The organism is Streptomyces sp. R44 (genome assembly GCF_041053105.1).
In the GTDB taxonomy this organism is placed as follows: domain Bacteria; phylum Actinomycetota; class Actinomycetes; order Streptomycetales; family Streptomycetaceae; genus Streptomyces.
Map to the genome: position 1 here is coordinate 4,619,448 of NZ_CP163444.1, position 108,675 is coordinate 4,728,122.

The 108,675-nt window shown below is 72.1% G+C and carries 115 protein-coding genes, 1 tRNA gene and 2 pseudogenes (2 of these 118 running past the window's edge); 59 read left to right on the forward strand and 59 right to left on the reverse strand.

Going from position 1 to position 108,675, the window contains the following annotated elements:
• The 3 genes in view from AB5J54_RS21445 to AB5J54_RS21455 are tightly spaced (at most 7 nt apart) and all read right to left on the reverse strand, a layout consistent with a single transcriptional unit that may run on beyond the window.
• Window positions 1–433, reverse strand: the 5' end (the start) of a protein-coding gene (locus AB5J54_RS21445; protein ID WP_369145513.1) for a sensor histidine kinase. Its footprint begins 740 nt before the window's first position; the window shows 433 of its 1,173 coding nt (coding positions 1–433); it begins with the start codon at window positions 431–433; its stop codon lies off the left edge, out of view.
• A gap of 7 nt (window positions 434–440) precedes the next feature.
• Complete coding sequence (locus AB5J54_RS21450) at window positions 441–1,217, reverse strand: ABC transporter permease (RefSeq protein ID WP_369145514.1); 777 nt, start codon at window positions 1,215–1,217, stop codon at window positions 441–443.
• Window positions 1,214–2,116 carry an ABC transporter ATP-binding protein gene (locus tag AB5J54_RS21455; RefSeq protein ID WP_369145515.1) on the reverse strand — a complete coding sequence of 301 codons (903 nt, stop codon included), beginning with the start codon at window positions 2,114–2,116 and terminating at the stop codon, window positions 1,214–1,216. Before AB5J54_RS21455 ends, AB5J54_RS21450 begins: the two co-directional genes overlap by 4 nt.
• Window positions 2,117–2,266: 150 nt before the next feature.
• Between AB5J54_RS21455 and AB5J54_RS21460 the strand changes: the two genes are divergently transcribed.
• Window positions 2,267–2,854: a GNAT family N-acetyltransferase gene (locus AB5J54_RS21460; protein WP_369145516.1), complete on the forward strand. Its 588-nt coding sequence runs from the start codon at window positions 2,267–2,269 to the stop codon at window positions 2,852–2,854.
• Between the two features lie 6 nt (window positions 2,855–2,860).
• Here AB5J54_RS21460 and AB5J54_RS21465 read toward each other — a convergent pair whose 3' ends face one another.
• The 6 genes from AB5J54_RS21465 to AB5J54_RS21490 form a co-directional block, all read right to left on the reverse strand.
• Window positions 2,861–4,432 (reverse strand): type IV secretory system conjugative DNA transfer family protein, encoded by a 1,572-nt coding sequence (locus tag AB5J54_RS21465; RefSeq protein WP_369145517.1) that lies wholly within the window; start codon window positions 4,430–4,432, stop codon window positions 2,861–2,863.
• Window positions 4,433–5,827: an ATP-binding protein gene (locus tag AB5J54_RS21470; protein ID WP_369145518.1), complete on the reverse strand. Its 1,395-nt coding sequence runs from the start codon at window positions 5,825–5,827 to the stop codon at window positions 4,433–4,435.
• 20 nt (window positions 5,828–5,847) lie between these two features.
• A complete protein-coding gene (locus AB5J54_RS21475; protein ID WP_369145519.1) occupies window positions 5,848–7,401 on the reverse strand; it encodes an SCO6880 family protein in 1,554 nt (517 codons plus the stop codon).
• Window positions 7,398–8,726, reverse strand: coding sequence for a hypothetical protein (locus tag AB5J54_RS21480; RefSeq protein WP_369145520.1), 1,329 nt, complete (start codon window positions 8,724–8,726; stop codon window positions 7,398–7,400). The genes AB5J54_RS21475 and AB5J54_RS21480 overlap by 4 nt, the downstream gene beginning before the upstream one ends.
• Window positions 8,716–9,555: a hypothetical protein gene (locus tag AB5J54_RS21485; RefSeq protein WP_369145521.1), complete on the reverse strand. Its 840-nt coding sequence runs from the start codon at window positions 9,553–9,555 to the stop codon at window positions 8,716–8,718. The genes AB5J54_RS21480 and AB5J54_RS21485 overlap by 11 nt, the downstream gene beginning before the upstream one ends.
• A 99-nt stretch (window positions 9,556–9,654) precedes the next feature.
• The gene (locus tag AB5J54_RS21490) at window positions 9,655–9,963 is read right to left on the reverse strand and encodes a hypothetical protein (protein WP_024757447.1); all 309 of its coding nucleotides are present in this window, start codon (window positions 9,961–9,963) and stop codon (window positions 9,655–9,657) included.
• A 345-nt stretch (window positions 9,964–10,308) separates the two neighbouring features.
• Here AB5J54_RS21490 and AB5J54_RS21495 point away from each other — a divergent pair, with 345 nt between their 5' ends.
• The 4 genes from AB5J54_RS21495 (at window position 10,309) to AB5J54_RS21510 (ending at window position 13,687) form a co-directional block, all read left to right on the forward strand.
• Window positions 10,309–11,307, forward strand: coding sequence for an NlpC/P60 family protein (locus AB5J54_RS21495; RefSeq protein WP_369145522.1), 999 nt, complete (start codon window positions 10,309–10,311; stop codon window positions 11,305–11,307).
• Between the two features lie 223 nt (window positions 11,308–11,530).
• Window positions 11,531–12,253, forward strand: a complete 723-nt coding sequence (locus AB5J54_RS21500) for a phosphatase PAP2 family protein (RefSeq protein ID WP_369145523.1) — start codon at window positions 11,531–11,533, stop codon at window positions 12,251–12,253.
• A 281-nt stretch (window positions 12,254–12,534) separates the two neighbouring features.
• Window positions 12,535–13,377, forward strand: coding sequence for a hypothetical protein (locus tag AB5J54_RS21505; protein WP_369145524.1), 843 nt, complete (start codon window positions 12,535–12,537; stop codon window positions 13,375–13,377).
• Between the two features lie 118 nt (window positions 13,378–13,495).
• Entirely contained in the window at window positions 13,496–13,687 is a 192-nt protein-coding gene (locus tag AB5J54_RS21510; protein WP_369145525.1) for a hypothetical protein, read from the forward strand.
• A gap of 168 nt (window positions 13,688–13,855) precedes the next feature.
• On the opposite strand, the gene AB5J54_RS21515 is transcribed toward AB5J54_RS21510, so the two are convergent.
• Window positions 13,856–14,218, reverse strand: coding sequence for a metal-sensitive transcriptional regulator (locus AB5J54_RS21515; protein WP_369145526.1), 363 nt, complete (start codon window positions 14,216–14,218; stop codon window positions 13,856–13,858).
• A gap of 193 nt (window positions 14,219–14,411) precedes the next feature.
• Here AB5J54_RS21515 and AB5J54_RS21520 point away from each other — a divergent pair, with 193 nt between their 5' ends.
• Entirely contained in the window at window positions 14,412–15,032 is a 621-nt protein-coding gene (locus AB5J54_RS21520) for a DUF47 domain-containing protein (protein WP_041130381.1), read from the forward strand.
• Between the two features lie 5 nt (window positions 15,033–15,037).
• Window positions 15,038–16,036, forward strand: coding sequence for an anion permease (locus tag AB5J54_RS21525; protein ID WP_369145527.1), 999 nt, complete (start codon window positions 15,038–15,040; stop codon window positions 16,034–16,036).
• Between the two features lie 123 nt (window positions 16,037–16,159).
• Here the strand turns inward: AB5J54_RS21525 and pstB are convergent, their stop codons facing one another.
• The 11 genes from pstB to mshD all read right to left on the reverse strand — a co-directional run bounded on the left by pstB (window position 16,160) and on the right by mshD (window position 27,755).
• Window positions 16,160–16,936, reverse strand: coding sequence for a phosphate ABC transporter ATP-binding protein PstB (gene pstB / locus AB5J54_RS21530; protein WP_369145529.1), 777 nt, complete (start codon window positions 16,934–16,936; stop codon window positions 16,160–16,162).
• Window positions 16,937–16,961: 25 nt separating this feature from the next.
• Entirely contained in the window at window positions 16,962–18,038 is a 1,077-nt protein-coding gene (gene pstA, locus AB5J54_RS21535; RefSeq protein WP_369145530.1) for a phosphate ABC transporter permease PstA, read from the reverse strand.
• The gene (gene pstC, locus AB5J54_RS21540; protein ID WP_369145531.1) at window positions 18,035–19,009 is read right to left on the reverse strand and encodes a phosphate ABC transporter permease subunit PstC; all 975 of its coding nucleotides are present in this window, start codon (window positions 19,007–19,009) and stop codon (window positions 18,035–18,037) included. Before pstC ends, pstA begins: the two co-directional genes overlap by 4 nt.
• Before the next feature lie 114 nt (window positions 19,010–19,123).
• Window positions 19,124–20,266 (reverse strand): phosphate ABC transporter substrate-binding protein PstS, encoded by a 1,143-nt coding sequence (pstS, locus tag AB5J54_RS21545; protein WP_369145532.1) that lies wholly within the window; start codon window positions 20,264–20,266, stop codon window positions 19,124–19,126.
• Window positions 20,267–20,715: 449 nt separating this feature from the next.
• Window positions 20,716–21,123, reverse strand: a complete 408-nt coding sequence (locus AB5J54_RS21550; RefSeq protein WP_369145533.1) for an NUDIX hydrolase — start codon at window positions 21,121–21,123, stop codon at window positions 20,716–20,718.
• The gene (locus tag AB5J54_RS21555) at window positions 21,120–22,106 is read right to left on the reverse strand and encodes a CHAD domain-containing protein (protein WP_369145534.1); all 987 of its coding nucleotides are present in this window, start codon (window positions 22,104–22,106) and stop codon (window positions 21,120–21,122) included. The genes AB5J54_RS21550 and AB5J54_RS21555 overlap by 4 nt, the downstream gene beginning before the upstream one ends.
• A complete protein-coding gene (locus AB5J54_RS21560; protein ID WP_369145535.1) occupies window positions 22,093–24,348 on the reverse strand; it encodes an RNA degradosome polyphosphate kinase in 2,256 nt (751 codons plus the stop codon). The genes AB5J54_RS21555 and AB5J54_RS21560 overlap by 14 nt, the downstream gene beginning before the upstream one ends.
• 211 nt (window positions 24,349–24,559) lie before the next feature.
• The gene (locus AB5J54_RS21565) at window positions 24,560–25,489 is read right to left on the reverse strand and encodes an ABC transporter permease subunit (RefSeq protein ID WP_369145536.1); all 930 of its coding nucleotides are present in this window, start codon (window positions 25,487–25,489) and stop codon (window positions 24,560–24,562) included.
• Window positions 25,486–26,358, reverse strand: a complete 873-nt coding sequence (locus AB5J54_RS21570) for an ABC transporter ATP-binding protein (RefSeq protein WP_369145537.1) — start codon at window positions 26,356–26,358, stop codon at window positions 25,486–25,488. The genes AB5J54_RS21565 and AB5J54_RS21570 overlap by 4 nt, the downstream gene beginning before the upstream one ends.
• Complete coding sequence (locus AB5J54_RS21575) at window positions 26,355–26,738, reverse strand: GntR family transcriptional regulator (RefSeq protein WP_225805551.1); 384 nt, start codon at window positions 26,736–26,738, stop codon at window positions 26,355–26,357. Before AB5J54_RS21575 ends, AB5J54_RS21570 begins: the two co-directional genes overlap by 4 nt.
• 90 nt (window positions 26,739–26,828) lie before the next feature.
• A complete protein-coding gene (gene mshD, locus AB5J54_RS21580; protein WP_369145538.1) occupies window positions 26,829–27,755 on the reverse strand; it encodes a mycothiol synthase in 927 nt (308 codons plus the stop codon).
• 152 nt (window positions 27,756–27,907) lie between these two features.
• Here mshD and AB5J54_RS21585 point away from each other — a divergent pair, with 152 nt between their 5' ends.
• Window positions 27,908–29,749, forward strand: coding sequence for a bifunctional UDP-sugar hydrolase/5'-nucleotidase (locus tag AB5J54_RS21585; protein ID WP_369145539.1), 1,842 nt, complete (start codon window positions 27,908–27,910; stop codon window positions 29,747–29,749).
• A 129-nt stretch (window positions 29,750–29,878) separates the two neighbouring features.
• Entirely contained in the window at window positions 29,879–30,733 is an 855-nt protein-coding gene (locus tag AB5J54_RS21590) for a phosphatidylinositol-specific phospholipase C (RefSeq protein WP_369145541.1), read from the forward strand.
• 115 nt (window positions 30,734–30,848) lie between these two features.
• Here the strand turns inward: AB5J54_RS21590 and AB5J54_RS21595 are convergent.
• The 6 genes and pseudogenes from AB5J54_RS21595 to AB5J54_RS21620 form a co-directional block, all read right to left on the reverse strand.
• Window positions 30,849–31,052 (reverse strand): annotated as a pseudogene (locus AB5J54_RS21595) (nucleotidyltransferase); the annotation flags it as partial.
• Window positions 31,053–31,095: 43 nt separating this feature from the next.
• Window positions 31,096–32,508, reverse strand: coding sequence for a sensor histidine kinase (locus AB5J54_RS21600; RefSeq protein ID WP_369145542.1), 1,413 nt, complete (start codon window positions 32,506–32,508; stop codon window positions 31,096–31,098).
• Entirely contained in the window at window positions 32,505–33,233 is a 729-nt protein-coding gene (locus tag AB5J54_RS21605; protein WP_369145543.1) for a response regulator transcription factor, read from the reverse strand. Before AB5J54_RS21605 ends, AB5J54_RS21600 begins: the two co-directional genes overlap by 4 nt.
• 32 nt (window positions 33,234–33,265) lie before the next feature.
• A complete protein-coding gene (locus tag AB5J54_RS21610; protein ID WP_369145544.1) occupies window positions 33,266–34,378 on the reverse strand; it encodes a S1C family serine protease in 1,113 nt (370 codons plus the stop codon).
• Window positions 34,379–34,473: 95 nt separating this feature from the next.
• Window positions 34,474–35,499 (reverse strand): LacI family DNA-binding transcriptional regulator, encoded by a 1,026-nt coding sequence (locus AB5J54_RS21615; RefSeq protein ID WP_369145545.1) that lies wholly within the window; start codon window positions 35,497–35,499, stop codon window positions 34,474–34,476.
• A 24-nt stretch (window positions 35,500–35,523) separates the two neighbouring features.
• Window positions 35,524–36,345 (reverse strand): response regulator transcription factor, encoded by an 822-nt coding sequence (locus tag AB5J54_RS21620; protein WP_369145546.1) that lies wholly within the window; start codon window positions 36,343–36,345, stop codon window positions 35,524–35,526.
• Between the two features lie 231 nt (window positions 36,346–36,576).
• On the opposite strand from AB5J54_RS21620, the gene AB5J54_RS21625 reads away from it, so the two are divergent.
• From AB5J54_RS21625 to AB5J54_RS21660, 8 genes are all read left to right on the forward strand, one after another.
• Window positions 36,577–37,383 (forward strand): alpha/beta hydrolase, encoded by an 807-nt coding sequence (locus AB5J54_RS21625; protein ID WP_369145547.1) that lies wholly within the window; start codon window positions 36,577–36,579, stop codon window positions 37,381–37,383.
• Window positions 37,384–37,427: 44 nt separating this feature from the next.
• Window positions 37,428–37,682, forward strand: a complete 255-nt coding sequence (locus AB5J54_RS21630; RefSeq protein WP_369145548.1) for a MoaD/ThiS family protein — start codon at window positions 37,428–37,430, stop codon at window positions 37,680–37,682.
• A 10-nt stretch (window positions 37,683–37,692) separates the two neighbouring features.
• Window positions 37,693–38,811, forward strand: a complete 1,119-nt coding sequence (locus tag AB5J54_RS21635; RefSeq protein WP_369145549.1) for a hypothetical protein — start codon at window positions 37,693–37,695, stop codon at window positions 38,809–38,811.
• Window positions 38,812–38,917: 106 nt separating this feature from the next.
• Complete coding sequence (locus tag AB5J54_RS21640) at window positions 38,918–39,604, forward strand: DUF2993 domain-containing protein (protein ID WP_369145550.1); 687 nt, start codon at window positions 38,918–38,920, stop codon at window positions 39,602–39,604.
• A 194-nt stretch (window positions 39,605–39,798) separates the two neighbouring features.
• A complete protein-coding gene (locus AB5J54_RS21645) occupies window positions 39,799–39,879 on the forward strand; it encodes a putative leader peptide (protein ID WP_350497993.1) in 81 nt (26 codons plus the stop codon).
• Window positions 39,880–40,045: 166 nt separating this feature from the next.
• Window positions 40,046–40,885, forward strand: a complete 840-nt coding sequence (locus tag AB5J54_RS21650) for a sulfurtransferase (protein WP_369145551.1) — start codon at window positions 40,046–40,048, stop codon at window positions 40,883–40,885.
• A 33-nt stretch (window positions 40,886–40,918) separates the two neighbouring features.
• A complete protein-coding gene (locus tag AB5J54_RS21655; RefSeq protein WP_086826831.1) occupies window positions 40,919–41,209 on the forward strand; it encodes a DUF1416 domain-containing protein in 291 nt (96 codons plus the stop codon).
• 134 nt (window positions 41,210–41,343) lie between these two features.
• The gene (locus AB5J54_RS21660; RefSeq protein ID WP_369145552.1) at window positions 41,344–41,607 is read left to right on the forward strand and encodes a DUF3099 domain-containing protein; all 264 of its coding nucleotides are present in this window, start codon (window positions 41,344–41,346) and stop codon (window positions 41,605–41,607) included.
• Window positions 41,608–41,707: 100 nt separating this feature from the next.
• On the opposite strand, the gene AB5J54_RS21665 is transcribed toward AB5J54_RS21660, so the two are convergent.
• On the reverse strand, window positions 41,708–42,070 hold the full coding sequence (locus tag AB5J54_RS21665) for a DsrE family protein (protein ID WP_369145553.1): 363 nt from the start codon (window positions 42,068–42,070) through the stop codon (window positions 41,708–41,710).
• Between the two features lie 103 nt (window positions 42,071–42,173).
• On the opposite strand from AB5J54_RS21665, the gene AB5J54_RS21670 reads away from it, so the two are divergent.
• From AB5J54_RS21670 to AB5J54_RS21695, 6 genes are all read left to right on the forward strand, one after another.
• Window positions 42,174–42,989: a hypothetical protein gene (locus tag AB5J54_RS21670; protein ID WP_369145554.1), complete on the forward strand. Its 816-nt coding sequence runs from the start codon at window positions 42,174–42,176 to the stop codon at window positions 42,987–42,989.
• Between the two features lie 17 nt (window positions 42,990–43,006).
• Window positions 43,007–43,816: a hypothetical protein gene (locus AB5J54_RS21675; RefSeq protein WP_369145555.1), complete on the forward strand. Its 810-nt coding sequence runs from the start codon at window positions 43,007–43,009 to the stop codon at window positions 43,814–43,816.
• Window positions 43,813–44,676 carry a hypothetical protein gene (locus tag AB5J54_RS21680; protein ID WP_369145556.1) on the forward strand — a complete coding sequence of 288 codons (864 nt, stop codon included), beginning with the start codon at window positions 43,813–43,815 and terminating at the stop codon, window positions 44,674–44,676. Before AB5J54_RS21675 ends, AB5J54_RS21680 begins: the two co-directional genes overlap by 4 nt.
• A 249-nt stretch (window positions 44,677–44,925) precedes the next feature.
• The gene (locus AB5J54_RS21685) at window positions 44,926–45,498 is read left to right on the forward strand and encodes an FABP family protein (RefSeq protein WP_369145557.1); all 573 of its coding nucleotides are present in this window, start codon (window positions 44,926–44,928) and stop codon (window positions 45,496–45,498) included.
• Between the two features lie 42 nt (window positions 45,499–45,540).
• Window positions 45,541–45,978, forward strand: a complete 438-nt coding sequence (locus AB5J54_RS21690) for a Fur family transcriptional regulator (protein WP_369145558.1) — start codon at window positions 45,541–45,543, stop codon at window positions 45,976–45,978.
• 10 nt (window positions 45,979–45,988) lie between these two features.
• Entirely contained in the window at window positions 45,989–46,954 is a 966-nt protein-coding gene (locus AB5J54_RS21695; protein ID WP_369145559.1) for a folate-binding protein YgfZ, read from the forward strand.
• A gap of 3 nt (window positions 46,955–46,957) precedes the next feature.
• On the opposite strand, the gene dtd is transcribed toward AB5J54_RS21695, so the two are convergent.
• Window positions 46,958–47,383: a D-aminoacyl-tRNA deacylase gene (gene dtd, locus AB5J54_RS21700; RefSeq protein ID WP_369145560.1), complete on the reverse strand. Its 426-nt coding sequence runs from the start codon at window positions 47,381–47,383 to the stop codon at window positions 46,958–46,960.
• A gap of 139 nt (window positions 47,384–47,522) precedes the next feature.
• On the opposite strand from dtd, the gene AB5J54_RS21705 reads away from it, so the two are divergent.
• The 4 genes from AB5J54_RS21705 (at window position 47,523) to AB5J54_RS21720 (ending at window position 52,335) form a co-directional block, all read left to right on the forward strand.
• Window positions 47,523–48,179: an ABC transporter substrate-binding protein gene (locus AB5J54_RS21705; protein ID WP_369145561.1), complete on the forward strand. Its 657-nt coding sequence runs from the start codon at window positions 47,523–47,525 to the stop codon at window positions 48,177–48,179.
• A gap of 120 nt (window positions 48,180–48,299) precedes the next feature.
• Complete coding sequence (locus AB5J54_RS21710; protein WP_369145562.1) at window positions 48,300–49,544, forward strand: GNAT family N-acetyltransferase; 1,245 nt, start codon at window positions 48,300–48,302, stop codon at window positions 49,542–49,544.
• Between the two features lie 44 nt (window positions 49,545–49,588).
• Window positions 49,589–50,212, forward strand: a complete 624-nt coding sequence (locus AB5J54_RS21715; RefSeq protein ID WP_369145563.1) for a TetR/AcrR family transcriptional regulator — start codon at window positions 49,589–49,591, stop codon at window positions 50,210–50,212.
• A gap of 140 nt (window positions 50,213–50,352) precedes the next feature.
• Entirely contained in the window at window positions 50,353–52,335 is a 1,983-nt protein-coding gene (locus tag AB5J54_RS21720) for an AAA family ATPase (protein WP_369145564.1), read from the forward strand.
• Window positions 52,336–52,345: 10 nt separating this feature from the next.
• Here the strand turns inward: AB5J54_RS21720 and AB5J54_RS21725 are convergent, their stop codons facing one another.
• The 5 genes from AB5J54_RS21725 to AB5J54_RS21745 form a co-directional block, all read right to left on the reverse strand.
• A complete protein-coding gene (locus AB5J54_RS21725; protein WP_369145565.1) occupies window positions 52,346–53,785 on the reverse strand; it encodes an MFS transporter in 1,440 nt (479 codons plus the stop codon).
• A 90-nt stretch (window positions 53,786–53,875) separates the two neighbouring features.
• Window positions 53,876–54,361, reverse strand: coding sequence for a MarR family winged helix-turn-helix transcriptional regulator (locus AB5J54_RS21730; RefSeq protein WP_369145566.1), 486 nt, complete (start codon window positions 54,359–54,361; stop codon window positions 53,876–53,878).
• Between the two features lie 361 nt (window positions 54,362–54,722).
• Window positions 54,723–55,187 (reverse strand): DinB family protein, encoded by a 465-nt coding sequence (locus AB5J54_RS21735; RefSeq protein WP_369149419.1) that lies wholly within the window; start codon window positions 55,185–55,187, stop codon window positions 54,723–54,725.
• A 158-nt stretch (window positions 55,188–55,345) separates the two neighbouring features.
• Complete coding sequence (locus AB5J54_RS21740; protein WP_369145567.1) at window positions 55,346–55,762, reverse strand: VOC family protein; 417 nt, start codon at window positions 55,760–55,762, stop codon at window positions 55,346–55,348.
• A gap of 10 nt (window positions 55,763–55,772) precedes the next feature.
• On the reverse strand, window positions 55,773–56,222 hold the full coding sequence (locus AB5J54_RS21745) for a helix-turn-helix domain-containing protein (RefSeq protein WP_369145568.1): 450 nt from the start codon (window positions 56,220–56,222) through the stop codon (window positions 55,773–55,775).
• A 91-nt stretch (window positions 56,223–56,313) separates the two neighbouring features.
• On the opposite strand from AB5J54_RS21745, the gene AB5J54_RS21750 reads away from it, so the two are divergent.
• The 3 genes from AB5J54_RS21750 to AB5J54_RS21760 all read left to right on the forward strand — a co-directional run bounded on the left by AB5J54_RS21750 (window position 56,314) and on the right by AB5J54_RS21760 (window position 57,728).
• Window positions 56,314–56,709: a helix-turn-helix domain-containing protein gene (locus tag AB5J54_RS21750; protein ID WP_369145569.1), complete on the forward strand. Its 396-nt coding sequence runs from the start codon at window positions 56,314–56,316 to the stop codon at window positions 56,707–56,709.
• Window positions 56,710–56,732: 23 nt separating this feature from the next.
• Window positions 56,733–57,290 (forward strand): hypothetical protein, encoded by a 558-nt coding sequence (locus tag AB5J54_RS21755; protein WP_369145570.1) that lies wholly within the window; start codon window positions 56,733–56,735, stop codon window positions 57,288–57,290.
• Between the two features lie 90 nt (window positions 57,291–57,380).
• Entirely contained in the window at window positions 57,381–57,728 is a 348-nt protein-coding gene (locus AB5J54_RS21760; RefSeq protein ID WP_351180359.1) for a DUF2516 family protein, read from the forward strand.
• Between the two features lie 76 nt (window positions 57,729–57,804).
• On the opposite strand, the gene AB5J54_RS21765 is transcribed toward AB5J54_RS21760, so the two are convergent.
• The 3 genes from AB5J54_RS21765 to AB5J54_RS21775 all read right to left on the reverse strand — a co-directional run bounded on the left by AB5J54_RS21765 (window position 57,805) and on the right by AB5J54_RS21775 (window position 61,557).
• Window positions 57,805–59,043, reverse strand: coding sequence for a PP2C family protein-serine/threonine phosphatase (locus AB5J54_RS21765; protein WP_369145571.1), 1,239 nt, complete (start codon window positions 59,041–59,043; stop codon window positions 57,805–57,807).
• 393 nt (window positions 59,044–59,436) lie between these two features.
• The gene (locus AB5J54_RS21770) at window positions 59,437–60,486 is read right to left on the reverse strand and encodes a C40 family peptidase (protein WP_369145572.1); all 1,050 of its coding nucleotides are present in this window, start codon (window positions 60,484–60,486) and stop codon (window positions 59,437–59,439) included.
• Window positions 60,487–60,756: 270 nt separating this feature from the next.
• Entirely contained in the window at window positions 60,757–61,557 is an 801-nt protein-coding gene (locus AB5J54_RS21775) for a class I SAM-dependent methyltransferase (RefSeq protein ID WP_369145573.1), read from the reverse strand.
• 189 nt (window positions 61,558–61,746) lie between these two features.
• On the opposite strand from AB5J54_RS21775, the gene mshA reads away from it, so the two are divergent.
• Together mshA and AB5J54_RS21785 are read left to right on the forward strand one after the other, a co-directional pair.
• Entirely contained in the window at window positions 61,747–63,114 is a 1,368-nt protein-coding gene (gene mshA / locus AB5J54_RS21780; RefSeq protein WP_369145574.1) for a D-inositol-3-phosphate glycosyltransferase, read from the forward strand.
• Window positions 63,107–63,607: a YbjN domain-containing protein gene (locus AB5J54_RS21785; protein ID WP_369145575.1), complete on the forward strand. Its 501-nt coding sequence runs from the start codon at window positions 63,107–63,109 to the stop codon at window positions 63,605–63,607. The genes mshA and AB5J54_RS21785 overlap by 8 nt, the downstream gene beginning before the upstream one ends.
• On the opposite strand, the gene AB5J54_RS21790 is transcribed toward AB5J54_RS21785, so the two are convergent.
• Window positions 63,576–64,604: an AraC family transcriptional regulator gene (locus AB5J54_RS21790; RefSeq protein WP_369145576.1), complete on the reverse strand. Its 1,029-nt coding sequence runs from the start codon at window positions 64,602–64,604 to the stop codon at window positions 63,576–63,578. The two genes, AB5J54_RS21785 and AB5J54_RS21790, sit on opposite strands and share 32 nt — an antisense overlap.
• Window positions 64,605–64,702: 98 nt before the next feature.
• Here AB5J54_RS21790 and AB5J54_RS21795 point away from each other — a divergent pair, with 98 nt between their 5' ends.
• Window positions 64,703–65,617, forward strand: coding sequence for an MBL fold metallo-hydrolase (locus tag AB5J54_RS21795; protein ID WP_369145577.1), 915 nt, complete (start codon window positions 64,703–64,705; stop codon window positions 65,615–65,617).
• A gap of 1 nt (window position 65,618) precedes the next feature.
• Here AB5J54_RS21795 and AB5J54_RS21800 read toward each other — a convergent pair whose 3' ends face one another.
• Window positions 65,619–66,908 (reverse strand): MDR family MFS transporter, encoded by a 1,290-nt coding sequence (locus AB5J54_RS21800; RefSeq protein WP_369145578.1) that lies wholly within the window; start codon window positions 66,906–66,908, stop codon window positions 65,619–65,621.
• Window positions 66,909–67,034: 126 nt separating this feature from the next.
• Here AB5J54_RS21800 and AB5J54_RS21805 point away from each other — a divergent pair, with 126 nt between their 5' ends.
• The 5 genes from AB5J54_RS21805 to AB5J54_RS21825 all read left to right on the forward strand — a co-directional run bounded on the left by AB5J54_RS21805 (window position 67,035) and on the right by AB5J54_RS21825 (window position 70,840).
• Window positions 67,035–67,796: a phosphoglyceromutase gene (locus AB5J54_RS21805; RefSeq protein ID WP_369145579.1), complete on the forward strand. Its 762-nt coding sequence runs from the start codon at window positions 67,035–67,037 to the stop codon at window positions 67,794–67,796.
• Between the two features lie 551 nt (window positions 67,797–68,347).
• A complete protein-coding gene (locus tag AB5J54_RS21810; protein ID WP_369145580.1) occupies window positions 68,348–69,193 on the forward strand; it encodes a MerR family transcriptional regulator in 846 nt (281 codons plus the stop codon).
• A gap of 38 nt (window positions 69,194–69,231) precedes the next feature.
• A complete protein-coding gene (locus AB5J54_RS21815; protein ID WP_369145581.1) occupies window positions 69,232–69,546 on the forward strand; it encodes an immunity 53 family protein in 315 nt (104 codons plus the stop codon).
• A 160-nt stretch (window positions 69,547–69,706) separates the two neighbouring features.
• A complete protein-coding gene (locus AB5J54_RS21820; protein WP_369145582.1) occupies window positions 69,707–70,363 on the forward strand; it encodes a hypothetical protein in 657 nt (218 codons plus the stop codon).
• Window positions 70,364–70,486: 123 nt separating this feature from the next.
• Entirely contained in the window at window positions 70,487–70,840 is a 354-nt protein-coding gene (locus AB5J54_RS21825) for a hypothetical protein (protein ID WP_369149420.1), read from the forward strand.
• Window positions 70,841–70,858: 18 nt separating this feature from the next.
• Here the strand turns inward: AB5J54_RS21825 and AB5J54_RS21830 are convergent, their stop codons facing one another.
• Window positions 70,859–71,404 (reverse strand): hypothetical protein, encoded by a 546-nt coding sequence (locus AB5J54_RS21830; RefSeq protein ID WP_369145583.1) that lies wholly within the window; start codon window positions 71,402–71,404, stop codon window positions 70,859–70,861.
• A gap of 67 nt (window positions 71,405–71,471) precedes the next feature.
• Here AB5J54_RS21830 and AB5J54_RS21835 point away from each other — a divergent pair, with 67 nt between their 5' ends.
• Window positions 71,472–71,939 (forward strand): GNAT family N-acetyltransferase, encoded by a 468-nt coding sequence (locus tag AB5J54_RS21835; protein ID WP_369145584.1) that lies wholly within the window; start codon window positions 71,472–71,474, stop codon window positions 71,937–71,939.
• 54 nt (window positions 71,940–71,993) lie between these two features.
• Here the strand turns inward: AB5J54_RS21835 and AB5J54_RS21840 are convergent, their stop codons facing one another.
• Window positions 71,994–72,146 (reverse strand): hypothetical protein, encoded by a 153-nt coding sequence (locus AB5J54_RS21840; RefSeq protein ID WP_177181680.1) that lies wholly within the window; start codon window positions 72,144–72,146, stop codon window positions 71,994–71,996.
• 90 nt (window positions 72,147–72,236) lie between these two features.
• A complete protein-coding gene (phoU, locus tag AB5J54_RS21845; RefSeq protein ID WP_366038849.1) occupies window positions 72,237–72,917 on the reverse strand; it encodes a phosphate signaling complex protein PhoU in 681 nt (226 codons plus the stop codon).
• Between the two features lie 264 nt (window positions 72,918–73,181).
• Here phoU and AB5J54_RS21850 point away from each other — a divergent pair, with 264 nt between their 5' ends.
• Both AB5J54_RS21850 and AB5J54_RS21855 read left to right on the forward strand, forming a co-directional pair.
• Entirely contained in the window at window positions 73,182–74,411 is a 1,230-nt protein-coding gene (locus AB5J54_RS21850; protein WP_369145585.1) for a sensor histidine kinase, read from the forward strand.
• Window positions 74,408–75,088 (forward strand): response regulator transcription factor, encoded by a 681-nt coding sequence (locus AB5J54_RS21855; RefSeq protein ID WP_017242433.1) that lies wholly within the window; start codon window positions 74,408–74,410, stop codon window positions 75,086–75,088. The genes AB5J54_RS21850 and AB5J54_RS21855 overlap by 4 nt, the downstream gene beginning before the upstream one ends.
• Window positions 75,089–75,360: 272 nt before the next feature.
• On the opposite strand, the gene AB5J54_RS21860 is transcribed toward AB5J54_RS21855, so the two are convergent.
• Entirely contained in the window at window positions 75,361–76,017 is a 657-nt protein-coding gene (locus AB5J54_RS21860) for a DUF461 domain-containing protein (RefSeq protein ID WP_369145586.1), read from the reverse strand.
• A gap of 641 nt (window positions 76,018–76,658) precedes the next feature.
• On the opposite strand from AB5J54_RS21860, the gene AB5J54_RS21865 reads away from it, so the two are divergent.
• From AB5J54_RS21865 to AB5J54_RS21890, 6 genes are all read left to right on the forward strand, one after another.
• Window positions 76,659–77,141 carry a CarD family transcriptional regulator gene (locus AB5J54_RS21865; RefSeq protein WP_003953493.1) on the forward strand — a complete coding sequence of 161 codons (483 nt, stop codon included), beginning with the start codon at window positions 76,659–76,661 and terminating at the stop codon, window positions 77,139–77,141.
• 312 nt (window positions 77,142–77,453) lie between these two features.
• Complete coding sequence (gene ispD, locus AB5J54_RS21870) at window positions 77,454–78,203, forward strand: 2-C-methyl-D-erythritol 4-phosphate cytidylyltransferase (protein ID WP_369145587.1); 750 nt, start codon at window positions 77,454–77,456, stop codon at window positions 78,201–78,203.
• Entirely contained in the window at window positions 78,193–78,708 is a 516-nt protein-coding gene (gene ispF, locus AB5J54_RS21875; RefSeq protein WP_369145588.1) for a 2-C-methyl-D-erythritol 2,4-cyclodiphosphate synthase, read from the forward strand. The genes ispD and ispF overlap by 11 nt, the downstream gene beginning before the upstream one ends.
• Window positions 78,709–78,772: 64 nt before the next feature.
• Complete coding sequence (gene cysS, locus AB5J54_RS21880; RefSeq protein ID WP_369145589.1) at window positions 78,773–80,173, forward strand: cysteine--tRNA ligase; 1,401 nt, start codon at window positions 78,773–78,775, stop codon at window positions 80,171–80,173.
• Between the two features lie 79 nt (window positions 80,174–80,252).
• Window positions 80,253–81,212 carry a 23S rRNA (guanosine(2251)-2'-O)-methyltransferase RlmB gene (rlmB, locus tag AB5J54_RS21885; protein ID WP_369145590.1) on the forward strand — a complete coding sequence of 320 codons (960 nt, stop codon included), beginning with the start codon at window positions 80,253–80,255 and terminating at the stop codon, window positions 81,210–81,212.
• Between the two features lie 95 nt (window positions 81,213–81,307).
• Window positions 81,308–82,846: a DoxX family membrane protein gene (locus AB5J54_RS21890; protein WP_369145591.1), complete on the forward strand. Its 1,539-nt coding sequence runs from the start codon at window positions 81,308–81,310 to the stop codon at window positions 82,844–82,846.
• Between the two features lie 64 nt (window positions 82,847–82,910).
• Here the strand turns inward: AB5J54_RS21890 and AB5J54_RS21895 are convergent, their stop codons facing one another.
• The 4 genes from AB5J54_RS21895 to AB5J54_RS21910 all read right to left on the reverse strand — a co-directional run bounded on the left by AB5J54_RS21895 (window position 82,911) and on the right by AB5J54_RS21910 (window position 87,187).
• A complete protein-coding gene (locus AB5J54_RS21895) occupies window positions 82,911–83,627 on the reverse strand; it encodes an NDP-sugar synthase (RefSeq protein WP_369145592.1) in 717 nt (238 codons plus the stop codon).
• A 46-nt stretch (window positions 83,628–83,673) separates the two neighbouring features.
• Complete coding sequence (locus tag AB5J54_RS21900; RefSeq protein ID WP_369145593.1) at window positions 83,674–84,084, reverse strand: hypothetical protein; 411 nt, start codon at window positions 84,082–84,084, stop codon at window positions 83,674–83,676.
• A 229-nt stretch (window positions 84,085–84,313) separates the two neighbouring features.
• Window positions 84,314–85,411, reverse strand: coding sequence for an ABC transporter ATP-binding protein (locus tag AB5J54_RS21905; protein WP_369145594.1), 1,098 nt, complete (start codon window positions 85,409–85,411; stop codon window positions 84,314–84,316).
• Window positions 85,412–85,783: 372 nt separating this feature from the next.
• Complete coding sequence (locus AB5J54_RS21910; protein ID WP_369145595.1) at window positions 85,784–87,187, reverse strand: RNA-guided endonuclease InsQ/TnpB family protein; 1,404 nt, start codon at window positions 87,185–87,187, stop codon at window positions 85,784–85,786.
• Window positions 87,188–87,343: 156 nt separating this feature from the next.
• Here AB5J54_RS21910 and AB5J54_RS21915 point away from each other — a divergent pair.
• From AB5J54_RS21915 to AB5J54_RS21925, 3 genes are all read left to right on the forward strand, one after another.
• Window positions 87,344–87,418, forward strand: a tRNA-Thr gene (locus AB5J54_RS21915).
• A gap of 61 nt (window positions 87,419–87,479) precedes the next feature.
• The gene (locus tag AB5J54_RS21920) at window positions 87,480–87,707 is read left to right on the forward strand and encodes a hypothetical protein (RefSeq protein ID WP_369145596.1); all 228 of its coding nucleotides are present in this window, start codon (window positions 87,480–87,482) and stop codon (window positions 87,705–87,707) included.
• A gap of 346 nt (window positions 87,708–88,053) precedes the next feature.
• Window positions 88,054–90,153, forward strand: coding sequence for a restriction endonuclease (locus AB5J54_RS21925; RefSeq protein WP_369145597.1), 2,100 nt, complete (start codon window positions 88,054–88,056; stop codon window positions 90,151–90,153).
• 85 nt (window positions 90,154–90,238) lie between these two features.
• Here the strand turns inward: AB5J54_RS21925 and AB5J54_RS21930 are convergent, their stop codons facing one another.
• Entirely contained in the window at window positions 90,239–91,627 is a 1,389-nt protein-coding gene (locus AB5J54_RS21930) for an NAD(P)/FAD-dependent oxidoreductase (RefSeq protein WP_369145598.1), read from the reverse strand.
• Between the two features lie 211 nt (window positions 91,628–91,838).
• Here AB5J54_RS21930 and AB5J54_RS21935 point away from each other — a divergent pair, with 211 nt between their 5' ends.
• From AB5J54_RS21935 to AB5J54_RS21945, 3 genes are read left to right on the forward strand one after another with little or no spacing between them, the layout of a single operon-like run.
• Entirely contained in the window at window positions 91,839–92,726 is an 888-nt protein-coding gene (locus tag AB5J54_RS21935; RefSeq protein WP_369145599.1) for an aminoglycoside phosphotransferase family protein, read from the forward strand.
• A gap of 19 nt (window positions 92,727–92,745) precedes the next feature.
• Window positions 92,746–93,225 carry an N-acetyltransferase family protein gene (locus tag AB5J54_RS21940; protein ID WP_369145600.1) on the forward strand — a complete coding sequence of 160 codons (480 nt, stop codon included), beginning with the start codon at window positions 92,746–92,748 and terminating at the stop codon, window positions 93,223–93,225.
• Between the two features lie 9 nt (window positions 93,226–93,234).
• Complete coding sequence (locus AB5J54_RS21945; protein WP_369145601.1) at window positions 93,235–93,564, forward strand: hypothetical protein; 330 nt, start codon at window positions 93,235–93,237, stop codon at window positions 93,562–93,564.
• A gap of 3 nt (window positions 93,565–93,567) precedes the next feature.
• On the opposite strand, the gene AB5J54_RS21950 is transcribed toward AB5J54_RS21945, so the two are convergent.
• Window positions 93,568–94,572, reverse strand: a complete 1,005-nt coding sequence (locus AB5J54_RS21950; protein WP_369145602.1) for a zinc-binding dehydrogenase — start codon at window positions 94,570–94,572, stop codon at window positions 93,568–93,570.
• A 47-nt stretch (window positions 94,573–94,619) separates the two neighbouring features.
• Window positions 94,620–95,807, reverse strand: coding sequence for an NAD(P)-binding protein (locus AB5J54_RS21955; protein ID WP_369145603.1), 1,188 nt, complete (start codon window positions 95,805–95,807; stop codon window positions 94,620–94,622).
• Between the two features lie 99 nt (window positions 95,808–95,906).
• On the opposite strand from AB5J54_RS21955, the gene AB5J54_RS21960 reads away from it, so the two are divergent.
• Window positions 95,907–96,581 (forward strand): pentapeptide repeat-containing protein, encoded by a 675-nt coding sequence (locus tag AB5J54_RS21960; RefSeq protein WP_369145604.1) that lies wholly within the window; start codon window positions 95,907–95,909, stop codon window positions 96,579–96,581.
• A gap of 296 nt (window positions 96,582–96,877) precedes the next feature.
• Here AB5J54_RS21960 and AB5J54_RS21965 read toward each other — a convergent pair whose 3' ends face one another.
• Genes AB5J54_RS21965 through AB5J54_RS21975 form a run of 3 tightly spaced genes read right to left on the reverse strand, consistent with a single transcriptional unit; the run spans window position 96,878 to window position 99,220 of the window.
• On the reverse strand, window positions 96,878–97,378 hold the full coding sequence (locus AB5J54_RS21965) for a hypothetical protein (RefSeq protein WP_369145605.1): 501 nt from the start codon (window positions 97,376–97,378) through the stop codon (window positions 96,878–96,880).
• 13 nt (window positions 97,379–97,391) lie between these two features.
• Window positions 97,392–98,051 (reverse strand): response regulator, encoded by a 660-nt coding sequence (locus AB5J54_RS21970; RefSeq protein WP_369145606.1) that lies wholly within the window; start codon window positions 98,049–98,051, stop codon window positions 97,392–97,394.
• Complete coding sequence (locus tag AB5J54_RS21975) at window positions 98,048–99,220, reverse strand: sensor histidine kinase (protein ID WP_369145607.1); 1,173 nt, start codon at window positions 99,218–99,220, stop codon at window positions 98,048–98,050. Before AB5J54_RS21975 ends, AB5J54_RS21970 begins: the two co-directional genes overlap by 4 nt.
• A gap of 132 nt (window positions 99,221–99,352) precedes the next feature.
• On the opposite strand from AB5J54_RS21975, the gene AB5J54_RS21980 reads away from it, so the two are divergent.
• Window positions 99,353–100,426: an ABC transporter ATP-binding protein gene (locus AB5J54_RS21980; protein WP_369145608.1), complete on the forward strand. Its 1,074-nt coding sequence runs from the start codon at window positions 99,353–99,355 to the stop codon at window positions 100,424–100,426.
• Window positions 100,426–101,235 (forward strand): ABC transporter permease subunit, encoded by an 810-nt coding sequence (locus AB5J54_RS21985; protein ID WP_369145609.1) that lies wholly within the window; start codon window positions 100,426–100,428, stop codon window positions 101,233–101,235. Before AB5J54_RS21980 ends, AB5J54_RS21985 begins: the two co-directional genes overlap by 1 nt.
• A gap of 16 nt (window positions 101,236–101,251) precedes the next feature.
• Here AB5J54_RS21985 and AB5J54_RS21990 read toward each other — a convergent pair whose 3' ends face one another.
• From AB5J54_RS21990 to AB5J54_RS22000, 3 genes are all read right to left on the reverse strand, one after another.
• Window positions 101,252–102,457 carry an FAD-dependent monooxygenase gene (locus AB5J54_RS21990; protein WP_369145610.1) on the reverse strand — a complete coding sequence of 402 codons (1,206 nt, stop codon included), beginning with the start codon at window positions 102,455–102,457 and terminating at the stop codon, window positions 101,252–101,254.
• Window positions 102,458–102,562: 105 nt separating this feature from the next.
• Entirely contained in the window at window positions 102,563–103,183 is a 621-nt protein-coding gene (locus AB5J54_RS21995; protein ID WP_015035223.1) for a response regulator transcription factor, read from the reverse strand.
• Window positions 103,183–104,349, reverse strand: coding sequence for a sensor histidine kinase (locus AB5J54_RS22000; protein ID WP_369145611.1), 1,167 nt, complete (start codon window positions 104,347–104,349; stop codon window positions 103,183–103,185). The genes AB5J54_RS21995 and AB5J54_RS22000 overlap by 1 nt, the downstream gene beginning before the upstream one ends.
• A 246-nt stretch (window positions 104,350–104,595) precedes the next feature.
• On the opposite strand from AB5J54_RS22000, the gene AB5J54_RS22005 reads away from it, so the two are divergent.
• Both AB5J54_RS22005 and AB5J54_RS22010 read left to right on the forward strand, forming a co-directional pair.
• Window positions 104,596–105,132, forward strand: coding sequence for a heme-binding protein (locus AB5J54_RS22005; protein ID WP_369145612.1), 537 nt, complete (start codon window positions 104,596–104,598; stop codon window positions 105,130–105,132).
• An 81-nt stretch (window positions 105,133–105,213) separates the two neighbouring features.
• A complete protein-coding gene (locus AB5J54_RS22010) occupies window positions 105,214–106,605 on the forward strand; it encodes a M1 family metallopeptidase (RefSeq protein ID WP_369145613.1) in 1,392 nt (463 codons plus the stop codon).
• A gap of 1 nt (window position 106,606) precedes the next feature.
• Here AB5J54_RS22010 and AB5J54_RS22015 read toward each other — a convergent pair whose 3' ends face one another.
• Both AB5J54_RS22015 and AB5J54_RS22020 read right to left on the reverse strand, forming a co-directional pair.
• Window positions 106,607–107,122 (reverse strand): GNAT family N-acetyltransferase, encoded by a 516-nt coding sequence (locus AB5J54_RS22015; RefSeq protein WP_369145614.1) that lies wholly within the window; start codon window positions 107,120–107,122, stop codon window positions 106,607–106,609.
• A 64-nt stretch (window positions 107,123–107,186) separates the two neighbouring features.
• Entirely contained in the window at window positions 107,187–107,762 is a 576-nt protein-coding gene (locus AB5J54_RS22020; RefSeq protein ID WP_369145615.1) for a TerD family protein, read from the reverse strand.
• A gap of 119 nt (window positions 107,763–107,881) precedes the next feature.
• Here AB5J54_RS22020 and arfB point away from each other — a divergent pair, with 119 nt between their 5' ends.
• On the forward strand, window positions 107,882–108,319 hold the full coding sequence (arfB, locus tag AB5J54_RS22025) for an alternative ribosome rescue aminoacyl-tRNA hydrolase ArfB (protein ID WP_369145616.1): 438 nt from the start codon (window positions 107,882–107,884) through the stop codon (window positions 108,317–108,319).
• Between the two features lie 19 nt (window positions 108,320–108,338).
• Here arfB and AB5J54_RS22030 read toward each other — a convergent pair.
• A pseudogene (locus tag AB5J54_RS22030) lies at window positions 108,339–108,675 on the reverse strand (IS5 family transposase); it runs 643 nt beyond the window's last position.

A 108,675-nucleotide genomic window follows, 5' to 3' on the forward strand; every position in this document is an offset into this window, starting at 1 on the left:
ACGGGAAGCGGAGGGCGCCGGTGACCAGGGGCGGGGCGATCAGGGCCAGGGACCACAGCAGCGCGCGCGGCGGGCGGCTGAGGGCCAGGTGGTAGACGGGGAGCATCTGGAGGTACGAGGCCTGGAGGAAGGCTCCCGAGGCGTCGCTGACGAGGGCCGCGCCGGCCATCACCGCCAGGGCCGTCATGGGGTGGCGGCGGCGCCAGTAGAGGGGGACGGAGAGCCCCAGGGTCAGGGTGACGACGAGCCAGACGGGGACGGACGGGTCCCGGGCCGTGTTCCGCCAGCCGCCCGCCGCGTCCACGAGTGCCGCGACCGTCCACACGGCGGTGAGCGTGGCGTCCCAGACCCAGGGGCGGGCGGCGTCGAAGGCCCGGGCGCGGGCCATGAGGTGTCGGGCGTACCGGCTCGGGCCTGTCGTCTCCGTCGTCACTCCGTCATCATCCCTGTACGTCGCGGCGCTTGAGCAGCAGCGCGGGGACCGTGAGTGCCGCGGCCGCCCACAGGAGCAGGGCCAGGAGGGCCGCGCCGGGCGAGGCCGCGCCGGGGAGCGGGGTCGCGGAGCCGAGGGCGCCGGCGGCCTGCGTGGGGAAGTACCGGACGACGGTGTCCATCGCCTCGTACGGGAGCATCCCGAGGATCTCCGGGACGATCAGGACCCCGCCGACGAAGGCGCCGATCGCGCCCGGCACCGAGCGGAGGGCGGCGCCGAGGCCGAGGGCGATCAGGCCGAGGAGGGTGACGCCGGCGGCGTTGCCCGCGATGGCGGCGAGGACGCCGTCGTCGGTGAGGGAGGCGGCCTGGTCGGTGTCGGAGAGGAAGACCTGGGCGGTGAGGAAGGTCAGCAGGGCGGTGAGGAGGGAGAGGGCGAAGACCGTCGCCGTGTAGACCGCCGCCTTCGCCCACAGGACCGGGAGGCGGCGGGGGACGGCCGTGAGGGAGGAGCGGATCATGCCCGTCGCGTACTCGCCGGCGGTGACGAGGATGCCGAGGACGGCGAGGGCGATGCCGCCGAGCTGGGAGCCGTACAGGGTGAGGACGACGGTGTCGACGTCGGAGTCGCCCCCGTCGGAGGTGTACGTGGCGCCCATGAGGATGCCGACGCCGAGGAGGAGCGCGGCGGAGGTGAGGACGGTGATCCAGGTGGAGCGGACCGTCCACAGTTTGTGCCACTCCGAGCGGAGGACCCGGGCGGGCGTGATGGTCGTGGCGGTCATGCGGGGGCTCCCTGGTATTCGACGGAGTCGCGGGTGAGGTCCATGAAGGCCTGCTCCAGGGACGGGGCCTGCGGGGTGAGTTCGTGGAGGGGGACGGCGTGGGCCGCGGCGGCGCGGCCGATCTCGGGCGCCTCGAGGCCGGTGACGAGGAGGGTGTCCGGGGCCTCCGTGGTGATCCGGGCGCCGGGGAGGAGAGTGCGCAGCCGGTCCGCCTCCGGGGTGACGACCTTGACGCTCGCGCCGCCCGAGGCCCGTACGAGTTCGTCGACCGTGGTGTCCGCGAGGAGGCGGCCCCTGCCGATGACGATCAGGTGGTCGGCGGTGAGCGCCATCTCGCTCATGAGGTGGGAGGAGACGAGGACGGTACGGCCCTCGGACGCCAGGTTCTTGAGGAGGGTGCGGATCCAGAGGACGCCCTCCGGGTCGAGGCCGTTGACCGGTTCGTCGAGGACGACGGTGCCCGGGTCGCCGAGGAGCGCGGCGGCGATGCCGAGGCGCTGGCCCATGCCCAGGGAGAAGCCCTTGACCCGCTTGTGGGCGACGTGGGTGAGGCCCGCGAGGGCGAGGACCCCCTCCACGCGGGCGCGTGGGATGCCGTGCGTGTGGGCCAGCGCCATGAGGTGGTGGTGGGCCGAGCGGCCGGGGTGCACCGCGCGCGCTTCGAGGAGGGCGCCGACGTGGGTGAGGGGGGCGCGGTGGTCGGCGTAGGGGCGGCCGTCGACGGTGGCGTGGCCGCGGGTGGGGGCGTCGAGGCCGAGGATCATGCGGAGGGTGGTGGACTTTCCGGCGCCGTTGGGGCCGAGGAAGCCGGTGACGGAGCCGGGGCGGACGGTGAAGCTGAGGTCCTGGACGACGGTGGTGTCCCCGTACCGCTTGGTGAGGTTCTCTGCTCGGATCATGTCTTCGACGCTAGGGAGCGGGCGGGGGCCGGGCGTCGGACCCGGGGCGGGCGTGCGGGGGCGGGGGTAGTACCGGGGTACGACAGGGTGGCCATGGTCTCGGGGAAAAGGCCTTGTCAGGAGGGCGCGGGTCTCGTCAGGATCGGCGGCATGGACTATTCGATACGCACCATCCGCGCCGACGAGTGGGAGAAGACCCGCGAGATCCGGCTGGCCGCCCTTCAGGACCCGGTCGCGCACCTGGCGTTCCTCGACACGTACGTGGACGCCGTCGAGCGGCCCGACGCGTTCTGGATCGAGCGCGCGGAGGGCGGGTCCGAGACCGGCGACGGTGCGGTGCGGCAGTTCGTCGCCGAGGCCCCGGACGGCAGCTGGGCGGGCACGATCACGGTGCTCGTGGAGCGGCCGTCGGACGAGGTGCGCTTCGGTGAGGCGGCGAAGGTCGACCAGACGCACATCGTCGGCGTGTACGTACGCCCCGAGGCGCGCGGCACCGGTGTGATCGACGCGCTGTTCCGGGCGGGCGTGGAGTGGTCCTGGACGCTGCCCGAGCCGGTGATCGCGCGGGTCCGGCTGTACGTCCACGAGGAGAACGCGCGGGCCGCCGCCTTCTACCGGCGCTTCGGCTTCGTGGCGACGGGCGAGCGGGTGGCGGTGCCGGGGTCCGATTCGGCGCAGGAGCTGGAGTACGAGTTCGTGCGGCCCTCGGCGGGGGCGGGTTCAGGCGCGGGAGCCTAGGCGCGGCTAGCGGCGCCGTTCCGTTGTGCCCACCCGTTCCGCCCCGGAGGAACGATTGCCCACGACGGGCCAGCGTGTTTTCGCCTGTTCCTCGGAGCGCATCAGGGCCAGGGTCGGGAGGCCCTGGGTGTGGCCCGTCGCGAGGAGGTCCGGGAGCTGGGGGAGCGGGGCCACCGCGGCGACGTCGTCGAGGACGAGGGTCAGTGGTGGGTCGAGCCGACCGTCGGATGACCGTGCGGCCATGCGGCGGCCGTGCTCGACCACGCTTGCGGCGAGGGCCGTGAGGAGCGGCATCGCGCCGGGGTGGGTGCGGGGATCCTCGATCGCCTCGCCCACCACGTAGAGCGTGCCCTGTTCGGCGAGGAAAGATGCGAGCGCCAGCGAATCCGTTCGATTCGGTACGCAGGTCTCCCTGATGTGGATCGCCGACATGGCCGAGAGCGCACGGGCCGTCAGTTCCTGTGCCAGGCGGCGGCTTTCCGGGTGGGCGGTGAGCGCGGATTCCAGGAGGCCCGCCAGGCCCGAGGCGGCCTTCGGGTGGCTGCGGAGGATCCGTACGGGCTCGTGGGCGCCGGCTCCCTGCGCCCAGCGGTGGACCTGCCGGAAGGGGCGGCCGTCGACGGCGGCGGCGTGCAGCCAGCAGCGCAGGAGCGTCTCGGCGGTGTCGGCGGTGGCCGCGTCGAGGCGGGAGTGCGGGCGTACGGGGGCGAGCAGGGCGATCGCGCGTTCCTGCGCCACCGCCGGGTCCTCGCAGTGCTCGGACGGTGACCAGTGCAGCCGGGCGGGGGTGTCGCAGAGGTGGCCGGGGTCGTGGACGAGGACCGGGCCGAGTTTGCCGCGGGCGTCCTTGGTGGAGGACCAGACGTCGGGGTCGGAGGTGACGACGAGGACGGGGCCTTCGGCGTCCAGGACGGCCTGCACGGCGGCCGGGCGGCGGGCCTCAAGGGGGCCGTAGAGCGTGCGGGGGGTGGCTATGGGGGTGGGGGCGGGTGCCGGGGCCGGTACGGCGGCCGGGGCATGCTCCTCCGTCGGGCGGCGCGGGGCCGGGGGCGCGGTGGGCTCCTCCCGGACTTCGGCGTCCTTCCGGACTTCGGCGTCGTTCCGTACGCCCGCGTCGTTCCGTACGCCCGCGTCCTTCCGTACGCCCCCGTCCTTCCGTACGCCCCCGTCCTCCCGTACCTCCGCGTCCTTCCGTACCGGCGGCCTGTCGTACGCCCCCGCCTTCCGGTGCGCGCGGACCGCGCGCCAGCGGGTCACCGTGCCGAGGACGAAGATCGCGAGGACCATCAGGATCATCGCCTCGCCGATCAGCAGCCCCCAGAAGAGTCCGTACCCGGAGAGCTGGGCCGGCGGGGTGGCCGGCCAGGCGGCCGGGAGGTCCGTCGGGGCCGTGGCCAGGGCGCGCATGGCCGACGGGGTGCCCGTGAAGGCGACCCCCTGCGGCCAGGCGCCGTGGGAGAACAGGCCCGCCAGGCCCGTCGCCGTCCACACCAGGACCGTGAGGCAGAGGAGGAGGGCGAACAGGCTGAGGAGCAGCCCGTCGGAGATCCCTCCGCCTCCCTTCCGTGCGGGTTCCATCTACGCCACCGTCGACTGCGAAGTGCCGTTCATCTGCTGCTCGATGAGGATCGCCCGCTGTTCCGTCTCCCATTCGAGGTCCGGGTCGGGGACGGAGGACTCCGTCATGGCGCGGTCGGTGTAGACGAGCGGGCGTTCCTTCTCGGTGATGAGGTGTTTGACCACCTGCACGTTGCCGTTGACGTCCCAGACCGCGATGCCGGGGGTGAGGGTCGGGATGATCTCGACCGCCCAGCGGGGCAGGCCGAGGACCCGGCCCGTGTTGCGTGCCTCGTCGGCCTTCTGGGCGTAGATGGTCCGGGTGGAGGCCATCTTGAGGATCGCCGCCGCTTCCTTGGCCGCCGCTCCGTCGACGACGTCGGAGAGGTGGTGGACGACGGCGACGAAGCTCAGGCCGAGGCGGCGGCCGAACTTCAGGAGGCGCTGGAACAGCTGGGCCACGAAGGGGCTGTTGATGATGTGCCAGGCCTCCTCGACGAGGAAGATGCGCTTCTTCCGGTCGGGGCGGATCCAGGTGTGTTCCAGCCAGACGCCGACGATCGCCATGAGGATGGGCATGGCGATGGAGTTGCGGTCGATGTGGGACAGGTCGAAGACGATGAGCGGGGCGTCCAGGTCGATGCCGACCGTGGTCGGGCCGTCGAACATGCCGCGGAGGTCACCGTCGACGAGGCGGTCGAGGACGAGGGCGACGTCCAGGCCCCAGGCCCGTACGTCGTCTATGTCGACGTTCATCGCCTCCGCCGATTCGGCCTCCGGGTGGCGGAGGCGCTCGACGATGTCGGTGAGGATCGGCTGCCGGTCGGTGGTGTGCTCGGTGACGTACGCGTGGGCGACCTTGAGCGCGAAGCCGGCGCGCTCGTCGAGGCCGTGGCCCATCGCCACCTCGATGATCGTGCGGAGGAGGGCCAGCTGGCCGGTCGTGGTGATCGAGGGGTCGAGGGGGTTGAGGCGGATCCCGGCGTCGTTGGCGACCATCGGGTCCAGGCGGATGGGAGTTATCCCCAGCTCCTGGGCGATGAGGTTCCATTCGCCGACGCCGTCCTCGCCCTGGGCGTCGAGGACGACGACCTGCCGGTCGCGGAAGCGGAGCTGGCGGAGCACGTACGTCTTCTCCAGGGCCGACTTGCCGTTTCCGGACTCGCCGAGGACCAGCCAGTGCGGGGCGGGGAGCTGCTGCCCGTACAGCTGGAAGGGGTCGTAGATGTAGCCCTTGCCGCTGTAGACCTCGCGGCCGATGATGACGCCTGAGTCGCCGAGGCCGGGCGCGGCGGTCGGCAGGTAGACGGCCTGGGCCTGCCCGGTGGAGGTGCGGACGGGCAGGCGGGTCGTCTCCACCTTCCCGAAGAGGAAGGCGGTGAAGGCTTCGGTGAGGACGGACAGCGGATCTCGCATGGGTCTGTGCCCCTTCGGCCCTAGCGGCGGATGCCGGTCGCGAACGGCAAGGTGTTCACAAAGGCCCGGTGGTGCTCGCGGTCGCACCACTCCAGCTTCAGATACGACTTGCCGGCGGAGGCCCTGATCGTGCGCTTGTCCCGGGCGAGGGCCTCGGGCGAACGCGACGACACCGTGATGTACCCGACGAGGTTCACTCCTGCCGCGCCGCTGGCGAGATCTTCACCCCGCTGGTCGAGCCGGCCGTGGGCGGCGATGTCGCGCGGGTCGACCGTGCGGTTCATCTTGGCGGCGCGGCTGGCGTCGGCCTCGTCGTTGGTCTTCTCGGTGAGCATGCGCTCGATGGCGACCTCGGTGGGCTCCAGGTCCATGGTGACGGCGACCGTGCGGATGACGTCCGGGGTGTGGACGAGGAGCGGGGCGAGGAAGTTGACGCCGACCGGGGTCATCGGCCACTCCTTCACCCAGGCGGTGGCGTGGCACCAGGGGGCGCGGGTGGAGGACTCGCGGGTCTTGGCCTGGAGGTACGTCGGCTCCATGGCGTCGAGTTCGGCGGGCCAAGCGTTTCGTTTCGTCATGGCCTGGATGTGGTCGATGGGGTGGTCCGGGTCGTACATGGAGTGCACGAGGGACGCGAGCCGCGACTGGCCGAGGGGCTGGCGGACGCGGATGTCGGCCTCGGCGAGGCGGGCGCAGATGTCGGTGAGCTCGCGGGCCATGACGACGGCGAGGCCGGCGTCGCGGTCGAGCTTGCGGGCGCCGGAGGCGTGGCGGGCGGCGCGGGCCATGGCGTTGGCCTCGGCGGCGAGCTCGCGGGTGTAGTGCATGCAGGCGACGAGGTAGGCGCGGTGCTGCTCGCTGGAGGTGGAGACCATCGACTGGAGCTGGTCGTACGACTCCTGGAGCCACGCGGGCGCGTGCGGGTCGCCGCGCTGGCCGACGTCCTTGGCGTGCGCGTCGGGGTCGGCGGGGAGGGTGCGGGCGAGCATCTGGAGGCGGGTGACGAAGCCGTCGCCGTTGGCGACGTGCTTCAGGAGGGTGCCGAAGCGGTCGACGAGGGCCTCCTGGTCCTCGCTGTCGCGCAGGCCGACGCCGGGGCCCTCGATCTCGATGGCGGCGGTGACGGTGCGGCGGTCGGCGTGCAGGAGGACGGCGATCTCGTCCGGGCCGAAGGGGGCGGCGAGCCAGCCGACGCGGCCGATGCCGGGGGGCGGGCCGATCTCGACCTCGCGGCCGTCGAGGCGGGTGCCGGCCTCGACGGTGCCGGAGCGGTAGGCGGTGCCGCGCTTGAGCATCCGCTTGTAGCTGCGGTTGATCTCGAACCACTTGTAGAAGGTCCGGTGCTTGTACGGGAGGTACACGGCGGCGATCGCGAGCATGGGCAGGCCCGCGAGGAGCGCGATCCGCAGGGGGAGGGCGGGGACGAGCAGTCCGCTCATCATGCCGAGGAAGGCGCCGACGATGATCAGGGCGATCTCGCCGGTCTCGCGGTTCTTGCCGATGATCGCGTTCGGCCGGGCGCGGCCGACGAGATACGTGCGGCGGGGCGCGACCGGCTGGGACTGGGTCGTCAACGCCCTGCACCTCCAGAGTTCTTGCGGTTGCTGTGCGGGGTACCCGCGGTGGGACTGCTGTTACGGGGTGGGGGCGTCGAGCCGCCGGTTCCGCCGGTTCCGCCGGTTCCGCCTCCGCCGCGGCTGCTGTGCGCGGCCATGCCGCCGGAGACGGCGTTGGCGGGACGGGGGGCGGAGCCCTGGGAGCCTCCGCCGCCGCTGTCGCGGGTGCTGTGGGTCTTGATGCCCTGCGAGACGAGGGAGGCGGGGGAGGAGATGACGGCGGCGGCCGCGTTCTCTCCGGCGCGGTGGAGGCGGTTGTTGCGGGAGGCGGCGATCTCGTCGCCGAAGCCGGGGACGAAGCGGTAGATCATCGCGGAGGCGAAGATCGCGAGCAGGATGATCGAGAGGCCGGAGACGACGGCGGAGACCGAGTCGGGGCCGGTGCCGGAGGAGAGCGCGCCGGCCAGGCCGAGGACGATCACGATGATCGGCTTGACCAGGATGATCGCGATCATGATGCCGGCCCAGCGGCGGACGTGGCTCCACATGTTCTTGTCGACGAGGCCGGAGTAGACGACGACGCCGAGGAGGGCGCCGACGTACAGCAGGACGGCGCGGAGGAACAGCTCCAGGTAGAGCACGCCGGCGGCGATGACGGTCACCAGGGACACGATGATCAGCATGATGGGGCCGCCACCGATGCTGTCGCCCTTCTGGAGGGCCTCCTTGAAGCTGCCGAAGAAGATGTCGGTCTGCTGGCCGGTGCCGGAGGCGATGACCTCGGTGATGGCGTCGGTGGCGTTGACGACGGTGTAGAGGATCAGCGGCGTGAACGCGGAGGCGAGGACCGTCAGCCAGAGGAAGCCGATGGCCTCGGAGAGGGCCGTGGTGAGGGGGACGCCACGGACGGCCCGCTTGGCGACGGCGAGGAGCCAGAGGAGGAGGGTGAGGAAGGTGGCGGCGGCGAAGACGATCGCGTAGCGGCCGAGGAACTGCATGTTGGTGAAGTCGACGTCGGCGGTCGCCTTGACGGCCTTGGAGAGGTAGTCGATGGTCGCGACGGCGGCGTCGGCGAAGCCGCGGGCGAGGGAGGAGAGGGGGTCGAGGGCGGTGGGGTCGGCTACGGGAGCCTTGTCGGCTCCGCCGCCGGTTCCGGCACGGCCGTTCTCGCAGTAGTCCCGTGCGGGGCCGCGGATCAGGTCGCAGGGGTTGTTGCTGCCGCTCGGGCTCGGCGTGGGCGTGGGCGCGGCGAGGGCACGGCCGGCGAAGAGCACGACGGCCGTCTGTGCCGCGCCGAGCGCAGCGGCGATCCTGGTGCCGCGCGGAAGGCGCTTACCGGGCATAGGTGAAGCCTCCGAACTGACCGACCGCGTCGCTCATCTCCTCCGCCGTGGACGCCCGCTGGTCCCGGCCGACGGGCACCGGGCCGTCCTTCTGGTCGACCCCGGTGACCTTCCAGTCGCCGTCGACCCACTGCAGTTCGTACGAGCCGGTGTACCAGGCTTCGGAGACGGGGTTCTTGGAGCCCTCGCCGGCCATGCCGAACAGGGACGAGTACCAGACCGACACCGTGGCCCTGTCGTCCGAGTAGCTGTCGACCTTCGAGCCCACGGGGACGGTGCGGGAGATGAACGTCATGCCCTGCGGGGCGGTGCCGTCCTCCTGGAGGCCGATCCGGGCGAGGAAGCCCTTGTCCGCGTAGACCTTGTCGAGGTCGCCCTGGCGCGCGGCCGCGACGGCCGGCGCGTAGACGGTCTGGACGATCTCGCTCCGAGTCACGCTCGAGAACATCTCGGCCGACCCCAGCGCCACCGCGTAGTTCGTCGCCGCGCTCTGGGCGCCCTGGTCGTCGTGGGCGTAGCCGGTGGGGATCTGGCCGTTCTTGCCGGTGACCGGGCGGACGCCCGTCGCGGACGTGGGGGCCGTCTTGCCCGGGGTGCCGGCGCGGGCGCCGGTCGTGTCGGCCGGTTCGCCGCCGCCGCGGTTGGCGAAGGCGATGGCGGCGACGAGGAGGACCACCACGCCCACGACCGTGATGAGGGATCGGGAGCTGCGGACGGGGCGGCGGGCGCCGCCGTAGACGTCGCCGCTGTTGCCCTCGGGCAGGCGGGTCCGGGTCTGGCCCGAGCCGCCCACGCCGCCGAAGCTGTCGTGCTCGTCGCCGGGACTCATGCCGGGTACGCCCCCTCACTCGTTCGCGGGTACGGCCGTGCTTCAACATGACTGGGCATCAGGGAACGCATTCTCAGGAGGGTCGGGTCCGACGGGAGATCAGACGGCCATCCCGTACACGATGGTGAACAGCGTCCCCAGCGATCCGATGATGAAGACGCCGGTCAGGCCGGCGACGATCAGGCCCTTGCCCTGTTCCGCGCTGAACGTGTCGCGGAGGGCGGTCGCGCCGATGCGCTGCTTGGCCGCTCCCCAGATGGCGATGCCGAGGCAGAGCAGGATGGCCACGGCCATCACGACCTCGATCATCACCTTGGCCTCGTTGCCCAGGCTCCCGAAAGGTCCCCAGTTCGGGGCGATTCCACCGATGATGGTGGTGATGTCGCCCTTCTCGGCCGCCAGGTACATGTAACTCACCGCCCCTGTTGGGTACTTGGTTCCCCCTGCCGGACGGCATGGGTCATCGCCCTATCTTCGCTGATGAAACCGCTCACGTGTGACGGCTTGACGGCTCTCTTTACCCGATCCCCGCACACTTGACCGATCTGACCGTCTTGACCTGCGACGGTTTGGCCGGTTTCCATGCGAAGAAGCGTATGGTCACTCTGTGTATCACGGAGAGTGACTCCGGGCAATGATTGTCGTTGTTGCACTCTTGGGGCGGCGTCAGGCGCCACCTAGACTGGCGGCCCTGGCGTACTGCCATGAGCCGAGGGGTGGTTGACGGTGCGTAGGGCTGGCAAGGCGTGGCTGATGGCCGGTGGGGCCTTCGGGGTCTGTCTCGGCTTCGTCGCGCTGCTCGTCATCGGCACGTACTCCGCGGCCGCCGGGATCGCCGGCGGTGCCGACGGCAAGGGCGGGGCCGTCGCCCTCGCCAAGGGGGCCGTTCCCGAGCTCTACCAGGGGCTCGTGCAGCGGTGGGGGAATCTCTGCCCCGCCATCAACCCGGCCCTGCTCGCCGCCCAGCTCTACCAGGAGAGCGGCTGGAACCCGCGGGCGCTCTCCCCGGCCGACGCCCGGGGCATCGCCCAGTTCATCCCCGGCACCTGGGCCGGACACGGCATCGACGGCGACGGGGACGGGGACCGGGACATCTGGGACCCGCAGGACGCCATCCCGTCCGCCGCCTCGTACGACTGCGAACTCGCCGGATACGTGAAGGACGTGCCCGGCGACCCGGCGAGCAACATGCTGGCCGCGTACAACGCGGGCGCGTACCGGGTGATCAAGCACGGTGGAGTGCCGCCCATCAGCGAGACGCAGAACTACGTCCGCATCATCCGGTCCCTGGAGAAGAGCTTCGCCCGGCCGGTGGGCCGCGTCGCGCCCTCGCAGCAGGCCGCGGCCGCCATTCACTACGCCCAGCAGAAGCTGGGCACCCCGTACCTGTGGGGCGGTACGGGCACGGCCGCGCAGAACGGGCGGTTCGACTGCTCCGGGCTCACCCAGGCCGCGTACGACAGCGTCGGCGTGCAGCTGCCGCGCGTCGCCAACGACCAGTACAACGCCGGACCGCACCCGAGCCGGAACGAGCTGCTCCCGGGCGACCTGGTGTTCTTCTCGGACGACCTGACGAACTCCCGGGCCATCCGGCACGTCGGCATCTACGTCGGTGGCGGCTACATGATCGACGCCCCGCGCACCGGCGCGGTGATCCGCTTCGACCGGATCGACACCCCCGACTACTTCGGTGCCACCCGGGTCACCAAGGAGGGCGCGGCGGCGCTGCCCACACATCTGCCGCAGGCGTAGCGGCAGGAGACGGGGCGTCGGGTCGCCTTCGGGGCTTATCGGGCATGGCTGGAACTCTCCGTCATGCACAGGCCCTGAGCTGCGGTGAACCGTCACTCTTCGATAACGTCGGCATGATCCACCGGAGAGAGCGGAACGTGCGCCTCAGGCTGTTCGTTCCCTGATCCGACGGCTCTGACCACGGGGGTTGGAAACCAGACACGAGAGCAAGGGGCCGCAGCAGATGGCTGGACTCGCATCGGACGGCTCGAACCCCGATGTCGGCCTGCTCTACGACATCAACGGACTGGCCAAGGCCGCTCCGCCGTGGTTCGACCGCGTCATGGAGTTCGTCGGCGAGTACGGGATCGTGCTCGCGATGGTCCTCGTCGTGCTCTGGTGCTGGTGGAGCGTCCGCCGGCGCGGCGCCCTCAACGACTCCGTCTCGGCCGTCGCCGGCCTCGTCTGGGCCCCGCTGGCCGCCGGCATCGCCCTCCTCGTCAACATCCCCATTCGCGGATTCGTCGAGCGTCCACGGCCCTTCAAGGACCATGAGGGACTTGAGGTCCTCGTCGACGGGAAGACCGACTTCTCCTTCGTCAGTGACCACGCCACCCTCGCGATGGCCCTCGGTGTCGGCCTCTTCGTCGCCCACCGCAGGTTCGGCCTCGCCGCCATCGGCCTCGCCCTCGCCGAGGGCTTCGCCCGCGTCTACATGGGCGTCCACTACCCGACGGACGTGATCGGCGGCTTCGCCCTCGGCACCGCCGTGGCCCTGCTCCTCGCGCCCGTCGCGCTCGCCCTGCTCACGCCCGTCGTCTCCGCCGTCGCCCGGTCCGGCCGCGGCGCCCGGCTCGTCCGCTCCCGCCGCGCCGACGCGGCGCGCCACCCCGAGGCCGTCGGCATCCCCGAGCCCCGGCTCGGCGGCCCCGCCACCAGTACCGGCCAGAACGACCTGGCTGCCTAGGAGCCGCTCGTACGAAGGTGCTCCGCGGCGTCCGAACGGGCCTTGTCGCGGGATCTGCGGGCCGGACCCGTCCAGCCGCAGCTGCACCGTGCCAGCGCGAACGAACCGCGCTCCGTCGTCGTCGTGGTGTGGGGGGATCCCTGCGCGTGCACCCCACCACCGTACTGCGCGTGACGGCACGCCCCGACCGTCGTTATGCGGATCGGGTGTCCCCCGGCCCGAGGGCCGGGGGAAGGGCGGGTCCCGGGCAAACAGCGGTGAGGCGTTGGGGGTTGGCGGCGATGGTGGTGCAGCGGTACGGGCGTGCGCACGGTCTCGGTCGCGGGGCGGTCGCCGTCACCGCCGTCCTGGTCGGCTCCCTCGTCGGGACGGCCGCGCTCTCCGGGTGCGCCGCCCCCGAAGACCCGAAGCCGGCGGCCGACCCCGCCCTCGCCGTACGGAACGCCGCCGACGCCCTAGCGAAGGCCGGCACCTCCAAGGCGAGCACCTCCATGGAGATGGCCACCGGCGGGACCCGGGTCACCATCCGGGGCGAGGGCGGCTACGACTTCCGGCGCCGCTCCGGGCGCCTCCAGGTGCTGCTGCCGAAGGACCCGGCCGGGGCGAGCGAGCACCGGCCGATCACCGAGCTCCTCACCCCCGGCGCGCTCTACATGAAGAACAGGGGCGCCGGCGTCCCCGCCGACAAGTGGGTACGGGTCGACACCACCACCCTCGACGACGGGAACCTCGTCACCGGCGGCGCCACCGATCCGGCCGCCGCGGCCGAGCTGCTGCGGGGCGCCCAGGAGGTCACGTACCTCGGCGAGGTCGAGCTGGCAGGGGTGAAAGTCAGCCACTACCGGGGGGTCGCCGACCTCGCCCGCGCCGCCCGGGCCGCCTCGCCGCAGCTGCGCGGAGCGCTCGCCGCGGCGGCGAAAGGGTTCGCCAAGGACACCGTGCCGTTCGACGCGTACCTCGACGCGGAGGGGCGGCTGCGGAAGGTGCGCCACCAGTTCAGCTTCAGCAACCAGGGCCGGACGGTCGCGGTCGCCTCGACGACCCTGCTGTACGGCTTCGGGGTCCCCGTCGAGGTGACGCTCCCGGACCGCCGGGACATCTACGCCGGGAAGATCAAGGCCTGACCGGCCCGGTGGCGGCGCGGACCATCGGCAAAATGGTCCAGACGTGTCATGCGCGGTGCGTTGCCCCGTCCCTACGCTGGGAGACCGCTGGGAGACCGACGCCGGCAGGAAGAGGTGGATGCGCGTGGCCCCGCCCGGTACAGCAACCGTGCCCGCAGACCCGGACTGCGTCGCCCTCGCCGAGATCGAACTCTGCGGCGAACTGATCATCGCGGCGTCGGCCGCGGACGGGGAACGTCTCAGCGCCGACCGGATCGACGAGGTACTGCGGGTGGCGGCGGAAAGGGCCGCGTCCGGGCCGGACGCCTGAGGGACGGGCGAGGGCGTCGCGGGGGGCCTGGTGGGCGGGGCCGTACAGCGCCTTCGCGTACGGGCCCCCGGTGGGCGGAACGTACGGCGCGCCTGCGCGTGCGGGCCCCCGGCGAGTCGGCCGTGCGGGGCGTCCCGCGTTCCGCGGTACCGCCCCGCGCCGCTCCCGTCAGGTGCGCAGCATGCGGGCGATGGCCTTCGTGGCCTCCTCGACCTTCTCGTCGATGCCCGAGCCGGTGGCCGCCGCGTCCGCGACGCAGTGCCGCAGGTGCTCTTCCAGGAGCTGGAGGGCGAAGGACTGGAGCGCCTTCGTCGAGGCGGAGACCTGCGTGAGTATGTCGATGCAGTAGACGTCCTCGTCGACCATCCGCTGCAGACCCCGGATCTGGCCCTCGATCCGGCGGAGCCGCTTGAGGTGCTCGTCCTTCTGCTTGTGGTAGCCGTGCACGCCGTGCCCGTGGTCGGCCGCCTCGACGGCCTCGACGGTCTCGACGGCCTCGGGGGTGACCTGGTCCGCCTCGGTGGTCGTCATGGCGTCCTCCCGTTGTCCAATAAGGGGGTGTATACCCCTCGTGGGTATATGGTACCGATCCCCGCCGATCCGGGCGGGGGCCCGTGCAGTTCACTGTGCCTGATGGGCGACACTGAGAGACGCCGGTTAGCCGTGGCCGGATGATGCGCCTAGCATCAGCCTGACCGAAACCCAGCACACCCGAGGACCTCACGTGCGATTTCGTCTGACCCCCAGGGAGACGAGCTTCTACGACATGTTCGCCGCGTCCGCGGACAACATCGTCACGGGCTCCAAGCTCCTGATGGAACTGCTCGGAGCGGAGCCTTCCGCCCGGGCCGAGATCGCGGAGCGGATGCGGGCAGCGGAGCACGCCGGTGACGACGCCACCCACGCGATCTTCCACCAGCTGAACTCCTCCTTCATCACGCCGTTCGACCGCGAGGACATCTACTCCCTCGCTTCGTCCCTCGACGACATCATGGACTTCATGGAAGAGGCCGTCGACCTGGTCGTCCTCTACAACATCGAAGAGCTCCCCAAGGGTGTCGAGCAGCAGATCGAGGTCCTGGCGCGGGCGGCGGAGCTGACCGCCGAGGCCATGCCGAACCTGCGGACGATGTCCAACCTCACGGAGTACTGGATCGAGGTCAACCGGCTCGAGAACCAGGCGGACCAGATCCACCGCAAGCTGCTCGCCCACCTCTTCAACGGCAAGTACGACGCCATCGAGGTGCTGAAGCTCAAGCAGGTCGTGGATGTGCTGGAAGAGGCGGCCGACGCCTTCGAGCACGTGGCCAACACCGTGGAGACCATCGCGGTCAAGGAGTCCTGAGCTTCGTGGACACCTTCGCTCTGATCGTGACCATCGGTGTCGCGCTCGGCTTCACGTATACGAACGGCTTCCACGATTCCGCCAACGCCATCGCCACCTCGGTGTCGACCCGGGCGCTGACCCCCCGGGCGGCGCTGGCGATGGCGGCGGTCATGAACCTCGCCGGCGCCTTCCTCGGCAGTGGCGTCGCGCACACCGTCAGCAAGGGTCTGATCGAGACCCCGACGGGCAACTCGGGGATGGGCATCCTCTTCGCCGCGCTGCTCGGCGCGATCGTCTGGAACCTGGTCACCTGGTACTTCGGTCTTCCCTCGTCCTCCTCGCACGCCCTGTTCGGCGGCATGGTGGGCGCGGCGCTCGCGGGTGGCACGCAGGTCATCTGGTCGGGTGTCCTGGAGAAGATCGTCATCCCGATGTTCCTCTCGCCGATCGTCGGTCTCATCGCCGGTTACCTGGTGATGACCGCGATCCTGTGGATGTTCCGCAAGGCGAACCCGCACAAGGCCAAGCGCGGCTTCCGTATCGCCCAGACCGTCTCGGCGGCCGGCATGGCGCTCGGCCACGGCCTCCAGGACGCCCAGAAGACCATGGGCATCGTGGTGATGGCCCTGGTCATCGGCGACGTGCAGAGCGCGGACGCGCCGATCCCGGTGTGGGTGAAGATCGCCTGCGCCGTGATGCTCTCGCTCGGTACGTACGCGGGCGGCTGGCGCATCATGCGGACCCTCGGCCGCAAGATCATCGAGCTGGACCCGCCGCAGGGCTTCGCGGCGGAGACGACCGGCGCGTCGATCATGTTCCTGACGGCGTTCGTCTTCAAGGCGCCGATCTCGACGACGCACGTCATCACCTCCGCGATCATGGGCGTCGGCGCGACGAAGCGGGTCAACGCGGTCCGCTGGGGTGTCGCGAAGAACATCGTCCTGGGCTGGTTCATCACCATGCCGGCGGCGGGAATCGTCGCCGCGCTGAGCTACTACGTGATCAAGCTGCTCTTCGGCTGACGCTCGTCCGGAAAGAGTGTGGGCCCGGCTCCCCTGTGGGGGAGCCGGGCCCTTCGTCTTACGGTGGCACCGCCATGCAGCACCGTAGGACGGCCACGCGGCGGAGCCGCATGGGGCTTTGGGTTATCCGAAGCGGCCGGAGATGTAGTCCTCGGTCGCCTGGACGCTCGGGTTGGAGAAGATGCGCTCGGTGTCGTCCAGCTCGATCAGCTTGCCCGGCTGGCCGACGGCCGCCAGGTTGAAGAAGGCCGTGCGGTCCGAGACGCGGGCGGCCTGCTGCATGTTGTGCGTCACGATGACGATGGTGAAGCGCTCCTTCAGCTCGCCGATCAGGTCCTCGATGGCGAGGGTGGAGATCGGGTCGAGGGCGGAGCAGGGCTCGTCCATGAGGAGGACGTCGGGCTCGACGGCGATCGCGCGGGCGATGCACAGTCGCTGCTGCTGGCCGCCGGAGAGGCCGGAGCCCGGCTTGTTGAGGCGGTCCTTGACCTCGTTCCAGAGGTTGGCGCCCTTGAGGGACCGCTCGACGATGTCGTTGAGCTGGGACTTCTTGTACGAGCCGTTGAGGCGCAGGCCCGCCGCCACGTTGTCGAAGATCGACATGGTGGGGAAGGGGTTGGGGCGCTGGAAGACCATGCCGACGGTGCGGCGCACGGCGACGGGGTCGACGTTCGCTCCGTACAGGTTCTCGTCGTCCAGCATCACCTTGCCCTCGACGCGGCCGCCGGGGGTGACCTCGTGCATGCGGTTCAGGGTGCGCAGGAAGGTGGACTTGCCGCAGCCGGACGGGCCGATGAAGGCCGTCACGGAGCGGGGCTCGACGGTCATCGAGATGTCGTCGATCGCCTTGTGGGCGCCGTAGTAGGCGGAGAGGCCGCTGACGTCGATTCGCTTGGCCATGTGAATCACTTCCAATGTGCCGCGGTCAGCGGCCGGTCTTCGGGGCCTTCCAGCGGGCGATGCCGCGGGCCACCAGGTTGAGGATCATGACGAAGGCGATCAGGACGAGCGCGGCGGCCCAGGCGCGGGCCACGGCGGCGTCGGTGCCGACCGCGTACTGCTCGTACACGTAGAGCGGCAGGGAGGACTGGGCGCCTTCGAAGGGGTTCGGGTTGATGAGCTTCGTACCGAACACGAGGAGCAGGACCGGGGCCGTCTCACCGGTGATGCGGGCGACCGCGAGCATGACGCCCGTGGTGATGCCGCCGATCGCGGTGGGCAGGACCACCTTCAGGATGGTGCGCCACTTGGGGATGCCGAGGGCGAGGGAGGCCTCGCGGAGCTCGTTCGGGACGAGCTTGAGCATCTCCTCGGTGGAGCGGACCACGACCGGCACCATCAGGATGGCGAGGGCCATCGCGCCGGCGAAACCGGAGGGGCCGAAGCCCAGCATCAGGTTCCAGGTGGCGAGGATGAAGAGGCCGGCGACGATCGACGGGATGCCCGTCATGACGTCGACGAAGAAGGTGACCGCCTTGGCGAGCTTGCTGCCGCCGCCGTACTCGACGAGGTAGACGGCGGTCAGGAGGCCGATCGGCGCGGCGATCACGGTCGCGATGCCGACCTGCTCGATGGTGCCGAGCAGCGCGTGGTAGACGCCGCCGCCCTCTTCGGCGTCGAGGACGCCGTTCATCGAGTGGGTCAGGAAGTACGGGCTGAGGGCGTCCATGCCCTTGCTGATCGTGACCCAGGCGAGGGAGAGCAGCGGGATGACGGCGAGGACGAAGCAGACCCAGACGAGGCTGGTGGCGACGCGGTCCTTGGCCTGGCGGCGGCCTTCGACCTTGGTGGTCACGGCGAAGGTGACGAGGACGAAGAGCAGCGCGGCGAGCAGGCCCCACTGGACCTTGCTGTGCCAGCCGGCGCCGAGGCCGATGCCGATGCCTCCGGCGATCGAGCCGGCGGCGATGGCGGCCGGGGTCCAGCGCGGGAGCCGGGCGTGCGAGAGGGGTGCGCGGCGCGGGGCGGCCGCGACCGGACGGTCCTGTATGGCGTGGCTCATGCCGCGGCCCCCGAGTACTCCTTGCGGCGGCCGATGATCCAGCGGGCGGCGCCGTTGACCAGCAGGGTGATGACGAAGAGGACGAGACCGGAGGCGATCAGGGCGTCGCGGCCGAACTCGTTGGCCTCGTTGAACTTGGCGGCGATGTTCTGCGCGAAGGTGCCGCCGCCCGGGTCGAGCAGGTGGCCCGAGAGGACGAAGCTGGGGGAGAGGACGACGGCGACGGCCATCGTCTCGCCGAGTGCGCGGCCGAGGCCCAGCATGGAGGCGGAGATGATGCCGGAGCGGCCGAAGGGCAGCACCGACATGCGGATGACCTCCCAGCGCGTGGCGCCGAGGGCGAGGGCGGCTTCCTCGTGCATCTTCGGGACCTGGAGGAAGACCTCGCGGGTCACGTTGGTGATGATCGGAAGGATCATGATCGCCAGCAGGATGCCCACGGTGAAGAGGTTGCGGGCGACGCCGTCGCTGGACTTGTCGAAGATGTACGTCCAGCCCAGGTACTGGTCGAGCCACTTGTTGAGGCCGTCCAGGTACGGGACGAGGAAGATCGCGCCCCAGAGGCCGTAGATGATGCTGGGCACGGCGGCGAGCAGGTCGACGACGTACGCGAGCGGCTTGGCCAGCTTGCGCGGGGCGTAGTGCGAGATGAAGAGGGCGATCCCGATCGCGACGGGCACGGCGATGAGCATCGCGATGACCGAGGAGACGAGGGTGCCGAAGGCGAGGACCGCGATGCCGAAGACGGGCGGGTTGTTCGCCGGGTTCCACTCGAAGGTGGTGAAGAAGTTCGTGCTGTCCTCCGAGATGGCGAGGACGGCACGGTAGGTGAGGAAGACCGCGATCGCGGCCATGATCACGAGGAGGGTGATGCCGGAGCCGCGGGACAGGCCGCTGAAGATGCGGTCCCCGGGGCGGGTCGCGCTCTTGGCGCGCCGGCTCCTCTGTATGTCAGGTGTGGTGGTAGCCATCTCTGCTTCTCCGGTCTGCGGGGCCTGTACTGCTGTACGGGTCCCTGGCGGCGGTGCACCGGATGCCGGGGCCGGCCCCTCCACGGGAGGTGAGGGGCCGGGCCCGGCCGGGGATCAGGACAGGGTGGGGACGATCGCGCGGACCTTGGCCGCGATCTCGGCCGGGAGCGGGGCGTAGCCGGCGTCGGAGAGGACCTTCTGGCCCTCCTCGCTGGCGGTGTAGGTGAGGAAGGCCTTCAGGGTCGGCAGGGTGTCCGCCTTGTTGCCCTTGTCGCAGGCGATCTCGTACGTGACCAGGGTCAGCGGGTAGGCACCCTCGGCCTTGGTGGTGTAGTCGAGGGAGAGAGCCAGGTCGCTGCCGGTGCCCTTGACCTTGGCGGCGGCGATGGCCTTCGAGGCGTTCTCGGTGGTGGCGGCGACCGGGGCGGCGGCACCGGTGTTGATGCTGACCGTGGAGATCTTGTTGGCCGTCGCGTACGAGAGCTCGAAGTAGCCGATGGAGCCCTCGGCGTCCTTGACGGCGGTGGCGACACCGGAGGAGCCGTTGGCGGCCTGGCCGCCCGGGGCGGGCCACGACTTCGTCTTCGGGTCGTACTTCCAGTCGGCCTTCGCGGTGGCCGAGAGGTACTTGCCCAGGTTCTGCGTGGTGCCCGACTCGTCGGAGCGGTGGAAGGCCTGGATCGTGGTGTCGGGGAGCTTGGCGCCCGGGTTCAGCTTGGCGATGGCCGGGTCGTTCCACTTGGTGATCTTCGTGTCGAAGATCTTGGCCAGCGTGGGGGCGTCCAGGACCAGGTTGTCCACACCGTCCAGCTTATAGCCGATGGCGATCGGGCCGCCGACCATGGGCAGGTTGACGCCCTTGCCGCCCTTGCAGATCTTCTGCGACTCGGCGACCTCTTCGTCCTTGAGGGCGGAGTCGGAGCCGGCGAAGGTCACCTGGCCCTGGTTGAACTTGGTGATGCCGCCGCCGGAGCCGATGGCCTGGTAGTTGACCTCGACGCCGGAGCACGCTGCCTGGAAGTTCTTGACCCACAGGTCCATCGCGTTCTTCTGGGCGCTGGAGCCGGCGGCCAGGAGCTGGCCCTTGGCGCCGTCGCACGCGATGTTCGACGCGGCGGCGGAGGTCTTGGTGCCGCCGTCCTTGGTCGGGGTCTCCGTGTTGTTGTCCGAGCCACACGCCGAGAGGACGAGCGCACCGGAGACGACGAGGGCACCGATCGCGGAGGCGCGAAGCCCGTTCTTACGCGAAAGCTTCACTTTCGGGTGTTTCCTTCCAGAAGCCGCCTTGTCGCGGACCGTATGTGTCCTGACCGTTCTACGGCGGCGTGTGTCGGTTGGTCGGTGCGTCGTTGTGCTCCGTGCACCGTGTAAGGCCGAAATTAGGCAGAACAGGTGAAGCGGTCGGCGGGGGAGGGTGAACGGGAAGTGAACCGTGCCGGAAGCCCGGGTGCGGTGCCTGCCTCGTTGTGGGCATGCGTTCCGCCGGGGCGGAACGGGTGGGCACAACGGACGGCGCCCTTGCCGGCGCCAGAGGCTTCCACGCCCTGACCCGCACCACCCCGTTCGGTGATGAGGTGCGGGTCCAGGCTCGGAACGCGGAGGCGCCGCTGGGCGCGCCGTCCCGTGTGCCCACCCGTCCCGCCCTGCGGGACGATTGCCCACACGGCGGCGGGCCGGGGCGCCACAACGGGGGCGGGTGCCGCGCGTCAGTGGTGGGTTGTGGACACTGCCGCGTCCAGGAGGGTGCGGTCTCGGAGTTGGGTGAGGCGGTGGCGGGCCGCCGTCGGCGGGAGCCAGAGCAGCGCGTCGATCTCCTTCGTCGGGACGAAGCCGCCGTCCAGGGCCCGGGCCGACCAGTACTCGACCTCCTTGGGGCGCCCCGCCACCCAGTAGTGGGCCGTCGGCAGGCGGGGGCCGAGTTCGCAGCGGCGGCCCGTCTCCTCCAGGACCTCGCGCAGCGCGCACGCCTCCGCCGTCTCGCCGCGCTTCCGCTTGCCCTTCGGGTGCGACCAGTCGTCCCACTTCGGCCGGTGGACCAGGGCGATCTCGATGCCCTGTCCGGAAATCGCCGGGCGCCACAGGACGCAGCCCGCGGCCAGGATGGGGGTGGTCATGGGACCGGGGCCGTCGTTCGCCGCCACGCGCGCTGGAAGGCGAAGCGCGCCGCCTCCACCTCGTGGCGTTGGTCGGCGTGCAGTACGCCCAGGGCGTAGGCCGTCGCCGGGGCGATGCGGGGCGTACGGGCGGCGGCAGCGGCGGCGGCGGCCGCTTCCGCCGCGTCGCGGTGCCGGTCGAGGGCGCTCGACGCCTCGTACAGCACCGAGTCGGGTTCGCCGCCCGTGTGCAGGGCCTCCGTGGCGTACCGGTGCAGGCGCAGCAGGAGCCGTGTCTGGTGCCAGGGCGCGTCCTGGCTCTCGGCGGCGGCGAGCGCGAGGGCGTCCGCGTTGTACGGGTGGGCCGCCCGCGTGAGGGGCAGTGCCGCCACCGCGTCGAGGAGGCGCCGCTCGGCGAGTTCGGCGGGGGCGTCGACGACCTCGACGGCCGGGGCCGCGCCCGCCGGCCCGAGCGGCACCTCGGAGGCGAGCAGCGCGACGGCGTCCGCGACCGCGTGGAAGCGGGCCGAGCCGAGCGCCTGGAGGGAGGCCGAGTGGGCGCGCGTACGGGCCAGGGTCAGCTGGCGTTCGAGCAGGGCGCCCGCCCGGGCCGCGCCCACCGTGAGGCCCGTGCTGCCCTCCGTACCCCTGGCCGCCGGGACCGGACCGGCGCTGTTCGACAGGCGGGACAGGGCGTCCACCAGGCGGACGAGCCGGGACGTACAGGCCTGTTCCAGGGCGAGTGTCCCCGAGAGCCACGCGAGCTCCGTGCGCAGCTGGTCCGCCCAGGCCGTGTCGAGCAGCGGCCGGAAGGTGTGGAGGGTGCCGCTGATCCGGCGGGCCGCGCCCCGCAGCGTACGGGCGGCCTCCTCCGCGCCGGCCGTGTCGGAGCCGCTCTCGCTGTGCAGCCGCAGGCCGCGGAGGAAGTCCGCGGCCCGGGCGTGCAGGTAGGGGGCCAGGACCTCGCCCGCCGTGACGTCCTGCGAGTGGTCAGGGTTGTGCACGCCGGCGCCTCCGCGCGTCGATGAGCATCTCCTGGACGTGCCGCAGGGGCCGTCCCTCGGGGTCGGTCGCGTGCCGCGTCCAGTTCCCGTCGGGGCCGAGGTGCCAGGAGGAGGTGGTGTCGGACATCCCGGTCTCCAGGAGCCGGGTGAGGGCGGCCCGGTGCGCCGGGTCGGAGACCCGTACGAGGGCCTCGATCCGGCGGTCCAGGTTGCGGTGCATCATGTCGGCGCTGCCGAGCCAGACCTCGGGTTCGCCGCCGTTGCCGAAGGCGAAGACCCGGGAGTGCTCCAGGAAGCGGCCGAGGATGGAGCGGACCCGGATGTTCTCCGAGAGGCCGGTGACCCCCGGGCGCACGGCGCAGATGCCGCGGACCCAGATGTCGACCGGGACGCCGGCCCGCGAGGCCTGGTAGCAGGCGTCGATGATCGCTTCGTCGACCATCGAGTTGACCTTGATGCGGACGTACGCGGGCCGGCCGGCCTTGTGGTGCGCGATCTCCTTGGTGATCCGGGAGACCAGGCCGTCGCGCAGCGACTTCGGGGCGGTGAGCAGGCGGCGGTACGTCTCGCGGCGAGAGTAGCCGGAGAGCCGGTTGAACAGGTCGGAGAGGTCCGCGCCGACCTGCGGGTCGGCGGTGAGCAGGCCCAGGTCCTCGTAGAGCCGGGCCGTCTTCGGGTGGTAGTTGCCGGTGCCGACGTGCGAGTAGCGGCGGAGGAGCTCGCCTTCCTGGCGTACGACGAGCGACAGCTTGCAGTGGGTCTTGAGGCCGACGAGGCCGTACACGACGTGGCAGCCGGACTCCTCCAGCTTCCGCGCCCACTTGATGTTGGCCTGCTCGTCGAAGCGGGCCTTGATCTCGACGAGGACGAGGACCTGCTTGCCGGACTCGGCGGCGTCGATGAGGGCGTCGACTATCGGGGAGTCGCCGGAGGTCCGGTAGAGCGTCTGCTTGATCGCGAGGACGTCCGGGTCGGCCGCCGCCTGCTCCAGGAAGGCCTGGACGGAGGTGGAGAAGGAGTCGTACGGGTGGTGCAGGAGCACGTCCCGCTCGCGCAGCGCGGCGAAGATGTCGGGCGCGGACGCCGACTCGACCTCGGCGAGGTCGCGGTGGGTGCCGGCGACGAACTTCGGGTACTTCAGCTCGGGCCGGTCCTGCCCGGCGATCCCGAAGAGGCCGGTGAGGTCGAGCGGGCCGGGCAGCGGGTACACCTCGGCGTCGGAGATCTTCAGCTCGCGCACCAGCAGGTCGAGGACGTACGGGTCGATGGACTCCTCGACCTCCAGGCGCACCGGCGGACCGAAGCGGCGCCGCATGAGCTCCTTCTCCAGGGCCTGCAGCAGGTTCTCCGCGTCGTCCTCCTCGACCTCCAGGTCCTCGTTCCTGGTCACCCGGAACATGTGGTGCGCGAGCACCTCCATGCCGGGGAACAGCTCCTCCAGATGCGCCGCGATGACGTCCTCCAGGGGGACGTATCGCTGCGGGGAGGCCTCCAGGAAGCGGGAGAGCAGCGGCGGCACCTTCACGCGCGCGAAGTGGCGGTGGCCGCTGACCGGGTTGCGTACGACCACGGCGAGGTTGAGGCTCAGGCCGGAGATGTACGGGAAGGGGTGCGCGGGGTCCACGGCCAGCGGGGTGAGGACCGGGAAGATCTGCTGCCGGAAGAGGGTGAAGAGCCGGGCCTGCTCCTTCTCGGTGAGCTCGGGCCAGCGGATCAGGTGGATTCCCTCGTCGGCGAGGGCCGGGGCCACGTCCTGCTGGTAGCAGGCGGCGTGCCGGGCCATGAGCTCGCGCGAGCGCGTCCAGATGAGGTCGAGGACCTCGCGGGGCTGGAGGCCGGAGGCGGAGCGGGTGGCGACGCCGGTGGCGATGCGGCGCTTGAGTCCCGCGACCCGGACCATGAAGAACTCGTCGAGGTTCGAGGCGAAGATCGCGAGGAAGTTCGCCCGTTCGAGGAGGGGGGTCGTCGGGTCCTCGGCGAGTTCGAGGACCCGCTCGTTGAACGCGAGCCAGCTGCGTTCACGGTCGAGGAAACGCCCCTGCGGCAGCTCGTCGCCGAGCGCGCCGTCGTCCTCGAAGGTGTCGGGATCCGCGTCGAGGTCGGCCTCGATGTCGGTGACGACGGCCCCGTTCGCCACGTGCGCGCGGTGCGCGGTTATGGAACCGAACGAGGACGCTGCGGACGACGGGACGGACGGCGTGGCGGAGGACCGGACCGGGACCTCGGCGGGCTGCTGGCTCATGGCCCCATTCTTCCGCGCGAAGGGGTGGTCGGGCGCGTCGGAGCGGGCCGTGGGGGAGGGAAGTCTCCCTTTGGGGAGAGCGGACACGGAGCGCTTCATTGCGAGAGCGTCGCAAGCGCGTCTGAATGGCCGGTAACGACGACATGTCGTACGGGAATCGGTGGGGGGGCCCTTGTCGGGGCCCCGCCACCGGTATGTCTACGCGTGTCCGCTACGGATGCCGGGTGCGCAGGACCCGGAAGGCGGCGAGGGCCGCGAGGGCGGCGAGGGCGAGGACGATGCCGGTCTCGATGAGCTGCGTGGGCCAGAAGTGGGCGAAGGGGTGGTAGTCGAGGTACTGGGCGCTGATCGCCTCGTCGGGGCGGCAGCCGCCGCCGGGGACGTCCGAGCCGTAGCAGTAGTACTCGGGAAGCCGCCGGCCGTCCGTCGTGATCAGCCCCTGCTCCACGGGCAGACCGCTCCCGGGCTGCTGGAGGGCGTGGACGTTCTGGTGCGCCGGGCCGGTGATCGTCCATGTCGGCAGGAAGTCCCAGCGGAAGGAGCCGAGGACGAGCAGGACCAGGCCGACCGCTCCGCCGGTGGCGGCCATGGCCACCAGGGTGCGGCGGACCAGTTGGCCGACGAGGGCGCCGACGGCGACCGCGAGCAGGACGTACGAGGTGAGGACGGTGCCGGTGGCCTCGTACGGGCCGCGCTGGGCCCAGTGGAGGCCGTAGGTGCCGGAGACCCGCTGCCAGCCGATCAGGTAGACCGCCGTGAGGGCGAGGGTGGTCGCGAGGGAGGCGGCGGTCGCGGTGAGGAGCTTGGCGCGGAGCCAGGCGGTGGGGGTGACCGACTGGGTGAGGGACAGCCTGTACGTCCCCGACTCGAACTCGCGGGCGATCAACGGGCCCGCGACGAAGGCCCCGACGAGCAGGGGCAGCACGAGCATGCCCTGGGAGAACTGCTGCATGGCGGCGCGCAGCAGGTCGTAGCCCCGGCCCCATCGGTCGGGGAGTTCGGTGTCCTTGGTCAGGTCCCAGATCCGCAGCCCTCCGATCACCACCAGGGACACGCCGACCGCCGCGGCCGCCGGCCACAGCGTCCGCCGGTACTGGCGGGCCGTGACCCAGTAGGGGCCCTTCAGGGCGAGGGCGCTCATGCCGGGGCTCCTTCGGTGACGGCTTCGGTGGCGACTCGGGTGGCGGCTTCGGTGGTGCGCAGGTGTGCGAGGAGGAGGTCCTCCAGGGAGGGTTCCGCGGTGTTCCAGGGGCCTTCGACGGGGCCCTCGTGGCGGACCAGGGCGGTGAGCTGACGGCCCGTCGTGCGGGACTCGACGACCGTGTGCGGGGCGAGGTCGGCGATCGGGCCGGTGAGCAGGGTGTGCGCGGCGAGGAGTTCCTCGACGGAGCCGTCGAGGCGGATCCTGCCGCCGTGGAGCAGGAGGAGGTGGTCGCAGGCGCCCTCCAGCTCGGCGAGGATGTGCGAGGACATGACGACGGTGGTGCCGTGTTCGGCGGCCTCGGCCATGAGCAGGCCCATCAGCTGGTGGCGGGCGAGCGGGTCGAGATCGGCCATCGGCTCGTCGAGGAGCAGCAGTTCGGGCCGCTTGCCGAGGGCGAGCGCGAGGGCGACGCGGGTGCGCTGCCCGCCGGAGAGTTCCCGTACGAGGGCGCGGGGATCGAGGGTGTCGGCGAGCACCCGCCGGGCGGCGGCCTCGTCCCAGCGGCCCGGGTTGAGCTCGCGGCCCATGCGGAGGGTGTCGGCGACGCCGAGCCTGGGGTGGAGCGGCTTGTCCTGGGCGACATAGGCGAGGTGCTCGCGGGCCGGGGCCTGGATCGTGCCCTCGGCGGGGCGGAGCAGGCCGGCGGCGAGGGCGAGGAGGGTGGACTTGCCCGCGCCGTTGGGGCCGACGAGGGCGCAGACCCGGCCGGCGGGGAGGGCGAAGTCGCACCCCCGCAGGGCCCAGCCCCCGCGTCGCCCTCGGTAGTGCATGCCGAGGCCTACGGCCTCGATGACCGGGTCGGTCATTCGTCCCCCTCGAAGTGTTCCTTCAGTACGGAAGTGAAGAGCGCGGCCACGTCCTCCCGCTCGAGTCCCGCGGCGCGTGCCCGGCGGGCCCAGTCGGCGAGTTCGCCGCGCAGGGGCGAGTCGGCGGGGCCGGTGCCGAGGGTGGCGCGGACGAAGGTGCCGAGGCCGCGGCGGGCCTCGACGAGCCCTTCGCGTTCGAGCTCGCGGTAGGCCTTGAGGACCGTGTTGGGGTTGATGGCCGTCGCTTCGACGACCTCGCGTGCGGTGGGCAGTCGGTCGCCGGGCTCCAGGAGGCCCATCCGGAGGGCCTGCTTCGTCTGCTGGACGATCTGGAGGTAGGTGGCGACGCCACTGCGCCGGTCGATGCGGTACTCGACCACGATCCCTTCCACCACCCTTTCACTAATCAAGTAGTGAAAGGGTGGTGGAAAGAAGGGGGCGGTGTCAACCGCCCCCTGCCCTTTACCGGTTCAGGACTCCGTGCGGTACATCAGGTCCACCTCGTGCGTCGTGAACCCGAGCCGCTCGTACACCGTCACCGCCGCCGTGTTGTCCGCGTCCACGTACAGCATCGCCGTCGGCAGCCCCTGCGCCGCCAGGTGCCGCAGGCCGATCGCCGTCAGCGCCTTGCCGAGACCGCCGCCCTGGGCGTCCGGCAGGATGCCCACCACGTACACCTCGCCGAGCTGCTCCTCGGCGTGCGTCTTCGTCCAGTGGAAGCCGATCAGCCTCCCGTCCTTCTCCGCGAGGAAGAAGCCCTTCGGGTCGAACCAGGGCTCGGCCATCCGGTCGTCCAGGTCCCGCTGGGTGAGCGAGCCCTGCTCCGGGTGGTGCGCGAACGCGGCGGCGTTGACGGCGAGCCAGGCCGCGTCGTCGACACCGGGCGTGAAGGTCCGGACGGTGACGCCCTCGGGCAGCACCGGCTCCGGGATGTCGAGCGGCACCAGGGGCCGGCGCAGCTGGCGCAGCTCGCGGAAGAGCGTCAGGCCGAGGACCTGGGCGAGGTGCCGGGCCGCCGACTTGCCGCCGTGCGCCCAGACGCGCAGCCGCTTGCCGGAGGCGGTGAGCAGGGCGGTGCCGAGCGCCCGGCCGTGGCCGCGGCCGCGGTGGGAGGGGTGGACGACCAGCTCGGCGGCCGGGGCCTCGATCGGGTCGGTCTCCTCCAGCTGGGCGTAGCCGTAGAGGTGGGAGCCGACGGTGAGGAGGAAGTGGCGCACGCCCTCGCGCCTGCCGTGCCGCAGGTACAGCCGCCCCTGCTCGGACACGGCGTGCAGGCCGTCGGCGTGGTCGGCGGCCTCGAGCAGCTCCAGTACGTCCTGGATCTGCTCGGGCGTGAGCTCGTCATACGTGTGGATCTGCCGTCCCGGTTCGAGGGCCGGCGCCGTGTCGGAAGTCATGGCTACGAGCCTACGGCGACACTTCGTCAGCCAAGGGCAACTGTCTTGTAACCCACTCCCCCCTGTTGCGCTACGCGCGTTGACTCTAGGCTGCACGCGCAACGGGGGAGTAGATCAAGGCCGCGAAACGGGGCAAGGGGACTAGGGGAGAGATGGCAGCGACACCGAGGAAGAACAAGGCGGCACGGCGAATTCTCGCCGCCGGTGCGGGGCTTGCGACCGTCGGGGCGCTCGTCGCCGCGATGCCGTCGGCCGGTGCGGCCGGGGACACGTACGCCGCCGGGCAGGGGACGAACGGCAAGGGCTGGGGCCGGATGGTCGACGTCCAGCTGCTGTCCTTCAACGACCTGCACGGCAATCTGGAGCCGCCGGCCGGTTCGTCCGGGCAGGTCACCCGGACCAAGGAGGACGGCACCACGGAGAAGATCGACGCCGGTGGTGTCGAGTACCTGGCGACGCACCTGCGCCAGGCCCGTGAGGGGAATCGTTACTCCATCACGGCGGCGGCCGGCGACATGATCGGCGCCTCGCCGCTGCTGTCCGGCCTCTTCCACGACGAGCCGACCATCCACGCGCTCAACGACCTCGACCTCGACGTCACCTCGGTCGGCAACCACGAGTTCGACGAGGGCGCGCGCGAGCTGGCCCGGATGCAGAACGGCGGCTGTCACCCGACCGCCGGCTGTTTCGGTGCCGAGAAGGGCTTCGAGCCTTTCGAGGGCGCGGACTTCCCGTACCTCGCGGCGAACGTGACGAACGAGAAGACCGGCAGGCCGATCCTCGACCCGTACTTCGTCTGGGAGAAGGACGGCGTCAAGATCGGCTTCATCGGCGTGACCCTGGAGGGCACCCCGAACGTCGTCACCGCCGAGGGCGTCAAGGGCCTCAAGTTCGGCGACGAGGTCGAGACGATCAACAAGTACACGAAGATCCTGGAGCGCAAGGGCGTCAAGTCCATCGTCGCCCTGGTCCACGAGGGCGGCATGCCCGCCTCGTCGTCGGTCAACTACAACTGCGACGGTGACGGTGACGGTGAGGGCGAGGGCGTCTCCGGCGCGATCGTCGACATCGCGAAGAACGTCTCGCCGCAGGTCGACGCGCTGGTCACGGGCCACACGCACCAGGCGTACGTGTGCAGCATCCCGGACCCGGCGGGCAACCCGCGCCTGGTCACCTCGGCGTCCTCGTTCGGCAAGCTGTACACGGACACGACGCTGACCTACGACCGCGCCACCAAGGACATCGTGCGCACCGCGGTCGCCTCCGCCAACCACGTCGTCACCCGTGACGTACCGAAGGCCGAGGACATCTCGCAGCTGATCGCCGACTGGAAGGACCTCGCGGCCCCGATCGCCAACCGCCCGCAGGGCTGGATCGCCGCCGACATCAACGGCCGCGGCTCCACGGCGTACGAGAAGCCGCTCGGCGACGTGATCGCCGACGCGCAGCTGGAGGGCCTGGCCCCGGCGGACAAGGGCGGCGCGCAGCTGGCCCTGATGAACCCGGGCGGCATCCGCGCCGACCTCGTCTACAAGGCCTCCGGCTCCGAGGGCGACGGTGTGGTGACGTACGGCGAGTCCTTCACCGTGCAGCCCTTCACCAACATGATGAACGTGGTCGACCTGACCGGCGCGAACCTCATTACCGCGCTGAAGCAGCAGGTCAGCGGCTCGAACCTGAACTCGATCAAGATCCTCCAGGTCTCGAAGGGCCTCACCTACACGCTCGACATGACCAAGACGGGCGCGGACCGCGTCGTCGACGGCACGATCAAGCTGAACGGCGAGGCGATCGACCCGTCGAAGACCTACCGCGTCGCGATGAACGAGTTCCTCGCGGGCGGCGGCGACGGCTTCGGTGCCCTGGCCACCGGCAAGAACAAGCTGGTCGGCGCCTCGGACCTCGACGTCTTCAACGCCTACCTGGCGGCCCACTCCTCGGCGGCCAACCCGCTCCCGGTCCCGGCCGCGGACCGGATCACGGTCGTGAAGTAGGACCCGGCAGCTCCCGAGAGGGGGCGGCGCACCGCTCCGGCGGCGCGCCGCCCCCTCTGTCGTGCGTACGCCTCTGTCGTGCGTACGCACTCTGGTGGTGTTGTTGTGGACCTGTCATAGTCCGGGTCCATGGACCGACGACGATTCCTCGTGGGGGCCGCGGGTGCCGGAGCCGCTCTGTTCGTGGGAGCGCCCGCCGCCTCGGCCGTGGACGCGCGCGCGTGGATGGGGGCGCAGGGGGACGGGACCGATCTGCGGCGGCTGACCATCCCCGGGACGCACGACTCCGGGGCCCGGTTCGGCGGCGCCTGGAGCGAGTGCCAGAACACCACCATCGCCCAGCAGCTGGACAGCGGCGTCCGGTTCCTGGACGTGCGGTGCCGGGTGACCGGGGGGTCCTTCGCCATCCACCACGGCGCCTCCTACCAGAACATGATGTTCGGCGACGTCCTCGTCGCCTGCCGCGACTTCCTCGCCGCCCACCCCTCCGAGACCGTCCTCATGCGGGTCAAGCAGGAGTACTCCGAGGAGTCCGACGCCACCTTCCGAGCCGTCTTCGACGACTACCTCGACCGGCGCGGCTGGCGCTCCCTCTTCCGGATCGGGGACTCGCTGCCGCTGCTCGGCGAGGCCCGCGGACGGGTCGTGCTCCTCGCCGACAACGGCGGACTCCCCGGACTGAGGTGGGCCGACCCCGCCGTCTTCGCCGTCCAGGACGACTGGAACGCCCTCCCCGACGCCAAGTACCCCAAGATCCAGGCCCACTTCCGCGCCGCCGTCTCCCAGCCCGGCCGGCTCTACGTGAACTTCGTCAGCACCTCCGCCTACCTCCCGCCCCGCTGGAACTCCGACCGCCTGAACCCGTGGGTGCACGGCTTCCTGGACAGTGCCGAGCTCGCCGGGAAGGCCGGGCTCGGGATCGTGCCCCTGGACTTCCCCAACACCCGGGCGGGGCTCGTCGAGGCCCTCCTCCGGCACAACTGACGCGGGGACTTCTCGCCGTGCACGGCGGTGTACTCGGCCGCCAGCCACGGGGCCAGGTCCTCGATCCATCCCGGCAGCAGCAGCCCCAGGTCGCCGTTCGTCTCCCGCGCCAGGCGTCCAGGTCGGAGACGCCGGCCACCGCCGTGCCCCGGGGCACGCTCCCGTACAGATACGCGCTGTGCAGCCGGTCCGGCCCGAACGCCTCCGTGATCCGGGCCCGCGCCGCCTCGACGACCGGCGCGAACCCCGCCGGTACGCGGTCCAGGGCGCCCTCGCGCGCGATCGTCCCGTCGGGGTTCAGGCCGTGGTCGTCGTCCATGGCCCCACCCTGACCCCCGGGCGGCCCGTCGTCGAACCGGTTCTCACAGCTCCGGCGGCGGCGTCGGCGCCCCCGGCAGCCTGAGCGTCGCCACCGTGCCGCCGCCCTCCGCAGGGGCGAGCGACACCGTGCCGCCCGCCTGCTGCACCGTACGCGCCACGATCGACAGACCGAGGCCCGAGCCCGGCAGGCTGCGGGCCGACGGGGAGCGCCAGAAGCGGTCGAAGACGTGCGGGAGTTCCTCCGGGGCGATGCCCGGGCCCTGGTCCCGGACGGTCAGCTCGCCCCGCATCAGGGTCACCTCGACCGTGCCCCGGCGCGGCGAGAACTTCACCGCGTTGTCCAGGACGTTCACCAGGGCCCGCTCCAGGGCCGCCGTCTCCGCCCGTACGTACCAGGGCGCCAGGTCGGTGACGAACGTCAGCTCCGGGCCCCGCAGCCGCGCCCGGTCCAGGGCGTTCCGCAGGATCGTGTGCAGCGGCACCACCTCCAGCGGACCCGGCTGCACCGCGTCCGGGCGGGCCAGCTCCTGGAGGTCGCCGATCAGCGCGGCCAGCTCCGTCATCTGCGCCTTCACCGAGGCCATCAGGGCCCGCCGGTCGTCCGGCGGAAGCGCCCGGCCGGTCTCCTCGCTGCGCGCCAGCAGTTCGACGTTGGTACGCAGGGAGGTCAGCGGCGTCCGCAGTTCGTGGCCCGCGTCCGCGATGAGCTGCGCCTGCCGGTCCCGGGAGCTCGCGAGCGCCGCCGTCATCGCGTTGAAGGAGCGGGACAGCCGGGCGATCTCGTCCTCGCCCTCCACCGGGATACGGACGGTCAGGTCCTCGGTCGCGGCGACGTGCTCGACCGCTTCCGCCAGCCGGTTCACCGGCTCAAGACCGGTCCGCGCGACCCACAGGCCGGCCGCGCCCGCGCCGACGACACCGATCCCGGAGACCAGGAGCAGCACCCAGCGGAGCGTGGACATCGAGTTGTCGATCTCGGAGAGGGGGCGGGCGACGGAGACGGCGATCTCCAGCGGGGTGTCGTGCTGGTACGTGTAGACCCGCATCTCCCGGCCGTCGTCGTCCTTCACCGTGTGCAGCGTGTAGAGCAGCTGCTTCCGGGCCACCGCGAGGTCACCCTGCCCGGCCGGGATCGGCGCCTGCCCGGAGGTGCACACGGCCCCGTTCGAGAGGATCACCTGCACCGTGTACGGACCCGCCACCGGCCGGGGCGTCTCGCCCCGCTGGCAGGAGCCGAGCAGGTCCTGCACGAGGGCAGGCTGCAGCCGCGTGCTGCGCAGCGAGGAGTCCAGCTCCGCCTCCAACTGCGCCCGCGTCACGAACCAGCAGGCCAGCGACACGGCCGCCACCGCCACCGCCACCGCGAGCGCGGTCAGCAGGGCGAGCCGGGAGCGCAGCGGTCGCGAGCGGAACCAGTTCCTCAAGGGGACGGCCGTTCTCAGGGGGCCCGTCACTCCCCGCCTCCTCCACGCAGCGTGTAGCCCACGCCCCGCACGGTGTGGACGAGGCGCGGCTCGCCGCCGGCCTCGGTCTTGCGCCGCAGATACATCACGTACACGTCCAGCGAGTTGGAACTGGGCTCGAAGTCGAAGCCCCACACGGCCTTCAGGATCTGCTCCCGGGTCAGGACCTGGCGCGGGTGCGCGAGGAACATCTCCAGGAGGGTGAACTCGGTACGGGTCAGCTCCACGGTCCGGCCGCCCCGGGTCACCTCGCGCGTCGCCAGGTTCATCCGCAGGTCCTCGAAGGCCAGGACGTCGTCCTCGGCGGGGGCGGCGGCGGAGGCGGCGGCGTAGGAGCTGCGGCGGAGCAGGGCCCGGATGCGGGCGAACAGCTCGTCCAGCTCGAAGGGCTTCACCAGGTAGTCGTCCGCGCCGGCGTCGAGGCCGGTGACCCGGTCGCCGACCGTGTCGCGGGCGGTGAGCATGAGGATCGGCACGGTCGAGCCGGCGGCCCGGATCCGGCGGGCCGCCGTGAGCCCGTCCATGCGGGGCATCTGGACGTCGAGGACGACGAGATCGGGGGCGTACGACTCCATCGCGGCGAGCGCGTCGAGTCCGTCGACGGCGTCCCGTGTCGCGTACCCCTCGAAGGCGAGGCTGCGGCGCAGGGCCTCGCGGACGGCGGGCTCGTCGTCGACGATGAGGATGCGCTCGGCTTCGTTCTGCTGTCCCGTCATGGGCTCAGCGTCCCATGCGTCAGGTCGGCCGTTCAGTTGTCGCCGCCCGCGCGGAGGCTGTCCAGGTCGGCCTTCACGGTGTCGATCGGGATCGCGAATCCGAGGCCGACGCTTCCGGCGGTGGAGCCGCTCGAAGAACTGGGCGAATACATGGCCGAATTGATTCCGATGATCTCGCCGTTCATATTGATCAACGCGCCGCCGGAATTCCCGGGATTGAGCGAGGCGTCGGTCTGGATCGCCTTGTACGTGGTCTTCGACGAGCCGGTGTCGCCGTTGAACTGCTGCCCGCCGAACTCGAACGGCCAGCCCTGCCGCGGGTCCCACTGCTGCTGGTCCTGCTGCTGGTCCCGACCCTCGTCCTTGGCGACGGTCACGTCCCGGTCGAGGGCGGAGACGATGCCGCTGGTGACGGTGCCGGTCAGGCCCTCGGGGGAGCCGATCGCGACGACCTCGTCGCCGACCCTGACCTTCGAGGAGTCGCCGAGGCTCGCGGCCTTGAGCCCGGAGGCGCCCTTGAGCTTGATCAGGGCGAGGTCCTTGTCGGGGTCCGTGCCGACGACCTCCGCCTCGTACGTCTTGCCGTTGCTGAGCTGCACGGTGACCGAGGAGGCGCCGGAGATCACGTGGTTGTTGGTGACGATCTCGCCGTCGGAGGTGATGATCACGCCCGAACCGGTGGACTTGCCGGAGTTCGAGGTCGCGGAGATCTCCACGATGGAGGGGGAGACGGCCTCGGCGACCCCGGCGACCGTGCCCTTGCTGCCGGTGGAGACGTTGGTGCCGCTCACGACGGGGGCGGAGGCGGTCGCGACCTTGTCGGAGGTGAGCTGCTGCACCAGCGTCGCCGTGCCGCCGCCGACCGCCGCGGCCGCGATGGCGACGGCCGCCATGAGCCCGACCCCGCGCCTGGCGCGGCGGCGGGGCGAGGGCGCGGGGGCGGGGACGGTGGCGACGAGCGGCGGGTCCGCCGGCGGCGGCACCTGGCCGCCCGAGGGCCAGATGGTCGTGCCCGGCTCGGTGGTGATCGGCCGCGTCTGCTCGTACGGCGCCTGCGTCTGCTCGTACGGTGCCCGCGTCGGCTCGTACGGCGGCCTCGGCGGGTAGTACGGCTGCTGAGGCTGCTGCTCCTGGAAGTCCGTCATGGCAATGACTCTCGGAGCCGTACATGAGAACCGTCTGAGGAGCGGCTGAGAAGCCCGACAGAACCCCGTATGTCCCGTATAAAGACCCGGAAGGGCTACTCGTGACAGCCGCAGGAGCGGCGGACGACCAGCGCCGACGGGAAGAGCTTCACCCGCTCGCGGCGCGAGCCCGACACCCGGACCGAGTCGTCGAGGACCAGGTCCACGGCGGCCCGGGCCATCGCGGGACGGTCCGAGGAGACCGTCGTCAGCGGCGGATCGGTGAGCGCCGCCTCCTTCACGTCGTCGAAGCCCGCCACCGCCAGCTCCGTCGGCACCTCGATGCGCAGCTCGCGCGCGGCGCGCAGGACACCGAAGGCCTGGTCGTCGGTGGAGCAGAAGATGGCCGGCGGCCGGTCGGGGCCGGACAGCAGCTTCAGCGCGACCTGGTAGGCGTCGTAGCGGTTGTACGGCGCCTGGAAGAGCCTGCCCTCGATCGAGAGGCCCGCCTCCAGCATGGCCCGCCGCCAGCCCTCCTCGTGGTCGGCGACCGGGTCGCCGACGGCCGGGGTGTTCGGGACGCCGCCGAGGCACGCCACATACGGGTGCCCGTGCTCCAGGAGGTGGCGGGTGGCGAGCTGGGCGCCGCCGATGTCGTCGGTCACGACGGCCACGTCGTCGATCGCCTCGGGCCGCTCGTGCAGCAGCACCACGCGCGCGTCCCAGGCCTCGATCTCGCTCGCGGCCTGCTCGCTCATGCCCTGGCTGACCAGGATCAGCCCGGAGACCCGCATCCCGAGGAAGGCCCGCAGGTAGTGGACCTCGCGCTCGGTCCGGTAGTCGGAGTTCCCGACGAGGACCATCTTCCCGCGCTCGGCGGCGGCCTGCTCGACCGCGTGCGCCATCTCGGCGAAGAACGGCTGCCGCGCGTCCGGGACGATCATGCCTATGAGGTCGGTGCGCCGCGAGGCCATCGCCTGGGCCACCCGGTCGGGCCGGTAGCCCAGCTCCTTGATGGCGGCGAGGACACGCTCGCGCGTGGCCGGGGCGACCGGCCTGGGTCCGTTGTTGATGACGTAGCTCACGACCGCGGTAGAAGTACCTGCAAGTCGCGCTACGTCATCCCGCGTCACCTTGGCCACGCGCGGCAGTCTACGCGGGGGGACCTACCTACCGGCAGGTCGCACTGTGGCATCCGCCACGTTCCTGTCCTCCGACAGGGTGACGTCCTCCGTGCCGCCCTTGACCCGGGCGCTCGCGCGGGCCTCCTCCTTGCGGGCCTCCTCCTTGCGGGCCTCCTCCGCCGCCCGCTCCACCTTCTCGGGCGTGACGAAGCGGTAGCCGACGTTGCGGACGGTGCCGATGAGCGACTCGTGCTCGGGGCCGAGCTTGGCCCTCAGCCGCCGTACGTGGACGTCGACCGTACGGGTGCCGCCGAAGTAGTCGTACCCCCACACCTCCTGGAGGAGCTGCGCGCGCGTGAAGACCCGGCCCGGATGCTGGGCCAGGTACTTGAGCAGCTCGAACTCCTTGAAGGTCAGGTCCAGGACCCGGCCCTTCAGCTTCGCGCTGTACGTCGCCTCGTCGACCGACAGGTCGCCGTTGCGGATCTCCATCGGGGAGTCGTCCGAGACGATCTGCTGCCGGCCCATCGCCAGCCGCAGCCGCGCCTCGACCTCGGCCGGCCCCGCGGTGTCGAGGAGGACGTCGTCGATGCCCCAGTCGGCGGTGACGGCAGCCAGGCCGCCCTCCGTGACGACGAGGATCAGCGGACAGCCGGGCCCCGTGGACCGCAGCAGCTGGCAGAGCGAACGGACCTGCGGGAGGTCGCGCCGCCCGTCGACGAGGATCACGTCCGCGCCGGGGGTGTCCACGAGGGCGGGGCCCTCGGCCGGGGCGACCCGGACGTTGTGCAGCAGCAGGCCGAGTGCGGGAAGCACCTCGGTCGACGGCTGGAGGGCGTTCGTCAGGAGCAGCAGAGAACTCATCGCGCCACACCTTCTTCGGTCGTCGGTCCGCCGGTCGATCCGTAGTGCGTCGTCGTTCGCTCTTCCATGACGTCGGTTCCTCCTCGGTCCCTGCGAGGACGTCTATGTGTGCTCACGTGTTGCTCTCGCGCCCTGAGAGCTTTTGTTCATCCGTCCGTAACAACGGTCGGAAAACACAAAAGGACCCGGGGGCTGCGTTGCCCGGATCCTCTGGCAAGCAGAATAGCCCACATGAGTTCCGAGGCAGAGGGTCGATTTCACATCCTGGATGTTTCCTCGCTCACTTCCGGTCCCGTCCGGTCCATGCTGCGTACCGATGACGGTGTCCGGATCGAGGCGGTTTACGAACCCTCACGGGCAAGTGTCACCGATACGGCCGTCGTCCTCGCCCACGGCTTCACCGGGTCGGCCGACCGGCCCGCCGTCCGGCGCGCCGCCCGCGCCCTCGCGGAGCGCGGCGCGGCCGTCGTCACCTTCTCCTTCCGCGGGCACGGCCGCTCGGGTGGCCGCTCCACCGTCGGCGACCGGGAGGTCCTCGACCTGTCCGCCGCCGTCCGCTGGGCCCGCGAGCTCGGCCACGCGCGCGTGGCGACGCTCGGCTTCTCCATGGGCGGCTCCGTGGTCCTGCGCCAGGCGGCCCTGGAGCGGGGCGCCGAAGGCCGCGCCGACGCCGTCGCCGCCGTGTCCGCGCCCGCCCGCTGGTACTACCGGGGCACGGCCCCGATGCGCCGCGTCCACTGGGTGGTCACCCGGCCCGCGGGCCGCCTCGTCGGGCGGTACGGATTCGGCACCCGGATCGACAGCAGGGCCTGGGACCCCGTGCCCCTGTCGCCCGTCGAGGCGGTCCCGCTGATCGCGCCGACCCCCCTGCTGATCGTCCACGGCGACCGGGACGCGTACTTCCCGCTCGACCACCCGCGCATGCTGGCCGCCGCCGGCCCGGCCGAGCTCTGGCTGGAGCGGGGCATGGGCCACGCCGAGAACGCCGCCGACGAGAAGCTGCTCGCCCGGCTCGGGGACTGGCTCACGCGCGCATAGCTCATGATGGGGGCGGCGCGCACACGAACGAGAGGAGCGCCGCTATGGCAGCGGGAACCATCCGCTACTGGGCCGCGGCCAAGGCCGCCGCAGGTGTCGCCGAGGAGCCGTACACCGCCGAGACCCTGGCCGAGGCCCTCGACGCCGTCCGCGCGAAGCACCCGGGCGAGCTCGTCCAGGTGCTCAGGCGGTGCTCGTTCCTGGTCGACGGCGACCCCGTCGGAACCCGGAGCCATGAGACCGTACGGCTTGCCGAGGGCGGCACGGTCGAGGTGCTCCCCCCGTTCGCAGGAGGGTGAACCCCACAGCATGAGCAACGACCAGTACTACGGCGGGCAGCAGTACGACCCGTACGCCGACCCCCACGCGAACGGGCCGCAGAACCCCGCCGACGTCACGCAGACGTGGGAGGGACAGACCTGGGACACCTCGTACCAGCCGGCCGTCTCGTACGAGCAGATCCAGGCCGCCCAGGCGGCCCGGGCCGCGCAGCCGCCCGTGGCCCAGGAGGCGTACCAGCAGCAGCCGTACGAGCAGCAGTCCCCGTCGTACGGGGCCCCCGCCGCGTACTACACGGAGCCCGTCGCCGAGCCCGCGCCGGTCTCCGCACCGGTCCCCGTGGCCGAGCCCGGGCCCGCCTACTCCTCGCCCACCACCTCGGGGAACGCCCGCATCACCGACGCCCAGCGGGCCCGTGCCGAAGGCCGCTCGCCGATCATCGATCCCGGCATGCAGCCCGCCGCCCTCACCGCCGTCCTCGGCCTGCTGCTCGCCGGCGGCGCCTCCCTCGGCTCGTACGGGCTCCTCGTCCCGCTCGTCCTGCTCCAGGGCCTCACCGCCGCCGGCTGGTTCCGGCTCAACGGCATGTGGCCCGCCCGGCAGGGCATCGCCCTCGCCTTCCTCGGCGGCCTCGTCGCCGACGCCGCCCTCCTCGCCACCGGCCGCGAGCACGCCGCCGCCGCGATCCTCGGCACGCTCGGCGTCTGGGTGCTGCTCTGCCTCGTCCTCCAGCTGCGCAGCCACGCCGACCCCGACGAGCGCATGTACGGCCTGATGGCCACCATCGCCTCCGCCGCCCTGACCGTCGTCGCCACCGGACACCTCGGCGCCGACCCGGACGCCGTGACCGTCGGCGGGATCGCCGTCGCCGCCGCCGTCCTCGCCCGGGCGCTGCCGCTGCCCGGACCGGTCTCCCTGATCGTCGCCCTGCTCGCCGCCGCGGGCGCCGGCATCGCGGCCGGGGGTCTCACCGACCTCGGCACCTCCGGGGCGCTCCTCGGCCTGGGCGCCGGAGTCTGCGCCCTCGTCGGCCTGCGGGTGGCCGCCTACGACTACCCCTCGCGCTTCGTCCACATGACCGCGGGCATCGCGCTGCCGCTCACCGCCGCCGCGCCCGCCGTCTATCTGCTGGGCCGCGCCCTGGCCTGACCTGCGGTTCTCCACACCCGGGGAACCAACCGGCCCCCCGACACGTCGATCTTCGTGTCGGGGGGCCGGAACTTTTGAACGAACGAAAACGGGGGACGCTCAGCCCATGCGAGCACTGCGGATTCTGTTGATCGTGGCCGTCGTGCTGGGCGGGATCCTCGTCGGGATCGACCGTCTCGCCGTGTCGTACGCCGAGTCGGAGGCGTCGAGCCGGGTGAAGCTCTCGGCCACGAAGAGCGACTCCATCGAGGTCGACATCAAGGGCTTCCCGTTCCTCACCCAGGTCGCGGACAAGCGGTTCGACGAGGTCGACGTGAAGGCGACCGGCGTCACGGCGACGGCCGGCGACAAGGACATCCGGGTCGGCGAGCTGACCGTGTCCCTGCGGGACGTGGCCGTGACCGGCGACTGGGCGGGCGCGAAGGCGGGCTCCGCGAGCGGCACGGCCCTCATCTCGTACGCGGACCTCACCGCGGCGTCCGACCGCGAGGCCACCGTCGCCTACGGCGGGAACGGCAAGGTCAAGGTCACCGGCAGTGTGCGGATCATGGGCCGCAGCCTGACCCGCTCGGTCCTCTCCACGGTCACCGTCGTGAACGGCGACACCATCAAGGTCCGCGCCGACGAGGTGCCGGGCGGCGGCATCCCGGGCCTGGAGGAGCTGGTCCGGGCGCGCACCGACTTCGAGCGCCCGATCGGCCTGATCGCCGGCATGAAGGTCGAGAAGGTCGAGCCGCGCCCGGACGGCCTGGCGGTCACCGTGACCGGCAAGGACGTCGTCCTGGCGGGCTGAGCGCCGCCCGCGGGGGCCGTTTTTCACATGCTGAGACACGGCCGTCCGATCCGCAGATGGCGAAGCGGACACCGGGGCGCGGAGGCGTCCGGAGCCGACGCGTACCGTGATCACGTCTCGCATCTCGGACGATCGCGTCTCAAAATACGACACACCGGTGACACGGCCGCCTGTCCGTCCCTACGATCGAGGGCATGAAGCGACAGGCGGATCTCACGAAGCGGCGGGCAGTAGACCTGTGCCGCGTCGCCGCCATGCTCTGTCGCTCAGTCTGAGCGGGACGCCGACTCCCGTATCCCTCAGGCCCGTTCACCGACGTCGGGCCGCCCTGTGCAGAGCCGTACGCACGTCTGCTGTCCGTACGCACGCGACGACGCGTACCGCACCACACACCCGCACCACCGCAGCACGCCCCCGCACACTGCCCCGGAGGAGAACAGCATGGCTCGCAGCGACGTCCTGGTCGACGCGGACTGGGTCGAGGCCAACCTCGACAACCCGCAGGTCGCCATCGTCGAGGTCGACGAGGACACCTCGGCGTACGAGAAGAACCACATCCGCAACGCCATCCGTATCGACTGGACCAAGGACCTGCAGGACCCGGTCCGCCGTGACTTCATCGACCAGGAGGGCTTCGAGAAGCTCCTCTCGGCCAAGGGCATCGGCAACGACACCACGGTCGTCCTCTACGGCGGCAACAACAACTGGTTCGCCTCCTACGCCTACTGGTACTTCAAGCTCTACGGCCACCAGGACGTCAAGCTCCTCGACGGCGGCCGCAAGAAGTGGGAGCTCGACTCCCGCGACCTCGTCGCCGAGGTGCCGGCCCGCCCGGCCACCGAGTACAAGGCCAAGGCCCAGGACGCCTCGATCCGCGCCTTCCGCGACGACGTCGTGGCCGCGATCGGCGCCCAGAACCTGGTCGACGTCCGCTCGCCCGACGAGTTCTCCGGCAAGCTGCTCGCCCCGGCGCACCTCCCGCAGGAGCAGTCGCAGCGCCCCGGCCACGTGCCGAGCGCCCGCAACATCCCGTGGTCGAAGAACGCCAACGACGACGGCACCTTCAAGTCGGACGACGAGCTCAAGGCCCTCTACGAGGACGAGCAGGTCGACCTGGCGAAGGACACCATCGCGTACTGCCGCATCGGCGAGCGCTCCGCGCTGACCTGGTTCGTCCTGCACGAGCTGCTCGAGGTCCCGAACGTCAAGAACTACGACGGCTCCTGGACCGAGTACGGCTCCCTCGTCGGCGTGCCGATCGAGCTCGGCGCCAACAAGTAACCCCCACTTCTTCTTCAGGACAGGACAGAGAACATGTGTGGAGCTCAGGTCGGCGGCCCCGACGTCAGCACGCTCAAGCCCGGTGAGACGGCCATCCAGGGCCAGGTGACCAAGGACGGCGAGCCCGTCACCGGTTACGTGCGCCTCCTCGACGGCTCCGGCGAGTTCACCGCCGAGGTCCCGACCTCGGCCACCGGCCAGTTCCGCTTCTACGCGGCGACCGGCGAGTGGACCCTCCGCGCCCTGGTCCCCGGCGCCCAGGCCGACCGCAAGGTCGTCGTCACCGAGACCGGCAGCCTGACGGACGTCGCCATCGCGGTCTGACCCGCGAACGCGGTGAACCACCGCACCCGAACGGCCGAAGGGCCGTGCCTCCTGGGGGGTTGGACGCCATTCCAGGACTTGAGGCACGGCCCTTCGGTCTGTCCGCGTAAGGGGCGCGGTCGTACGCTGAAGGTGTGTACGCGCGACGTCGGCACGTCTACTTCTGGATGATGGGCGTCTGCCTGGTGCTTTTCGTGGGCGCCTGGGCCGTCGTGCGCCTGTTCTCGATGCCGGTCGCCATCGGCATGTGCGTCGTCGCCATGGTCATCCCCCCGGTCGCCGCGATGGTCGCCAACCGCCGGGGCCCGGAGGACCGCTGGTGGGACGATCCTTCGGGCGACCCGAAGTCGGACGAGTGGTGGGACGAGCTGGACGGCAAGAAGCGCCGCGAGCCCTGAGGGTGCGGGCGCACCCGGAGTCGGCGGACGGAGTCCGGCGCAGCGGCTCGAAGCCCGGGAGGCCCCTTGGGGCCGAGCGGTGCGAGAGGCGCGTCGAAGATCAGTAGACGAGGGCCTGGGTCTCGTCGGACGTGGCTTCCTGGACGAAGACCTGGGCGCCGGCGATGCGGACGCCGGGCAGGACGTCCTTCTCCGTGATCTCGCGGCGGGCCGCGCACTGCGTGCAGAGGGTGATCCGGCCGGCCGCCAGGATCGAGTCGATCAGGTCCGGCAGCGGCGCGGCGTGCGGGAGTTCGAACTCCGCCGCGCGGCCCGGGAGGGCGAACCAGGAGGACTCGCCGGTCAGCCAGAGCGAGACCTCGACGCCGCTGGCGACGGCGACGGCGGCCACCGTGAAGGCCTGGGAGCAGCGTTCGGGGGCGTCGGCCCCTGCGGTCACCTTGATCACGAGCTTCTTCGCCATATGCCGAACTGTAATGCGCGGCACTGCAACCCCATGCGCCCCTCGCGTGTCAGCTCTGTGCGCGGATGACGGAATCCGCGCTTCAGGTCTCGTGGGGGGACTCTTGAGTATCGAAGAAAGTATCCAAAATACGGATACAGCGTCACCACCCGACCCGGAGACGGTCACGGAAACCGCTCCTCCGGTACAGAAGCCGCGCCGCCGCGTCCTCCGTACCGTCGGGCTGATCGCCGTCGCCGCCGTCATCGGCCTCGTCGGCGGCACCGCCGTCGGCTACGGCATCCAGGCCGACCGCGAACCCACCGCGCTCCCGCCGCTGAACCAGCCCGGCCTCGCGTACCCGGCGAAGCCGCTCCCCAAGGGGCAGGCGCCGAAGCCGCTCGCGGCGTCCGAGGACCACCAGGCCAAGGCCCAGGGCGACCTGCGGAAGCTGCTCCTGCCGAAGCCCGCCGGAGCGAAGAAGGCCGACTTCGCCCCCCGCGACGGCTGGATGCCGGTGTACGCGTTCGCCTCGCACTTCAAGGAGCCCGGCAGCGCCCTCGACTACCAGCTGGACCTGGGCGTCCGCCGGATCGCGGCCACGGCCTGGCAGGTCGGCACGTACAGGACGACCGAGATCCGGCTGGTCCAGTACCGCGCGAACGACACCCTCGGCGCGCAGGAGTACGTCGGCGACCAGCAGCGCTACATGCCGGACGAGGACTTCGCGGGCAACGAGGGCAAGGAGCTCAAGGGCTCGCCCGACGGCCGCTACTACCTCTTCCCCGTGGAGCGGAAGGCCGGCTACCTGGACTTCTACGAGGCCAGGGCCTACTTCCACCGCGGTGACATCGCCGTCGAGATCTTCGTCGGCGACACCAAGAAGATCTCCGAGCAGGAGATCCGTTCGCTGGCCGAGCGACAGCTGGGGCGCCTGTGAGTGAGGACCGTAACGACGTGACCGAGCCCGTGGCCGAGCCCCTGGTGGACCAGGAACCGAGGAAGCGGGGTGTGCGGCGGGTCCTGCTCGGCGTCGTCCTGCCCTCCGTGCTCGTCCTCGGCCTGATCGGCGGCGGCGTCACCTACACCGCCGTCACCGTCTCCTCCGCCGACCGCACCGCGCCGACGGAGGTGTGGGGCAAGGCCGAGCAGACCGTCGAGAGCGACGACCCGGCCGCCGCCCTGGCCCGCGGCAAGGCAGGCACGCCGCTGAGCAAGCTGCTGCTGCCGTTGCCCGAGGGGTACGAGTTCGGCCCCGACGAGGAGCTGTACGGGAACGACGGCGAGCTCGGCGCCGCCGAGGCCACCGCGCTGATGAAGCAGGCGGGCGAGGGACTCTCCGGGAAGAAGCGCCGCGCGTTCGAGAAGGACGTCGACAAGCTCGGCATCCAGGGGGTCGGGGTCCGCTCCTTCGCCGACCTCGACAGCGACGTCGTCGTCACCTTCCAGCTCGCGAGCATGAAGGACAAGAGGCAGATCAAGAACACCTACCGGCTCCGCAAGGAGGTCATGGACGCCCTGAAGTTCCCGAAGGGACCCAAGGTGAAGGACCACAAGAACGCCGTCTGCTACATGGCGCCCGTGGACGACTCCCTCGACAAGAAGGAGCGGGCCGCGGCGCTGGAGGAGATGATCTGCCTCGCCTACGACTCCGAGGTCTACGTCACCATGACGGCGGCGGGCGCCAAGCCGTTCGACAAGGCGGCCGTGGTCGAGCTGCTGACCCAGCAGCTCGACCACATCGCATCCCCGGGGGAGTACGTATGACCGAGCAGATGCAGAACGAGGTGTCGATCCCCGCGCAGGCGCAGCCCGTGGACGCGCCCCCCGTTCCCGAAGCCGAGAAGCCCGGGAAGCCCGGGAAGCCCGGGAGGTCCCGGAAGCCGCTGCTCTGGGGCATCGCCCGCTGGACCGCCGCCGTCCTCGTCTGCGGCGGCGTCGGCGCCGGCACGGCCATGGGGATCACCGCCATGGACCGCACCGACGTGCCCGGGCTCGCGACCGAGTCCGACGGCCGCTGGCAGTACCCGAAGCTCGCGCTTCCGGCGCTGCCCGACGGAGCCCCGCGGCCGTACTCCGACGGCAACGACGGCGAGATCCACCACGCCGACCTGCGGAAACTCCTGCTGCCCGCCCCGGCCGGCGCCACGGTCGACCCGAAGCTGAACGGCGGCTGGGTCGGTGTCGACTCGTACCTCGCGCTGCTCGCGGAGAAGGACCGGGGCACGGCGAAGGAGTTCCTGACCGACTCGGCGCTCCGGCACGTCGCCGCCCGCGGCTGGACCACGCCGGACGGCACGACGACCCGCGTCCACCTGCTGCGGTTCTCGTCGGTGGCGTTCTCGGAGGCCCTCAAGGACGAGGTCACGCGCGAGGTGTTCAGCGGGAGCCGGCTGCCGCTCGGGGTCGAGGAGGCGGAGATCGACATGGACACCAAGGACGTGGACGTGCCGGACCTCTCGGTCTACTCGTACAAGGAGAAGGAGCCGTACGGCCCCGAGCAGACCCGCTGGGCCTACATCCAGGCGGGTGACACCTTCGCCGTGGTCACCCAGACCCGGAAGGGCGGGGTGCTCACGGTGCCGTTCCAGCAGACGGTCGCGCTCCAGGCGCAGCTGCTCGGCTAGTCACAGCCCGCTAGACCCACACCACAGCCCGCTAGACCCACCTCACAGGGTGGGCCGGACCCCCGCCCACTAAGCTGGGGTCCGGCCCGTTCCGCCTTCACCGCTCAGTCGAGGAGCACCCCGTGATCGTTTTCTTCGAAACTCTCCTGGTCCTGGTCGCCGTCGGCGTGATCGCCTTCGCCGGTCTGACCGTGAAGAAGCTGTACCAGGGCCAGCGGTAACCACTTCTAGAGAACGCCAGAGCTGCTCATGATCGAGATCCCGTCCGACCTCAACCCGGACCTCGTCCCCCTCGCGTTCCTGCTCGGTACGTGGGAGGGCGCGGGTGTCTCCGACTTCCCCGGCGCCGAGAAGTGCAACTTCGGCCAGTCCGTGACGTTCAGCCACGACGGCCGGGACTTCATCGAGTACCACTCGCACTCCTGGGTCCTGGACAACGACGGCAACAAGGTCCGTCCGCTGGAGAGCGAGAGCGGCTACTGGCGGATCGACAAGGACCGCAAGGTCGAGGTCGTCATGGTCCGTGACCAGGGCATCGTCGAGATCTGGTACGGCGAGCTCGCCGACCAGAAGCCGCAGATCGACCTGGCGACGGACGCCGTCGCCCGGACCGCGGCCTCGGGTGCGTACAGCGGTGGCAAGCGGCTCTACGGCTATGTGAAGAGCGACCTGATGTGGGTCGGCGAGAAGGCGACCCCCGAGGTCCCGCTCCGCCCGTACATGTCGGCGCACCTGAAGAAGGTCGTGACGCCGGAGGAGGTCGCGGAGATGGCCCGCAACCTGCCCGACATGCCGGACGACGGCATCGCCTTCTTCCGCTAGACCTCTGGGGGTGGCACGCCGCGCCCTCCTACACTGGAGGGCGTGGTGAGCACCGACTGGAAGAGCGACCTGCGGCAGCGCGGCTATCGGCTGACGCCGCAGCGCCAGCTTGTCCTGGAGGCCGTGGACAAGCTGGAGCACGCGACCCCCGACGACATCCTGGGCGAGGTCCGCAGGACGGCCTCCGGGGTGAACATCTCCACCGTGTACCGGACGCTGGAGCTCCTGGAGGAGCTCGGGCTCGTCAGTCACGCGCATCTGGGGCACGGGGCCCCGACCTATCACCTGGCCGACCGGCACCATCATCTGCACCTGGTGTGCCGGGACTGCTCCGAGGTGATCGAGGCGGACGTCGAGGTGGCCGCCGAGTTCACCGGGAAGCTCCGTGAGACCTTCGGGTTCGAGACGGACATGAAGCACTTCGCGATCTTCGGCCGCTGCCGGGACTGCTCGAACAAGGACGCTGTCGCCGAGTCGTAGGCTCTTCTGTATGAAGAGCCCTCTGTTGTCCCTGCCCGGCGCCGTCCCCGCCGAAGGCCGCGACGAAGGCGTCGCCGCGCACTACGGCGACCTCTTCCGCGAGCAGCGTGCCCTCTCCGAAGGCAACGGCTTCGTCGACCTCTCGCACCGCGGCGTCGTCGCCGTCTCCGGTGACGACCGGCTGAGCTGGCTGCACCTGCTCGTCACCCAGCACATGACCGACCTGCCGCCGGGGCAGGCCACCGAGGCGCTGATCCTCTCCGCGAACGGGCACATCGAGCACGCCCTGTACCTCGTCGACGACGGCGAGACGGTGTGGGCGCACGTCGAACCGGGGACGCGCGAGGAGCTCGTCGCGTACCTGGAGTCGATGAAGTTCTTCTACCGGGTGGAGGTCGCCGACCGGACCGACGACTTCGCGGTCGTCCACCTTCCGGCCGGGTCCATCGCCGAGGTGCCCGCGGGTGTCGTCGTACGGGAGACCCCGCACGGCCGCGATCTGTTCCTGCCCCGCGACGGCCTGGAGGCCTTCGCGGCCTCGCACGGGCCGGCCGCCGGGATCCTCGCGTACGAGGCGCTGCGGGTCGAGGGGCACCGGCCGCGGCTCGGCTTCGAGACCGACCACCGGACCATCCCGCACGAGGTCGGTCTCATCGGCAGCGCCGTCCACCTCCAGAAGGGCTGCTACCGGGGGCAGGAGACCGTCGCCCGGGTGCAGAACCTGGGGAAGCCGCCGCGTCGTCTGGTCTTCCTGCACCTGGACGGCAGCGAGGTGCTGCTGCCCGGTCACGGCACCCCGGTCCGGCTGGCGGCCGACGGGGAGGAGGGCCGGCAGCTCGGCTTCGTGACGACCGCCGTCCGCCACCACGAGCTGGGCCCGATCGCCCTGGCGCTGGTGAAGCGGAACGTGCCGGTGGACGCGCCGCTGATCGCCGGGACGACGGCGGCCTCGCAGGAGACCGTCGTCGAGCCGTAGACCTCAGACCTCGATCAGTACCGTGAACGGGCCGTTGTTCGTGAGGGAGACGCTCATCTTCGCTCCGAAGCGGCCCGTCTCCACGTGCGCGCCCAGGTCGCGGAGGCAGCGCACCACCTCGTCGACGAGGGGTTCGGCGACCGGGCCGGGGGCCGCGGCGTTCCAGGTGGGGCGGCGGCCCTTGCGGGCGTCTCCGTAGAGGGTGAACTGGGAGACGACGAGCAGCGGCGCGTTCACGTCGGAGCACGACTTCTCGTCCTCCAGTACCCGGACGGACCAGAGCTTTCTGGCCAATTGGGCGGCCTTCTCCGGGGTGTCGTCGTGGGTCACCCCGACCAGGACGCACAGCCCCTCGCCGGTGATCTCACCGACGGTCTCCCCTGCGACGACGACGCTCGCGCCGTCGACCCTCTGCACCACTGCTCGCATGCGCACCAACCTACCGAGCGTGCCGCCGACCGAAGGACGAGGGGCCGAACGGGTGCAGAGCGCCTGCACGTGCAGGTGCAGGAGTGGCACCATGCGTGTGAGGCGGTGCGGTTCCGCACCGGTCGAGGGGACGATTCTCATGAGTGCACCTGGCACCGGGCCGACGCCGTCCGGCCCCGTACCGCTGATCCGCTCCGGAACCCGCGGCGGAGGACCGGGCGGAGGACCCGTGACGCGCCCACCCGTACAGCGGACCGCCGAGCCGGCGGACCGGACGCAGCCCGACCGTCTGCAGCCCGACCGTCTGCAGCCCGGGACGCAGCCCGACCTCGGCGCGCTGCGGCTGCCCGAGCTGCGCGCGCTGCGCCGGGACGCGCAGAGCGACGAGGCCGACCTGAGCTACGTCCGCCGGATGCTCCAGGGGCGGATCGACATCCTGCGGGCCGAGCTGGCGCGGCGGACCGATCCGGAGGGCCCGGTCCTCGACCGGCTCTCCGAGATCCTCGCCGACGTGCCCTCGCGGCACCGCAGTTCGGCACGGCACGTGACGCTGTCGACGCCGCGCGGCGAGGAGTACCGGCGGCTCGCGACCGAGATGCTGTCGGAGGTCGAGCTGTCGGACCTGACGGCCCGTACGGACGACGAGCTGCACGCGGCGATGGGGCGGCTCGCGGGGTACGAGCAGCAGATCTCGCGGCGTCGGCAGCACCTCCAGCGGACCGCCGACGACTGCAGCGCGGAGATCGCCCGCCGCTACCGGGAGGGCGAGGCACAGGTCGACGACCTGCTGGCCTGAGCGCCGGGAGAGGCCGCGAGCCGGGAAGGCCTGGGCGCCGGGAGGACCTGCGCACCGGGAGGGCCTGAGCGCCGGGAAAGTCGGGTGCGGCGGCGGGCCGGCCGTGCGTAGGGTCGGAGGATGACTGTCGACGTACGCGCGGTGACGGAGTCCGAGTTCCGCGACTGGCAGCGGGCGCTGCGCACCGGCTTCCTCCGGACGCCGGTCGTCTCCGACGAGGAGCTCGCCGACCGGCTGGCCCACGCGGACCTGGCGCGGACGCTCGGGGCTTTCGACGGGGGCCGGATCGTCGCCACCTTCCGGTCCTTCCGGCAGGAGGTGAGCACGGTCGGCGGTGGCAGTCTCGTCGCCGACGCGATCACCCAGGTGACGGTCTCGCCGACGCACCGCAGGCGCGGGCTGCTCGGCCGGATGATGGCCGCCGATCTCGCCGCCGCGAAGGAGCGGGGCGACGCGATCGCGACGCTGATCGCCGCCGAGTACCCGATCTACGGGCGGTTCGGCTTCGGCGTGGCGAGCTGGACCTCCGAGTGGGCCGTGGACGTGCGGCGGGCCGGTCTCGACCCGCGCCGCTCGGGCCGCCCGGAGGACGGCGGCCGGATCGATCTGACGGACGGCGACGAGATCCGCGGGACGGGGCCCGGGCTGCACCGCCGCCTGGCCGGCGTCCGCGCCGGGGTGACCCACCGTGACAAGCGGGACTGGGAGCGCGGCACCGGGCTCGGCCACCAGAGCGATCCGTGGCGGGAGCCGTACTACGCGATGTACCGGTCGGCCTCCGGCGAGGTCGAGGGGTACGTGGCGTACACGGCCGACGACAAGTGGGACGACGCCAAGCAGCCGCTGAACACGGCGAGTGTGCGGGACCTCGTCGCGGTCACTCCGGCCGCCGAGCGCGCCCTGTGGCACTACATGTGCTCGATCGACTGGATCGCGACGGTCCGCTCCGGCTACCGGGCGCCCGACGACCCGCTGCCGCTGCTGCTGCCCGACCCGCGCGCGGCCAGGCTGGTGACGTACGCGGACATGCTGTGGGTCCGGGTCCTGGACGTGGTCCGGGTCCTGGAGAGCCGGACGTATCCGGTGGCGGACAGCCTGGTCCTCGAGGTGCGGGACGCCGACGGGCTCGCGGACGGACGCTTCCGGCTCGACGCCTCCCCGGCGGGCGTGGCCTGTGTCCGTACCACCGAGTCCGCCGATCTCGCCTTCGACGTCGCCGAGCTGGGGACACTCGCGTTCGGTGACGAGTCGGCCGTACGGCTGTCGCGGCTCGGGCGCGTGGAGGAGCTGACGCCCGGTGCGGCGGCCCGCGCCGAGCTGCTGTTCCGGACGCCGCTGAGGCCCTTCTCGCCGGACATCTTCTGAGTCCTTCCCTCACTAGGATGGACGTCTCTCGAAGGAGATGTCCCGTGAAGCCGGAGTACCCGGCCGGGTTGCGTGAGCGGAAGAAGGCGCGCACCCGGCAAGCCCTGTCGGACGCCGCCATCGCGCTCTTCCTGGAGAAGGGTTTCGACGGGGTCTCCGTGGCGGAGGTGGCCGCCGCCGCCGAGGTCTCGAAGCCGACGCTCTTCCGGTACTTCCCTGCCAAGGAGGACCTGGTCCTCCACCGGTTCGCCGACCACGAGGACGAGTCCGCGCGCGTGGTGGAGGCTGGGCGCGCCGACGGCACGGCGCCCCTCGACGCGCTGTACGCGCACCTCCTCGACGGCCTTGAGCGGCGCGATCCGGTGACCGGGCTGTGCGACGTGCCCGCGGTCCTGGCGTACCACCGGCTCCTGTACGGGACCCCCGCCCTGCTCGCCGCGATCCACGGCTACCAGCAGCGGTCGGAGGAGGTCCTCGCGCGGGCGCTCGGCGGTGATCCCCTGGTGGCGCGGCTGGCGGCCGGGCAGATCGTGGCGGTGCTGCGGATCCTGGCGAACGCGAACGTGGCCCGGCTGATGGCCGGCGAGGCGATCGAGGAGGTGGAGCGGGACGCGGTGGCGGGGGCGGAGGCGGCGTTCCGTTCGCTGCGGCAGGGGCTTCCGTACTGACCCTCAGCCGTACTGACCCTCAGCCGTACTGCCCCTCAGCCGTACTGCCCCTCAGCCGTACTGCCCTCAGTCCGCACCGACCCTCAGTGTGACCAAGTAAAAAACGTAACCCAGTAACGTTTTCCGCTAGGCTTGTCGGAATGACGTCACTGGACCTTGAGCTCGCCCGCGAACGCTCCCACCACGACGCCTGCCGCGCCGCCCTGATCCGCATGACCGAGGACGTCGCCGACCAGGTCGTCATCGGCGAGGACGTCGCCGCCTCCGGCGCCGACGCCGAGGCGCTCGGCTACCACCTGCGCAGCCGCGCCAAGGAGATGGGCGAACAGCCGCCCGGGCCGCTGTTCTTCGGCCGCCTCGACCGCGAGGACGGCCAGATCCACCACATCGGCCGCCGCCGGATCGCCGAGCACCCGGCCGCCCCGCCGCTCGTCGTCGACTGGCGCGCGCCCGTCTCCCGCGCCTACTACCAGGCCGGCGCGCACGACCCGCAGGGCGTCCTGCGGCGCCGCCGCTTCGGCTGGGCCCCGCACAGCACGGGCGCCACCGAGGACCTGACCGCCCTGGAGGACGAGCGCCTCGCGGACGGCGGCGGGGCGGGGACCGTGAGCGCCCTCGTCACCGGGGAGATCGAGCGCCCCCGGGTCGGCCCCATGCGGGACATCGCCGCCACCATCCAGCCCGAACAGGACGACCTCGTCCGCTCCGAGCCCGCCGCCTCCCTGTGCGTGCAGGGCGCCCCCGGCACCGGCAAGACCGCGGTGGGCCTGCACCGGGCCGCGTACCTCCTCTACACGCATCCGCAGCGGATCCGCCGCTCCGGACTCCTCGTCCTCGGCCCCCACCGGGCCTTCCTCTCGTACATCTCCGAGGTGCTGCCCTCGCTCGGCGAGACCGGCATCCGGCAGGCCACCCTCGACGAGGAGATCGCCCGCCACCCGGTCCGGGCCGAGGACGGCGAGGCGGCGGCCCGGGTCAAGCACGACGCCCGGATGGCCGGGGTGCTGCACCGCGCGCTGTACGGCAGGGTCGACCCGGCCCCGGCGGAGGACCTGGCCGTCCCGGACGGCACGTACCACTGGCGGCTCCCGGCCTCCGAACTCGCCGCGATCGTCTCGGCGGTACGGGAGGAGGCGCCGCCCTACGCGACCGGCCGCGAGCGGGTCCGCGCCCGGGTCGTCCGGGCCCTCCAGCTCCGGGCCGAACGCCGCTCGGGGCCGATGGGGGCGGCCTGGGCGCGGAAGATCGAGCGGGCGCGGGCGGTGACGGCGTTCCTCGACGCGTGCTGGCCGAGGACGAGCCCGGAGGAGGTCCTGGCGGAGGTCCTGACGAACCCCGACGACCCCGCGCTGAGCGAGGGCGAGCGCGCGGCGATCCGCTGGGCGCGGCCGCCCCGCTCGTACCGCTCGGCGCGCTGGTCCGCCGCCGACCTCGTCCTCCTCGACGAGCTCGCGGGCCTGATCGAGCGCCCCGAGAGCTACGGGCACGTCGTCGTCGACGAGGCCCAGGACCTCTCGCCCATGCAGTGCCGGGCCATCGCCCGCCGCACCGAGTTCGGCTCGCTCACCGTCCTCGGGGACCTCGCCCAGGGCACCACCCCGTGGGCGGCCCGCGACTGGGCCGAGCAGCTGGCCCACCTCGGCAAGGCCGGGGCCCCCGTCGTGCCGCTGACCCTCGGCTACCGGGTGCCGGCGGTGATCGTCGACCTCGCCAACCGGCTCCTGCCGCAGCTGGGTGCCGACGTGCCCGCCGGGCGTTCGGTGCGCCGGGACGGCGAGGTGACGGTCCACCCGGCGGCGGACCTGGCCGCCGGGGTACGCGAGGCGGTGCGGGACGCGCTCGCGGCGGAGGGTTCGGTGGGGGTCATCACGGCCGACGGGCTCGTGGACGCGGTGGCGGAGGCGGCCGGCGACTGCGGCGGGGGCGAGCGGGTGACCGTGCTGCCCGCGACCGTCGTCAAGGGCCTGGAGTTCGACCACGTCGTGGTGGTCGAACCGGCCGCGATCGTGGCGGCCGAGGCGCGCGGCGTGAACCGGCTGTACGTGGTGCTCACCCGGGCCGTGTCGCGCCTCGCCCTCGTGCACGCGGGGGAGCTCCCGGAGTGTCTCCGTACGGAGCGGTGACGGTCGGCTCTCATGCCGCCATCGTCATCCGCCGGGGCTCGGTGGGGGCGGCGGTGGGGCGCAGGACGGTGAGGGCGACGGTCAGGGCGAGGAGGAGGAGCCCGGCGCCGACGCCGAAGGCGAGGTGGTAACCGCCGGTCAGGGCCTCGGCGTCGGGCTTTCCGGCGGCCGTGAGGGACTCGGTGCGGGCGGCGGCCAGGGTGGACAGGACGGCGACGCCGAGGGCCATGCCGATCTGCTGGGTGGTGTTGAAGAGCCCGGAGGCCAGGCCCGCGTCGGCCTCCTCCGCGCCGGACATGGCGAGCGCGGTGAGGGAGGGCAGCGCGAGGCCGAAGCCGGCGGCGAGCAGCATCACCGGGAGCAGGTCGGTGGCGTACGAGGCGTGGACGGGGACGCGGGTCAGCAGGCCCAGGACGCCGACGAGCAGGACGAGGCCGGTGAGCAGGACGTTCCGCTCGCCGAAGCGGGCGATGAGGGGCGCTGAGACGCCGAGGGAGACGGCGCCGATGATCAGCGCGGCGGGCAGCATCGCGAGGCCGGTCTCGGCGGCTCCGTACCCGAGGACCTTCTGCAGGTAGAGGGCGACGAGGACCTGGAAGGAGAAGAGCGCGGCGACCATCAGCATCTGGACGGCGTTCGCGCCGGCGACGGCGCGGGAGCGGAGGATCCGCAGGGGCATGAGGGGGTGCGCGGCCTTCGCCTGGCGGAGCAGGAAGCCGGCGAGGAGGGCGGTCGCGAGGGCCCCGAAGCCGAGGGTGTGCGCCGAACCGGCCCCGTACTCCTCGATCTTGACGACGGCGTAGATCCCGGCCATGAGTCCGGCGGTCACGAGCAGCGCGCCGGTGACGTCGGCGCCGGCCTTCAGCCCGAGGCTGCGGTCGGCGGGGAGGGCGCGGAGGGCGACGAGGAGGGTGGCGACGCCGATGGGCAGGTTGATGAAGAAGATCCAGTTCCAGGCGAGGGCGTCGGTGAGGACACCGCCGAGGACCTGGCCGAGGGAGGCTCCGGCGGCGCCGGTGAAGCTGAACACGGCGATGGCGCGGGCGCGTTCGCGGGGTGCGATGAAGAGGGTGACGAGGATGCCGAGGCCGACGGCGGAGGACATCGCGCTGCCGACGCCCTGGAGGAAGCGGGCGGCGATGAGGGCGGCGGGGGAGGTGGCGACGCCGGCGAGCAGGGAGGCGGCGGTGAAGATCCCGGTTCCCGCGAGGAACATCCGCCTGCGGCCGATGAGGTCGCCGAGCCGGCCGGCGAGGAGGAGGAGCGAGCCGAAAGCGATGAGGTAGGCGTTGACGACCCAGCTGAGGCCGACGGGGGTGAAGCCGAGGTCGCCCTGGATGGCGGGCATGGCGACGGTGACGATGCTGCCGTCGAGGACGGTCATCAGCATGCCGGTGGCGAGGACGCCGAGGGCGAGGCGGGGGCTGGAGGCGGGGGCAGGGGCAGGCATGGGGACATCTCCTGTCGGAGGGAGGCGACAGGAGAGACATTAACAGAAGGTTTTGTTGCAGACTATTTTTTACGGAACGGTTTTCGGGTCCTATCCGCGCTGACGGGCCCGGCGGGCGGGCGTCGGGCTCTCGGCGGGAACCTCCAGATGGCCGGTGGCCAGCCGGTTCAGGGCGTGCAGCAGGACGGTGCGCTCCTCGTCGGGGAGCGAGGAGAGGGCGCTCTCGTGCACGCCGTCGACGATCTTCTGGCTCTGCCGGGCGACCTCGGCCCCGGCCTCGGTGACGGCGATGATCCGCGCCCGCCGGTCGGTGCTGGACGGCCGGCGCTCGGCGAGCCCCGCCTTCTCCAGGGCGTCGACGGTCACGACCATCGTCGTCTTGTCCATGTCCCCGATCTCCGCGAGCTGCGCCTGCGTCCGCTCCTCCTCCAGGGCGTGCACGAGGACGCAGTGCATCCGCGCGGTGAGCCCGATGGCACTGAGCGCGGCGGCCATCCGGGTCCGCAGGACGTGACTGGTGTGATCGAGGAGGTAGGAGAGGTCGGGCTCGGTGCGGGTGGGCGCCATGGCTGTCATGCCTGCCAGGGTAACGAGCATCGATCCGTCGCGGATTGTCGCGAAGCGGACGAGTGAGGGGGCGCGGGGCGGTGCCCCGCCGCCGTGTGGGCAATCGTCCCGCTGGGGGCGTGGGGGTCCCCCCTGCTCGAGCGAAGCCGAGAGCTTGGGGGAGGGTGGGCACACGGGACGGCGCCCTTAGCGGCGCCTCCGCGTTCCGCGCCTTGACCCGCACCAGCAGTGCACTGCGCACCGGGTGCGGGTTCAGGCTCGGGAGCCTCTGGCGCCGGCAGGGGCGCCGTTCCGTTGTGCCCACCCGTTCCGCCCTGGGGGCACCTCCCGGACGAAGTCTGGGGGAGGAACGCATGCCCACAACGGGGGCCTACAGGCCCCGCGTGCCGTCGATGCGTTCGCGCAAGAGGTCCGCGTGGCCGTTGTGGCGGGCGTACTCCTCGATCATGTGGATCAGGACCCACCGCAGCGACACCGTTCCCCGCCAGCCGTCCTCCCCCGTGACGTCCAGGTCCGGCGCCTCCGCCGTGAAGCGGTCCGCGAAGGCCACCGCCGCGTGCCATGCCTCCCAGGCCTCCGTGACGGCCGACGGGCCGGCCGCGGCAACGTCGAAGTCTCCGTCGGGGGAGGCCGGTGAGGAGAAGAGGGGGCGCGCGTCCTTCTGACCGGCGAGGATCTCGCGGAACCAGTGGCGCTCGACGTCGGCCAGGTGCCGGACCAGGCCGAGGAGGGACAGGGTCGACGGTTCCACCGACCTGACCGCCAGCTCCTCCTCCAGGCCCGCGCACCTCAGCACCAGCGTCGCCCGCTGGTCCGCCAGGAACCCGGCGAGCATCGGCAGCTCGTCCCCGGTCGCGGGGCCGGCGAACCGTCGCCCCGGCGCCGCGACCCTCGCCTCGTCGAGGACGTCCGCGCGCCGCCTGGGCTCCGCCACGTCGTTCCGCCCGTCAACTGCCATGCCGTCCCTCCCCGTTGGGCCTTCGGCCCATACTGTCAGGCTTTCGGCTGGGCGAAGCGGATCATGTTGCCGGCCGGGTCGCGGAAGGCGCAGTCGCGGACGCCGTAGTGCTGGTCGACCGGCTCCTGGAGGACCTCCGCGCCGGCCGCCCGGACGCGTTCGAAGGTGGCGTCGACGTCCTCCGTGGAGAAGATCACGCCGCGCAGCAGGCCCTTGCCGAGGAGGTCCGTGACCGCCTTCCGGTCGGCCTCCGAGGCGCCGGGGTCGGGGAGCGGGGTCTCCAGGACGACGGCCACGTCCGGCTGCGCGGGCGACCCGAGGGTCACCCAGCGCATCCCCTCGTAACCGACGTCGTTGCGGACCTCAAGGCCGAGGGCGTCCCGGTAGAAACCGAGCGCCGCGTCGGCGTCGTCGACGGTGATGAAGCACTGCGAGAGCTTGATGTTGTCCATGCCGTCGACGCTACGGCGAGGCGCTCGTTCCCGCTTCTCCGATCCTGATCGCTTCAGCGGGGCCGCCGCCGTTCTTCACCGGCCGCGTCAGCACCTTCGCCACGCACGCGGGCATCGCCGCGCCCTCCTCGTGGCCGCGCGCCCGGTACGCGCTCGGCGTCTCGCCGACCAGCTCCGTGAACCGCGAGCTGAACGACCCGAGCGACGTACAGCCCACCTCGAAGCAGACCTCCGTCACGCTCAGGTCCCCCCGCCGGAGCAGGGCCTTCGCCCGCTCGACGCGCCGGGTCATCAGATAGCTGTACGGCGTCTCACCGAACGCGGTGCGGAAGCTGCGCGCGAAGTGCCCGGTCGACATCAGGGCGACCCTCGCCAGGGCCGGTACGTCCAGCGGCGAGGCGTAGTCGCGGTCCATGGTGTCTCGCGCGCGGCGCAGTCGTTTCAGGTCCTCCAGATCCACGTCCCCAGCATGGCACGGCCGGCCCCGCCGCGGGGGCGACTCTTGCAAGCAGGTGCTTGCAATAGTTAGCAATGGCTGGCATGGTCGGAGCATGGCATCGCTCAACGTCGGCAATCTCGGTGAGTACCTCCGCGAACAGCGGCGGACCGCGCAGCTCTCCCTGCGGCAGCTCGCCGACGCCGCCGGGGTGTCGAACCCGTACCTCAGCCAGATCGAGCGCGGGCTGCGCAAGCCCAGCGCCGAGGTCCTGCAGCAGGTCGCGAAGGCGCTGCGGATCTCCGCCGAGACGCTCTACGTACGGGCCGGGATCCTCGACGAGAAGGAGCGGGAGGAGCTGGAGACGCGCGCCGTCATCCTGGCCGATCCCTCGATCAACGAGCGGCAGAAGCAGGTGCTGCTCCAGATCTACGACTCCTTCCGCAAGGAGAACGCCGCCGACGCCGCCGCGGCCGCCGACACGGACGCCACACCGCCTTCGAGCCAGTAGTCACTTCCGGGAGGAACACCAGCATGGCCATCATCGACGAACTGCGTACCCCTCTCTACTTCGCCGCCGGCACCGCCGACCTCGCCGTCCAGCAGGCCAAGAAGGTCCCCGGCCTGATCGAGCAGCTCGCCGCCGAGGCCCCCGCGCGCATCGACGCCGTACGGAAGACCGACCCGAAGGCCGTGCAGGAGAAGGTGACCGCGCAGGCCAAGGAGGCCCAGGCCACCGTGCAGTCGAAGTTCGCCGAGGTCGTCGGCGGTCTCGACACCGACCTCAAGAAGCTCGGCGAGACCGCCCAGGACCTGGCCCTGCGCGGGGTCGGCGTCGCCGCCGAGTACGCGGTCAAGGCGCGCGAGAAGTACGAGGAGGTCGCCGCCCACGGCGAGGAGGCCGTCCGGGCCTGGCGGGGCGAGGTCGCCGAGGAGATCACCGAGATCGCCGTCGTCGTCGAGCCCGAGCCGGAGGCGAAGGCGGACGAGGAGCCCGCCGCCGAGCCCGAGGCCGAGAAGGCGCCCGCCCGCAAGACCACCGCCCGCAAGGCTCCGGCCAAGAAGGCGACGGTCGCCGCCGAGAAGGAGTAGGGCCGGGCACCAATTCGGGTACCCGGTGCGTTGTACCGGGTACCTTGACCGCGAGGCGCTCTTTCTCCATCCCCCTAGGCGGTGCTCAGCATGTTGCGCGCGGGATTCGACTCCCTTCTCTCCCTGGTGATCTTCCTGGTCTTCACCGGCTTCGCCGTCGCCGCGCTCGTCTTCGCCGCCATGGCGCGCGAGGACGCCTACCGCGCCGCCGACAAGCAGACGAAGAAGTTCTGGCTGATCATCCTGGGCATCAACCTCGCCCTGAACCTGCTGCTGCCGATGCTGTTCCTGCAGATCGCGGGCCTGATCGCCGCCATCGTCTTCATGGTGGACGTGCGCCCCGCGCTCGCGCAGGTCTCCGGCGGAGGCCGTGGCGGCCGCCGGGGCGGCGGCTCCAGCAGCGACGGACCGTACGGCCCCTACAACGGCGGCCGGTAGGCAGGGCCGCCAGGCAGGACGAAGAAGACAGGACCCGAGGGGTACCGCCCCCGGGTCGACAGGACCCGGGAGGTGCTCACCCCCGGGTCCTGTCCCTTTCCAGGGCCAGGACGGCGACGTCGTCCGTGAGCTCGCCGCCGTTCAGGGACCGGACCTCGGTCACGGCCGCCTCCAGGAGCTCCTCGCCCCGCAGGCCGGAGGCCAGCTGCCGGTTGATCATCTCGACCATTCCGTCCTGGCCGAGCCGCGGCGAGCCGGGGCCCGCCGAGCGGCCCTCGATGAGCCCGTCCGTGTACATGAGCAGGCTCCACGCCCCGCCGAGCTCGACCTGCCGGCGCGGCCAGCGGGCGCGCGGCAGCAGTCCGAGGGCCGGGCCGCCGTCCTCGTACGGGAGGAGCCGTGCCGTCCGCCCCTGCCGGGCGATCAGCGGCGAGGGGTGCCCGGCGAGGCAGAGGCCGGCCCGGCGCCCGTCGGGCGCGATGTCGACGGTGCAGAGGGTCGCGAAGATCTCCTCGCTCTCCCGCTCGTGCTCCAGGACCTGCTGCATCGTCGAGAGCAGCTCGTCTCCGCAGAGGCCCGCGAAGGTCAGCGCCCGCCAGGCGATCCGCAGCTCGACGCCGAGCGCGGCCTCGTCGGGGCCGTGCCCGCAGACGTCGCCGATCATGGCGTGGACGGTGCCGTCGGGGGTGCGGACGACGTCGTAGAAGTCGCCGCCGAGCAGGGCGCGGGACCGGCCGGGCCGGTAGTGGGCGGCGAACCGCAGGTCGGAGCCCTCCAGGAGCGGGGTGGGCAGCAGTCCGCGCTCCAGGCGGGCGTTCTCCTGGGCGCGGAGGCGGGACTCGGCCAGCTTCACCTGGACGGCGTCGGCCCGCTTGCGTTCGACGGCGTACCGGATGGCCCGGCTGAGCAGCCGCCCGTCGAGCTCCTCGCGGAAGAGGTGGTCCTGGGCCCCGACGCGTACCGCCTCGGCCGCCAGCTCGGCGTCGGCGGAGCCGGCGAGCGCGAGGACCGCGTGGCGCGGGGCGAGGCGCAGGATGTGCCGCAGCGGGGCGAGCGGGTCGTCGCCGGCGGCCCCGGCGCGCGCGCCGGGCAGGGAGAGGTCGACCAGGACGCAGTGGACGTCGTCGGTGAGGAGCCGCTCGGCCTCGGTGAGGTTCCGGGCGGTACGGATGCGGACCCGGGTGCCGGCGGCGTCCGCCGCGTCGAGCAGTTCGGGTACGGCGAGGGCACCCGCCGGGTCGTCCTCGACGACCAGGAGAGTGAGATCGGTGCGGTCGGTTCCTGTGACTGTGCCTGTCATGGGAGTGGCGTCCATTGGGGTGGTTTCGCCGGGTCCCGCAGCGGCAGAGACGTTTCTCTGGCGCGGTACGGATACGGGCATCGGTCCGGGTTTCCTTCCCTCCCCCCGAGGGTGCGCAGGGCGCCGGGTGGCGTCCCGCCCGTCCCGGACCATAGCGGTAGGGCGGTGCGCAGCGGAATGGTGATCAGCGTGTGAGAGCGCGCGTCGCGCTTGGCATATGCCGCGGAAGGGGAGGTACTTGCCCCCGGACGGTCCGCGCGGGGGCCCGGATCCCATGAGAAAGGTCACCCCCGCCGTGCCACTTGGGGTGGCTCGTGTCACGAAGGGCTGGACCACGCCCCCTCGCGTCACCGAGGTCTCGTGTCACGGAGGGCGGACGACGCCCGTCGCGTCGCCGAGGCCCTCGTGTCACGAAGGGCGGACCACGCCCAGGATCTCCATCGAGCCCGCGCCCGCGAGGGTCACGTTCCGTCCCGGCCGCGGCGCGTGCACGATCATGCCGTTCCCGACGTACATGCCGATGTGGCTCGCGTCCTGGAAGTAGACGATCAGGTCGCCGGGCCGCATGTCCTTGATGTCCACGTGCGGCAGGAGCCGCCACTGCTCCTGCGAGGTGCGCGGGATTCCCCGGCCGGCCGCGCCCCAGGCGCTCTGGGTCAGTCCGGAGCAGTCGTACGAGCCCGGTCCCTCCGCGCCCCAGACGTACGGCTTGCCGATCTGGGCCGTCGCGAACTCGACCGCCCTCTTGCCCTCCGCGGTCGCGCCCGCCTGGAGGCCGTCGAGGACGCCGGTGCCGAGCCAGGTCGTCTGGGCCCGGAGCTGGGCCTGCTCCTCCAGGCGCCGCAGCCGCTCGCGCTCCTCGGCGGCGAGCTCGGACTCCAGCTTCTTCGCGGCGTCGATCTTTTCGTTGATCTCCTTCTTCGCCTTGGCCTGCTTGACGCGGATGGCCTCCAGCTTGGTCCAGTTGGTGCTGGCGTCCTTGGCGTACGTGTCCAACTCGGCCTGGGTGCGGGTCATCTCGCCCAGGAGGTCGGTGGTGGCCTTGGCGCCGGACTTGAGCCGCCCGGCGGCGTCGAGGAAGAGCTGCGGGTCGTTCGTGAGGACGAGCTGCGCGCCGTCCGGGAGTCCGCCGTTGCGGTACTGGGCGCGGGCCTGGGCGCCGGCCTTGGACTTGAGGTCCTCGATCTTCTCGCGGCCCTCCACGATCATGCGGGCGAGCCGGACGATCTCGGCGGACTGCTCCTTGGTCTTCTCCTCGGCGAGGTTGTACGCGTCGGTGGCGACGGCCGCCTTCCGGTAGAGGTCGTCGATCTCCTTGCGCACCTCCTCCAGGCTCTTCTTCGGCGGCGGAGGGGGGAGCGGCGCGGCGGAGGCCTGGAGGGTCAGCGCGGGGGAGGCCAGCACGGTCAGGGCGCAGATCACGGTGATCGCGGCAGTGGCGTGGCGGCGTCGGTTCACGAGCTCCCCCTCGAGTGACCCAAATCTGATTTACCGTCAGTAACTTGGTGGTGACCTTGGCGATAGTGCCATGCGAAACCGGAAAACGACAGGGGAAACCAGGGCTTGTCGGGCCGGTTCCCCCCACGGGGGACGAGTGATACGCCTGTGGCGTTCCCTCTGCACGGGAAATTCAGGGGGAGTTAGGGAAACCGGGGGAAAACCCGGGCCGACACCACGTCAGGTCCGGTACGCCATCAGGACCGGCGCCCCGTCAGGACCGGCACCCCGTCAGGTCCTCGGTGCCAGTGCCTCCCACCGCACCGTCACCTCGCCCTGGCGCCAGCGGCGCGGGCCGTCCGTCAGCGGCCAGTCCGCCGCCAGGTCGCGGACGGAGCGGATCCACCGCTGCCGGGCGCCGAGCGAGGCGTACGGGGCGGCCGCCGCCCACGCCCGGTCGAAGTCCCGCAGGAAGGCGTGCACCGGTTCGCCCGGCACGTTCCGGTGGATCAGCGCCTTCGGCAGCCGTTCCGCGAGGTCCGAGGGCCGGTCGAGCGAGCCGAGCCGGGTCGCGAAGGTCACCGTGCGCGGCCCGGCCGCGTCGAGCGCCACCCACACGTGCCGGCGCCCGATCTCGTCGCAGGTGCCCTCCACGAGCAGCCCGCCGGGCGCGAGCCGGCCGCAGAGCCGCGCCCAGACGGCCGCGACCTGGTCCTCGTCGTACTGGCGCAGCACGTTCGCGGCCCGGATCAGGGCGACCCGGCCGGGGACCGGCACCTCGAAGCCGCCGTGCAGGAAGGCGAGGCCCTCGTGAGCGGCCTCGTACGGCTTCGCGGCCTCGACGCGGGCGGGCTCGATCTCGATCCCGTACAGCAGGGTGCGGGGGTCGGCGGTGCGGAGCCGGGCCAGGAGCTCGACGGCGGTCCAGGGGGCGGCCCCGTACCCGAGGTCGACGGCGAGCGGCGGCTCGGGGGAGCGGCGCAGGGCCGGGCCGTGGACGGCGGCGATCCAGCGGTCCATGCGGCGCAGCCGGTTCGGGTTGGTGGTCCCGCGGGTCGGGGTGCCGACGGGGCGGGTGGTGCGCGGGGCCATGTCATGAGCGTAAGGGGTGCCTCTCCGACCGGTGGCCCCGGCAACGAATTGGCAAAGCAGCGGGGCCGGCGGAAATGAAAGGGGCGATTCCGGTGTTGTGGCCGCTGGAGGACGTAACCCGCCCTCCAGCAGTCATGCCCGACGAGCTCAGCCGCCCAGCTCAGCCCCCCGAGCGGAAGGACCGCCGACGTGAGCCAGTACGTGTCCCGGTTCGCCGGTACCCGGCACCGGCACCCGGCGCCGGCCAGGCTCCGGCTCCCCGGCCGGCACCGCACCCCCCGGCGCGTGGCCATGCTCAGCGTCCACACCTCGCCGCTGCACCAGCCCGGCACGGGTGACGCGGGCGGGATGAACGTCTACATCGTCGAGCTGGCGAAACGACTCGCCGCCATCGACATCGAGGTGGAGATCTTCACCCGGGCCACCACCGGCGGTCTCCCGCCGGTGGTCGAGCTGACCCCGGGCGTGCTCGTACGCCATGTGGACGCGGGCCCGTACGAGGGTCTGGCGAAGGAGGAGCTGCCGGCGCAGCTCTGCGCCTTCACGCACGGCGTGATGCAGGCCTGGGCGGGCCATCGGCCCGGCCACTACGACCTCGTCCACTCCCACTACTGGCTCTCCGGACACGTCGGCTGGCTGGCCGCCGAGCGCTGGGGCGTCCCGCTCGTGCACGCCATGCACACCATGGCGAAGGTCAAGAACGCGGCGCTGGCCGAGGGCGACACGCCAGAGCCCGCGGCCCGGGTGATCGGCGAGACGCAGATCGTCGCGGCCGCCGACCGGCTGATCGCGAACACGGCCGAGGAGGCCGACGAGCTGGCCCGCTTCTACGAGGCGGACCCGGGCAAGATCGCGGTGGTGCACCCGGGTGTGAACCTGGACCACTTCCGCCCCGCCGACGGCCGCGCGGCGGCCCGCGCCCGCCTCGGCCTGCCGCAGGACGCGTTCATACCGGTCTTCGCGGGCCGGATACAGCCGCTGAAGGCCCCGGACATCCTGCTCAGCGCCGCGGCGCGGCTCCTGGAGCAGGACCCCTCGCTGCGCGGCCGGATGGTCGTCCCGGTGGTCGGCGGCCCGAGCGGCAGCGGCCTGGCCAAGCCGGAGCAGCTGCAGAAGCTGGCGGCCCGGCTCGGGATCGCGGACATCGTGCGCTTCCACCCGCCGGTGGGCCAGGACAGGCTGGCCGACTGGTTCCGTGCCGCGTCGGTCCTCGTCATGCCCTCGTACAGCGAGTCCTTCGGCCTGGTCGCGATCGAGGCGCAGGCGGCGGGCACGCCGGTCGTCGCGGCGGCGGTCGGCGGGCTGCCCGTGGCCGTACGGGACGAGGTGACCGGTTTCCTCGTGCAGGGGCACGACCCGGGGGACTACGCGCGGGCGCTCGGCCGGTTCGTGGCGGACCCGTCGCTGTCGGCGCGGATGGGCGAGGCGGCGGCGCTGCACGCGGGTTCCTTCGGCTGGGACACGGCGGCCTCGGGCACGGCGGACGTGTACACGGCCGCCATGCACGACCACCGGCTGCGGGAGAACCGCCGTCGCGTACGCTCGCACCATGGCTGAGACCGAGGTCGTCCGGCGGATCGTCGAGGACACGTTCAAGGACGCGGAGCTGGACTGGGAGTCCCCGGAGCCCGGCTCGTACGTCGTGAAGCTCCCGGGCACGCGGAAGCTGTTCACCACCCTGTCGCTGCGGGTGGGCCGCCACTCGGTCTCCCTCAACGCCTTCGTCATCCGACACCCGGACGAGAACGAGGCGGGGGTCCACCGCTGGCTCCTCGAACGCAACCTCAAGCTGTACGGGGTGAGTTACGCGGTCGACGCCCTCGGCGACGTCTACCTCGCCGGCAAGCTCCCGCTGGCCGCGGTCACCCCGGAGGAGCTGGACCGGCTGCTCGGCTCGGTCCTGGAGGCGGCGGACGGCGACTTCAACACCCTCCTGGAGCTGGGCTTCGCGTCGGCGATCCGCCGGGAGTACGAGTGGCGGGTCTCGCGCGGCGAGTCGACCCGGAACCTGGACGCCTTCAAGAACCTGACACAGAAGCCGACGCGCTGACCCCTTCCCGCGAGGGCCCCCTGCTGCCCTGTCCGTCCCGCGAAGCTGTACGAGGCCCAGCGGGCGCTCGGTCGGGAGTGACGGTGGTGCTCCGGTAGCGGCCCGGCGTCGTGCCGAACTCGCGGCGGAAGGCGTGGGAGAGGGCGTACGGGGAGGCGTAGCCGACGTGGCGGGCGACGGTCGCCAGGGGGGCTTCGGTGTCACGGAGCAGGGCGGCGGCGCGGGTCAGCCGCCACCAGGTGAGGTACGCCATCGGGGGCCGGCCCACCAGGGTGGTGAAGCGGCGGGCCAGGGTCGGGCGGGAGACGCCCGCCTCGGCCGCGAGCCGGTCGACGGTCCAGGGCGCGGCCGGGTCGGAGTGCAGGGCGCGCAGCGCGGCGGCGGCCACCGGGTCGCCCAGGGCCGCCGGCCACGTTCCGGTCGTGCTCCCGGCCGCCATCCAGGACCGGATCATGTAGACGAACAGCAGGTCGAGCAGGCTGGGGAGCGCCAGGGAGGCGCCGGGGCGCCGTGCGTCCAGCTCGCCCTCCAGGAGGCCGATGGCGGCCCGGAGTTCGGGATGGGCGCCCTCGCCGGCCGGCAGGTGGACGAGCGGAGGGAGTTCGGCGAGCAGCGGGTGCGCGTGGCGGTGGTCGAGGCGGTACTTGCCGCACAGCAGCTCGACCTCGCGCGCGCGTGGGGCCGGTCGGGGCGGGCGCGGGAGGCTTCCGTCGGCCCAGCGGTCGAAGGGCACGGCCCCCGCCACGGTCTCCGCGTCGGCGGGCGCGTCGGCGATGACGTGCCCGGTGCCGTGCGGGAGCAGCACCGCGTCGCCCGTACCGAGCGCGACCGGTTCGCCGCCGTCGGGCAGCAGCCAGCAGCTGCCCCTGAGGACGATGTGGAAGCCGGCCCCTTCGTACGGGGCGAGCCGCGCGCACCAGCGTCCTCCGACCCTGACCCGGTCGGAGGACGGCCGCCCGACCCGTACGGCCGAGATCGCGTCGCTCACCACGTCCATGGCGGGGAGCGTACCGCCGTCGCCGTGAGCCTTTCGCGTATCCGGAAGAGCAGTTCGGGCATTGAGAGGCTCAACTCCCCGTCCCTACTGTCGATCGCATGACGAACGAGAGCGCACAGAGCATCGTCCTGGGGGACGTCGAGATCATCCGGGTCGTCGAGTGGCAGGGCCCGTTCGCGCCTGCCGCCACCCTCGTACCGGACGCCGGGGCAGAGGTGTGGAAGGACAACGAGGAGTGGCTGGCGCCGGACCACTGGGCGCCGGACGGCGACAGCGCGGTGATGGCGCTGCAGACCTGGGTGCTGCGCAGCGGCGGGCGGACCGTCCTGGTCGACACCGGCGTCGGCGACGGGCGGGAGCGGCCCCACTCGCCGCACTTCCACCGGCGGCAGGACGGTCTTCTCGGCCGTCTCGAGCGGGCGGGCATCCGGCCCGGGGACGTCGACGTCGTCGTGAACACCCATCTGCACGCGGACCACGTCGGCTGGAACACGTATGACGCGGGAGGGGAGTGGGCGCCGGCCTTCCCGAACGCCCGGTACCTCCTCCCGGCCGCCGACGACTTCCACTTCGGGCCGGAGAACGCGTACGGCGGCGGCCTCCGGGAGGAGGACCGGCTGATCTACGAGGACAGCGTGGCGCCCGTGCACCGCGCGGGGCTCGTGACGCTCTGGGACGGCTCGTACCGCATCGACGAGAACCTCGTCCTGGAGTCCGCGCCCGGCCACACGCCCGGATCCGCCGTGCTGCGGCTCGCCTCCGGGACGGACAGGGCGGTCTTCGTCGGCGACCTCCTGCACAGCCCTGTGCAGATCCTCGACCCGGCGCGCGCCAGCTGCTTCTGCCTGGACGCGGCCGGGGCGGCGGCCAGTCGCCGCCGGATCCTCGAACGGGCCGCCGACGCGCGGGAACTGGTCGTCCCCGCGCACTTCGGCGGGGCGGGCGCCGCCGAAGTGCGCAGGGACGGGACGGGGTTCGCCGTGACCGGGTGGGCGGCCTACGGGAGGGGGTGAGTCACGCGCCGACGGCGGAGGACTCGGAGTTCTCGGTGCGGGCGGCGGTGGGGGCGTCGACTCCGGCCGCGTCCGTCTCCTCGGAGAGGGCCTTGCGCAGGCGGGTGAAGTAGCCGACGGCCGCCACGACGCCGATCGCGGTCGTCACCGCCCACAGCACGTCCGGTCCCGGCCCGCCGACGATCGCGCCGGCGCCGATCGGGGCGACGAAACCGGCGACGGCCCAGGACATGCCCATCACGCCCTGGTAGCGGCCCCGGGCGTGCTCGGGGGCGAGGCGGGCGGTGGCGGCGGCGTTCGTCGGGACGTGGATCATCTCGCCGACCGTCCAGACGACCACGGTCGCGGCGAAGGCCACGGGGGAGCCGGCGAGGGCGGTGGCGCCGGTGCCGAGGGCGAAGAGGAGCGCGGAGAGGGTCAGCAGGAGGACGGGGGAGCGCTTGTCGGTCAGCTTGTTGACGAGCAGCTGGAAGCCGACGATCACGATGCCGTTGACGGCGATGACGACGCCGTACGAGGAGGGGGAGAGGCCCTGGTTCGCCATGGTGAGCGGCAGGCCGATCCAGGGGGCGGTGAAGACGAGGCAGACGAGCAGGTTGAGCAGGACGAGGGTGCGGAAGGGCGCGTCGCGGAGCACGGTCAGCATGCTGACCTTCTCCTCGGCGACCGGCTCGCCCTGCTTGTCGACGGCGGCCTCGGGACGGGTCTCGGGGAGCCGGAGGAAGACGATGACGGCGCACAGCGTGGTGGCGACGGCGTCGACGACGAAGAGGGTGCGGTAGCCGAGGAAGGCCGCGGCGCCGCCGGCGATGGAGGCGACGGCGAAGCCGAGGTTGAGGGCCCAGTAGTTGAGGGCGTACGCCCGGCGCACGTCGTGGGCGGGGACCATGTCGGCGATGGTCGCGTTGATGGAGGGGCGGACGGCCTGCATGGCGACGCCCATGAGGAGGACGACGGCGGCGATGGCCCAGGCGCTGGTGACGACGGCGAGGGCGGCGGCGCAGGCGGCGGCCGCGAGGTGCATGGTGACCATGGTGGGGCGGCGGCCCCAGCGGTCGGTGAGGGCGCCGCCGAGCGGCGATCCCGCCACGCCCCCCAGTCCGTGGAGAGCGACGACGAGTCCGGCGAACCAGGCGGAGTGCCCGAGCTCCACGGTCAGGTAGAGGGAGAGGAAGGTCAGGACGAAGGCGCCGGTCCGGTTGACCAGGGTGGACAGCCACAGCCACCAGAAACCCGGGGGGAGGCCGGAGACCGTCTCGCGGGCTGATCGTCTGAGCGAATCGATGGACATGTGTGGCGGCCCCCCTGTGGTGCGTAAGCCCTGCTTCCGGCTCTCGTAACTTACGCATCTCATACGTCGGACGCCAGCGAATTGACGACGCGCGTCAATCGTCAGCGGTCGATTAGGCTCGTACGCATGGCCGACGCACCGTACAAGCTGATCCTCCTCCGCCACGGCGAGAGCGAGTGGAACGAGAAGAATCTGTTCACCGGATGGGTGGACGTGAACCTCACCGCCAAGGGCGAGAAGGAGGCGACGCGCGGCGGCGAGCTGCTCAAGGACGCCGGCCTCCTGCCCGACGTGCTGCACACCTCCCTCCAGAAGCGCGCGATCCGCACCGCGCAGCTCGCCCTTGAGGCCGCCGACCGCCACTGGATCCCGGTCAGCCGCTCGTGGCGCCTGAACGAGCGCCACTACGGCGCCCTCCAGGGCAAGGACAAGGCGCAGACCCTCGCCGAGTTCGGCGAGGAGCAGTTCATGCTGTGGCGCCGCTCGTACGACACCCCGCCGCCGGCGCTCTCGGACGACAGCGAGTACTCGCAGGCCCACGACGCCCGCTACCAGACGATCCCGCCGGAGCTGCGCCCGCAGACCGAGTGCCTCAAGGACGTCGTCGAGCGGATGCTCCCGTACTGGTACGACAACATCGTCCCGGACCTCCTCGCCGGCCGCACGGTCCTGATCGCCGCCCACGGCAACAGCCTCCGCGCCCTGGTGAAGCACCTGGACGGCATCTCGGACGCCGACATCGCGGGCCTGAACATCCCGACGGGCATCCCGCTCTCCTACGAGCTGGACGAGAACTTCAAGCCCCTCAACCCGGGCGGCACCTACCTCGACCCGGACGCCGCGGCGGCGGCCATCGAGGCCGTGAAGAACCAGGGCAAGAAGAAGTAAGAAAAGCGATCATGCCCCCGACCTGCGCTGACGGCGCAGATCGGGGGCATTTTCACGCTCCGGGCATGGGATTCCGCGTGCGTCGGGCTCCGCTGCTCGAAGCAGGACGCCGCCATTGGTGGAGCGGTCTCGCTGCTGCATCTGGTGCTCCATGCGCGCACAGGTCTCGTCGGGTTCCACGCCGACATGGCCGTCCAGGGCTTCGGCGGACACTGGCAGTCTGCGTCCGAGGCGCGCCGAGCGGAACTGGAGGAGCTCTACTCCGGGTTGCTGACCAGTACCGCGGCGATCGGTGCGCTGCCCGCGGGCCCGTCGTGGGAGTGCTGGCGTCCTGGCCGTGCCGAAGGCCGGCTGATCGGCGGGGTGATCAATCGGACGCGCGGCAGCGGACGCTGTCGCTGCTCGACCCGACGGCAGGTCCGCACGCGATGACTGGACCGGCCGGCTGAGCACCGCGGATCAGTGAGCCGACGGCCCCGGCAGCACCCCAGAAGGCGTCAGCCCAGGACGGGCTTGACTCTCGGGTGACGCGAGACGGCACAGTCAAGGCCGTGGACAGGAGAAACCTGCTGCCGATCGGGCAGTTCTCGCAGGCCAGCGGCCTCTCGATCACCGCGCTTCGGCACTACGACGCCAGTGGCGTGCTGGTGCCGGCGTTCGTCGATCCGGTGAGCGGCTACCGGTACTTCCGGCGTGACCAGGTGCGTACGGCGCAGTCGATCAGGGCGCTGCGGCAGCTGGACATCCCGGTCGAGGAGGTGCGCCGGCTGCTCGGGGGCGGCGAGGAGGGGCTCGCCGCCGCACTGCAGGCGCATCTGCGGGCGGCCGAGCGGCGGCTGGAGGGACAGCGCTCCGTGGTCCACAGCCTGTTGAGCCGACTGACCGAAGGAGCAGAGATGACCCACCGCGTCACCGTCCGCCAGGGCGCCGCCGAACGGATCCTCGTCCGCGGGGCGACCCTGGACAACTCCGGGCTCGACGCCTTCCTCCGCGTCGCCTACCAGGAGATGTACGAGGTCGCCGGCCGCGGCCCGCTCACCTTCACCGGGCCTGCCTTCGTCCGGTTCCACGGGGTGTGCGACGACGAGAACGAGACGCTCGTCGAGGCGTGCCTGCCGTTCTGGGAGGACGGCGCGCAGCCCGCGGAGCTGCCCGAGGGCATGACCGTGCGCGAGCTGCCCGAGAGCATCCTCGCCTGCACGGAGGTCGAGGGCGCGGCCGCCGCGTTCCCGCAGATCCTCGGCGCGTACGACGCCGTCGCCGACTGGATCACCGGGCACGGCTTCGCCTTCGCGGGCCCGGTCCGGATGGTCTACCGCCGGTGGACCGGGACACCGGACCACCCGGGCAACCGCCTGGAGATCGCCTGGCCGATCGACGAGCCTGCCGACGGCTAGCGCTGACGGCTTCGTACAGCCTCGTAGGATCAGCGGCCGTGACGGACACAGACGGAGAACTCCGCTGGCTGCAGCAGTGGTACGAAGCCCAGTGCGACGGCGACTGGGAGCACGAGTGGGGCGTGCGGATCGCGACGCTCGACAACCCGGGCTGGACAGTGGACATCGATCTCGAAGAGACGCCGCTGGCCGGACGGCCCTACGCGCGGGCCGACTTCCGGCGCGGCGACTCCGACTGGGTGATGACGAAGGTGTCGGACGACGTCTTCCAGGCGTCGTGCGGTCCGCGCAACCTGGGGGAAGTGCTGCGTCTGTTCCGGGAGTGGGCCACCTCCGTGGGCCGGGAGCTTTAGCGCGGTCGGTCTTCGTCGTTGTTGTGCCGTGGGTGTTCTGGGGGCGTACCAGGTGTGTGACATCGGGGGGCTCGGCGCTGTCGCGGGGCGTGGGGCGTTGCTACCTTCCCGGCAGGGGTGCGGCCGATGGGTGGCCGCCCGTGTGGAGGGGGCTTCCCGCATGAACGTCGACCGTCTCAGACCCGCTGTCCTCGCGCTCGCCGCCGGCGCGCTGGCCGGGGTGCTCACCGGGTGCCAGAAGGGTGGGTCCGCTGCCGCGCCGACCGCGCCCGCGCCCGCCGCCACGACCACCGCCGCACCCGCTTCGCCCGCCGGGACGACCGCCCCGCCGGCCGCCCCTCCGGCCGTCACCCCGACCGTCGCTCCCGCCGTGAAGAAGCCCGTCGTCGCCAAGCCCCCGGCCCCCAAGACCTCCGCGCCCGCGACGGCCACGCCCAAGGCCGCGGACTGCGTCGACTCGCCTCCCGGGCCCGACGACGTCGACCCCGACGAGTTCGCCCTCTACCGGATCGAGGAGCTCGACCCCAGCACCGGGAAGGTGAACCTCGTCGTCCAGCGCGGGGCCTGGGGGTGCGCCCCCAAGGACTCCGACGGCGCTCCGTTCGTCGGGACCGGCGAGGAGAGCCGCTGGGCGCTCGACCAGGCCGCGTACGTCACCGCCACCAACCCGATCGTCACCAGCACCGAGAACCAGCGGATCGGTGTGCAGGAGCTGATCGACTGGGTCAAGGCCCACCCGGACTCCGGGCTCGTCTTCCGGTTCCAGGTCGGGGACGACGGGGCGATTCACCAGCTGGAAGAGGTCTTCACCCCGTAACGGGCCCTCTCCGCCGGACGGGTGAGGGCGAAACCTTCCGGCTGCCGTGCGCCGCTTGGGGGACGGGGGAGCGGGTTAGGGGTGGGGATGACCTTGGTCGTCTCCCTCGAAACGAGAACCTTCGTGCGTCTCCGCCACTCCCTCGCCGCCGTCTGCGGCGCACTCGCCCTCACCGCCACCCTGGCCTCCCCCGCCCACGCCGCCACCGGCGACTTCCACTACCGGTTCGTCGGGATCAGCGGCGAACCGCAGACGGGCACGCTGGAGGACCCGGCCAGCGGGGAGTGCCTCACGATCCCCGAGGCCGCCGACCCGAGCGCCTCCGAGCCCGCCTTCGCGCCGCACAACGACACGGACGAGAAGGCGATCGTCTTCACCGGGCCCGACTGCTCCGGCGACACCTGGATCCTCCGCCCGCACGGCCGTCCGGCCACCGACCGGCTGAAGCTGCGCTCGGTGGTGTTCTTCCGGCCGTAGCGGGTTCGGCGGGCTTCCTCAGAACCCCTCGCACGCGTGCGCGCGGAAGTCCGCCACCGTCGTCGTACGGACCTTGTCGTCGTCGGTGTACGCGACCTGGTCCGGCCGCAGCTTCTTCAGGTCCGCCAGGGTGAAGGAGTGGTGCAGCGTCGACCAGGAGTTGTCCCGGGTCGCCCCGTGGAGGGTGTAGAGCCGGCCCTCCTTCAGGGCGTGCGGGGGCTCGTCCGGCGTCCAGAAGTTCGTGGCGGTGTCGAAGCCCGGCGGGATGGTCAGCGGCCAGCTCGTGAAGCCGCGGACGGGCACCGCAGAGGTCCAGGAGTCCGTGTACTCCGGTTCCTCCGTGTCCGCCGTGGCCTCCGCGGCCGGGTCCGTGACCGGCTCGTCCGGGTACAGCACCGCCGCGTCCACCTGGTCGTGGCACATCAGGATCACGCCCAGCGGTTCCCCCTCCGCCGTCACCGTGACGCCGGTGAAGCCCGCGACCGGGACCGTGCAGCCGGTGAGGGGGGAGAGGGCGGAGAGGACGACGGCGGTCAGGAGGGTGCGGCGAGTCCAGGGCTTCATGGGCGTCATCCTCGTCCGGTCCGATAATCACCGGTGGGCATGACGGTGAATCGTTACCGTCCTTCGTATGAGCACGTCACTCCGCCTGGAGCCCGTCACCCCCGCCACCATCGACGCCGCCCTCGAACTGCGCGTCCACCCCCATCAGGAGCGCAACGTCGCACCCGTCGTGCGCTCCCTCGCCGAGGCGTACGCCTTCGGGGAGAACGCCTGGCCCCGGCTGATCTTCGACGGTGACGAGCTCGTCGGGTTCCTGATGGCCTTCCTCGACATTCCCTGGAACGAGGAGAAGGACCCCGGTGACCGGCGCAGCGGTCTCTGGCGGCTCAACATCGCCGCCTCCGGACAGGGCAAGGGGTACGGGCGCTTCGCCGTCCAAGCCGTCCGCGACGAGCTCCGCCGGCGCGGCGAGCAGCGGTTCTACGTGACCTGGGAGCCCGGCGAGGACGGTCCCGGCGCCTTCTACGACAAGCTGGGATTCCGTACCACCGGAGAGCTCAGCGGTGACCAGGTCGTCGGTGTGCTCGAGATATAGCGTCCCCCACATATAGAGGGGGGGCGCGTGTACACGCGCCCCCCCTTTCGCCGGTCAGCCCGAGCAGCCCCCGCACTGGCAGGGGGAGCCCGACTGGCAGCCGCATCCGCAGCCCGAGCCGCAGCCGCAGGCGCCGAGCACGGGCAGGAACACCGCTTCCCGCGGCGCCTCCGTACCGGATTCCGTCGTCATGGGGGATTCGGCCATGGGGTCCCTCCCTTTCGAGGCGCGCTTCGCCTCCCCCCATTGCATGCCCACAACGACCGGCGCATCAACGGCGCATCGGCGCCCGTGCGCCTACGCGCCTTCCACCGGCGCGTCCGCGGCCTGCAGCTCGTCGGCGTGCTCACCCGTCACCAGGTACACGACGCGCTTCGCCACCGACACCGCGTGGTCCGCGAACCGCTCGTAGTACCGGCCGAGCAGCGTCACGTCCACGGCCGTCTCGATGCCGTGCTTCCACCGGTCGTCCATCAGGTGCTGGAAGAGCGTCCGGTGCAGCAGGTCCATCTCGTCGTCGTCCTGCTCCAGCTGGAGCGCCAGGTCGACGTCCTTGGTGATGATGACCTCCGCCGCCTTCGCCATCAGGCGCTGCGCCAGCTGCCCCATCTCCAGGATGGTGGCGTGCAGGTCCCGGGGCACCGCCGTGGCCGGGAACCGCAGCCGCGCGAGCTTCGCCACGTGCTGCGCCAGGTCGCCGGAGCGCTCCAGGTCGGCGCTCATCCGCAGCGAGGTCACCACGATCCGCAGGTCCGTCGCCACCGGCTGCTGCCGGGCGAGCAGCGCTATCGCCCGCGCCTCCAGATCGTGCTGGAGGTCGTCGACCTTCTGGTCCGCCGCGATCACGCTCTCCGCGAGCTTGAGATCCGCGTCGAGCATCGCCGTCGTGGCGCGCCCGATCGCCGACCCGACGAGCCGGGCCATCTCGACCAGGCCTTCGCCGATCGAGTCCAGTTCCTCGTGGTACGCGTCCCGCATGGATGTCCCTCTCTACGCAAAGCTCCGGGGTCCGGGTGGGGCTCGGACCCCCACGCTCCCACGTTCGGCCCCCTGTGCGTCCGATTCCACCCCCTGAAATGAACCGGCACTTTCCCCTAGGTGAACTCTGGGCGACTCCCGCCACCCCGGCCGTCAGGGCAAATGAACCACCCGCATCTCCACGGTGAACTCTGGGCGACGACTGTTCGAGCAGCCACTCGGACGGCTGGGAGAGTGTCCGCGACCCCGCATAACCTTGGAGGCATGGACGTGAACGCGGCGGTCGCCGCATTGGCAGCGATCGCCGGCGTGTGCACCGGCGTGATCGCCATGCTGGCGTTCCGCTGGAGCGAGCGCGACCAGGCGCGACCGACCCGTACGTCGCTGCACACCGACGCCGTGCTCCCGCCCGGCGTCGACACCGTGCTGTCCGTGCTGCGCTCCTCCGCGGTCGTTCTCGACGAGAGCGACTCCGTGGTGAAGGCCAGCTCGGCGGCGTACGCGCTCGGCCTGGTCCGCGGCGGCAAGCTGGCCGTCGAACCCATGCTCAACATGGCCCGTGACACCCGCCGCGACGGGGAGATACGGCAGGTGGAGCTGGACCTGGCCCGGCGCGGCACCGGACGCGGCGAGGCCCTCGCCGTCTCCGCCCGGGTCGCCCCGCTGGGCTCGCGGCTGGTGCTGCTCCTGGTCGAGGACCTCACCGAGGCCCGCCGTATCGAAGCGGTACGGCGCGACTTCGTCGCCAACGTGAGCCATGAGCTCAAGACTCCCGTCGGCGCGCTCTCCCTGCTCTCCGAGGCGGTCATGGACGCCTCGGACGACCCCGAGGCGGTCACCCGCTTCGCCGGCCGGATGCAGATCGAGGCGACCCGCCTCACCAACCTCGTACAGGAGCTCATCGACCTCTCCCGGGTGCAGAACGACGACCCGCTGGAGGACTCCGAGCCGGTGTCCGTGGACGAGCTCGTCGCCGAGGCGATCGACCGCTCCCGGCAGCCCGCCTCCACCAAGCAGATCACCATGGTCTCCGGCGGCGCCGCCGACCTGTACGTATGGGGCAGCCGGGGCCAGCTCGCCGCGGCCCTCGGCAACCTCGTCGAGAACGCCGTCAACTACTCACCGGCCCGTACCCGGGTGGGCATCGCCGCCCGTCGTGTCGCCGCGCCCGCCGGCGACGTGATCGAGATAGCCGTGACCGACCAGGGCATCGGCATCCCCGACAAGGACAAGGAGCGCGTCTTCGAGCGCTTCTACCGCGTCGACCCCGCCCGCTCCCGTGCCACCGGCGGCACGGGGCTCGGCCTGGCCATCGTCAAGCACGTGGCCGCCTCGCACGGCGGGGAGGTCACCGTCTGGAGCACGGAGGGTCAGGGCTCCACCTTCACCCTGCGGCTGCCCGAGGCGGGCGCCGTACGGGACCGCCGGCCCGCCTCGTCCTCCACCCCCGATCTCATGACCGAACCGCTTACCGCCCCGGAGGTCCTTCCGTGACCCGAGTGCTCGTCGTCGAGGATGAGGAATCCTTCAGCGACGCCCTGTCGTACATGCTCCGCAAGGAGGGCTTCGAGGTCGCCGTCGCGGCGACCGGGCCCGACGGCCTCGACGAGTTCGAGCGCAACGGAGCCGACCTCGTCCTCCTCGACCTGATGCTTCCGGGTCTGCCCGGTACCGAGGTCTGCCGCCAGCTGCGCGGCCGCTCGAACGTCCCGGTGATCATGGTGACCGCCAAGGACAGCGAGATCGACAAGGTCGTCGGCCTGGAGATAGGAGCCGACGACTACGTGACCAAGCCCTTCTCCTCGCGGGAGCTGGTCGCCCGCATCCGCGCGGTGCTGCGCCGCCGCGGCGAGCCGGAGGAGGTCACCCCGGCGGCCCTGGAGGCCGGCCCGGTCCGCATGGACGTCGACCGCCACGTGGTCACGGTCTCCGGCGGCAAGGTCGACCTGCCGCTGAAGGAGTTCGACCTCCTGGAGATGCTGCTGCGCAACGCGGGCCGTGTGCTCACCCGTATGCAGCTCATCGACCGGGTCTGGGGCGCGGACTACGTCGGCGACACCAAGACCCTCGACGTCCACGTGAAGCGCCTCCGCGCCAAGATCGAGCCCGACCCCGGTGCGCCGAGGTACCTGGTGACGGTGCGGGGCCTGGGGTACAAGTTCGAGCCGTAGAACCCGGCCCGGCCCGACGAGGCCGGACGGAGTCCGGCGCAGCGTCCCGAAGCCCGCGAGGCCCCCTGGGGCCTCGCGGTGCGAGGGGCGCGTCCGGGATGGGGTTCGAGCCCGACCCCGGTGCGCCGAGGTACCTGGTGACGGTGCGCGGCCTCGGCTACAAGTTCGAGCCGTAAACGCCGGTCGTACGCCAGCCGGTCGTACGCCAGCCGGTCGTACGCGGAAGGGGCGCCCCCTGGTGGGGGCGCCCCTTCGGCGTACGACTGCTTCCGTCAGTGACCGGCGGCCGTCGTCGGCTCGCCCGACGCCGGGGTCTCCGTGCCGTGCTCGGCGCCGTGGGAGGCCTCAGCCGACGGGGACGCCGTGCCCGACGGGGACGCCGTGCTGCTCGGCTCGGCCGGCGGGGCCGCCGGGACGATCGTGGGGCCGAAGTCCTTGAAGTAGCTCTTCGACGGGACGACGAAGGCGCTCAGGCTCACGTCACCGGTCCTGCTCAGCTTGAAGACGAGCTTCTGCGAGTCGCCGTCACGGGCGGCCTCGGAGCCGTTCTCGATCATGGCGGAGGCGTTGCCCTCGCCGCCGATGACGACAGAGCCGTGGGCCGGGACGACGATCGGGCCGTCGCCCTCGGCCGCCTTCAGCTTCACGACGGAGGCCGTGCCGGGCAGGCGGATCGCGTCGACGGTCTGCGGCAGGCTGCCGTTGTTGAAGACGGTGGCCGAGACGGCGGCCGGGCCCTTGGTGCCGGGCAGCGGCTGGGTGATGACCAGCGCGTTCTGGATCTTGACGTCGTCGACCGTGACGGCGGCGTTGTCCGGCCGGACCTCGAGGGTCTGCGCGTCGTTGCCCGCACCACAGGCGGAGAGCGCGGCGACGGAGAACACGATGGCGGTGGCGGCGAGGGCGCCGCGTCGAAGGCTGCGGCTCACGGCGGCGGCATCTCCTAGGACGTACGGACGGGCGTGGGAACTAAGGGACAGCTAAAGGTGTGTCAGCGCGCTTAGGTTACCGAGCCTCACTCCGCGTCCCGCACCCGACCCGCCCCTAACCGGTCACAGCCGCCCCAGGTGGCCTGCGGTGCCGGCCCTCGCGTCGCCCGTCGCGCACTCCTCGGTTGTCACCCCGCGTGGCCGGATCACGACCCATTGACCTGTTGTTCACATAACCGCCTTGATCAATTCGGCGGCGGCTCCGCATTCCCCCGAGCCGGCCCTCCGGAAAATCCCCCACCGGTGTCGGTTGATGTCCACTGATCAATTTCGGGAATCATCCCGGGATGCATCCGTACGGGTGGCCGATCCTCGAACGGAGTAGGGGAAGAAGCCCGCTCCGAACCAGACAAAACGGGGCATCGCCCCTCCCTCGGGGGCCTCCGGGCATGTGTAACGTGCGCGTTTCTCTCCGTCCACGCAGCCGCTCCGACCTGCGAATACCGCCTTCCGGAAGCCCTCCGCAGCACGTTCGTGTCACCGTTGTCAAGCCCCGAGATATGCCCTGACCTGCGAAAACGCCATTCAGAAGAAGCCGAATCCGTGTTACCCTGGATAGCCACGGAAGGGGTACCTGTCACATGACGTTCAAGGTTGGCGACACCGTGGTCTATCCCCATCACGGGGCCGCGCTGATCGAGGCCATCGAAACTCGCCAGATCAAAGGCGTGGACAAGACCTACTTGGTGCTCAAGGTCGCGCAGGGCGACCTGACGGTTCGTGTGCCGGCGGACAATGCGGAGTTCGTCGGTGTTCGCGATGTGGTCGGTCAGGACGGGCTGGACCGGGTCTTCGAGGTGCTGCGCGCGCCGTACGCCGAAGAGCCGACGAACTGGTCCCGTCGCTACAAGGCGAATCTCGAGAAGCTCGCCTCCGGCGATGTCATCAAGGTCGCCGAAGTGGTGCGCGACCTGTGGCGTCGTGAGCGCGAGCGCGGACTCTCCGCAGGTGAGAAGCGCATGCTCGCCAAGGCTCGGCAGATCCTGGTCAGCGAGCTGGCCCTCGCGGAGAACACGAACGAGGACAAGGCCGAGGCGCTCCTCGACGAGGTCCTCGCGTCCTGAGCCGCGTTCCCAAGTGAAGCAGTGAAGCGATGCCGCGGTGCCCGCTGGCGTGCTGTGATCCACACAGTGCTGCCGTCGGGCGCTGCGGCATGTTCGCGTGCGTCGCCTGTTCGCGTACGTTTGCGGAGCGTACGCGTCACCGCACCACTGAAGTAGCCCGCACCCCCTGAACTTCTCAACGCCCGAACCCCTGTGCCCACGCGGCCACGCCTCGACCGTCGTCACGGAAAGGGCCCGGTCAAGGCGGTGCGTCCGGCACGGTGAGGCCATACCCATGTCGGCCGCGGAAACAAACCTGCCGGAGTGCAACCGATGTCAGACGAAGTGCGTCCCAGTCGTACCGCCGTGGTGATCCCGGCCGCAGGGCGGGGCGTGCGCCTCGGCCCGGGCGCCCCCAAGGCGCTCCGCGCGCTGAACGGCACCCCCATGCTCATCCACGCCGTCCGCGCGATGGCCGCCTCCCGCGCGGTCTCGCTCGTCGTCGTGGTCGCGCCCAGCGACGGCGCCGCCGAGGTCAAGAACCTCCTCGACGCCCACGCCCTGCCCGAGCGGACCGACTACCTCGTCGTCCCCGGCGGCGACACCCGCCAGGAGTCCGTGCACCTCGGCCTCAAGGCGCTCCCCGAGGGCGTCAGCACCGTCCTCGTCCACGACGCGGCCCGCCCGCTGGTCCCCGTCGAGACCGTGGACGCCGTCATCGAGGCCGTACGGGACGGGGCCGTCGCCGTCGTCCCCGCGCTGCCCGTCGCCGACACCGTCAAGGAGGTCGAGCCGGCCGAGAGGCCCGGCGACCCCGAGCAGGTCGTCGCCACCCCGATCCGCGCCCGCCTCCGCGCCGTCCAGACCCCGCAGGGCTTCGACCACGACACCCTGGTCAACGCCCACGCCACCGTCGCCCTCACCGGCGAGGGCGCCACCGACGACGCCGGCATGGTCGAGAAGCTCGGCGCGCCCGTCGTCGTCGTGCCCGGCCACGAAGAGGCCTTCAAGGTGACCCGTCCCCTCGACCTCGTCCTCGCCGAGGCCGTACTCGCCCGCAGGAGGGCCAACGATGGCTTCTGAGCTCCCCCTGATCCCCCGTACCGGCATCGGCACGGACGTCCACGCCTTCGAGAGGGGCCGCGAGCTCTGGTGCGCCGGTCTCCTCTGGGAAGGCCCCGACAGTGACGGGTACGGGCTCGCCGGGCACTCCGACGGTGACGTCGCCGCCCACGCCGCCTGCGACGCGCTCTTCTCCGCCGCCGGCATCGGCGACCTCGGCGCCCACTTCGGCACCTCGCGCCCCGAGTGGTCCGGCGCCTCCGGCGTCACGCTGCTCGCCGAGGCCGCCCGGATCGTCCGCGCCGAGGGCTACGAGATCGGGAACATCGCCGTGCAGGTCGTCGGCGTCCGCCCCAAGATCGGCAAGCGGCGCGAGGAGGCGCAGAAGGCGCTGAGCGAGGCGGCGGGCGCCCCCGTCTCCGTCTCCGGCACCACCACGGACGGACTCGGCCTCACCGGCCGCGCCGAGGGCCTCGCCGCCCTCGCGACCGCCCTCGTCTACCCCGTACCGAACCGACAGCCGTGAAAAACGTGCCCTGCCGCCGGGAATCGGTCGCAGGGCACTACCACACGCCCACTACCCTGGAGTGGTGACTATTCGCCTGTACGACACCAGCGCCCGGCAGATCCGTGACTTCACCCCGCTCACGCCGGGCGCCGTCTCGATCTACCTCTGTGGTGCCACCGTGCAGGCGGCCCCGCACATCGGCCACATCCGGTCGGGGCTGAACTTCGACATCATGCGCCGCTGGTTCGCGTACCGCGGCTACGACGTCACGTTCATCCGCAACGTCACCGACATCGACGACAAGATCATCAGGAAGGGCGCCGAGCAGGGCCGCCCCTGGTGGTCCATCGGCTACGAGAACGAGCGCGCGTTCAACGACGGCTACCACGCCCTCGGTTGCCTGCCGCCCACCTACGAGCCCCGCGCCACCGGTCACGTCCCCGAGATGATCGAGATGATGCAGGGGCTCATCGAGCGCGGCCACGCCTACGAGGCGGACGGCAGCGTCTACTTCGACGTGCGCTCCTTCCCCGGGTACCTGGAGCTGTCGAACCAGGACATCGACGACCTCCGCCAGCCCTCCGAGGAGGGCATCACCGGCAAGCGCGACCCGCGTGACTTCGCCATGTGGAAGGCGACCAAGCCGGGCGAGCCCGACTGGGAGACCCCGTGGGGCCGCGGCCGTCCCGGCTGGCACCTGGAGTGCTCGGCGATGGCCCACAAGTACCTGGGCTCCGCCTTCGACATCCACGGCGGCGGCCTCGACCTGATCTTCCCGCACCACGAGAACGAGATCGCCCAGGCCAAGGCCTTCGGCGACGCGTTCGCGCAGTACTGGGTGCACAACGCCTGGGTCACCATGAGCGGCGAGAAGATGTCCAAGTCGCTCGGCAACAGCGTGCTGGTGTCCGAGATGGTGAAGAACTGGCGCCCCATCGTCCTGCGCTACTACCTGGGCACCCCGCACTACCGCTCGATGATCGAGTACAGCGAGGAGTCCCTGCGCGAGGCCGAGTCGGCCTTCGCCCGCATCGAGGGCTTCGTCCAGCGCGCCACCGAGAAGGCCGGGACGACCATCGCCCCCGCCGCCGAGGTGCCGCCGGCCTTCGCCGAGGCCATGGACGACGACCTGGGCGTGCCGCACGCGCTGGCGATCATCCACACCACCGTCCGCCAGGGCAACAGCGCCCTCGCCGCGGACGACAAGGACGAGGCCATCGCCCGCCTCGCCGAGGTCCGCGCCATGCTCGGCGTCCTCGGCCTCGACCCGCTCGACCCGCACTGGGCCGAGGAGGCCGGTGGCGGCGAGGAGCTCCACGGCGTCGTCGACACCCTCGTACGCCTCGTGCTCCAGCAGCGCGAGTCGGCGCGCGAGCGCAAGGACTGGGCGACCGCGGACGCGATCCGCGACCAACTGGCCCAGTCCGGCCTCGCCATCGAGGACAGCCCCGACGGCCCCCGCTGGACGCTGGGCAACCGTTAGAAGACGTGCCGCTCGGGACTCCGGGCGGCACACTTCAGTTACAGACTTCGTACGTCAGCAGAGGAAACAGGTAGTAGTCATGGCCGGGAACAGCCAGCGCAGGAACCGTCGCACGTCCAACAAGAAGGGTGCGACGGTCGGCAGCGGTGGCCAGCGGCGCAAGGGCCTCGAAGGCAAGGGCCCGACCCCCAAGGCCGAGGACCGCAAGGGTCACAAGGCGTTCCGCGTCTCCAACGCGATCGCCCGGCAGGCGGCCAAGCGCCGCCCCGCGCCCCGCCGCGGCGGCCCCAAGGGCGCCAACGAGATGGTCGTCGGCCGCAACCCGGTCTTCGAGGCGCTGCGTGACGGCGTGCCCGCCACGACGCTGTACGTGCAGCAGTTCATCGACAACGACGAGCGGGTGCGCGAGGCCCTCCAGCTCGCCGGCGCGCGCGGCAACATCAACCTGATGGAAGCCCCGCGCCCCGAGCTCGACCGCATGACCAACGGGCTGAACCACCAGGGTCTGGTCCTCGTCGTCCCGCCGTACGAGTACGCGCACCCCGAGGACCTCACCGCCGCCGCCTACGACGACGGCGAGGAGCCGCTGATCGTCGCCCTCGACGGCGTCACCGACCCGCGCAACCTCGGCGCGATCGTCCGCTCCGTCTCCGCCTTCGCGGGCCACGGCGTGGTCATCCCCGAGCGCCGCGCCGCCGGCATGACCGCCGGCGCCTGGAAGACCTCGGCCGGCACCGCCGCCCGCACCCCGGTCGCCCGCGTCACCAACCTGACCCGCGCCCTGCAGGAGTACAAGAAGGCCGGCATCGCGGTCGTCGGCCTCGCCGCCGAGGGCACGCACGAGGTGCAGGACCTGGAGGCGCTCGGCGGCCCGGTCGTCATCGTCGTCGGCTCCGAGGGCAAGGGCCTCTCCCGGCTCGTCGGCGAGACCTGCGACTACCTGGTCCGCATCCCGATGCCGGGCGGCGCCGAGTCGCTCAACGCCGGTGTCGCCGCCGGTGTCGTGCTCTACGAGGCGGCCCGCCGCCGCATGCGCTGACCCGAACGAGGGAACCGCCCCGGCCGTGATCTTGACGGGCCTCGGACATTTGGCAACCGTCAAGGCAGTGTCCTAACCGCACATCACTCGGTTAGATGAGTGTGGACACCAGAACGCCCCGGCCGGGGTTCGACGATCAGCCCGCGCTGAGCATGGTCAAGGTGGATTCCGATCCCGCCCAGGTGATCGTGAACCACGCCAGCTTCCGTGTGCGGCTCGCGCCGGCCCCGCAGCCGAAGTTCGCGGCCCGCACCGCCGCTCTGTCCGGAGTGGGCGCGGGCGGCCCGCGCCGTCGCCCCGTCGTGTGGACCGGAAAGTCCGCGCCGGGCGCGACCGGCCTGCTGCAGGCCGTGCGCGAGTCGTCCGTCTCCACGCTCGAACCCGTCGGACACGGCGGGCACGGAGTCGGCGACACCCAGGCCATCCCGCGCCTCGACACCACCATGCCCACCCCGGTGGTGCCCGCCGAGGCCGCGCCCCTGCTGCCGCCGATGCGCCGCGCCGAGGGCGCCTACGACGAGGTGTACGACCTCGGGCCCGAGCCCACCGAGCCGTACGCGCACGACGCACCGGGCGCCCGGGCCGCGCAGCGCCACGGCCAGGACAACGTCCGGCACGCCTACTACCCCGGCCGCCGGATGAACCTCGGCGTCGTCCTGCTCCCGCTCCGGGTCTTCCTCGGCTTCATCTCCATCTACGCGGGCATGGGCAAGCTCTGCGACCCCGTCTACTTCGACGGCGGCGAGCGCGGCTCGATGGTGAAGTGGCTCAACTCCCTGCACCCCTGGGCCCTCGCCGAACCGCTGCGCGACTTCGCCCTCCAGCACCCCGTCGGCGCCGGACTCACCGTCGCCTTCCTCCAGGTCGTCGTCGGCGTCCTCACGGTCCTCGGCCTCTGGCAGCGCGTCGCCGCCGTCGTCGGCGCCCTGCTCTCCGCCGCCCTCATCCTGACCGTCAGCTGGAAGACCGTCCCGGTCTACGACTCCGCCGACATCATCTACCTGGCCGCCTGGTCCCCGCTGATCATCGCCGGCGCCCCCGTCTACTCCCTCGACGGCCGCCTCGCCGGCGAGGCCTGGCGGACCCTCGGCCCCCGCGCCGAACTCTGGGACCTCCGCCGCCGCGTCACCCGCCGCAGCACCCTCCTCGCCGCCGTCGTCGTCGGCCTCACCCTCCTCGTCGGCTCCGTCCTCGGCGGCGCCGTCCGCTCCACCGAGATGGTCACCGTCCCGGGCCCCAACGACGACCCGATCAACCACCTGCCCGGCCAGCCGCTCCCGCAGGAGCCGACCCGCCGGGCGCCCTCGAAGGCCGCGTCCACGGCGCCCGAGCCGGCCGCGACCACCGAGGCCCCGGCGCGGAGCGAGGAGACCGAGGAGGCCACCCGGCCCACCGAGACGACCCGCCAGTCCACCCGGACCCAGGAGCAGCGGCCGACCGCCACGCAGGGCACGGGCACCGGCGGCCGTACGCCCACGCAGTCGAAGCCGGCGCCCCCGCCGTCCACGAGCGACAGCCCGGGTACCAGCGGCGGCACGTCGAGCGGCGGCTCGACCGGCTCCACCAGCACCCCGTCCGAGAGCGGTTCGACGTCGGGCGGCGCGCACAACCCGATCGGCGGCCTGCTGGGCTGACGCGGGGAAGGGCGAGGGCGGCACCGCATCCGTGCGGTGCCGCCCTTTCGCGTACCGGCTGCCGTCAGGACTTCTGGGCGGCCAGTTCCTTGGCGGCCTCCGTGAGGTCCTTGGCGGTGTCGATGGCCCTCCAGTAGGCGCCCTGGGGCAGCGGGAAGCCCGCCAGGCGCCGCTCGCGGGCGAGGCGGGGGAAGGTGGTGCGCTCGTGGTCGCCGAGGTCGGGGAGGAGCTCGGTGAAGGCCGCGGCGAAGACGTACACGCCGGCGTTGATGAGGAACGGCGACGGCGGCGCCTCGATGAAGTCGGTGACGTTCCCGAAGGTGTCCGTCTCGACGGCGCCCCACGGGATCCGGGGGCGGGCCAGGGCGAGCGTCGCGAGGGCGTCGCGCTCGGCGTGGAAGGCGGCCATCTCGCGCAGCGAGAAGCGGGTCCAGATGTCGCCGTTGGTGGCGTACCAGGGCTGGTCCGGGGCGGGCAGGTGCGCGGCGGCGTACTTGAGCCCGCCGCCGCGGCCGAGGGGCTCTGTCTCGACGACCGTCGTCACCTTCAGCGGCAGATCCGCGGTGGCCAGCCAGTCCTGGAGCACCTCGGCGAGGTGGCCGCAGGAGACGACGGCGTCGGTGACGCCCTCGGAGGCCAGCCAGGACAGCTGATGGCCGATGATCGGGGTCCCGGTGCCCGGGATCTCGACCATCGGCTTGGGGCGGTCGTCGGTGTACGGGCGGAGCCGTGTGCCCTGGCCGCCCGCCAGGACCACGGCCTGCGTCGGAGAGGTGTGCATACGGGGAACGATAGGCGCCCCGTATGTCCGATGTGCGTGACGACGCTCAGCTCGCCCGCATCACGCCGGTCGCGTACGAGGTGTCGCAGACCGGGCGGGAGAAGGACTGGGCGCGGGAGGGGCCGTAGTGCTCGACGGCGGCGCGGCCGAGGGCGCGGGCGATGGAGAAGCAGTGCTTGGCGAGGGAGGGCCGGTTCTCCACCTCGCGCTGGAGGTGGGTGAGGGCGATGCCGGGGTCCTTCTCCTGAAGCTCTGCGAGGAGCTGGTCGCGGAGAATATCCTGCGGGGCACGGGACTTGGCCCGGACGGAGACGTCCGTGGAGGAGGCCGTGAGCTGGGTCCCGGAGTCCTGGCCGGCCCACGGAACGGCGGACACCGCGAGCGTTCCCGAGAGCACCAGGACGACGGGCAGGACGAGGGCGAGAGAGCGGCCGATTCGGCGGGCAGTGTGCGTCACGCAGGCGAGCGTAGCGGCCGGTAGTGATATGGCGACATTTAGTCACTCTCGCGAGGGATGGTTCGAGGCGTCTTTTCGAATCCCGTGTTGACGCGGGGGTTCGGGCGGGGCCCTGAATGCCGGGGTTTTCCGGGGTAAGACCGTTGTGCGCCGGGTGTGCGTCCGTTTAAACGAACGGCCCCGCATCTGCAACAGACGCGGGGCCGTACGGCAGTGCTCGGGGCGGGTCTCAGTCGCTGAGGCGGGCGCCCGTGGAGGTCGAGAAGACGTGCAGCTCGTCGGCGCGCGGCACGACGTGCAGCGTGGAGCCCTTGGCGGGGACGTCACGGCCGCCGACGCGGACCACCAGGTCCTTGTCCTCGCCGCCGACGCGGGTGGAGCCGTACACGAAGCCGTCCGAGCCGAGCTCCTCGACGACGTTCACGGTGACGGCCAGGCCGTCCTTCGAGGTGGCGCTCTGCACGTCGAAGTGCTCGGGGCGGACGCCGACCGTGACGGTGGTGTCGCCGGCGGCGGAGGCGGCGGCGATGGCGTCACGGGTGACCGGGACGACGCTGTTGCCGAACTTGACGCCGCCGTCGGTGATCGGGACCTCGACCAGGTTCATGGCCGGGGAGCCGATGAAGCCGGCGACGAAGAGGTTGGCGGGCTTGTCGTACATGTTGCGCGGCGAGTCGACCTGCTGGAGCAGGCCGTCCTTGAGGACGGCGACGCGGTCGCCCATGGTGAGGGCCTCGGTCTGGTCGTGCGTGACGTAGACCGTGGTGATGCCCAGACGGCGCTGGAGGCCGGCGATCTGCGTACGGGTCGAGACGCGGAGCTTGGCGTCGAGGTTCGACAGCGGCTCGTCCATGAGGAAGACCTGCGGCTCGCGGACGATGGCGCGGCCCATGGCGACGCGCTGGCGCTGACCGCCGGAGAGCGCCTTCGGCTTGCGGTCGAGGTACTCGGTGAGGTCGAGGATCTTCGCGGCCTCCTCGACCTTGGCGCGGATCTCCGACTTGTTGACGCCGGCGATCTTGAGCGCGAAGCCCATGTTGTCGGCGACGGTCATGTGCGGGTACAGCGCGTAGTTCTGGAACACCATCGCGATGTCCCGGTCCTTCGGCGGCAGGTGCGTGACGTCGCGGTCGCCGATGCGGATGGAGCCGGCGTTGACGTCCTCAAGACCCGCGAGCATGCGCAGGGAGGTCGACTTGCCGCAGCCCGAGGGGCCGACGAGGACGAGGAACTCGCCGTCCGCGATCTCGATGTCGAGCTGGTCGACGGAGGGCTTGGTGGCACCCGGGTAGACCCGGGTGGCCTTGTCGAACGTGACGGAAGCCATGGTGATGTGTCCCTTCACCGGCAGGAACGTGCCGGACGATCCGAGTAAAGGAAGGATTGAGGTCTAGTCCACCAGGGTGAACTCCAGGCGACGCTACCTTGACGGTGTCCGATCTGTCAGCAGTCGAGGGCGATGAGATTTTCGAGGGCGGCTCGGCGAGAGGCAGAGCAGCGCAATTTTGACCGCGTGCGCGCGGTGAGGCAGAGCGCATGACTTTTGGCCTGCCACACACGTGACACTTCCTGCTTCCACGCCCGTTGCCGAACCGGTACGACCCTGAGGGCCACACCGAGCCGGTCTTACGCGAGCTCCACAGGCATTCCGGCCGACGGCCCGTCGGTCCGTACTGCTTCTCTTCCTTTACGAGGTCTCTCACGAGGCCATGGCGGCGTCCGGCAGCTCCGACGCCCGGATCAGCGACGGAACCGGCTTCCCCGGCGGCAGCGCCGCCGCCACCCACCAATACAGCCGCATCCCCTCATCCCGGAGATTCACCGCCGCGTTCCGGTCCCGCCCGTGCACGACCCCGCACTCCGCGCAGCCCCACTCACGCACCGACACGTCCAGCCGCGGGCCCTTGGTGTGACAGGCCGAGCACCGCCGCGTCGACGGAAAGAATCGGTCCACGACCACCAGCGTCCGGCCGTACCACGCGCACTTGTACCGCAACTGCCGCAACAGCTCACCCCACGCCGCATCCCTGATCGTCTGATTCAGCTTCGCCTTCCGGCGCCGCCCCTTCCCCCGAGCGGGACGCATCAGATTGGCGATCGGCAGGTCCTCCACCACGAGCACTTGGTTCTCGCGCACGAGGCGGGTGGTGAACTGATCCAACAGATCCCTGCGCACATCACCGATCCGGGCATACAGACACGCGACACGCTCCCGCGCCTTGCCCCGATTCGACGAGCCCTTCTTCTTCCGGTGCAGCTCCCGCTGCCGACGGGCCAACTCCTCCCCGTACTTCTTCAGCAGCCTCGGATGCGCGAGCGACGAACCGTCGTCCAACGTCACCAGCGCCGCCAGACCCAGATCAAGACCCACCGCCTTCGGCGCCGACGTGCCCGGGATGAACACCGGCGGCAACGGATCGATCCGCTCCTCCACCAGCACCGACAGGAAGAAACGCCACGCCCGGTCACGCATCACGCTCAACCGCACCGGCACCTGCCCCGCCGGCAGCGGACGCGACCAGCGGATATCGAGCGGAACCGACTGCTTCGCCAGCGTCACCGACCCCGTACCCGGCCGCTCCGGATCCTCCACCCACCGGAAGCCGGTCCGCACGTACACCGCACTGTCCCGGGACCGCCCCTTCTTCTTCCGCTGCGGATACTTCGCCGACCGCTGGAAGAACCGCGAGAAAGCCCCGTCCAGATGTCGCAGCGCCTGCTGCAACACCGTCGACGACACCTCCCGCAACCACTCCTTCCCCTCCTCCCGCTTCCACCCCGTCAACGCACGACACGTCTCCGCGAACCCGACCGACACCCGATGCCGCTCCCAGGCCCCGACACGAAGCGCCAGGCCCTCGTTGTAGACCCAGCGGCAGGCGCCGAACGTCTTCGACAGCTGCTCGGCCTGGTCGGGGGTCGGGTAGAAGCGGTAGCGGTACACCCGCTGCTGCGTGCCAGCCTCCTTGGCGCGTCGCTGCATAGGGACGGCTACCCGCCCCTGGTGCTTGCGTCGGTCGGCGATGCCCAGGGCATCCCGCTTCACCCGCTTGGCCTCGGCGCCGATCACCCGCCGCGGCGCTTCCTCCGATGACTGCGCCATCGCCCCTCCCCGTCATGCTGTCCGATAGTCGGAACTGCACTCCCGTCCGGTCAACGAACGTGTGGGCGGGTGGTTACGGGGGTGGTGAAGTTACCTCGTAGGGCGTTGGCGTCGCTGTGTAGAGTGGGAGCCACGCGCGAGTGTGAACGCGCGCCTGCCTCCTTAGCTCAGCCCGGCCAGAGCACCCCACTTGTAATGGGAAGGTCGTCGGTTCGAATCCGACAGGGGGCTCTGAGCAGTAACGAAGGGTCCCGGACGCGTCTCGTGTCCGCTCTCGGGGGCCGTCCTGCTCGTGGCCGGTCTGGCGACCGGGACCGGTGCGGCTTTCGCCGCCGGCCAGGACGTGGTCGACTTCCGGTTTGAGAACCGGGTGCTGCAGCCCGGTGACGGCTGGACCGAGGTGTCCCCGAGCGGCCTCGGGGGCATCCCCGACGGCACCCTGGTCTACGCCCTGAGCAAGGCGCCGCTGAGCGACCCGGCCTGGACGAAGGCGGGGCTGCCCACCGAGCTGACCACCTAGCTGCCCTGGGCGCTCCCTGGTACACCGGCAGACAGCGGGCTGCCGAGGGTCTCATCGCCGATAGTCACAGTGCTGCGGACAAGCCGGTTGAGGCCACGGTTGCTGATCCGGTTGAACCATCGGTACGGGCTGGGGCGACACCCCGGGCGCCTCGTACAACTACCTGTTCTGACCGGTTCCTTCGGGAGCCCTTCGGGAGCCCATTGGGGGTCCGGCCCGGCGCACGTCGCCGGGCCGGGCCCCTTCGGCTTGTTCCGACCTCTCCGTGTGCGGGGCTTCGCCGTCCGGGACACTTGTGCGACACGGGGGGCGTACAGGTGATCGGGGTCGTGGGGAGGGTGCGCGGATGAGTCGGCGTTCCGGTGGGCTGATCGGGGTGTGGGCCGAGCAGCAGCGGGTGGCGCAGCGGCAGCGGGAAGGGCAGCACCAGGCGGTGCTGCGGCAGCAGCGGGACGCCGAGCGGGCGCAGCGGGCGTACGAGCGGGACGTCGCGCGGATGCAGCGGGAGCAGCGGGCCGCCTATCGGCAGCAGCGGGACGCCGACGCGCTGCGGCGGACCCAGGAGCTCGATCAGCGGGTCGCTCTCCTGGAGTCGCTGCTCGCGGTGGGCTGTCGGACTCCCGCGTTCGGCGTGGAGTCGCTGCGGCGGGAAGAGGACGTCGAGCCGTTCGCCCCGGGGCCGTTGGGGGAGCCCGTCGCCATGCCGGACCAGCGGTTCTACCAGCCGCAGGGGGCCTGGACGGCGTCCGGGCGTGCCCAGGCCGAGCGGGACGCGCGGGCCCGGTTCGAGCACGACTGGTACGCGGCACAGGCGGCAGAGGCGCGGCGGGTCGAGCAACTGGCGGCGTACCGGCGCGCGTACGACGAGTGGGCGGCCGGCCGCCGGGCCGAGATACGCGCCCACAACAGCGGGATCGACGGGACGGTCGCGGCCCTGCGGGACGGGGAGCCCGACACCGTCGTCGAGTACTTCTCCGCCGTGCTCTTCGCGTCGACCGCCTGGCCCGAGGGGTTCCCCCGTGAGGTGTCGGCCGCCTACGACCGGGCGGGACGCGGGCTCGTGCTCGACTGGGACCTGCCCGGGTACGAGGTCGTTCCCGAGGCCAAGGGCGTCAAGTACCTGCCGAGCACCGACCAGGACAAGGAGGTCCCGCGGCCGGTGACGCAGCGGCGGGCGCTGTACCGGGACGTGCTGGCGCAGAGCGTGCTCCTCGCGGTGCGGGAACTGTTCGCCGCCGACCGGTTCGGGGCGCTGGACAGGGTGGCGCTGAACGGGTACGTGGGCGGGGTGGACCCCGCCACCGGGCTCGCCTCGCGGGTGTGCGTGGCCTCGGTCGTGGTGGAGCGCCCGGTGTTCGACCGGCTGAACCTGGAGCTCGTCGGCGCCGTGGAGTGTCTGACCGGGGCCCTGGGCGGGCGGCTTTCGGCCAAGCCGGAGGAGCGGGTGGCGGTGGCCCCGCTGCTGGCGCCCGACCAGGTGGGTTCCGACGTGGTGGTGCAGGGGGACGGCGAGGAGCCCGATCTGCTGACCATGGATCCGATCGCGTTCGAGGGGCTCGTGGCCGAGCTGTTCCGGGCGCGGGGGCTCCAGGCGGTGACCACGCAACGGTCCGGGGACGGTGGGGTCGACGTGAAGGCGCTCGATCCCGATCCGATCAGCGGCGGGTCGATCGCGGTGCAGGTGAAGCGGTACCGGAACACGGTGCCGCCGTCCGCCGTACGGGATCTGTACGGGACGGTGCAGGACGTCGGCGCCAACAAGGGGGTCCTGGTGACCACCTCGAAGTTCGGGCCCGGCTCGTACACCTTCGCCAACGGGAAGCCGCTGACGTTGATCTCGGGGACCGAGCTGGTGGATCTGCTGCACCAGCACGGGTTGCGGGGCCGCCTGGGCGGGCCCGCCCAGGCGGTGGTGTCCGCGCCCGCGCCCGCGCCGGCCTCCGCGCCCGCCGAGGCCGCCGACGACTTCAACCTGCTGGGGATGGTGTGGTCGGGCTCCGCCGCCCTCGACGTCTGTGCGCTGGTCTGTGCCGGCAACCGGGTCCTGGGCGACGAGTGGTTCGTCTTCTTCAACAACCCCGCGACGCCGGACGGTTCGGTCGCCATGGTGGCGGCCGCGCCCGGTGACCGCGCGGCCGTGCGGGTCGGTTTCGACGCGCTGCCCGCGCGGGCGGACCGGCTGGTTCTGGTGGCGGCGGTGGACCCGGAGGTGAACCCCGAGGCGGATCTGGGCGGGTTCACGGAGGCGGGGATCCGGCTGCGGGACGACGCGGGGGCCGAGCTCGACCGTCTGGAGGTGTCCGACGGGCGGCCGGGGGAGACCGCGCTCGTCCTCGGGTCGTTCCGGCGGCGGGCCGGAGGCGACTGGGACTTCGTCCTCGGCGGGAAGGGGTACCGGGGCGGGTTGGAGGAGCTCGTGGGGGACTTCGGTATCGAGGTGGAGTAGCCCCAAGCCCCACCGGAGGCCGTCCGGTGGGGGCGGCGTCCGGTGGGTCTGTCCGCTGGGCCTGTCCGGGTGGGGCCGCGAGGTGTCAGCGGCCGCTGAGGCGGTTCGCCAGGACGGCCACGCGGTCCGTCTCCGCCGTGTGGGTGGTGGCCTCGCGGCGGTCGGCGCCTCGGAAGGCGGCGTACATGGTCTGGACGCCGAGCCAGCGCAGCGGCTCCGGCTCCCACTTGCGGACCTTGTGGTTCACCCACGGCAGCGCCGTGAGGTCGGTGGGGCCCGACTGGCCCGAGTCCTGCTGGATCAGGTCGCGGAGGGTGCGGGCGGCGAGGTTGGCGGTGGCGACGCCGGAGCCGACGTAGCCGCCGGCCCAGCCGAGGCCGGTGGAGCGGTCGAGGGTGACGGTGGCGCACCAGTCGCGTGGGACGCCGAGGACGCCGGACCAGGCGTGGTCCACCCGTACGCCCGCCAGCTGCGGGAAGAAGCGGACCAGGATCTCGCGGAGGGCCTCGATCGTCTGCGGCTGGGTGCGGCCGTCGTTGTCGGTCTTCGAGCCGAAGCGGTACGGGACGCCCCGGCCGCCCAGTGCGATGCGGCCGTCGGCGGTGCGCTGGGCGTACATGTAGGCGTGGGCCATGTCGCCGAGGGTCTCGCGGCCGTCCCAGCCGAGGGACTCCCACTGGGCGTCGGTGAGGGGCTCGGTGGCGATCATCGAGGAGTTCATGGGGAGCCAGGTCCGGCGCTGGCCGGCGAGGGAGGCGGTGAAGCCCTCGGTGCAGCGCAGGACGTACGGGGCGCGGACCGTGCCGTACGGGGTGATCGCGTGCTTCGGCTTGATCTCCGTGACGGGCGTCGACTCGTGGATCGTGACGCCGAGCGCCTCGACGGCCGCCGCGAGGCCCTTGACCAGCTTGACCGGGTGCAGGCGGGCGCCGTGCGGGGTCCAGGAGGAGCCGACGGCTCCGGCGACGCGGATGCGGTCCGCCGTCTCCCGGGCGCCGTACAGCTCGCGGTCCGTCTCGCCGAAGGCGAGCTCGGCGGCGTGGAAGGCCTTGAGGCGGGTGAGCTGGGCGGGGGAGAGGGCCACCTCCAGGACGCCGCCGCGGTGCTGGTCGGCGTCGATCTTCTCGGTCTCGCAGACGTCGAGGACCTCGGTGACGGTGGCGTTCATGGCCTGCTGGAGGCGGACGGCGGCCTCGTGGCCGTGGAGCTTGGCGTAGCGGTCGCGGCCGGCGATGCCGTTGTAGAGCCAGCCGCCGTTGCGCCCGGAGGCGCCGTAGCCGCAGAACTTGGCTTCGAGGACGGTGATGTTGAGGAAGGGGACGGCCTTCTTCAGGTAGTAGGCGGTCCACAGTCCCGTGTAGCCGCCGCCGACGATGCAGACGTCGGCGGTGGTGTCGCCGGGGAGCGGTTCGCGGGGCGCGGGGGCGCCCTCCTGCGCGTACCAGAACGATATTCCGCCGTTGACCGTGCTCATGTGTATCCCTCTTCCGGGTGCGTGGGCGGGAGGTTACCGGGGCGGGACCATTGCCGCACCGGGTGCGGGCGGTGCCTTCGCCGCGCATCGGGTGCGGGTCCAGGCTCGGAACGCGGAGGCGCCGCTGGGCGCGCCGTCCCGTGTGCCCACCCGTCCCGCCCTGCGGGACGATTGCCCACACGGAGGGCCGTCGGTTGTCTAGGGTCGTGGGGTGATTCACGTACCCGAGGAGTTCGTTGCGTCGCAGGTGAAGTACAACGGGGAGGCCGGGTTGGAGTTCGTCGACGGGCTGCCCGGGCTGGCCGAGGGGTTTCTCGGGCGGTGGGGGCTGCGGGTCACCGGGCGCTCGATGCACGGGGTGGCCTCGCTCGTGGTGCCCGTGGAGCGGGTCGCCGACGGTGCGCGCGCCGCTCTGAAGATGCAGCTTCTCGACGACGAGAGCGAGGGGGAGCCCGTCGGTCTGCGGGTCTGGGACGGGGCCGGTGTCGTGCGGCTGCTCGACCACGACGCCGCGACGGGGACGATGCTCCTCGAACGGCTCGACGAGGCCCGGCCGTTGTCCTCGGTCGCGGACACCCGTGAGGCGCTCGGGATCGTCGCGGACCTGCTGGCCCGGCTCGTCGCCGTCCCCGCGCCCGACGGGCTCCGCACGCTCGGCGACATCGCGGCCGGGATGCTCGCCGACGTGCCCGGGGCCGTGGCGCGGCTCGGCGCGGACGACGCCGCCGTGCTGCGGGACTGCGCGGCGGCCGTACGGGACGTGGCCGGCGAGCCGGGGGACCGGCTGCTCCACTGGGACCTGCACTTCGGGAACGTCCTGGCGGCCGAGCGGGAACCCTGGCTGGCGATCGACCCCAAGCCGCTGGCGGGGGATCCGGGCTTCGACCTGCTGCCCGCCCTCATGGACCGCTTCGACCCGGACGAGGCGCTGTGGGGGTTCGACCTGCTCGCCGAGGTCGTCGGGGACCCGCGCCGGGCCGTCGCCTGGACGCTGGGGCGCGTCCTGCAGAACGGCCTGTGGGACGTCGAGGACGGCGAGCCCGGCCTCGACCCCGAGCAGGTCGCCCTCGCCAGGATCCTGCTGGCCAGGAGGGCCTGAGCCGAGGCAGGGTGGGGCCATGATCCGTACAGCCACGCCTGCCGACGTCCCCGTCATCCACGCCCTGATCCGCGACCTCGCCGCGTACGAGAAGGCTCTCGACGAGGTCCGCGCGACCCCCGACCAGCTCCACGAGGCCCTGTTCGGCGAGCGGCCCGCCGCCTTCGCGCACATCGCCGAGACGGAGACGGGCGAGCCGGTCGGCTTCGCTCTCTGGTTCCTCAACTTCTCGACCTGGCGCGGTGTCCACGGCATCTACCTGGAGGACCTGTACGTCCGCCCGGAGGCCCGCGGCGGCGGCCACGGCAAGGCCCTGCTGCGCGAACTGGCCCGCATCTGCGTCGAGCGCGGGTACGAGCGCCTGGAGTGGTCCGTACTGAACTGGAACCAGCCCTCGATCGACTTCTACGAGTCCCTGGGCGCCCGCCCGCAGGACGAGTGGTCCGTGTACCGGCTGACGGACGGGGCCCTGGCCGAGCTCGGCGGGGCGACGGTGTAGGAAGGGGGCATGGACATTGAGCAGCGGTTCCAGCGGATCACCGGCTTCATCGAGGCGCGGCTGACCCCCCTCTTCGACCCCGCCAACGGGAGCGACCACGGGTTCGGCATGGACGACACGTCGCGGGCGCTGCGCGCCCTGCGCTACACCGTGCAGGCCGCGTCGCAGGTGAACGGACTCGTGGAGAAGCGGGAGACGGCTCCGGAGTTGCGGCAGGTCGTCGACCAGGCGCTGGAGCACAACTGGGACGTGCTGCGCTCCATCGCCCGGATGTGGGAGGACCACCCCGACTTCACCAAGGAGTTCAAGGCGCACTCCTGGGACGTCCTCGGCGTCTGACCCTTACGGGACCAGCACCACCTTGCCCGTCGTGCCCCGGTTCTCCAGGGCACGGTGGGCCTCCGCCGCCTCCGCGAGCGGGAAGCGGTGGACCGCAGGGCGCAGCGTCCCGGTGGACGCGGCGTCCAGGGCGGCGAGTTCGAGCGTACGGATGTCGCCGCCCGCCTTCTGGATCATGACGGGGCCGAGGACGGACTCCGAGGTGATGCCGCGGGCGGTGAGCTCCTCCTCGGTGAAGGTGAGCGGTTCGCCGTCGTGGAGTCCGGCGCCGGACCAGCCGAAGACCAGGTGCTGTCCGCCCTTGCCGAGCAGGTCGACGGCGGCGCGCCCGGTGTCGCCGCCGACCGAGTCGAAGACGACGGTGGCCTCCCTGCCCACGGAGTCGAGGTACGCGCGGACCTTCTCCGGCCAGTCCGGCTGCTTGTAGTCGACGGCCAGGTCCGCGCCGTTCGCCTCGACGAGGGCGGTCTTCGCGGGGCCGCCGGCGAGGCCGACGACGGTCGCGCCGGCGTTCTTGGCGTACTGGACGAGGAGGGTGCCGATGCCGCCGGCGGCGGCCGGGACGATCGCGACCGAGTCGGGGCCGAGCTCGGTGAAGCCCAGGATGCCGAGGGTCGTGCGGCCGGTGCCGATCATGGCGACGGCCTCCGCCTCGCCGAGGTGGTCGGGCAGGGCGTGCAGGCGGGCGGCGTCGGTGACGGCGAGTTCGGCGTAGCCGCCGGGGTTCATGCCGAGGTGTGCGACGACCCGCCGGCCGAGCCAGACCGGGTCGGTGCCCTCGCCGAGGGCGTCGACGGTGCCGGCGACCTCGCGGCCGGGGATCGTGGGGAGCGGGGTGGGCGCGGGGAAGGGGCCCGTGGCGCCCTCGCGGAGCGCGGTGTCGAGGAGGTGCACGCCGGCCGCCGCGACCCGGACACGGACTTGGCCGGGGCCCGGCACGGGGTCGGGTGTCTCCTCGTAGCCGAGGTTCTCGGCGGGGCCGAAGGCGTGGAGGCGGATGGCGTGCATGACGGTTCCCCTGTCGTCGTACGGGTGGACTGCTCCACCCTCGGACCTCAAGCGTGCTTGAGGTCAAGGCCGTGCTTGTGGTGGCGGTCCACGAGGTCCGCGCGCAGGGCGAGCGACACCGCCTCGACCGCGCTCGTGAACGACACCTCCGCCAGCACGCCCGGCGCCGCCACCTGATCGCCCACCAGGTACACCCCGTCGCCCCGGTCGACGGCCGGCCGGTCGCGCCAGGTCGTGCCCGGGCGGTCCACCGCGCCCGTACGGCCCTGGGAGACGGACTCCCGCCGCCACACCGTCCGCTCGCGCCAGCCCGGGAAACCGAGGTCGAGCAGCCGCTCGCCGTGGGCGACGCCGTCCGCCTTCGACGCCTCGGGCCCGATCGGCAACTGCGCCTGGATCAGCTGCTGCCCGGCCGGCGCCAGCGACGTGTCCTGCGCCGTGTACCGCTCGATCCAGCCGGGTGCGTCCAGGTCGGAGACCACGAACGGATCGCCCTTCCGGGTCCGCAGCGCCAGGTCGAACAGGACCGTACGACCGCTCTCCCAGGTCAGCGACGGGTCGCCGAGGAGCCGGGCGGCGGCGGGCAGCGCGGTCGCGACGATCACCGGCCCGCCGCCGACCGGAAGGGCGTCGATCCGGGACGAGGTCTCGATCCGTACGCCGAGCTCACGCGCGCGCGTGGCCATCCGCTCGATCAGCTCGCCCCAGCCGCCCCGGATGTAGTGCGCCTCGGGCGGCAGGGCGGTGGCCCGGTGCAGCCGCTCCTGCACGAAACGGGCCGAGAGGGAGCCCGGGTCGTGGTGGAAGAGCGCGACCCCGCTGTACGCGGCGGCCACGCGCGCGGTGCGCTCGCCCGCGAGACCGGTGACCCAGGTGCGGAAGTCGAGTTCGACGGGGGCCTGTTCGGGGTTGCGGCGGGCCTGACGGAACAGGGCGAGCGGCGGGATGCGGCGCACGGCGCCGTCGAGGTGCACGCGGAAGCGGACGGCCTCGGCGGGCGGCAGCGCGGCCAGGGGGCCGATGAGGCCGCGCTGCTTGAGCCAGGTCCAGTGGGGGCCGCCGTTGTAGAGCGCGTGCGGGCCCTCGTTGGTGCGGTACGGGCCGTCGGCCGTGCGGGCCCGGCCGCCGAGCGTCCGGTGCGCCTCGTGGAGGGTCACCTCGGTGCCGGCCTCGGCGGCCGTGATGGCGGCGGTCAGTCCGGCGAAACCGCCGCCGATGATCGTGAGCTTCCGCATGTCCGTCTCCTTCGTGAAGGTCTCGTACGGGGGACGGCGGGCGGGGTCGCGGATGTGACATCGGGGGCGTTGTCAGTGGCGTACCTCACGATGGGGGGCATGGCGACGACCGGGAACCGGAAGAAGAAGGTGGCGGGGGCACGACGGCCGGAGGTGCGGCTGCCTCCCCTGGAGGCGTACGGAGGCGGGCTCGAACCGGACGGGGACTACGACGGCCTCGAACTGGCCGGGCTCGACCTGACGGGCCAGTCGGGCGAGGGGGCCCGGTTCCTGGACTGCGCGCTGCGCGACTGCGGGCTCGACGGGGCGCGGCTCACGGCGGCGCGGTTCCTCGACTCGGTGCTCACGGGGGTACGGGGAGTGGGGACCGAGCTCGCCGGGGCGCAGCTGCGGGACGTGGAGCTCGTGGAGGCGCGGCTCGGCGGGACGCAGCTGCACGGGGCGGTCCTGGAGCGGGTCGTCGTGCGGGGCGGCAAGATCGACTACCTGAACCTGCGGGCGGCGAAGCTGAAGGACGTCGTCTTCGAGGGCTGCGTTTTGAGCGAACCGGACTTCGGGGGCGCGGCGCTGGAGCGGGTCGAGTTCGTGGACTGCGCGCTCACGGGGGCGGACTTCACGGGGGCGCGCCTCAAGGACGTGGACCTGCGGGGTGCGCATCGTCTTGAGATCGCGGGGGGTGTGGATTCGCTGTCCGGCGCGGTGATCTCCACGGCCCAGCTGCTGGACCTGGCACCGGTGCTGGCGGCGCGGCTGGGGGTACGGGTGGAGGACTGAGTCCGCGCCTTGCGGTGGGGGGCGGTGCTTTCGCGCGGCGTGCGCCCGCGCCTGTGTTGGGCGGTGCCCCGGCCCACCGCCGTGTGGGCAGGCGTCCCGCAGGGCGGGACGGGTGGGCACACGGGGCGGCGCGCCCTCGCGGCGCCTCCGCGTTCCGTGCCCTGACCCGCACCACGACCTCGCCGTCACCAGCGGTGCGGGTTCAGGCGCGGGAGCCTCGGGCGCCGGCAAGGGCGCCGTTCCGTTGTGCCCACCCGTTCCGCCCCGGCGGAACGCATACCCACAACGGCCGGCGCCTACGGGAGGCGGGGGAAGCGGGACTGGAGGGTCCAGATCGTGGGGTTGTCGGCCAGGCCCTCGTGCATGTCCGTGAGGTCCTCGATCAGGTCGTGCAGAAAGTCCCGCGCCTCGCGCCGCAGCTCCGCGTGGTTGAACGTGACCGGCGGCTCCTCCCCCGGCATCCAGTCCGCCTCGACGTCCACCCACCCGAAGCGGCGCTCGAAGAGCATCCGGTCCGTGGACTCGGTGAAGTCGAGCTCCGCGTACTGCGGCTGCGCCGCCCGGCTGCCCCGCGGGTCCTGGTCCAGCTGCTCGACGATGTCGCACAGCGCCCACGCGAAGTCGAGGACCGGCACCCATCCCCAGGCTGTGGACACCTCGCGGTCCGCCTCGGTGTCGGCGAGGTACACGTCCCCGCAGAACAGGTCGTGGCGCAGCGCGTGGACGTCCGCGCGCCGGTAGTCGGTCTGCGGGGGGTCGGGGAAGCGACGCGAGAGGGAGTAGCCGATGTCGAGCACGGGACCGATGGTGTCATGGCACCAGGCCCGCCTCGTACGCCACGATCACCAGCTGCACCCGGTCCCGCGCGTCCAGCTTCGAGAAGAGGCGGGCCACGTGCGCCTTCGCCGTCGCCGCGCTGATGTGGAGCCGTTCCGCGATCTCGCCGTTCGACAGACCCCGGCCGACGAGGGTGAGGACCTCCCGTTCGCGCTCGGTGACCCCGTGGAGCCCGCGGGGCGGCCGGCGCGCGGGCTCCGGCCGGGCCGCGAACTCCCCGATCAGCCGGCGCGTCACGCCCGGGGCGATCAGGGCGTCGCCGGCGGCCACCACCCGGACCGCGGCGAGGATGTCGTCGAGCGCCATGTCCTTCACCAGGAAGCCGCTCGCGCCGGAGCGCAGCGCCCCGTACACGTACTCGTCGTCGTCGAAGGTCGTGAGGACGAGGACCCGCGGCGCGCCGGGGCCCGCCCCCGTGACGATCCGGGTGGCCTCGATGCCGTCCATGCCGGGCATCCGGACGTCCATCACCACCACGTCGGGACCCAGCTCCCGGGCCAGGGCGACCGCCTCCGTGCCGGTGCCCGCCTCGCCGGCGACCTCGATGTCGGGGGTGTCGGCCATCAGGACGCGCAGCCCGGCCCGTACCAGCGGCTGGTCGTCGACGAGGAGGACGCGGATCAGGCGGTTCACGAGGTCGGGGTCCCTTCCGGAAGCGGCAGCAGTGCCGTCACGTGGAAGCCGCCTCCGGGGCGGGGCCCCGCCGTGAGGCTGCCGCCGAGGAGTTCGGCGCGTTCGCGCATCCCGAGCAGGCCGTACCCGCCCGCGCCCGCCTCCCCGCCGGGCGCGCCGCGGCCCTCGTCGGCGATCTCGACGAGCAGGGTGTCCGTGCGCCGCTCCACCGTCACCCGGCAGGTGGGGGTGGCCGCGTGGCGGACGACGTTGGTGAGGGCCTCCTGCACGATCCGGTACGCGGCGAGGTCGACCTCCGGCGGGAGCGCGCCGTCCGGGTTGCCGAGGCGCCGCAGTGCGACCCGCACCCCCGCGTCCGCCGTCGACGCGGCCAGCCGTTCGAGGTCGGCGAGGCCCGGCGCCGGGTCGCGCGGGGCCGGACGGCCGCCGTCGGCGGCGCCCCGCAGCGCGCCCAGGGTGCGGCGCAGACCGGCGAGGGTCTCCCGGCTGGTGGTCTCGATGGTGGCGAGCGCGTTGCGGGCCTCGGCGGGCTGGGTCTCGATGACCCGTCGGCCGACGCCCGCCTGGATGGCGATGACGCCGATGCTGTGGGCGACGAGGTCGTGCAGCTCGCGGGCGATCCGCAGCCGTTCGGCGGCGACGGCTTCGGCGGTGGTCGCGGCACGCAACTCCGCGGCGTGGCTGCGTCGTTCGCGTACGGACCGGCCGAGGAGCCCGGCGGTGAGCAGGGCGAGCGCGAGGGCCGTGACCGTGCTGACGAAGACGTTCTGCCCGGAGGTCGTGTAGGTCGCGGCCGCGATCTGCACGGCGAGCGCGCCGAGGGCGGCGGGCAGCAGGACCCGGAGCGGGCGCGCGGCGGCGATCCGGCCCACGACGGCGTCGGCGGCGAGCACCGGGAGGTAGAGGAGTACGGCGTCGGGGCGGGTGGTCGCCGCAGCGAACAGTCCCGCGAGCAGCAGTCCGAGGGCCGCGAGCGGGTTGCGGCGCGCCAGGGGCAGGGTGAGGCCCACGGTGACGGCGGTGAGGAAGAGCCGCAGCCCGGTGGAGCGGTACGGGCCGGCCTGGATCGCGCTCAGGAGCAGGAAGGGGTGGGCGACGGCCGCGCCCCAGGCGAGGGCCGCCGGCACCCGCCCGCTGGACGGCCTCTCGGTGGGGGTGGTGGCGGTCATGATCGTGATCGTAGGCGCGGACGCCCGCCGGCACATCGGCCCGCGGGAGTACGCCCCCGGGCCATCCCGGGGCGCCGCTTGTGGCCGCCGAGCCGATGTGCCGGGGGGTGCGGGCCCGCGACCGTGGGTCGCATGATCGAAGTCCACGAACTGACCAAGCACTACGGCCGCCCGGCCCGGTCCCGGCCGGCGGGCCGGTCTCGTCCGCCGGCCCGGTCCCGCCTCGGGGGCCGCCCCGCCGCCGGTACGGCCCATGGCGCCGACGGCGAGGCCCCCGCCGCGGCCGGCGCGGACCTCGCTGCCGGCGGCCGGGATCTCGCCGCCGCCGTCCCCGCCGGCCCCCGCCCCGCCGTGGACCGTCTCACCTTCTCCGTGAGACCCGGCCGCGTCACCGGATTCCTCGGGCCCAACGGCGCCGGCAAGTCCACGACCCTGCGGCTGATCCTGGGGCTGAACGAGCCGACCTCCGGGACCGCCACCGTCGGCGGGCGGCGGTTCCGGGAGCTGCCGCGGGGGCTGCGGCACGTCGGGGCGCTGCTCGACGCGCACGACGTGCACGGCGGCCGGACCGCCGAGGCACATCTCGCCGCGCTCGCCCGCACCAACGGCATTCCGCGCCGCCGGGCCGCCGAGGTCCTGGAGGAGGTCGGGCTCGCGGGAGCCGCCGCGCGGCGGATCGGCGGCTACTCGCTCGGCATGCGGCAGCGCCTCGGCATCGCCGCCGCGCTGCTCGGCGACCCTCCCGTGCTGCTCTTCGACGAGCCGGTCAACGGTCTCGACCCGGAGGGCGTGCGGTGGGCCCGGGGGCTGTTCCGGCGGCTCGCCGCCGAGGGCCGCACGGTGTTCGTCTCCAGCCATCTGATGAGCGAGATGGAGCACACCGCCGACGACCTCGTCGTCATCGGCCGCGGCCGGCTCATCGCCGCCGAGAGCGTGGCCGACTTCGCCGCCCGCGGCACCCGCCGGAGCGTGACCGTGCGGGCCGCCGACCCGGCCGCCGCCCCGGGCCTCGCCGCCGCCCTGCGGGCCGAGGGCGCGACCGTACGCGGGGAAGCAGGCGGACTCGCCGTGACCGGGATCGACGCGGACCGGATCGGTGTCCTCGCCTTCCGGCACGGCGTCCCGCTCGCCGAGCTCACCCCGCGCGCCTCCTCCCTGGAAGAGGCGTTCATGGAGCTCACCGCCGACAGTGTGGAGTACCGCTGATGCCCGCCGCCGCCCGTTTCCGTGACCTCCTCGCCGCCGAGTGGATCAAGCTGTGGTCCCTGCGCTCCACTCCCTGGGCCTTCGCCGTCGGCGCCGTCGCCGCCCTCGGCGTCAACCTCAACGCGACCCTCGCCGACTACCGCAACTACCCGCACTACCCGGACGGCATCAGGGAGCTGTTCGTGCCGATCTGGGCGATGCGGGACGCGTTCACGCTCGGCGGGGCCATGGTGTTCACCCTCGCGACCGGCTCCATCGGCGCGCTCGTGATCGTCGGCGAGTACGGGACCGGGCAGATCCGTACGACCTTCGCGGCCGTCCCGGCCCGCCGCTCCGTCGTCGCCGCGAAGACGCTCGTCCTCGCCGCCGTGATGCTGGTGTACGGGGCGCTGGTCGCCGCCGTCTCGTTCGCGGCCACGCAGACCGTGCTCGACGGCCGGGGCGTCGGCATGGCGTTCGGCGACGAGGGCGTGCCGCGGGCCGTCGCCGCGTCGGCGCTCCTCGCGCCGGTCTGCGCGCTCGCCGGCTTCGGCCTCGGGGCGTTGCTCCGGCACACCGCCACGACGATCGTCTCCCTCACCGGGGTGCTGCTCCTGCTGCCGGCGCTGATGGACGACCGCAACCGCTGGGGCGCGACGTTGCTGCACGCGCTGCCGCAGGGCGCGTGGAAGCGGCTCACGGAGGTGGGGGTGTCGCCGGTGCCGGTCGAGTACCCGTGGACGGCGGGCGGGGCGTGGACGGTGTACGCGGCCTGGGCGGTGGGCGCCGTGGCGGTGGCGTTCGTGGCCGTCCACCGCCGCGACGTGTGAACCCCCCGTACCGGGGTCAGCGGCGGCCGTGCACCGCCCGCGCCACCCGCGGCCCGAGCCAGCGCTTGAGCCGCCGCAGCGCCTCCAGCTGCTCGGCGGCCCGGTCGATCCGGTAGTACAGCTGCGGCGGGACGTGCGGCAGTAGCGGCGAGTGGCGTTGGCCGAGGAGCGCGAACATCTTGGCCGGCTCCAGGCTCATGTAGCGCGGCAGGTTCTCGTACCACTGGGCGCTGTAGCGGGCGGCGCTCTGCGCGGAGACGAGCTCGGCGCGCCGCCGCTTCCCGTACGCGGTGAGGGCGGCGTCCAGGTCGCCGGGGGCGCGCAGGGCGTCCGCGAGGGCGAGCGCGTCCTCCAGGGCCAGGGTGGTGCCCGCGCCGATCGAGTAGTGCGTGGTGTGGGCGGCGTCGCCGAGGAGGACGAGGTTGCCGCGGTGCCAGACCCGGTTGGTGAGGGTGCGGAAGGTCAGCCACTGGGCGGCGTCGTCGGCGCGCTCGCGGCCGATCAGCTCGTGCCCGTCGAGGAGGTCGTGGAAGAGCTTCTCCAGGAGGTTCAGGCTGTCGGCCTCGCCGAGCGTGCCGAGACCGAGGCCGGTCCAGGTCTCGGGGGAGCACTCGACGACACAGGTCGAGCGCTCGCCGCTGAACCCGTAGGCGTAGCACCAGATCCAGCCGTGCTCGGTCTCCTTGAAGGCGAAGCTGAAGGAGTCGAAGACCTTGGTGGTGCCGAGCCAGATGTACTGGTTGCGGCCGCTGGTGACCTCGCTGCCGAAGTGGCCCGCGTGGGCCTCGCGGAGGGCGCTGTTGACGCCGTCGGCGGCGACGACCAGGTCCGCGCCGGCCAGTTCGGGGGCGTCGGGGCCCTGGATGTCGTGCTCGAACTCGACGCGTACGCCGAGCTCCTCGGCCCGGTCGGCGAGCAGCGCGAGCATCCGCCGCCGCCCGATGCCGAAACCGGCGTCGCCGCGGTGGACGGTCCGCTCGTCGCGGACGATGGCGACCCCGTCGGTCCAGGTCACGGAGGCCTCGGCGACGGCGGCGGCGGACTCGGGGTCGCCCGCGCGCAGCTTGTCGAGCAGCCCCGCCCAGTACGTCACGCCCCAGCCGTACGTGGAGCCCGCGGGGTTCCGCTCGTACACGGCGATGTCGTGGGACGGATCCTGCCGCTTCAGCAGGATCGAGAGGTAGAGGCCGGCGGGTCCGCCGCCGACGATCGCGAGCTTCACGTGCGCTCCCACTGAGACATGACACCGTGCGGTCGAATGACGACGCACGGTAGCAGTGGGGGCGGTGCGGCGCGGGGGAACGGCACTCCGTACCCACCCAACGGGTTACGGCAGCAGGCGGCGTTCCTTCGCCACGGCGACCGCGCCCGCGCGGGTGTCGACGCCGAGCTTGGCGTAGATCCGGCCCAGGTGGGTCTTCACCGTCGCCTCGCTGATGAACAGGGCCCGCGCGATCTCCCGGTTGCCGAGACCCCGCCCGAGCTGGCCGAGGATGTCCCGTTCCCGGTCCGTCAGACTCGGGCCGGCCGCGCCGCGCATGCGGTCCATGACCCGGCTGGCGACCGGCGGGGAGAGGGCCGTGCGGCCCTGCGCGGCGGAGTGGATCGCGGCGAACAGCTCCTCGGGCCGCTCGGCCTTGAGGAGGTAGCCCGTCGCGCCCGCCTCGATGGCCCGGGTGATGTCCGCGTCCGTGTCGTACGTGGTGAGGACCAGGACGTGGACGCCGGTGGGTGCGATCCGCCGGGTCGCCTCCACGCCGTCGATGCCCGCGCCGAGCTGGAGGTCCATCAGGACGACGTCCGGCTTCAGCTTCGCGGCCATGGCGACGGCCTCCTCGCCGCTGCCCGCCTCGCCGACCACCTCGATGTCCGGGGTGCTGCCGAGCAGGGCGAGCAGGCCGGCGCGGACGACGACGTGGTCGTCGCAGAGGAGGATCCGTACGGACATCAGGACTCCAGGGAGAGCGGGATCGCGGCGGAGAGCACCGTGCCCTCGCCCGGGGTGGACTCGACCGTCAGGGTGCCACCCAGCTGCTGGGCGCGCACCCGCATCGCCGGCAGACCGTGGCCGCGTTCGGCCTGCTCGCGGGCGAGCGCCGGGTCGAAGCCGCGGCCGTCGTCGGCGATGTCGAGGACGATCTGGTCGTCGAGGTAGGTGAGGGTCAGGGCGGCGGACTCGGCGCCGGCGTGCTCGCGGATGTTGGCGAGGGCGCCCTGGGCGATCCGCAGCAGCGCCGCCTGCACGCGGTCGGGCAGCGGCACCGCGATGCCGTCGATCCGGAAGGCCGCCGACTCGCGGGTGGCGAGACCGCGCAGGGCCTCCTCAAGGCCGCCTCCGGCGGCGAGGTCGGCGGGGGCGAGGTCCTGCACGAAGCGGCGGGCCTCGGCGAGGTTGCGTTCGGCGATGGACTCGGCGGTGCGGATGTGCCGGCGGGCGGTGACCGGGTCGCTGTCCCAGGTGCGGTCCGCGGCCTGGAGCAGCATCTGCTGGCTCGACAGGCCCTGCGCGAGGGTGTCGTGGATCTCCATGGACAGGCGTTGGCGCTCGGCGAGGGTGCCTTCGCGGCGTTCGGTCGCGGCGAGTTCGCGCCGGGTGCGGATCAGGTCGTCGATGAGTGCCCGCTGGTGGGCGGCCTGCCGGTCGGAGTACACGAAGACGCCGGTGGCGAGGGCGGCGACGGCCGGCGGGGCGACGATCAGGTTGGGGTCCCAGCCGCCGTGCGAGAGCTGCACCTGCGCGAAGACGACGAAGGCGGTGAGCAGGGCGACCAGGCCGAGGGCGGCGCGCGGCGGGAGGGTGCGCAGGCCCGTGTAGAAGAGCGGCACGGCGCACCAGGCGTAGCTGGGGGCGAGGACGACGAGGACGACCCAGACGGCGACGACCGTGCCCAGCCAGGCGATCCGGCGCGGGGTGGCGCGGGTGCCGAGCACCGGCCCGAGCAGGTAGAGGGAGGCGAGGGCGCCGGTGAGGGCGATGATCCAGGGGCTGCGGGTCTCCCAGTCGTGCCGCAGCAGGAAGCGGGCGAGGGAGGCGCCGAGCAGCAGGAAGAAGGCGATGTGCATGACCCGCGCCAGCCAGCGGGCGTCCGGGTCGTGTTCCGTGGGCCGGGTCACCGTGCCGCCTCCCTGCCTGCTGACCTGCGTGTATCTGTCCATGGTGGCCCGGAGGGACCAGGGGGGCATCAACCGATCGGCTGACAGACCCGTCGTCCGGTGTGCGCGCGGAGGGCAGCCGGACCGTGGACCGGTGGGCGCCGGTTCCGGCCGGAGGATCGAGGCAGAGCGAAGGAACGAACCGCTCGACAGCTTCTCCTCTCCTCTCCCCTCCCCTCTCTCCTCCTCACTTCTACGGAGTCCCTCATGAAGAAGATCCTCCTCGGTGCCACCGCCGCCGCTGTCGTCGCCGCCGGTACCTTCGGCGTGGTCTCCGCGAACGCCGCCGCCCCGGCCGCCGCTCCCGCCGCCGTCACGGCCGACGCGGGCAACGGCAACACCCTGCAGACGACGCACCTGACGATCGAGGCCGCCACGAAGGCCGCGCAGGCGACCCTGGACGCCGCCGAGAAGGAGAACCAGCGGGTCTCCGTGGCGGTCGTCGACCGCAACGGCAACACCCTCGTGACCCTGCGCGGCGACGGCGCCGGCCCGCAGTCCTACGAGTCGGCCCAGAAGAAGGCGTACACCGCCGTCTCCTGGAACGCCCCGACCTCCGTCCTCGCGGGCCGTCTCGCCAACGCGCCGACCCTGAAGGACATCCCCGGCACCCTCTTCCTCGCCGGTGGCGCCCCGGTCACCGCCAAGGGCGCGCCGATCGCGGGCATCGGTGTCGCGGGTGCCCCCTCGGGCGACCTGGACGAGAAGTTCGCGCAGGCCGGCGTCGCCGCCCTCGCGGAGTAAGGCCCCCAGCTGGTGGTGGCGCCCGGATCCCCCGCCGGGCGCCGCCGCCTTTTTTCGTTTTTGACCACTTAAGATCGGTACGTGGCACAACGCAGCCGGACCGGAGCCCTCGCCCTCGCCGCCCTCCTCCTGCTGGTGGGCGGCTGCACCGAGGCCGCCGGCGGCGTCCGCGGCACCCCCGGCGCGGCCGGGCTGCGCGACCCGCTCTTCCCGAAGCTCGGCAACGGCGGCTACGACGTCGGGCACTACGACCTCACCCTCGCCTACGACCCGGCCTCCGGCCGCCTCGACGGCACCGCCGAGATCACCGCCCGCGCCACCCAGGACCTCAGCGCCTTCAACCTCGACCTCGCCGGACTCACCGTGCGCGGCGCCACCGTCGACGGCGCCCCCGCCGCGTACAACCGGGCCGGGAACGAGCTGACCCTCCGCCCCCGCGACGAGCTCGCCGAGGGCGAGGAGTTCAAGGCCACCGTCACCTACACGGGCGTGCCCGAACCGCTCACCGACGCCGACGGCTCCAAGGAGGGCTGGCTGCGCACCGCCGACGGGGCGATCGCGGTCGGCGAACCGGCCGGCTCCATGACCTGGTTCCCCGGCAACAACCACCCCTCCGACAAGGCCACCTACACCCTCGCGCTCACCCTCCCCGCCGGACTCGACGGCTTCTCCAACGGCGTCAGGACCGAGCGGCGGACGGAGAAGGACGGCCGCGTCACCACCGTGTGGCACACCGACGAGCCGATGGCCGGCTACCTCGCGACGGTCGCGATCGGCCGGTACGAGACGGGCACGGCGACCGCCCTCGGCACCGTGCCCGTCCTCACCGCCGCCGAGTCCCCCGTCGCGCCCGGCAGCGCCGCGCTGCGGGCCGAGATCCCCGAGCTCCTCGCCCGCCAGGTGAAGCGTTTCGGTCCGTACCCCTTCTCCGCCGCCGGGGCCGTCGTCACCAAGGACGGGACACTCGGCTACGCCCTGGAGACCCAGACCCGGCCCGTCTTCCCGGCCGGCTCCTTCGACCGGGCGACCCTCCTCCACGAGCAGGCCCACCAGTGGTTCGGGAACTCGGTCACGCCAGGGAGCTGGCAGGACATCTGGCTGAACGAGGGCTTCGCGACGTACGGGGAGTGGCTGTACGACGAGGAGTACGAGCACGTCCCGGCGTCGACCCACTTCGCGCGCGCCTTCGACCAGGACGCCAACTGGGCCTTCCCGCCCGCCGCGCCGCCCGCCGCCGAAAACCTCTTCGACCCGCCCGTGTACCAGCGGGGCGCGATGGTCCTGCACAAACTGCGCCAGACGGTCGGCGACCGCGTCTTCGACGAGATCCTGCGCGGCTGGGCCGCGAAGTACCGCCACGCCAACGCCACCACGGACGACTTCACGGCCTACGCGGAGAGCGTGGCGGGCCGCGACCTCGATGCGCTGTGGGACGTCTGGCTCTACGGCGACGAGAAGCCCGCCAAGCCGTGACTCAGGCCAGGGACTTCCGCATCACGATGCACGCCCGGCCGTGCGCGAGGTCCGGGCGGCGGTCCGTCTCCTCGTAACCGAGCGCCGTCCAGAAGGCCAGCGCCTTCGGGTTGTTCTCCAGCACGGCGAGCCGCAGCCCCGTACGGCCGTCGGCGCGGAATCGGTCCTCGACGTACGCGGCGAGCCGGCGGCCGTGCCCCGCGCGCCGCTCGTCCCCGTGGACCATGAGCAGCCCCAGCCACGGATCGGGCTCCGCCGGGTCCGGGTGGCGGCCCAGGGTGATGGCGACGGCGACGAGCCGGCCCTCGGAGCGGGCCAGGAGCACCTCGGCGGTCGGCTGCGCGAGCTCCTCGGCGAGCGCGGCCGCGACCTGCTCGGGCCGGATGTCGGACGGATCCGGGAAGTCGCCGCTGAGCTGCTGGAACTCCTCGTTGGAGGCGTAGAGCGCGGTGAGCTCGGTGAGCAGCTCGCCGGGGAGGGCGTGCGCTTCCGTGTGCGGGAGGGCTTCGACGATCACGCGCCACAGGGTAGAGCCCCGGCGGGCATCCCGGCCGGGGCTCTGCGCCGTTCGCGGCGAAGCGTCAGATGCTGACGCCGAAGTCGCGGGCGATGCCTTCGAGACCCGAGGCGTAGCCCTGGCCCACGGCGCGGAACTTCCACTCGGCGCCGTTGCGGTACAGCTCGCCGAAGACCATGGCCGTCTCGACGGCGGCGTCCTCGGAGAGGTCGTAGCGGGCGAGCTCGGCGCCGCCGGCCTGGTTCACGATGCGGATGTACGCGTTGCGCACCTGGCCGAAGTTCTGCGAGCGGGACACCGCGTCGTAGATGGAGACCGGGAAGACGATCTTCTCGACGTTCGGCGGGAGGGCCGCGAGGTTGACGTTGATCTGCTCGTCGTCGCCGCCGCCCTCACCGGTGCGGTTGTCACCGGTGTGCACGATCGTCTGGTCCGGCGTCGCCTTGTTGTTGAAGAAGACGAAGTGGGCGTCGGAGGCGACCCGCCCGGAGGCGTCCACGCCGATCGCCGAGGCGTCGAGGTCGAAGTCGGTGCCGGTGGTGGTGCGGACGTCCCAGCCGAGGCCCACGGTGACGGCGGCGAGGCCCGGGGCCTCCTTGGTCAGGGAGACGTTGCCGCCCTTGGACAGGCTCACAGCCATGGAAAGTCCCTTTCGTCGTGATGTCGTCGCTCGCCTGGAGAAACGCGCTGCGGCGGCCGTCGGTTCCCGGCCGCCTCCGAGGGAAAACAGGATGACTCCTCCGGCCCCCTGCGGGGAACATGGAGGGCATGTCCGGTCCGTATCCCATCCGCGGCTCCGTCTCGCTGCCCGAGGCCGAGCTCCAGTGGCGTTTCTCGCGGTCGTCGGGGCCGGGCGGTCAGCACGTCAACACCAGCGACTCCCAGGTGGAGCTCCGCTTCGACCTCGCGGCCACCGACGCGCTCCCCGAGGTGTGGAAGGCCCGCGCCCTGGAGCGGCTCGCCTCCCGCCTGGTCAACGGCGTCGTCACGGTCCGCGCCTCGGAGCACCGCTCCCAGTGGCGCAACCGCGAGACGGCCGCGGTCCGCCTGGCGGCCCTCCTCGCCGAGGCGACGGCCCCACCGCCGAAGCCCCGCCGCCCGACGAAGATCCCGCGCGGGATCAACGAGCGCCGGCTGCGCGAGAAGAAACAGCGCTCGGAGACCAAGCGGACCCGCCGGTCCCGCGACTGGAGCTAGGGCCTGTGTGACGTTGCGATCAGTTGGCGGTCTTCAGGAGGTCGTCGATCCAGATCATCGCGGCGCGGAGGTGGAGGCCGGCGAGGTAGCTCTCGGGTGATTTGTCGTAGCGGGTGGCGATCCCGCGCCAGGCCTTCAGCTTGTTGATCAGCCGCTCGACGGTGTTCCGTTCCTTGTAGAGATCGGCATCGTGGCCGACGGGTCGGCCACCCCTCGCGCCCTTCTTCTTCCGGTTGGCGGCCTGGTCCTTCTTCTCCGGGATGACCGCCTTGATGTTGCGTTTGCGCAGGTAGGCGCGGTTGCCGCGGGATGAGTAGGCCTTGTCCGCGGCGACCGCGCCGGGCCTGGTGCGGGGG

Bases quoted from the DNA above. Each gene is read 5' to 3' on its own strand.
- AB5J54_RS21450 (WP_369145514.1), bottom strand. From the start codon at position 1,217: ATGACCGCCACGACCATCACGCCCGCCCGGGTCCTCCGCTCGGAGTGG.
- AB5J54_RS21735 (WP_369149419.1), bottom strand. From the start codon at position 55,187: ATGCTCGCCGGGTTCCTGGCGGACCAGCGGGCGACGCTGGTGCTGAGG.
- AB5J54_RS21910 (WP_369145595.1), bottom strand. From the start codon at position 87,187: ATGGCGCAGTCATCGGAGGAAGCGCCGCGGCGGGTGATCGGCGCCGAG.
- rlmB (WP_369145590.1), top strand. From the start codon at position 80,253: ATGGCCGGGAACAGCCAGCGCAGGAACCGTCGCACGTCCAACAAGAAG.
- AB5J54_RS21505 (WP_369145524.1), top strand. From the start codon at position 12,535: ATGGTGGTGCAGCGGTACGGGCGTGCGCACGGTCTCGGTCGCGGGGCG.
- AB5J54_RS21635 (WP_369145549.1), top strand. From the start codon at position 37,693: ATGAGCAACGACCAGTACTACGGCGGGCAGCAGTACGACCCGTACGCC.
- AB5J54_RS21925 (WP_369145597.1), top strand. From the start codon at position 88,054: ATGAGTCGGCGTTCCGGTGGGCTGATCGGGGTGTGGGCCGAGCAGCAG.
- AB5J54_RS21455 (WP_369145515.1), bottom strand. From the start codon at position 2,116: ATGATCCGAGCAGAGAACCTCACCAAGCGGTACGGGGACACCACCGTC.
- AB5J54_RS21995 (WP_015035223.1), bottom strand. From the start codon at position 103,183: ATGTCCGTACGGATCCTCCTCTGCGACGACCACGTCGTCGTCCGCGCC.
- AB5J54_RS21695 (WP_369145559.1), top strand. From the start codon at position 45,989: ATGAAGAGCCCTCTGTTGTCCCTGCCCGGCGCCGTCCCCGCCGAAGGC.
- arfB (WP_369145616.1), top strand. From the start codon at position 107,882: ATGGAGGGCATGTCCGGTCCGTATCCCATCCGCGGCTCCGTCTCGCTG.
- ispF (WP_369145588.1), top strand. From the start codon at position 78,193: ATGGCTTCTGAGCTCCCCCTGATCCCCCGTACCGGCATCGGCACGGAC.
- dtd (WP_369145560.1), bottom strand. From the start codon at position 47,383: ATGCGAGCAGTGGTGCAGAGGGTCGACGGCGCGAGCGTCGTCGTCGCA.
- AB5J54_RS21830 (WP_369145583.1), bottom strand. From the start codon at position 71,404: ATGAAGCCCTGGACTCGCCGCACCCTCCTGACCGCCGTCGTCCTCTCC.
- phoU (WP_366038849.1), bottom strand. From the start codon at position 72,917: ATGCGGGACGCGTACCACGAGGAACTGGACTCGATCGGCGAAGGCCTG.
- AB5J54_RS21680 (WP_369145556.1), top strand. From the start codon at position 43,813: ATGACCGAGCAGATGCAGAACGAGGTGTCGATCCCCGCGCAGGCGCAG.
- pstB (WP_369145529.1), bottom strand. From the start codon at position 16,936: ATGGCCAAGCGAATCGACGTCAGCGGCCTCTCCGCCTACTACGGCGCC.
- ispD (WP_369145587.1), top strand. From the start codon at position 77,454: ATGTCAGACGAAGTGCGTCCCAGTCGTACCGCCGTGGTGATCCCGGCC.
- AB5J54_RS21800 (WP_369145578.1), bottom strand. From the start codon at position 66,908: ATGTCCATCGATTCGCTCAGACGATCAGCCCGCGAGACGGTCTCCGGC.
- AB5J54_RS21665 (WP_369145553.1), bottom strand. From the start codon at position 42,070: ATGGCGAAGAAGCTCGTGATCAAGGTGACCGCAGGGGCCGACGCCCCC.
- AB5J54_RS21795 (WP_369145577.1), top strand. From the start codon at position 64,703: ATGACGAACGAGAGCGCACAGAGCATCGTCCTGGGGGACGTCGAGATC.
- AB5J54_RS21495 (WP_369145522.1), top strand. From the start codon at position 10,309: ATGGCCGGTGGGGCCTTCGGGGTCTGTCTCGGCTTCGTCGCGCTGCTC.
- AB5J54_RS21805 (WP_369145579.1), top strand. From the start codon at position 67,035: ATGGCCGACGCACCGTACAAGCTGATCCTCCTCCGCCACGGCGAGAGC.
- AB5J54_RS21950 (WP_369145602.1), bottom strand. From the start codon at position 94,572: ATGCACGCCATCCGCCTCCACGCCTTCGGCCCCGCCGAGAACCTCGGC.
- mshD (WP_369145538.1), bottom strand. From the start codon at position 27,755: ATGACTTCCGACACGGCGCCGGCCCTCGAACCGGGACGGCAGATCCAC.
- AB5J54_RS21570 (WP_369145537.1), bottom strand. From the start codon at position 26,358: ATGACCGACCCGGTCATCGAGGCCGTAGGCCTCGGCATGCACTACCGA.
- AB5J54_RS21730 (WP_369145566.1), bottom strand. From the start codon at position 54,361: ATGACAGCCATGGCGCCCACCCGCACCGAGCCCGACCTCTCCTACCTC.
- AB5J54_RS21975 (WP_369145607.1), bottom strand. From the start codon at position 99,220: ATGACCGCCACCACCCCCACCGAGAGGCCGTCCAGCGGGCGGGTGCCG.
- AB5J54_RS21740 (WP_369145567.1), bottom strand. From the start codon at position 55,762: ATGGACAACATCAAGCTCTCGCAGTGCTTCATCACCGTCGACGACGCC.
- AB5J54_RS21750 (WP_369145569.1), top strand. From the start codon at position 56,314: ATGGCATCGCTCAACGTCGGCAATCTCGGTGAGTACCTCCGCGAACAG.
- AB5J54_RS21605 (WP_369145543.1), bottom strand. From the start codon at position 33,233: ATGACGGGACAGCAGAACGAAGCCGAGCGCATCCTCATCGTCGACGAC.
- AB5J54_RS21470 (WP_369145518.1), bottom strand. From the start codon at position 5,827: ATGCGAGATCCGCTGTCCGTCCTCACCGAAGCCTTCACCGCCTTCCTC.
- AB5J54_RS21500 (WP_369145523.1), top strand. From the start codon at position 11,531: ATGGCTGGACTCGCATCGGACGGCTCGAACCCCGATGTCGGCCTGCTC.
- AB5J54_RS21940 (WP_369145600.1), top strand. From the start codon at position 92,746: ATGATCCGTACAGCCACGCCTGCCGACGTCCCCGTCATCCACGCCCTG.
- AB5J54_RS21980 (WP_369145608.1), top strand. From the start codon at position 99,353: ATGATCGAAGTCCACGAACTGACCAAGCACTACGGCCGCCCGGCCCGG.
- pstC (WP_369145531.1), bottom strand. From the start codon at position 19,009: ATGGCTACCACCACACCTGACATACAGAGGAGCCGGCGCGCCAAGAGC.
- AB5J54_RS21590 (WP_369145541.1), top strand. From the start codon at position 29,879: ATGGACCGACGACGATTCCTCGTGGGGGCCGCGGGTGCCGGAGCCGCT.
- AB5J54_RS21550 (WP_369145533.1), bottom strand. From the start codon at position 21,123: ATGACCACCCCCATCCTGGCCGCGGGCTGCGTCCTGTGGCGCCCGGCG.
- AB5J54_RS21725 (WP_369145565.1), bottom strand. From the start codon at position 53,785: ATGCCTGCCCCTGCCCCCGCCTCCAGCCCCCGCCTCGCCCTCGGCGTC.
- AB5J54_RS21685 (WP_369145557.1), top strand. From the start codon at position 44,926: ATGATCGAGATCCCGTCCGACCTCAACCCGGACCTCGTCCCCCTCGCG.
- AB5J54_RS21640 (WP_369145550.1), top strand. From the start codon at position 38,918: ATGCGAGCACTGCGGATTCTGTTGATCGTGGCCGTCGTGCTGGGCGGG.
- AB5J54_RS21625 (WP_369145547.1), top strand. From the start codon at position 36,577: ATGAGTTCCGAGGCAGAGGGTCGATTTCACATCCTGGATGTTTCCTCG.
- AB5J54_RS21890 (WP_369145591.1), top strand. From the start codon at position 81,308: ATGAGTGTGGACACCAGAACGCCCCGGCCGGGGTTCGACGATCAGCCC.
- AB5J54_RS21645 (WP_350497993.1), top strand. From the start codon at position 39,799: ATGAAGCGACAGGCGGATCTCACGAAGCGGCGGGCAGTAGACCTGTGC.
- AB5J54_RS21765 (WP_369145571.1), bottom strand. From the start codon at position 59,043: ATGGACGCCACTCCCATGACAGGCACAGTCACAGGAACCGACCGCACC.
- AB5J54_RS21460 (WP_369145516.1), top strand. From the start codon at position 2,267: ATGGACTATTCGATACGCACCATCCGCGCCGACGAGTGGGAGAAGACC.
- AB5J54_RS21945 (WP_369145601.1), top strand. From the start codon at position 93,235: ATGGACATTGAGCAGCGGTTCCAGCGGATCACCGGCTTCATCGAGGCG.
- AB5J54_RS21610 (WP_369145544.1), bottom strand. From the start codon at position 34,378: ATGACGGACTTCCAGGAGCAGCAGCCTCAGCAGCCGTACTACCCGCCG.
- AB5J54_RS21710 (WP_369145562.1), top strand. From the start codon at position 48,300: ATGACTGTCGACGTACGCGCGGTGACGGAGTCCGAGTTCCGCGACTGG.
- AB5J54_RS21620 (WP_369145546.1), bottom strand. From the start codon at position 36,345: ATGAGTTCTCTGCTGCTCCTGACGAACGCCCTCCAGCCGTCGACCGAG.
- AB5J54_RS21785 (WP_369145575.1), top strand. From the start codon at position 63,107: ATGGCTGAGACCGAGGTCGTCCGGCGGATCGTCGAGGACACGTTCAAG.
- AB5J54_RS21835 (WP_369145584.1), top strand. From the start codon at position 71,472: ATGAGCACGTCACTCCGCCTGGAGCCCGTCACCCCCGCCACCATCGAC.
- AB5J54_RS21515 (WP_369145526.1), bottom strand. From the start codon at position 14,218: ATGACGACCACCGAGGCGGACCAGGTCACCCCCGAGGCCGTCGAGACC.
- AB5J54_RS21790 (WP_369145576.1), bottom strand. From the start codon at position 64,604: ATGGACGTGGTGAGCGACGCGATCTCGGCCGTACGGGTCGGGCGGCCG.
- AB5J54_RS21565 (WP_369145536.1), bottom strand. From the start codon at position 25,489: ATGAGCGCCCTCGCCCTGAAGGGCCCCTACTGGGTCACGGCCCGCCAG.
- AB5J54_RS21985 (WP_369145609.1), top strand. From the start codon at position 100,426: ATGCCCGCCGCCGCCCGTTTCCGTGACCTCCTCGCCGCCGAGTGGATC.
- AB5J54_RS22020 (WP_369145615.1), bottom strand. From the start codon at position 107,762: ATGGCTGTGAGCCTGTCCAAGGGCGGCAACGTCTCCCTGACCAAGGAG.
- AB5J54_RS21490 (WP_024757447.1), bottom strand. From the start codon at position 9,963: ATGTACCTGGCGGCCGAGAAGGGCGACATCACCACCATCATCGGTGGA.
- AB5J54_RS21465 (WP_369145517.1), bottom strand. From the start codon at position 4,432: ATGGAACCCGCACGGAAGGGAGGCGGAGGGATCTCCGACGGGCTGCTC.
- AB5J54_RS21485 (WP_369145521.1), bottom strand. From the start codon at position 9,555: ATGAGTCCCGGCGACGAGCACGACAGCTTCGGCGGCGTGGGCGGCTCG.
- AB5J54_RS21655 (WP_086826831.1), top strand. From the start codon at position 40,919: ATGTGTGGAGCTCAGGTCGGCGGCCCCGACGTCAGCACGCTCAAGCCC.
- AB5J54_RS21720 (WP_369145564.1), top strand. From the start codon at position 50,353: ATGACGTCACTGGACCTTGAGCTCGCCCGCGAACGCTCCCACCACGAC.
- AB5J54_RS22005 (WP_369145612.1), top strand. From the start codon at position 104,596: ATGAAGAAGATCCTCCTCGGTGCCACCGCCGCCGCTGTCGTCGCCGCC.
- AB5J54_RS21650 (WP_369145551.1), top strand. From the start codon at position 40,046: ATGGCTCGCAGCGACGTCCTGGTCGACGCGGACTGGGTCGAGGCCAAC.
- AB5J54_RS21930 (WP_369145598.1), bottom strand. From the start codon at position 91,627: ATGAGCACGGTCAACGGCGGAATATCGTTCTGGTACGCGCAGGAGGGC.
- AB5J54_RS21480 (WP_369145520.1), bottom strand. From the start codon at position 8,726: ATGCCCGGTAAGCGCCTTCCGCGCGGCACCAGGATCGCCGCTGCGCTC.
- AB5J54_RS21960 (WP_369145604.1), top strand. From the start codon at position 95,907: ATGGCGACGACCGGGAACCGGAAGAAGAAGGTGGCGGGGGCACGACGG.
- AB5J54_RS21585 (WP_369145539.1), top strand. From the start codon at position 27,908: ATGGCAGCGACACCGAGGAAGAACAAGGCGGCACGGCGAATTCTCGCC.
- AB5J54_RS21510 (WP_369145525.1), top strand. From the start codon at position 13,496: ATGCGCGTGGCCCCGCCCGGTACAGCAACCGTGCCCGCAGACCCGGAC.
- AB5J54_RS21850 (WP_369145585.1), top strand. From the start codon at position 73,182: ATGGACGTGAACGCGGCGGTCGCCGCATTGGCAGCGATCGCCGGCGTG.
- AB5J54_RS21895 (WP_369145592.1), bottom strand. From the start codon at position 83,627: ATGCACACCTCTCCGACGCAGGCCGTGGTCCTGGCGGGCGGCCAGGGC.
- AB5J54_RS21755 (WP_369145570.1), top strand. From the start codon at position 56,733: ATGGCCATCATCGACGAACTGCGTACCCCTCTCTACTTCGCCGCCGGC.
- AB5J54_RS21760 (WP_351180359.1), top strand. From the start codon at position 57,381: ATGTTGCGCGCGGGATTCGACTCCCTTCTCTCCCTGGTGATCTTCCTG.
- AB5J54_RS21905 (WP_369145594.1), bottom strand. From the start codon at position 85,411: ATGGCTTCCGTCACGTTCGACAAGGCCACCCGGGTCTACCCGGGTGCC.
- AB5J54_RS21955 (WP_369145603.1), bottom strand. From the start codon at position 95,807: ATGCGGAAGCTCACGATCATCGGCGGCGGTTTCGCCGGACTGACCGCC.
- AB5J54_RS21820 (WP_369145582.1), top strand. From the start codon at position 69,707: ATGAACGTCGACCGTCTCAGACCCGCTGTCCTCGCGCTCGCCGCCGGC.
- AB5J54_RS21840 (WP_177181680.1), bottom strand. From the start codon at position 72,146: ATGGCCGAATCCCCCATGACGACGGAATCCGGTACGGAGGCGCCGCGG.
- pstA (WP_369145530.1), bottom strand. From the start codon at position 18,038: ATGAGCCACGCCATACAGGACCGTCCGGTCGCGGCCGCCCCGCGCCGC.
- AB5J54_RS21705 (WP_369145561.1), top strand. From the start codon at position 47,523: ATGAGTGCACCTGGCACCGGGCCGACGCCGTCCGGCCCCGTACCGCTG.
- AB5J54_RS21775 (WP_369145573.1), bottom strand. From the start codon at position 61,557: ATGGCCCCGCGCACCACCCGCCCCGTCGGCACCCCGACCCGCGGGACC.
- AB5J54_RS21865 (WP_003953493.1), top strand. From the start codon at position 76,659: ATGACGTTCAAGGTTGGCGACACCGTGGTCTATCCCCATCACGGGGCC.
- AB5J54_RS21560 (WP_369145535.1), bottom strand. From the start codon at position 24,348: ATGAGCCAGCAGCCCGCCGAGGTCCCGGTCCGGTCCTCCGCCACGCCG.
- AB5J54_RS21630 (WP_369145548.1), top strand. From the start codon at position 37,428: ATGGCAGCGGGAACCATCCGCTACTGGGCCGCGGCCAAGGCCGCCGCA.